The organism is Schlegelella aquatica, assembly GCF_026013905.1.
GTDB classification, from domain to species: Bacteria; Pseudomonadota; Gammaproteobacteria; order Burkholderiales; family Burkholderiaceae_C; genus Caldimonas; species Caldimonas aquatica.
The window spans coordinates 1,691,014-1,803,501 of record NZ_CP110257.1 but is presented as its reverse complement, the minus strand read 5'-3'; the positions used below and the strand labels follow the sequence as shown (position 1 = coordinate 1,803,501).

General features: G+C 69.5%; 100 protein-coding genes (2 of these 100 cut by a window edge). 54 read left to right on the top strand and 46 right to left on the bottom strand.

Annotation, left to right across the window (positions count from 1 at the left end; all coding sequences use genetic code 11):
- The 3 genes in view from OMP39_RS08150 to OMP39_RS08140 are tightly spaced (each overlapping or abutting the next) and all read right to left on the bottom strand, a layout consistent with a single transcriptional unit that may run on beyond the window.
- Positions 1-1,076, bottom strand: partial view of an SLC13 family permease gene (locus tag OMP39_RS08150; protein ID WP_264891259.1) — the 5' portion only. The gene continues 271 nt to the left of window position 1, outside the view; only the first 1,076 of its 1,347 coding nucleotides appear in the window; it begins with the start codon at positions 1,074-1,076; its stop codon lies off the left edge, out of view.
- Positions 1,073-1,966: a universal stress protein gene (locus tag OMP39_RS08145; protein ID WP_264891258.1), complete on the bottom strand. Its 894-nt coding sequence runs from the start codon at positions 1,964-1,966 to the stop codon at positions 1,073-1,075. Before OMP39_RS08145 ends, OMP39_RS08150 begins: the two co-directional genes overlap by 4 nt.
- A complete protein-coding gene (locus OMP39_RS08140) occupies positions 1,963-3,645 on the bottom strand; it encodes a cation:proton antiporter (protein WP_264891257.1) in 1,683 nt (560 codons plus the stop codon). Before OMP39_RS08140 ends, OMP39_RS08145 begins: the two co-directional genes overlap by 4 nt.
- Positions 3,646-4,013: 368 nt before the next feature.
- Here OMP39_RS08140 and OMP39_RS08135 point away from each other — a divergent pair, with 368 nt between their 5' ends.
- The 7 genes from OMP39_RS08135 (at position 4,014) to OMP39_RS08105 (ending at position 11,578) form a co-directional block, all read left to right on the top strand.
- The gene (locus OMP39_RS08135; protein ID WP_264891256.1) at positions 4,014-4,241 is read left to right on the top strand and encodes a hypothetical protein; all 228 of its coding nucleotides are present in this window, start codon (positions 4,014-4,016) and stop codon (positions 4,239-4,241) included.
- Position 4,242: 1 nt separating this feature from the next.
- Positions 4,243-4,821, top strand: coding sequence for a tRNA adenosine(34) deaminase TadA (gene tadA / locus OMP39_RS08130; protein WP_264891255.1), 579 nt, complete (start codon positions 4,243-4,245; stop codon positions 4,819-4,821).
- Positions 4,818-5,759 carry an LD-carboxypeptidase gene (locus OMP39_RS08125; RefSeq protein WP_264891254.1) on the top strand — a complete coding sequence of 314 codons (942 nt, stop codon included), beginning with the start codon at positions 4,818-4,820 and terminating at the stop codon, positions 5,757-5,759. Before tadA ends, OMP39_RS08125 begins: the two co-directional genes overlap by 4 nt.
- A 45-nt stretch (positions 5,760-5,804) precedes the next feature.
- Positions 5,805-7,619, top strand: coding sequence for an extracellular solute-binding protein (locus OMP39_RS08120; RefSeq protein WP_264891253.1), 1,815 nt, complete (start codon positions 5,805-5,807; stop codon positions 7,617-7,619).
- Between the two features lie 13 nt (positions 7,620-7,632).
- Complete coding sequence (locus OMP39_RS08115) at positions 7,633-8,673, top strand: microcin C ABC transporter permease YejB (RefSeq protein ID WP_264891252.1); 1,041 nt, start codon at positions 7,633-7,635, stop codon at positions 8,671-8,673.
- A 6-nt stretch (positions 8,674-8,679) separates the two neighbouring features.
- Positions 8,680-9,846, top strand: coding sequence for an ABC transporter permease (locus OMP39_RS08110; protein ID WP_264891251.1), 1,167 nt, complete (start codon positions 8,680-8,682; stop codon positions 9,844-9,846).
- A 91-nt stretch (positions 9,847-9,937) separates the two neighbouring features.
- Positions 9,938-11,578, top strand: coding sequence for an ABC transporter ATP-binding protein (locus OMP39_RS08105; protein ID WP_264891250.1), 1,641 nt, complete (start codon positions 9,938-9,940; stop codon positions 11,576-11,578).
- 52 nt (positions 11,579-11,630) lie between these two features.
- On the opposite strand, the gene OMP39_RS08100 is transcribed toward OMP39_RS08105, so the two are convergent.
- Complete coding sequence (locus OMP39_RS08100; protein WP_264891249.1) at positions 11,631-12,449, bottom strand: hypothetical protein; 819 nt, start codon at positions 12,447-12,449, stop codon at positions 11,631-11,633.
- 437 nt (positions 12,450-12,886) lie between these two features.
- Positions 12,887-13,561, bottom strand: a complete 675-nt coding sequence (gene lexA, locus OMP39_RS08095) for a transcriptional repressor LexA (RefSeq protein WP_264891248.1) — start codon at positions 13,559-13,561, stop codon at positions 12,887-12,889.
- 142 nt (positions 13,562-13,703) lie between these two features.
- Between lexA and OMP39_RS08090 the strand changes: the two genes are divergently transcribed.
- The gene (locus OMP39_RS08090; protein WP_264891247.1) at positions 13,704-14,642 is read left to right on the top strand and encodes an asparaginase; all 939 of its coding nucleotides are present in this window, start codon (positions 13,704-13,706) and stop codon (positions 14,640-14,642) included.
- Between the two features lie 33 nt (positions 14,643-14,675).
- Here OMP39_RS08090 and OMP39_RS08085 read toward each other — a convergent pair whose 3' ends face one another.
- The 9 genes from OMP39_RS08085 to queF all read right to left on the bottom strand — a co-directional run bounded on the left by OMP39_RS08085 (position 14,676) and on the right by queF (position 23,649).
- Positions 14,676-15,101, bottom strand: coding sequence for an organic hydroperoxide resistance protein (locus OMP39_RS08085; RefSeq protein WP_264891246.1), 426 nt, complete (start codon positions 15,099-15,101; stop codon positions 14,676-14,678).
- 33 nt (positions 15,102-15,134) lie between these two features.
- Positions 15,135-15,626, bottom strand: a complete 492-nt coding sequence (locus OMP39_RS08080; RefSeq protein WP_264891245.1) for a MarR family winged helix-turn-helix transcriptional regulator — start codon at positions 15,624-15,626, stop codon at positions 15,135-15,137.
- 213 nt (positions 15,627-15,839) lie between these two features.
- Complete coding sequence (locus OMP39_RS08075; RefSeq protein ID WP_264891244.1) at positions 15,840-17,789, bottom strand: ABC-F family ATP-binding cassette domain-containing protein; 1,950 nt, start codon at positions 17,787-17,789, stop codon at positions 15,840-15,842.
- Complete coding sequence (gene prmB, locus OMP39_RS08070) at positions 17,786-18,661, bottom strand: 50S ribosomal protein L3 N(5)-glutamine methyltransferase (RefSeq protein WP_264891243.1); 876 nt, start codon at positions 18,659-18,661, stop codon at positions 17,786-17,788. The genes OMP39_RS08075 and prmB overlap by 4 nt, the downstream gene beginning before the upstream one ends.
- Positions 18,658-19,812: a succinyl-diaminopimelate desuccinylase gene (gene dapE, locus OMP39_RS08065; RefSeq protein WP_264891242.1), complete on the bottom strand. Its 1,155-nt coding sequence runs from the start codon at positions 19,810-19,812 to the stop codon at positions 18,658-18,660. Before dapE ends, prmB begins: the two co-directional genes overlap by 4 nt.
- Before the next feature lie 5 nt (positions 19,813-19,817).
- On the bottom strand, positions 19,818-21,032 hold the full coding sequence (locus OMP39_RS08060) for a PilT/PilU family type 4a pilus ATPase (RefSeq protein WP_264891241.1): 1,215 nt from the start codon (positions 21,030-21,032) through the stop codon (positions 19,818-19,820).
- Between the two features lie 47 nt (positions 21,033-21,079).
- Positions 21,080-21,901: a 2,3,4,5-tetrahydropyridine-2,6-dicarboxylate N-succinyltransferase gene (gene dapD / locus OMP39_RS08055; protein ID WP_264891240.1), complete on the bottom strand. Its 822-nt coding sequence runs from the start codon at positions 21,899-21,901 to the stop codon at positions 21,080-21,082.
- Between the two features lie 5 nt (positions 21,902-21,906).
- Positions 21,907-23,112: a succinyldiaminopimelate transaminase gene (gene dapC, locus OMP39_RS08050; RefSeq protein ID WP_264891239.1), complete on the bottom strand. Its 1,206-nt coding sequence runs from the start codon at positions 23,110-23,112 to the stop codon at positions 21,907-21,909.
- A 42-nt stretch (positions 23,113-23,154) separates the two neighbouring features.
- Positions 23,155-23,649 carry a preQ(1) synthase gene (queF, locus tag OMP39_RS08045; protein ID WP_264891238.1) on the bottom strand — a complete coding sequence of 165 codons (495 nt, stop codon included), beginning with the start codon at positions 23,647-23,649 and terminating at the stop codon, positions 23,155-23,157.
- Between the two features lie 262 nt (positions 23,650-23,911).
- On the opposite strand from queF, the gene smc reads away from it, so the two are divergent.
- Genes smc through def form a run of 4 tightly spaced genes read left to right on the top strand, consistent with a single transcriptional unit; the run spans position 23,912 to position 31,176 of the window.
- The gene (smc, locus tag OMP39_RS08040) at positions 23,912-27,427 is read left to right on the top strand and encodes a chromosome segregation protein SMC (protein WP_264891237.1); all 3,516 of its coding nucleotides are present in this window, start codon (positions 23,912-23,914) and stop codon (positions 27,425-27,427) included.
- A 31-nt stretch (positions 27,428-27,458) separates the two neighbouring features.
- Positions 27,459-28,517, top strand: coding sequence for a cell division protein ZipA C-terminal FtsZ-binding domain-containing protein (locus OMP39_RS08035; protein ID WP_264891236.1), 1,059 nt, complete (start codon positions 27,459-27,461; stop codon positions 28,515-28,517).
- A gap of 12 nt (positions 28,518-28,529) precedes the next feature.
- Positions 28,530-30,638: an NAD-dependent DNA ligase LigA gene (gene ligA / locus OMP39_RS08030; protein WP_264891235.1), complete on the top strand. Its 2,109-nt coding sequence runs from the start codon at positions 28,530-28,532 to the stop codon at positions 30,636-30,638.
- A gap of 1 nt (position 30,639) precedes the next feature.
- Entirely contained in the window at positions 30,640-31,176 is a 537-nt protein-coding gene (def, locus tag OMP39_RS08025) for a peptide deformylase (protein ID WP_264891234.1), read from the top strand.
- A gap of 104 nt (positions 31,177-31,280) precedes the next feature.
- Here def and OMP39_RS08020 read toward each other — a convergent pair whose 3' ends face one another.
- Together OMP39_RS08020 and map are read right to left on the bottom strand one after the other, a co-directional pair.
- Positions 31,281-33,896, bottom strand: coding sequence for a [protein-PII] uridylyltransferase (locus OMP39_RS08020; RefSeq protein WP_264891233.1), 2,616 nt, complete (start codon positions 33,894-33,896; stop codon positions 31,281-31,283).
- A 14-nt stretch (positions 33,897-33,910) separates the two neighbouring features.
- The gene (gene map, locus OMP39_RS08015) at positions 33,911-34,729 is read right to left on the bottom strand and encodes a type I methionyl aminopeptidase (protein WP_264891232.1); all 819 of its coding nucleotides are present in this window, start codon (positions 34,727-34,729) and stop codon (positions 33,911-33,913) included.
- Positions 34,730-34,853: 124 nt separating this feature from the next.
- Here map and purL point away from each other — a divergent pair, with 124 nt between their 5' ends.
- Positions 34,854-38,846 (top strand): phosphoribosylformylglycinamidine synthase, encoded by a 3,993-nt coding sequence (gene purL, locus OMP39_RS08010; RefSeq protein ID WP_264891231.1) that lies wholly within the window; start codon positions 34,854-34,856, stop codon positions 38,844-38,846.
- Positions 38,847-38,885: 39 nt separating this feature from the next.
- Here the strand turns inward: purL and OMP39_RS08005 are convergent, their stop codons facing one another.
- On the bottom strand, positions 38,886-39,497 hold the full coding sequence (locus OMP39_RS08005) for a TetR/AcrR family transcriptional regulator (protein ID WP_264891230.1): 612 nt from the start codon (positions 39,495-39,497) through the stop codon (positions 38,886-38,888).
- 155 nt (positions 39,498-39,652) lie between these two features.
- Between OMP39_RS08005 and OMP39_RS08000 the strand changes: the two genes are divergently transcribed.
- Positions 39,653-40,486 (top strand): metal-dependent hydrolase, encoded by an 834-nt coding sequence (locus OMP39_RS08000; protein ID WP_264891229.1) that lies wholly within the window; start codon positions 39,653-39,655, stop codon positions 40,484-40,486.
- Here the strand turns inward: OMP39_RS08000 and OMP39_RS07995 are convergent.
- Positions 40,450-42,402: a peptidase U32 family protein gene (locus OMP39_RS07995; protein ID WP_264891228.1), complete on the bottom strand. Its 1,953-nt coding sequence runs from the start codon at positions 42,400-42,402 to the stop codon at positions 40,450-40,452. The genes OMP39_RS08000 and OMP39_RS07995 overlap by 37 nt on opposite strands.
- A gap of 88 nt (positions 42,403-42,490) precedes the next feature.
- Here OMP39_RS07995 and OMP39_RS07990 point away from each other — a divergent pair, with 88 nt between their 5' ends.
- Positions 42,491-43,261 carry an acetyltransferase domain-containing protein gene (locus OMP39_RS07990; protein ID WP_264891227.1) on the top strand — a complete coding sequence of 257 codons (771 nt, stop codon included), beginning with the start codon at positions 42,491-42,493 and terminating at the stop codon, positions 43,259-43,261.
- Positions 43,262-43,297: 36 nt separating this feature from the next.
- Here OMP39_RS07990 and OMP39_RS07985 read toward each other — a convergent pair whose 3' ends face one another.
- The 5 genes from OMP39_RS07985 to OMP39_RS07965 all read right to left on the bottom strand — a co-directional run bounded on the left by OMP39_RS07985 (position 43,298) and on the right by OMP39_RS07965 (position 47,126).
- The gene (locus tag OMP39_RS07985; RefSeq protein ID WP_264891226.1) at positions 43,298-44,110 is read right to left on the bottom strand and encodes a peptidylprolyl isomerase; all 813 of its coding nucleotides are present in this window, start codon (positions 44,108-44,110) and stop codon (positions 43,298-43,300) included.
- A gap of 128 nt (positions 44,111-44,238) precedes the next feature.
- A complete protein-coding gene (locus OMP39_RS07980; RefSeq protein ID WP_264891225.1) occupies positions 44,239-44,505 on the bottom strand; it encodes a BolA family protein in 267 nt (88 codons plus the stop codon).
- A 5-nt stretch (positions 44,506-44,510) separates the two neighbouring features.
- The gene (locus tag OMP39_RS07975) at positions 44,511-45,134 is read right to left on the bottom strand and encodes a septation protein A (protein ID WP_264891224.1); all 624 of its coding nucleotides are present in this window, start codon (positions 45,132-45,134) and stop codon (positions 44,511-44,513) included.
- An 82-nt stretch (positions 45,135-45,216) separates the two neighbouring features.
- Positions 45,217-45,627, bottom strand: a complete 411-nt coding sequence (gene msrB, locus OMP39_RS07970; protein WP_264891223.1) for a peptide-methionine (R)-S-oxide reductase MsrB — start codon at positions 45,625-45,627, stop codon at positions 45,217-45,219.
- Positions 45,624-47,126 (bottom strand): protein adenylyltransferase SelO, encoded by a 1,503-nt coding sequence (locus OMP39_RS07965; RefSeq protein ID WP_264891222.1) that lies wholly within the window; start codon positions 47,124-47,126, stop codon positions 45,624-45,626. The genes msrB and OMP39_RS07965 overlap by 4 nt, the downstream gene beginning before the upstream one ends.
- A 219-nt stretch (positions 47,127-47,345) precedes the next feature.
- Between OMP39_RS07965 and OMP39_RS07960 the strand changes: the two genes are divergently transcribed.
- The 19 genes from OMP39_RS07960 to OMP39_RS07870 all read left to right on the top strand — a co-directional run bounded on the left by OMP39_RS07960 (position 47,346) and on the right by OMP39_RS07870 (position 69,940).
- Positions 47,346-48,977, top strand: coding sequence for a 3-(methylthio)propionyl-CoA ligase (locus OMP39_RS07960; protein WP_280925501.1), 1,632 nt, complete (start codon positions 47,346-47,348; stop codon positions 48,975-48,977).
- 159 nt (positions 48,978-49,136) lie between these two features.
- Positions 49,137-50,342 carry a branched-chain amino acid ABC transporter substrate-binding protein gene (locus OMP39_RS07955; RefSeq protein ID WP_264894490.1) on the top strand — a complete coding sequence of 402 codons (1,206 nt, stop codon included), beginning with the start codon at positions 49,137-49,139 and terminating at the stop codon, positions 50,340-50,342.
- A gap of 133 nt (positions 50,343-50,475) precedes the next feature.
- Positions 50,476-51,510, top strand: coding sequence for a branched-chain amino acid ABC transporter permease (locus OMP39_RS07950; protein ID WP_264894489.1), 1,035 nt, complete (start codon positions 50,476-50,478; stop codon positions 51,508-51,510).
- Positions 51,511-51,513: 3 nt separating this feature from the next.
- Positions 51,514-52,824 carry a branched-chain amino acid ABC transporter permease gene (locus tag OMP39_RS07945; protein WP_425340614.1) on the top strand — a complete coding sequence of 437 codons (1,311 nt, stop codon included), beginning with the start codon at positions 51,514-51,516 and terminating at the stop codon, positions 52,822-52,824.
- On the top strand, positions 52,821-53,597 hold the full coding sequence (locus tag OMP39_RS07940; RefSeq protein WP_264891221.1) for an ABC transporter ATP-binding protein: 777 nt from the start codon (positions 52,821-52,823) through the stop codon (positions 53,595-53,597). The genes OMP39_RS07945 and OMP39_RS07940 overlap by 4 nt, the downstream gene beginning before the upstream one ends.
- A 5-nt stretch (positions 53,598-53,602) precedes the next feature.
- Positions 53,603-54,304, top strand: coding sequence for an ABC transporter ATP-binding protein (locus OMP39_RS07935; protein ID WP_264891220.1), 702 nt, complete (start codon positions 53,603-53,605; stop codon positions 54,302-54,304).
- Positions 54,305-54,438: 134 nt separating this feature from the next.
- Positions 54,439-56,532 (top strand): 3-hydroxyacyl-CoA dehydrogenase NAD-binding domain-containing protein, encoded by a 2,094-nt coding sequence (locus OMP39_RS07930; RefSeq protein WP_264891219.1) that lies wholly within the window; start codon positions 54,439-54,441, stop codon positions 56,530-56,532.
- 103 nt (positions 56,533-56,635) lie between these two features.
- Positions 56,636-57,811: an acetyl-CoA C-acyltransferase gene (locus OMP39_RS07925; RefSeq protein ID WP_264891218.1), complete on the top strand. Its 1,176-nt coding sequence runs from the start codon at positions 56,636-56,638 to the stop codon at positions 57,809-57,811.
- A 130-nt stretch (positions 57,812-57,941) separates the two neighbouring features.
- On the top strand, positions 57,942-59,798 hold the full coding sequence (locus OMP39_RS07920; RefSeq protein ID WP_264891217.1) for an acyl-CoA dehydrogenase: 1,857 nt from the start codon (positions 57,942-57,944) through the stop codon (positions 59,796-59,798).
- Positions 59,798-59,995 (top strand): hypothetical protein, encoded by a 198-nt coding sequence (locus OMP39_RS07915; RefSeq protein ID WP_264891216.1) that lies wholly within the window; start codon positions 59,798-59,800, stop codon positions 59,993-59,995. Before OMP39_RS07920 ends, OMP39_RS07915 begins: the two co-directional genes overlap by 1 nt.
- A complete protein-coding gene (locus tag OMP39_RS07910) occupies positions 59,992-60,294 on the top strand; it encodes a Dabb family protein (protein WP_264891215.1) in 303 nt (100 codons plus the stop codon). Before OMP39_RS07915 ends, OMP39_RS07910 begins: the two co-directional genes overlap by 4 nt.
- A gap of 54 nt (positions 60,295-60,348) precedes the next feature.
- Positions 60,349-61,134, top strand: coding sequence for an SDR family oxidoreductase (locus OMP39_RS07905; protein ID WP_264891214.1), 786 nt, complete (start codon positions 60,349-60,351; stop codon positions 61,132-61,134).
- Positions 61,135-61,138: 4 nt separating this feature from the next.
- Positions 61,139-61,594: a PaaI family thioesterase gene (locus OMP39_RS07900; protein WP_264891213.1), complete on the top strand. Its 456-nt coding sequence runs from the start codon at positions 61,139-61,141 to the stop codon at positions 61,592-61,594.
- A 48-nt stretch (positions 61,595-61,642) separates the two neighbouring features.
- A complete protein-coding gene (locus OMP39_RS07895; RefSeq protein WP_264891212.1) occupies positions 61,643-62,665 on the top strand; it encodes an NADP-dependent oxidoreductase in 1,023 nt (340 codons plus the stop codon).
- Between the two features lie 132 nt (positions 62,666-62,797).
- The gene (locus OMP39_RS07890; protein WP_264891211.1) at positions 62,798-64,483 is read left to right on the top strand and encodes an isovaleryl-CoA dehydrogenase; all 1,686 of its coding nucleotides are present in this window, start codon (positions 62,798-62,800) and stop codon (positions 64,481-64,483) included.
- 106 nt (positions 64,484-64,589) lie between these two features.
- On the top strand, positions 64,590-65,504 hold the full coding sequence (locus OMP39_RS07885) for an SDR family oxidoreductase (protein ID WP_264891210.1): 915 nt from the start codon (positions 64,590-64,592) through the stop codon (positions 65,502-65,504).
- Positions 65,505-65,601: 97 nt separating this feature from the next.
- Positions 65,602-67,941, top strand: a complete 2,340-nt coding sequence (locus OMP39_RS07880) for a Tex family protein (RefSeq protein ID WP_264891209.1) — start codon at positions 65,602-65,604, stop codon at positions 67,939-67,941.
- Positions 67,942-68,315: 374 nt separating this feature from the next.
- Entirely contained in the window at positions 68,316-68,750 is a 435-nt protein-coding gene (locus OMP39_RS07875; protein WP_425340613.1) for a superoxide dismutase family protein, read from the top strand.
- 83 nt (positions 68,751-68,833) lie between these two features.
- Positions 68,834-69,940, top strand: a complete 1,107-nt coding sequence (locus OMP39_RS07870; RefSeq protein ID WP_264894483.1) for a patatin-like phospholipase family protein — start codon at positions 68,834-68,836, stop codon at positions 69,938-69,940.
- 5 nt (positions 69,941-69,945) lie between these two features.
- Here OMP39_RS07870 and OMP39_RS07865 read toward each other — a convergent pair whose 3' ends face one another.
- Positions 69,946-71,082: an iron-containing alcohol dehydrogenase gene (locus tag OMP39_RS07865; protein WP_264891208.1), complete on the bottom strand. Its 1,137-nt coding sequence runs from the start codon at positions 71,080-71,082 to the stop codon at positions 69,946-69,948.
- Between the two features lie 169 nt (positions 71,083-71,251).
- Here OMP39_RS07865 and OMP39_RS07860 point away from each other — a divergent pair, with 169 nt between their 5' ends.
- Both OMP39_RS07860 and OMP39_RS07855 read left to right on the top strand, forming a co-directional pair.
- Positions 71,252-72,190: an alpha/beta hydrolase gene (locus OMP39_RS07860; protein WP_264891207.1), complete on the top strand. Its 939-nt coding sequence runs from the start codon at positions 71,252-71,254 to the stop codon at positions 72,188-72,190.
- Positions 72,187-73,053, top strand: a complete 867-nt coding sequence (locus OMP39_RS07855) for a YbgC/FadM family acyl-CoA thioesterase (protein ID WP_264891206.1) — start codon at positions 72,187-72,189, stop codon at positions 73,051-73,053. Before OMP39_RS07860 ends, OMP39_RS07855 begins: the two co-directional genes overlap by 4 nt.
- Here the strand turns inward: OMP39_RS07855 and OMP39_RS07850 are convergent.
- The 3 genes from OMP39_RS07850 to ygfZ are packed head-to-tail and all read right to left on the bottom strand — an operon-like array spanning position 73,040 to position 75,235.
- Positions 73,040-73,924 carry an NRDE family protein gene (locus OMP39_RS07850; protein ID WP_264891205.1) on the bottom strand — a complete coding sequence of 295 codons (885 nt, stop codon included), beginning with the start codon at positions 73,922-73,924 and terminating at the stop codon, positions 73,040-73,042. The genes OMP39_RS07855 and OMP39_RS07850 overlap by 14 nt on opposite strands.
- Complete coding sequence (locus OMP39_RS07845; protein ID WP_264891204.1) at positions 73,912-74,202, bottom strand: DUF4936 family protein; 291 nt, start codon at positions 74,200-74,202, stop codon at positions 73,912-73,914. The genes OMP39_RS07850 and OMP39_RS07845 overlap by 13 nt, the downstream gene beginning before the upstream one ends.
- 40 nt (positions 74,203-74,242) lie before the next feature.
- Positions 74,243-75,235, bottom strand: a complete 993-nt coding sequence (gene ygfZ / locus OMP39_RS07840; RefSeq protein ID WP_264891203.1) for a CAF17-like 4Fe-4S cluster assembly/insertion protein YgfZ — start codon at positions 75,233-75,235, stop codon at positions 74,243-74,245.
- A gap of 64 nt (positions 75,236-75,299) precedes the next feature.
- Between ygfZ and mltG the strand changes: the two genes are divergently transcribed.
- From mltG to OMP39_RS07810, 6 genes are all read left to right on the top strand, one after another.
- A complete protein-coding gene (gene mltG, locus OMP39_RS07835) occupies positions 75,300-76,310 on the top strand; it encodes an endolytic transglycosylase MltG (protein WP_264891202.1) in 1,011 nt (336 codons plus the stop codon).
- Complete coding sequence (gene tmk / locus OMP39_RS07830) at positions 76,307-76,918, top strand: dTMP kinase (protein ID WP_264891201.1); 612 nt, start codon at positions 76,307-76,309, stop codon at positions 76,916-76,918. The genes mltG and tmk overlap by 4 nt, the downstream gene beginning before the upstream one ends.
- Positions 76,919-76,947: 29 nt before the next feature.
- Positions 76,948-77,937 (top strand): DNA polymerase III subunit delta', encoded by a 990-nt coding sequence (locus tag OMP39_RS07825; RefSeq protein ID WP_264891200.1) that lies wholly within the window; start codon positions 76,948-76,950, stop codon positions 77,935-77,937.
- The gene (locus OMP39_RS07820; protein WP_264891199.1) at positions 77,934-78,329 is read left to right on the top strand and encodes a PilZ domain-containing protein; all 396 of its coding nucleotides are present in this window, start codon (positions 77,934-77,936) and stop codon (positions 78,327-78,329) included. The genes OMP39_RS07825 and OMP39_RS07820 overlap by 4 nt, the downstream gene beginning before the upstream one ends.
- 108 nt (positions 78,330-78,437) lie before the next feature.
- Entirely contained in the window at positions 78,438-79,235 is a 798-nt protein-coding gene (locus OMP39_RS07815; RefSeq protein ID WP_264891198.1) for a TatD family hydrolase, read from the top strand.
- Positions 79,236-79,249: 14 nt separating this feature from the next.
- Positions 79,250-79,960, top strand: coding sequence for an ankyrin repeat domain-containing protein (locus OMP39_RS07810; protein WP_264891197.1), 711 nt, complete (start codon positions 79,250-79,252; stop codon positions 79,958-79,960).
- A gap of 171 nt (positions 79,961-80,131) precedes the next feature.
- On the opposite strand, the gene OMP39_RS07805 is transcribed toward OMP39_RS07810, so the two are convergent.
- Complete coding sequence (locus OMP39_RS07805; protein ID WP_264891196.1) at positions 80,132-80,557, bottom strand: c-type cytochrome; 426 nt, start codon at positions 80,555-80,557, stop codon at positions 80,132-80,134.
- Between the two features lie 598 nt (positions 80,558-81,155).
- On the opposite strand from OMP39_RS07805, the gene OMP39_RS07800 reads away from it, so the two are divergent.
- Positions 81,156-81,542: an HPF/RaiA family ribosome-associated protein gene (locus tag OMP39_RS07800; RefSeq protein ID WP_264891195.1), complete on the top strand. Its 387-nt coding sequence runs from the start codon at positions 81,156-81,158 to the stop codon at positions 81,540-81,542.
- A 126-nt stretch (positions 81,543-81,668) separates the two neighbouring features.
- Here the strand turns inward: OMP39_RS07800 and OMP39_RS07795 are convergent, their stop codons facing one another.
- The 5 genes from OMP39_RS07795 to OMP39_RS07775 all read right to left on the bottom strand — a co-directional run bounded on the left by OMP39_RS07795 (position 81,669) and on the right by OMP39_RS07775 (position 86,699).
- The gene (locus OMP39_RS07795; RefSeq protein WP_264891194.1) at positions 81,669-82,010 is read right to left on the bottom strand and encodes a Rossmann-fold NAD(P)-binding domain-containing protein; all 342 of its coding nucleotides are present in this window, start codon (positions 82,008-82,010) and stop codon (positions 81,669-81,671) included.
- Positions 82,011-82,341: 331 nt separating this feature from the next.
- Positions 82,342-84,411, bottom strand: a complete 2,070-nt coding sequence (locus OMP39_RS07790) for a PAS domain S-box protein (protein WP_264891193.1) — start codon at positions 84,409-84,411, stop codon at positions 82,342-82,344.
- Positions 84,408-85,127, bottom strand: coding sequence for a winged helix-turn-helix domain-containing protein (locus tag OMP39_RS07785; protein WP_264891192.1), 720 nt, complete (start codon positions 85,125-85,127; stop codon positions 84,408-84,410). The genes OMP39_RS07790 and OMP39_RS07785 overlap by 4 nt, the downstream gene beginning before the upstream one ends.
- A gap of 205 nt (positions 85,128-85,332) precedes the next feature.
- Complete coding sequence (locus tag OMP39_RS07780) at positions 85,333-86,163, bottom strand: universal stress protein (RefSeq protein ID WP_264891191.1); 831 nt, start codon at positions 86,161-86,163, stop codon at positions 85,333-85,335.
- A 17-nt stretch (positions 86,164-86,180) separates the two neighbouring features.
- Entirely contained in the window at positions 86,181-86,699 is a 519-nt protein-coding gene (locus OMP39_RS07775; protein WP_264891190.1) for a flavodoxin, read from the bottom strand.
- 129 nt (positions 86,700-86,828) lie between these two features.
- Here OMP39_RS07775 and OMP39_RS07770 point away from each other — a divergent pair, with 129 nt between their 5' ends.
- Entirely contained in the window at positions 86,829-89,324 is a 2,496-nt protein-coding gene (locus OMP39_RS07770) for a cation-translocating P-type ATPase (protein WP_264891189.1), read from the top strand.
- Between the two features lie 64 nt (positions 89,325-89,388).
- Here OMP39_RS07770 and OMP39_RS07765 read toward each other — a convergent pair whose 3' ends face one another.
- From OMP39_RS07765 to OMP39_RS15410, 7 genes are all read right to left on the bottom strand, one after another.
- The gene (locus OMP39_RS07765; protein WP_264891188.1) at positions 89,389-89,700 is read right to left on the bottom strand and encodes a type II toxin-antitoxin system RelE/ParE family toxin; all 312 of its coding nucleotides are present in this window, start codon (positions 89,698-89,700) and stop codon (positions 89,389-89,391) included.
- Positions 89,697-90,425: a YlcI/YnfO family protein gene (locus OMP39_RS07760; protein WP_264891187.1), complete on the bottom strand. Its 729-nt coding sequence runs from the start codon at positions 90,423-90,425 to the stop codon at positions 89,697-89,699. The genes OMP39_RS07765 and OMP39_RS07760 overlap by 4 nt, the downstream gene beginning before the upstream one ends.
- 35 nt (positions 90,426-90,460) lie before the next feature.
- Complete coding sequence (locus OMP39_RS07755; RefSeq protein ID WP_264891186.1) at positions 90,461-90,715, bottom strand: hypothetical protein; 255 nt, start codon at positions 90,713-90,715, stop codon at positions 90,461-90,463.
- 143 nt (positions 90,716-90,858) lie between these two features.
- Positions 90,859-91,380, bottom strand: coding sequence for a CBS domain-containing protein (locus tag OMP39_RS07750; protein WP_264891185.1), 522 nt, complete (start codon positions 91,378-91,380; stop codon positions 90,859-90,861).
- A gap of 88 nt (positions 91,381-91,468) precedes the next feature.
- Positions 91,469-92,236 carry a Crp/Fnr family transcriptional regulator gene (locus tag OMP39_RS07745; RefSeq protein WP_264891184.1) on the bottom strand — a complete coding sequence of 256 codons (768 nt, stop codon included), beginning with the start codon at positions 92,234-92,236 and terminating at the stop codon, positions 91,469-91,471.
- A 142-nt stretch (positions 92,237-92,378) separates the two neighbouring features.
- Entirely contained in the window at positions 92,379-92,525 is a 147-nt protein-coding gene (locus tag OMP39_RS07740; RefSeq protein WP_264891183.1) for a hypothetical protein, read from the bottom strand.
- Positions 92,519-92,857: a hypothetical protein gene (locus tag OMP39_RS15410; protein ID WP_425340610.1), complete on the bottom strand. Its 339-nt coding sequence runs from the start codon at positions 92,855-92,857 to the stop codon at positions 92,519-92,521. The genes OMP39_RS07740 and OMP39_RS15410 overlap by 7 nt, the downstream gene beginning before the upstream one ends.
- Positions 92,858-92,974: 117 nt before the next feature.
- Here OMP39_RS15410 and OMP39_RS07730 point away from each other — a divergent pair, with 117 nt between their 5' ends.
- The 3 genes from OMP39_RS07730 (at position 92,975) to OMP39_RS07720 (ending at position 96,547) form a co-directional block, all read left to right on the top strand.
- Positions 92,975-94,513, top strand: coding sequence for a bifunctional aminoglycoside phosphotransferase/ATP-binding protein (locus tag OMP39_RS07730; RefSeq protein WP_264891182.1), 1,539 nt, complete (start codon positions 92,975-92,977; stop codon positions 94,511-94,513).
- 85 nt (positions 94,514-94,598) lie between these two features.
- A complete protein-coding gene (locus OMP39_RS07725; RefSeq protein WP_264891181.1) occupies positions 94,599-94,892 on the top strand; it encodes a hypothetical protein in 294 nt (97 codons plus the stop codon).
- A complete protein-coding gene (locus tag OMP39_RS07720) occupies positions 94,892-96,547 on the top strand; it encodes a sensor domain-containing diguanylate cyclase (RefSeq protein WP_264891180.1) in 1,656 nt (551 codons plus the stop codon). The genes OMP39_RS07725 and OMP39_RS07720 overlap by 1 nt, the downstream gene beginning before the upstream one ends.
- A 92-nt stretch (positions 96,548-96,639) precedes the next feature.
- On the opposite strand, the gene ppsA is transcribed toward OMP39_RS07720, so the two are convergent.
- From ppsA to OMP39_RS07700, 4 genes are all read right to left on the bottom strand, one after another.
- Positions 96,640-99,090 (bottom strand): phosphoenolpyruvate synthase, encoded by a 2,451-nt coding sequence (gene ppsA, locus OMP39_RS07715; protein ID WP_264894481.1) that lies wholly within the window; start codon positions 99,088-99,090, stop codon positions 96,640-96,642.
- A 43-nt stretch (positions 99,091-99,133) separates the two neighbouring features.
- A complete protein-coding gene (locus OMP39_RS07710; protein ID WP_264891179.1) occupies positions 99,134-99,802 on the bottom strand; it encodes a dienelactone hydrolase family protein in 669 nt (222 codons plus the stop codon).
- 188 nt (positions 99,803-99,990) lie between these two features.
- Positions 99,991-100,491, bottom strand: coding sequence for a hybrid sensor histidine kinase/response regulator (locus OMP39_RS07705; protein ID WP_264891178.1), 501 nt, complete (start codon positions 100,489-100,491; stop codon positions 99,991-99,993).
- Complete coding sequence (locus OMP39_RS07700) at positions 100,484-101,791, bottom strand: response regulator (protein WP_264891177.1); 1,308 nt, start codon at positions 101,789-101,791, stop codon at positions 100,484-100,486. Before OMP39_RS07700 ends, OMP39_RS07705 begins: the two co-directional genes overlap by 8 nt.
- A gap of 193 nt (positions 101,792-101,984) precedes the next feature.
- Here OMP39_RS07700 and OMP39_RS07695 point away from each other — a divergent pair, with 193 nt between their 5' ends.
- From OMP39_RS07695 to OMP39_RS07675, 5 genes are all read left to right on the top strand, one after another.
- Positions 101,985-104,825 carry an ATP-binding protein gene (locus OMP39_RS07695; RefSeq protein WP_264891176.1) on the top strand — a complete coding sequence of 947 codons (2,841 nt, stop codon included), beginning with the start codon at positions 101,985-101,987 and terminating at the stop codon, positions 104,823-104,825.
- Positions 104,822-105,460 carry a response regulator gene (locus OMP39_RS07690; RefSeq protein WP_264891175.1) on the top strand — a complete coding sequence of 213 codons (639 nt, stop codon included), beginning with the start codon at positions 104,822-104,824 and terminating at the stop codon, positions 105,458-105,460. The genes OMP39_RS07695 and OMP39_RS07690 overlap by 4 nt, the downstream gene beginning before the upstream one ends.
- 199 nt (positions 105,461-105,659) lie before the next feature.
- The gene (locus tag OMP39_RS07685; protein ID WP_264891174.1) at positions 105,660-106,001 is read left to right on the top strand and encodes a DUF1488 domain-containing protein; all 342 of its coding nucleotides are present in this window, start codon (positions 105,660-105,662) and stop codon (positions 105,999-106,001) included.
- A gap of 602 nt (positions 106,002-106,603) precedes the next feature.
- Positions 106,604-107,995 carry a phenylacetate--CoA ligase family protein gene (locus OMP39_RS07680; protein WP_264891173.1) on the top strand — a complete coding sequence of 464 codons (1,392 nt, stop codon included), beginning with the start codon at positions 106,604-106,606 and terminating at the stop codon, positions 107,993-107,995.
- Positions 107,996-108,151: 156 nt separating this feature from the next.
- On the top strand, positions 108,152-108,799 hold the full coding sequence (locus OMP39_RS07675) for a phosphoribosyltransferase (protein ID WP_264891172.1): 648 nt from the start codon (positions 108,152-108,154) through the stop codon (positions 108,797-108,799).
- 22 nt (positions 108,800-108,821) lie between these two features.
- On the opposite strand, the gene OMP39_RS07670 is transcribed toward OMP39_RS07675, so the two are convergent.
- Complete coding sequence (locus OMP39_RS07670) at positions 108,822-109,844, bottom strand: hypothetical protein (RefSeq protein ID WP_264891171.1); 1,023 nt, start codon at positions 109,842-109,844, stop codon at positions 108,822-108,824.
- A gap of 5 nt (positions 109,845-109,849) precedes the next feature.
- Positions 109,850-110,665 carry a universal stress protein gene (locus OMP39_RS07665; RefSeq protein WP_264891170.1) on the bottom strand — a complete coding sequence of 272 codons (816 nt, stop codon included), beginning with the start codon at positions 110,663-110,665 and terminating at the stop codon, positions 109,850-109,852.
- Positions 110,666-110,763: 98 nt separating this feature from the next.
- Between OMP39_RS07665 and OMP39_RS07660 the strand changes: the two genes are divergently transcribed.
- Complete coding sequence (locus OMP39_RS07660; protein WP_264891169.1) at positions 110,764-111,720, top strand: ribose-phosphate diphosphokinase; 957 nt, start codon at positions 110,764-110,766, stop codon at positions 111,718-111,720.
- Positions 111,721-112,180: 460 nt separating this feature from the next.
- A protein-coding gene (locus tag OMP39_RS07655) for an HPF/RaiA family ribosome-associated protein (RefSeq protein ID WP_264891168.1) crosses the window boundary here: on the top strand, positions 112,181-112,488 show its 5' portion. 238 nt of this gene lie beyond the right edge of the window; 308 of the gene's 546 nt are visible here — the first part of the coding sequence; the start codon lies at positions 112,181-112,183; its stop codon lies beyond the right edge, outside the window.

Below are 112,488 nucleotides of genomic sequence, written 5' to 3'. Positions count from 1 at the left end.
GTCAGGAAGACGACGAAGGCCACCAGGCCCAGCAGCAACAGCAGCGTCGGCGCATCCTGCAGCGCTGCGGTCAGCGCGCCGGCCATGAACCGGCTGGCGCCGCTGCTGGCCATCACCTCGCTCAGCGCCAGTCCGCCACCGAAGAGCAGCAACACACCCCACTGGGTGCGCTGTTCGATGTCGGGCCAGCCGATGGCGCCGCTGGCCACCAGGGCGACGATCGCCGCCAGGGCGATGGCGCTGTCGATGTCCGCCGCGATGCCCAGTACTCTGCCCAGCGGTGCCGCGCCGATCCAGCCCACGGCCGTTAGGCCGAACACGACCAGGGTGATGCGCTGCGCACGGGTCCATGGCAACGACGGTGCGTCCTCTGCGGGAATCGCCGCTTGGGCGCCCAACCGGGGCCGCAGCATCAGGAAGAGCACGCCGACCATCAGCGGCAGCAACAGCAGCACCAAGGGCATGCCGGCGCGCATCCACTCGGCAAAGCCGATGCCGGCCTGGGCCGCTGCGATGGCGTTCGGCGGGCTGCCCACCAGAGTCCCGATGCCCCCGATGCTGGCGCTGTAGGCCACGCCCAGCAGCACGAAGGCACGCTCGGCAGGACCGTCATCGTCTTGCAGCAAGCCCCGCGCCAGCGGCAGCATCATCGCGGCCGTCGCCGTGTTGCTGATCCACATCGAAAGCAGCGCCGTCAGGGCGAACAGGAGCGCCACGGCGGCGTCGCGTCGACCTGCGGCCAGTCGCAGAACGGCTACGGCCAGGGCCCGGTCCAGGCCCTGGCGCTGCAGGGCCGCAGCCAGCGCGAACCCGCCCAGGAACAGGAAGATGATCGGGTGCGCGAACGACGCCAGCGCCGTCCGCAGGTCCATCAGCCCAGCCAGCACCGCAAGCAGCGGCACCAGCATGGCGGTGACGCTCAGGTGCAGCGCCTGCGTCATCCACAGGGCACCGATCAGCACGAACAGCGCCAGCCCGGCACGCAGTGCGTCAGGCGGCGGGGCACTCCCGTACACGAGTGCCGCCAGCGCCAGACAGCCGAGCGTGCGCAGCAGTGGTCCCGACGGCCACGTCATGCCTCGCGCACCGTGGAGACCAGCACATCGGTGCTGCCTTCAGCGAGCACGTGCTTGCTGACGCTGCCCAGCAGCAGGTCTTCGGTGGCCGACTGGCCGTGCTTGCCGAGCACGACCAGGTCACAGTCCTTCTCCTGCTCGTGTTCGACGATGCGCTGCGAGGCATCCCCTTCGACGATGCAGGGCTCCCAGTCGCCGGACTTGAGGCCACTGGCGGCGGCCAGCGCATGCACCCGCTGGGTGGCATTGGCGCGGGCCTGTTTTCGGTAGCGGTCGATGGTCGCGGCATCGACGCCGGCGAAGTGCAGCTTCTCCTCGAACGGCACCTGGTAGGCGTTGAACAGCAGCAGCCTCGCGTGCGGCGCCACCCGGCGCGCCAGCGTGACGGCATGCGCCGACCAGGGTGAGAAATCCAATGCCACCAGCACCCGGCGGTAGGGTTCGTGCGGCGTCTGCCGCACCACCAGCAGGGGCCGCGTGGTGCGCCGAAGCAACCGTTCGGACGTGGTGCCCAGCACCAGCCGGCGCAGGAAGCCGGCGCCGCGCGCGCCGAGCACCAGCAAGGCGGCATCCAGCGCCTCGGCCTCATGGTTGATTTCGTCGAGCACCGAACCGCTGACATGGACTGTCCGCGGGGTGACGTGCCGGTGCCTCTGGAGTTCCGAGGCCAGTGCGCGAAGCTCCCGCTGCGCATCGTCGTTCAGTTGCTGCTCCACGACGTGGCCGGTGCCGAGCCATTGGCGAAGTTCCTGCAGCGCGCCGCCCGGCAGCACGTGCATCAGCGTCAGCGACGCGCCGGTTGCGTGCGCCACGCGTGCGGCACGGTGCGCGGCATGGCGGGCCGGGGCAGAGAAGTCGGTGGCGGCGAGGATCGGGCCAAGACGATTCATGGGGCCTCCCTGTCGGGCGTGCGGCGCGCGGCTCGGATGAGTTCACTCAGGTGCTCGACGGCGTAGTCCACCGCGTTGCGCACCGGGTAGAGCACGATCGGGACACCGGCGCGCTTGAGTGCAGCACCCGTGGCATCGTCGCGCGCCACGATGGCAAGATCCCCGCCGTAGCCGCGCTCGGTGAGGGCATGCAGCAAGAGCCGGTTGGACGCGAGGTCGGGCATGGTGCTCACGACCCAGGGTGTGCGCGCCAAGGGCAGTGTCTCGAGGAACTCGGGATCCTGGGCATCGCCGAATCGCACATCCAGGCCGTCAGGTGCAGGCACCTGCGTGACTTCAGGGTCGAAGTCTACACCGAGCACCCGCACGCCTGCTTCCTCCAGCTTCTGCGCCAGCCGTCGCCCGTAGCGGCCCAGGCCGATGACGATGGCATCGGGAGCGGCAATGGCGGCCGGCTCGCCGCCGGCTTCGCGTTGTGGATGACGGCGCTCGAAGATCCGCAACCACGGCGCGAGCCGCTCGTACAGGGGCTGTGCGTACAGGATCATGTAGGTGGACGCCGTGATGGTTACCAGGCCCACGAGCGTGGTCAGGCTCAGCGCCTGCACGCCCACATGACCCAGCGTGATGCCCATGGCCACGAAGACGATGGAGAACTCGCTGATCTGTGTCACTGTCAGCCCGGCCATGAAGCCGGTGCGCCGCCGGTAGCCCATGAAGCCCATGATGGCCATCACGATCAGCGGATTGCCGATCAGCACGAACAGCGACAGCACGATCGCCGGCACCACTTCGGCGCCCAGCGCCGAGAGTTCCAGCCTGGCGCCCAGGTCGATGAAGAAGAACAGCAGCAGGAAGTCGCGGATGCCGGTCAGGCGGGCGTTCATCGCCTCGCGGTAGCGGGTGGAGGCGAGCGAGAAGCCGGCCAGGAAGGCGCCGGCCTCCTTGCTGAACCCGGCCCATTCGCCTAGCGCGGCCAGGGCCACGCCCCAGGCGACGGCGAACACGAGCAGCAGTTCCTGCGAGCGCGCCATCGCCGCCACCAAGGCAGGCAGCACCCAGCGTATCAGCATCCACATCGCGGCGGCGGCCGCGGCCAGGCGCCAGCCCAGCGACAACACCACGGCCGTCCAGCCCGGGCTGTCGCCGCCGGGATCGCCGCTGCCGGCGCCTCGCAGGGCGCTCATCGCCATCATCGCGATCACGACCGCCAGGTCCTGCACGATCAGGAAGCCCACCGCGACGCGGCCGTGCAGGCTGTCGAGCTCGCGCTTGTCGGACAGCAGCTTGACGATGATGATGGTGCTGGAGAAGGTCAGCGCCACGGCGACGTACAAGGCCTCCATCGGGCCCTTGCCCAGCGCCAGGATCAGCGCGAAGCCGATCACGATGGTGAATGCGAGCTGGCCGAGGCCGGTGACCAGCGCCACAGGCCCGATGTGGCGGATGTGGTGCAGGTCCAGCTTCAGCCCCACCGCGAAGAGCAGCACCGTCACCCCGACCTGGGCGAGCAGGTCGATCGGGTCGTGCGCCGACACGAGCCCGAAGCCGGCGGGTCCCACCGCGATGCCCACGACGATGTAGGCGATCAGCACCGGCTGGCGCAAGCGCACGAAGGCGGCGCCGGCCAGCGCGCCGATCATCAACAACAGGGCGAACTCCGAGAAGGGACCGTGCATGGGGTGGCGTTGGCGATGCTGAGCGTCGATGGGACGAAGCGATGATCCGACACTTCGCCGCGATGCCTCAAGCAAGATTGCGCGAACGTTCCTGCGATCAGGTGCCGATAGTCAGAGGCATGGGCGGAGTCGGCGAGGCTCTATAGTGATGGCGGAGTGGGGGGAGTCCCAGGCGGCTCGTCATGTCCAGACGGTGTTTCAGACGGTGAATGTCCAAGTTGGCCCTGTGTCTCCCTCGGGGGGCATCATCGAGTGGGAGTGAGGCCGCGAGGCCGGCCGATCGGTGGCCGTTCGTCCCAGACGGGCGGCGCGGAAAGTTCGGCCGGGCGGTGTTACAAAATCGCCACCCGGATTCCTTCATCTGCGTCATGCGCGCCTTGTTCAGTCTCGCAACTCTGATCGTGGTGGTGGCCGCCCTCGCCCTTGCGGCCAAGAAGCAGCTCACTTCGGTGGCGGTACCGGCTGTCCCGAGCATGACGGTGGGCTCCGGGGCCGGGGCCGGCACGCAACCCGCTTCCCTCCAGGGGCAACTGCATCAGTTGCAGCGGGACGTGAGCCAGGCGGTGCTGTCCTCCACTTCACGCGCAGAGCCTTGAGATGGCGTCGGCCCCGCTCATCACCCCCACCGACGAATACGCGATGCGCCTGGCACTCGACCAGGCGCACAACGCCTGGATCGTGGGCGAAGTGCCCGTGGGCGCGGTGATCCTGCGCGACGGTCAAGTCGTCGCCACGGGCTACAACCGCCCGATCACCGAGCACGATCCCACGGCCCATGCCGAGATCGTCGCGCTGCGCCATGCGGCGCAACTGCTGGGCAACTACCGGCTGCCCGACTGCGAGCTCTATGTGACGCTCGAGCCCTGCGCGATGTGCGCGATGGCGCTGATGCATGCGCGCTTCAAGCGGGTGGTTTTCGGTGCGTACGACCCCAAGACGGGTGCGGCCGGCTCGGTGGTGGACCTGTTCGCGCAGCCTCAGCTGAACCATCACACGCAGATCGTGGGCGGCGTGATGGCCGAGGCTTGCGGCCGACTGCTGCGCGACTTCTTCGCCGAGCGGCGCGCCCTGCACCGCACACGTCGCCAGCCGGTCCAGCCTTCGATGTTCGAGGAAGCCGACGCCCCGATTCCGACGGGCGAGGTGCGCGAACTGCCTCCGGAGACCGAGTTTTGACCCGACGAACCCCCCCCGATCACCGGCTGGACCCCGCGGATGCCCGTCCGTGGAGGCTCACGATCTTCTCGCCCTCGGGGGTGGTGGCCGACACGGCGGCGCTGCGCCGGGCGGCCGCCCGTCTGCAGGGGCTGGGCTTCTCGGTCAGCCTGGACGCCTCGGCGCGCGCACGGCGCCAGCGGTTCGCCGGGGAGGACGAGGTCCGACTGGAGGCCATCCATCGCGTGGCGGGCAGCGGAGCCGACGTGGCCATGGCGAGCCGGGGCGGGTACGGCCTGCACCGTTTGCTGGATGCCATCGACTACGAGGCGATGGCGCGCAGCATCGAGCAAGGGACGCGGTGGGTGGGCCACAGCGACTTCACCGCCTTGCAGCTGGCATTGCTGGCCCGCTACCCCAAGCTCGTGACGTATGCCGGGCCCATGGCCTGCTTCGACTTCGGCGCGGAGGCCCCCGACGAGGTGACCGAGGCCTGCTTCCTCGAAGCGATGGGGGGCGAGCTGGAGGCGGTGGGTTTCCGCACCGCCGAGGGTTTCGACGGGCTGGAGGTGACCGGGCCGCTGTGGGGCGGCAACCTCACGGTGCTGACCTCGCTGCTCGGCACCCCCCATTGGCCCCGGATCCGCGGGGGCCTGCTCTTCCTGGAAGACGTCAACGAGCACCCCTACCGCATCGAGCGTCAGCTGCTGCAATTGGCCCAGGCGGGGGTGCTGCAGGCGCAGAAGGCCGTGCTGCTCGGGCATTTCACCGAGTTCCGCAAGTCGCCGCTGGACCGCGGCTACTCGCTGCGCACGGTGGTGGAGTACCTGCGACGCCGCGTGGACCGCCCCATCCTCACCGGCCTGCCGTTCGGGCACGTGGCCACCAAGGTCACGCTGCCGCTGGGTCGCAAGACGCAGCTCGTGGTGCAGGGTCGCGACGCCTTCCTGGCCTGGTGACGCCGCACGCGTCGACGACGGGGCGGAATTGTGCAGAATCGCCCCATGATCCGTCTGCTCGCGAAAGCCTGCGCCGTGGCGGGGCTGCTGGGGGGGCTCGCGCCTGCCTGGGCGGCTCACGCGTATGCCCAGTTCGGCGACATCAAGTACCCGCCGGGTTTCGCCCACTTCGACTACGTCAATCCGGCCGCGCCCAAGGGCGGCTCGATCGTGCTGGTGCCGCCCACCCGGGTGAGCAACTTCGACAAGTACAACCCGTTCACGCTGAAAGGCATCGCGCCGCCGGGTCTCGACGGCCTGGTGTTCGAGTCGCTGCTGACGCGCAACTTCGATGAGCCGACCACCGCCTACGGCTTGCTGGCCGAGGACGTGGAGGTCGCCGCGGACCGGCGCTCGGTGACGTTCCGTCTGCGTCGCATCGCGCGCTTTCACAACGGCGACCCGGTGCTGGCGCAGGACGTGAAGCATTCGTTCGAGATGCTGACGAGCAAGCAGGCCGCGCCGCAGTTGCGCAGCTACTTCTCGGACATCGAGCGGGTGCGGACGGTCGACGATCGCACGGTGATCTTCGAGTTCAAGCGCGTCAACGCGGAGCTGCCCCTGATCGCGGGCGACATGCCGGTGTTCAGCCGCAAGTGGGGGGCCGGCAAGCCGTTCGACGAGATCGTCACCGACATCCCCATCGGCAGTGGCCCGTACAAGATCGGCAAGGTGAACTTCGGCCGTGACATCACTTACGTGCGCGACCCGCAGTACTGGGCCCGCGACCTCAACGTGCGGCGAGGCATGTTCAACTTCGACCGCATCACCTTCCAGATCTACAAGGACAACACCGCGCAGCTCGAAGGCTTCAAGGCGGGCGAGTTCGACTACATCCAGGCCTTCATCGCGCGCGAATGGGCGCGGCAGTACACCGGCCCCAAGTTCGCCTCGGGCGAGCTGGTCAAACGCGAGCTGCCCCACGGCAATGCGGGGGACTTCCAGGGGTTCATCTTCAACACGCGGCGCGAGAAGTTCAAGGACCCGCGCGTGCGTGAAGCCATCGGCCTGGCGATGGATTTCGAGTGGATGAACCGCCAGCTCTTCTACAACGCCTACACGCGCGTGCGCGGCTACTTTCCCTCCAGCGACTTCGAAGCCAAGGGGCTGCCGGGGCCGGACGAGTTGAAGCTGCTGGACCCGCTGCGTCCGCACCTGGACCCGGCCGTGTTCACGCAGGAAGTTCCACAGCCGCCGAGCACCCGTCCGCCGGGCAGCCTGCGCGCCAACCTGCGGCGCGCCAAGCAACTGCTCGCCGAGGCGGGGTGGACGTACCGTGACGGGGCGCTGCGCAACCCGCAGGGCGAGGCACTCACGCTGGAGTTCCTCGACGAGTCCGCCTCGATGGGGCGCGTGGTCACGCCCTACATCGGCAATCTGGCCAAGCTGGGCATCCAGGCCAGCTACCGCGTGGTGGACTTCGCGCTGCTGCAAAAGCGCCTCGATGTGTTCGACTTCGACCTCATCAGCCTGCGGCTGCGCGGCTCCGAGGCGCCGGGTTCCGAACTGCTCGACCGCTTCGGCTCCCAGGCGGCGGACACCGAGGGGTCGAGCAACCTGATCGGCGTGAAGAGCCGCGCGGTCGACGCCCTGATCGAGCACGTGATGTCGGCCACGACGCGGGCGGAGCTGGTGGCCTCGCTGCGCGCGCTGGACCGGGTGCTGCGTTTCGGCCACTACGTGGTGCCGCACTGGTACTCGAGCACCTACCGCATTGCCTACCGGGCCGGCCGTTTCGAGCAGCCGCGAACGATCCCGCGTCACTACCCGCCCGAAGGCTGGGTGCTGAGCACCTGGTGGGCGGCGCCGGGCAACCGGTGAAGGAGGGCGTCGCATGTGGGCCTACATCCTCAAGCGCCTGTTGCTGATGATCCCCACGCTGCTGGGGGTGCTGCTCGTCACCTTCGTCGTGATCCAGTTCGTGCCCGGCGGGCCTGTGGAGCAGATGGTGGCCCAGCTGCAAGGGCGCAGCACCGGCGGCGAGGGGGCCGCCGCGGCCGGCGCGGCCTACCGCGGCCGGCAGGGCGTGGATGCGAAGCAGATCGAGGAGATCAAGGCGCTCTACGGTTTCGACAAGCCGGCGCACGAGCGCTTCTGGCGGATGCTCGTCTCGTTCGCCCGCTTCGACCTCGGGCGCAGCTTCTTCCACCACAAGGACGTGTGGGAGCTCGTCAAGGAGAAGCTGCCGGTGTCCATCAGCCTGGGCCTGTGGACCTTCTTCCTCACGTACCTGATCTCGGTGCCGCTGGGCATCGCCAAGGCGGTGCGTGCGGGCTCGCGCTTCGACACCGTCACCAGCATCCTGGTGCTCGTGGGCTACGCCATCCCGGGGTTCGTGCTCGGGGTGCTGCTGTTGGTGCTCTTCGGCGGGGGCAGCTTCCTGGCCTGGTTCCCGCTGCGCGGGCTCACCTCGCCGAACTGGGAGGAGCTGAGTCTGTGGGGCAAGGTGGTGGACTATCTCTGGCACATCGCGCTGCCGGTCACGGCCAGCGTGCTGGGCAGCTTCGCCGTCGTGACCATGTTGACCAAGAACGCCTTCCTCGAGGAGATCCGCAAGCAGTACGTGCTCACGGCCCGCGCGAAGGGGCTGGAGGAGCGGCGCGTGTTGTGGAAGCACGTGTTCCGCAACGCGCTCATTCCCATCGTCACCGGCTTTCCGGCAGCGTTCATCGGCGCGTTCTTCACCGGCTCGTTGCTCATCGAGACGCTGTTCTCGCTCGACGGGCTGGGCCTGCTGAGCTACGAGTCCGTGATCCGGCGCGACTACCCGGTGGTGCTGGGTACGCTGTACCTTTTCACCCTGATCGGCCTGGTCACCAAGTTGATCTCGGACCTGTGCTACGTGTGGGTGGACCCGCGCGTCAAGTTCGACTGAGGAGCCATGACGATCGCAACGCCCTCGGGCCCCTTGGCAGCCGCTGCCCCGACCGCCCCGGCCCCTTCCGTGTCTCCCGCTCGTCGCGCGTGGCTGCGCTTCAAGCGCCGGCGGCTGGGCTACTGGAGCTTCGTCATCTTCTGCGTGCTGGTGGTGCTGAGCCTCGGCGCGGAGCTGCTGTCCAACGACAAGCCCCTGGTCGTGAGGTACGAGGGGCAGTGGTACTTCCCGTTGATTCACAACCCGCCCGAGACGGTGTTCGGAGGCGACTTCGAGACGCCGACCGACTACCTGGACCCGTTCATCCACGAGCAGCTCCAGCGGGGTGACAACTTCGCGGTCTACCCGCCCAATCCGTATCACCACGGCACCATCAACTACTTCGCCACCGAGCCGAACCCCGCGCCGCCTTCGTCGCAGAACCTGCTGGGCACCGACGATCGCGGGCGCGACGTGCTGGCGCGTCTGCTGTACGGCTTCCGGATCTCGGTGCTCTTCGCCTTGGCGCTGACGGCGATCGGCGTGGTGCTCGGGGTGGTGACGGGGGCCATCCAGGGCTACTACGGCGGCCGCACCGACCTTGCGTTCCAGCGCTTCATCGAGATCTGGGGGGCGATGCCGGAGCTGTACCTGCTCATCATCTTCTCGGCGCTCTTCAGCCCGAGCATCACGCTGCTGCTCGTGCTGCTCAGCCTGTTCGGCTGGATGGGCTTGTCCGACTATGTGCGTGCCGAGTTCCTGCGCAACCGCCAGCTCGACTACGTCCGGGCGGCCCGGGCGCTGGGACTGTCCAACTGGCAGATCATCTGGCGGCACATCCTGCCCAACAGCCTCACGCCGGTGGTGACCTTCCTGCCGTTTCGCATGAGCGCGGCCATCCTCGCGCTCACGTCGCTCGATTTCCTCGGGCTCGGTGTGCCGCCCGGCACGCCCAGCCTCGGCGAGCTGCTGGCCCAGGGCAAGAACAACCTGGACGCCTGGTGGATCTCGCTGTCCACCTTCGCGGTGCTCGTCATCACGTTGCTCCTTTTGACCTTCACGGGCGACGCGCTGCGCGATGCGTTGGACCCGCGCACGCCCGACGACCCCAAGGCCGGGCGCCGCCGTGCAGCGGAGCTGTCGCCGCCCGGGGTGGCGGTGTCCGCGACGGCCAAGCCGGAGGTTCGGCGATGAAGCGGGCGCCGGCGAGCTGGGAGAGGGCGTGGGAGGCCGCCCGGGCCGCGGCGATCGCACGGCGAGGTGGGCTGATGGGAGGAGCCAGGCGATGACGACGATCTCGGAGCACATGCCGCCGTTGCTCGACGTGCGCGGGCTGCGGGTGCGCTTCGGCGAGCACGAAGTGGTGCACGGAGTGGACCTGCAAATCTGGCCTGGGCAGAGGCTCGCGCTGGTGGGCGAGTCGGGGTCAGGCAAGACGGTAACGGCCTTGTCCTTGTTGCGGCTCGCGGCAGGGGCGGAGGTGACGGGGCAGGCGCTGCTGTACCCGAGAGCGGGCGATCGGGAGCCGGTGCGCGATCTGCTCGGCCTCGGGGAACGCGACCTGCGTGCCGTCCGGGGACGAGACATCGCGATGATCTTCCAGGAGCCCATGACAGCGCTCAACCCGCTCTATCCGGTGGGCGACCAGATCGCCGAGGTGCTGCAGCTCAAGCACGGACTGACGCGCAGCCAGGCGTGGCAGCGGGCGATCGGGTTGCTGCAAGACACCGGCATCCCCGAGCCCGCCCGGCGCGCCAGGGCCTTCCCGCATCAGCTGTCGGGGGGGCAGCGCCAGCGCGCGATGATTGCCATGGCGCTGGCCGGCGAGCCGCGGCTCTTGCTCGCCGACGAGCCGACCACCGCCCTGGACGTCACGGTGCGACAGCAGATCCTGGAACTGCTCGCGCAGTTGCAGGCGCGCACCGGCATGGCGGTTCTGCTCATCACGCACGACTTGAACCTGGTGAAACGCTTCGCTCAGCGCGTCGCGGTGATGGAGAACGGCCATCTGGTCGAGCAAGGTCGGGTCGAAGATGTCTTCCGTGCGCCCCAGCATCCATACACGCGCAAGCTGATCGACAGCCGCCCGGTGCGCGACGTCGACGAGCCTGCGGGCGGCGAGGTGCTGATGCAGGCACAAGGGTTGAAGGTCTCCTACCCGGTGCCCGTCCCCGGACTCAAGGGCTGGTTCCGCAAGGGGCGCTTCGAGGCGGTGAAGGGTGCCCAGGTGCGTCTTGCTGCGGGGCGCACGCTGGGCGTGATCGGAGAGTCGGGCTCCGGCAAGTCCACTCTCGCGCTCGCGGTGCTGGGCCTGTTGCCGAGCGAGGGTGAACTGGAAGTCTGCGGCGGCCGGTGGGCCTACCGGCAAAGTGCGGATCGACCGTTGCGTCGGCAATTGCAGGTGGTCTTCCAGGACCCGTTCTCGTCGCTTTCGCCGCGCATGACCGTGGGCGAGCTGGTGGGTGAGGGCCTGCGTGTGCATGCGCCGGAGCTCGACGCGCAGGCACGGCGGGCCCGGGTGGCCCAGGCACTGGCCGACGTCGGGCTCACCGAGTCGCAGTTCCCCGGGCTGCTGGACCGCTACCCGCACGAATTCTCGGGCGGGCAGCGGCAGCGGCTGGCCATTGCCCGCGCCCTCGTGGTGGACCCGCGCGTGCTCGTGCTGGACGAACCGACCAGCGCATTGGACGTCACCATCCAGCAGCAAGTGCTGAGGCTGCTCCAGCGATTGCAGCGGGAGCGGGGCCTGGCCTACCTGCTCATCACCCACGACGTGGACGTGATCCGCGCGATGGCCCACGACGTGATCGTCATGAAGGACGGCGAGGTGGTCGAAAGCGGCCCCGTGGAGGACGTGCTCGAGTCGCCGCGACATTCCTACACGCAGCGGCTGGTCGCCGCAGCGCTGCCGGAGGACGCCCTCTGAGTGCCAAGGCCCGGCCCTGGCCAGGCCCAGTCCGGCCACGCCCACCGCGAGCCTAGGAGGTGTGGGCCTCGGAACTGGCGCGCGCTTCCTCGCGCGCCAGACGGTCCAGGGCCTGGCACACCTCGTCCAGGCGGCCGCTCACCACCGCACGCCGTCGATCGTGCGGGTCCTGCCGCACGCGCACGCGCGGCTGCGCGTCGCCCAGGTGCAGGGGCGCGGGCGGAAGCGCAATGTCGGCCTGCCACGCGAGTTGCAGGGTGCGCCCCAGGGGCCGGTTGTCCGTGCGCACCTGCACCTGCGCACCTCGGACGCCCGGGCAGAGCAAAGCCAGCCTCGCGTCCGCCCACAGGTCGTCCCACCGTGCAAGGCTGGGGCGCACCACGCAGACCCATGCACCGGTGCGTCGGGCCAGCCGGCGCAGGCGCCGCACCCCCGCGGCCGGAGCTTCCAGGGCCCACACCAGGAGCAGTGCCCTGCGGCCTTGCCGAGCGAACCAGCGGTCGGCGGCGTCGCAGGCGGCTTGCCACTCGGCCGCCGTGCGCAGCGCCGGAAGGATGGTGGCCCCGTGGTTCTGCTCGCCGCGTGCCCCGGAGGGGTGAACGTCTCCCGACACGCACCAGTCTGCGGTGACGCAGGAGGGCAGGGGACTGCTTGGCGGCAGACCGAGGAGTGCGACGGGGTGGCCGCAGACAGTGGCGTGGCGAAGCAGCGGCCAGAGCAGCGGGATCTCCGTCCACCCCGGGTGTGGAGAGCACACCTCGACCACTTCGCCGGCCTGCCAGCCGCCCGAGGGCAAGGCCTCGTCCAAGGCCGTCCAGCCGGTCGGCACGGGGGCCGTGCCCCCCGTTGCCTCCTCGGTGCGGGGCCGCATGCCCATCCACTCACCGAGCCGGCGCACCAAGGCTTGCGGCCAGCGAAGCATCCGAGGGGGCCGGGGCAGGAGGAAGGGGCCCTGAAGAGACGGGCCCCGAAGTGACGGGCCCTGGAGCGACGGCGACCGCCCCCGCGCCGCGGGGGCCCGCACGTTCGGGACGGGCGAGGCCGCAACCGCGGTGCCGAAGTTGAGGCACAGGTCGAGTGAATGAGATGCAGGCATGTCCAACTCCGAAATATCAAGAACCGCAATGACGTTTCGGCAGGATTGGAGGCAAGGGCACAAGCGCTCGAGAGACGCTTGGCCTGGCACCACCCGCGGGGCTCGACGGCAGCCTTTCCGCTGCACGGCGAGCGCCCGCCACCCGCGGGCGGCACATGAATTCAACCCGGGCATTCAAGCCGGGCGCGCCGAGCCTCGGACGCGCGCCCGGTTCACATCAGCATCGTGTTGCGGATGAGGCCGACTGCGATGCCCTCGAGCTCGAAGTCCTGGCCTGGCTCGACGATGATGCTGGGGTAGTCGGGGTTCTCGGCGACCAGCTCGATGTGCTGCCGGTGCCGGCGCAGCCGCTTGACCGTCACCTCGTCGCCCAGCCGGGCGACGACGATCTGGCCGTTCTTGGCCTCCTTGCTGCGTTGCACCGCGAGCAGATCGCCGTCGAGGATGCCCGCATCGCGCATGCTCATGCCGCGTACTTTGAGGAGGTAGTCCGGGCGGCGCTGGAAGAGCGTGGCCTCGACGTGCACCGTCTGATCGATGTGCTCTTGCGCGAGGATGGGGCTGCCGGCTGCGACGCGGCCCACCAGCGGCAGCGCGAGTTGCGCGAGGCTGGGCAAGGGCAGATTGAACTGCTTGATGCGCGACTCGTGCAGGGATCGCAGTGTGTCAGACTTGAGCCGGATGCCCCGCGAGGTGCCGCCCACCAGTTCGATCACGCCCTTGCGGGCCAGCGCCTGGAGGTGCTCTTCGGCCGCGTTCGCCGAGCGAAAACCGAGTTCGGCCGCGATCTCGGCCCGCGTGGGGGGCGCTCCGGTACGCTCGATCGCGCTCTGGATCAGGTCGAGCACCTGTTGCTGGCGGGCGGTGAGCTTGGGCGATTCGGACATGAGCGGTTCTCCAACGGCGCCCCGCACGTGAGCGGGGCGGCAAGGTGGTGACGGACAGGCCCGGGCCGCCGCGCACACACCCAGGCGCTTGCGCCACTGTTCGGGCATCCAGTATCTGTATTTTTATCCAGGATGGCGGGAAATGCAAAACCAATCGAAGCGGGTGGTGGTGCTGGGCACGGGGGGAACGATCGCCGGCACGGCAGCGAGCAGCAGTGACCACACGGGTTACAGGGCGGGCCAACTCGCCGTGCAGGCCTTGGTGGAGGCGGTGCCTGCGCTGCGTGACATGCCGCTGGAGGCCGAACAGGTCGCGCAACTCGACAGCAAGGACATGGACTACGCGACGTGGCAGACGCTGGCGCGGCGGGTCGGTCACCACCTGGCGCGCGAGGAGGTGTGCGGCGTCGTCATCACGCACGGCACGGACACGTTGGAAGAGACGGCCTACTTCCTGCAGCGCGTCCTCGGGCCCACCAAGCCGGTGGTGCTGACCGCGGCGATGCGCCCGGCCACCGCGCTCCACCCGGACGGTCCGCAGAACCTGCTCGATGCGGTCGGTGTGGCGCGCCATCCGCAGGCCCGGGGCGTGGTGGCGGTCGTCGCAGGGACGATCCACGGGGCGATCGAGGTACGCAAGGTCCACACCTACCGGCTCGACGCCTTCGGCAGCGGCGACGCGGGGCCGATCGGCTGCGTGGAGGAGGGGCGCGTGCGGCAGTGGCGGCCCTGGCCGCAGGGGGAGCCGCTCGGGCTCGGTGTGCTCGAGCCCGACCCCGCAGGCTGGCCGCGCGTCGAGATCGTGACCAGCCACACGCACGCCGATGGGGCCTTGGTGCGCGCGCTGTGCAACCTGGGAGTCGCTGGGCTGGTGGTGGCGGCGACGGGCAATGGCACCGTGCACCGTGAGTTGGAGACGGCGCTGCTGGAGGCCCAGGCGGCCGGCGTGCGGGTGTTGCGCAGTACCCGCTGCCTGGAGGGGCCGATCGTGGGTCGGGAGGGGGATGCCTTGCCGGTCACCCCCCTCATCCCGAGCAAGGCGCGGGTGGAACTGCTGTTGCGCTTGATGGCCGGTCGTTGACTCCGGCCCACAGCCCGGCCTCCGTCAGTTCTGTCACGCCAGGCTGAGCTTGACCTCGATGTTGTTGCGCGTCGCGTTCGAATAGGGGCAGACGCGATGCGCCGCCTCGACCAGGGCGCGAGCCTCGTCGCCGGGCAGTCCGGGCAGCGCGACGATCAGTTCGGCTTCCAGGCCGAAACCATTCGCAATGGGACCGATGCCGACCCGCGCGGTGACCGACGCGTCTGCCGGCAGCGCCACCTTCTTGTGCGCCGCGACGAACTTCATCGCGCTCAGGAAACACGCCGAGTAGCCGGCGGCGAACAGCTGCTCGGGGTTGGTGCCGGCACCGCCTGCGCCGCCGAGTTCGCGAGGGGTGCGCAGCTTGACGTCCAGCGTGCCGTCGGGTGTCGCGGCGCGGCCGTCACGGCCGCCTGTGGCGGTGGCTTCGGCACGGTACAGGGCTTTTTCGAGTTTCACAGGGTTCCTTTCAGCGGAGGACAGAGGTCGTGCTCATGCCGCGTCCTGCTTGCGCTCGCGAGGCAGGGCGGCCGGTTGCAGCCGGCGGCGCAGGGCGTGCAGGCGCTGTCGCAAGTCGATGATTTCTTCGATGCTGCATTGGGTCGCGCAGGCGACCTCTTTCGGCACCTGCACGGCGCGACGTCGAAGCGCGCGGCCTTCGCTCGTCAAGTGGACGAGCACGCGACGCTCGTCGTCGGTGGCCCGTTCACGACGCACCAGGCCCGCCGCTTCCAGGCGCTTGAGCAGGGGCGTGAGGGTGCCCGAATCGAGCTGCAGGCGTTCACCCAGCTCGCTGACCGATCTGCCATCCGTCTCCCACAGCACCAGCATGACCAGGTACTGCGGGTAGGTGAGGCCGAGGCGGTCGAGCATCGGCTTGTAGAGCTTGGTCATCGCCAGCGAGGCGGAATACAGCGCGAAGCAGAGCTGGTTGTCCAGCAGGAGCAGGTCGTCTTCGGCGACAGGGGTAGGGCGGCGCGGCATGGTGGAGATTGTCGAGCACAATTAAATAGCACGCAATAGAAGCGACAAAAACCGTTTCGAGAGAAGGGGCGGGAACGAGGGTGGTCCTCGGCCAGAGTGAGATGAAGAACGGCCATGCCCCGCATCGCTGCGACGCAGGTCGGACAAGAACGGGGCCGCCCCGCCGCGCGGGCAGTGTCAGGGCGGAGGGTCGGGCTGTTCGGGCTGTTCGGGCTACGAGGCGCCGAGCGCTTCGAGCTGGTCCGCGAGTTCCAGCCAGCGTGTCTCTGCGGCTTCGAGCGCCTCGGACACGGCCTTCAGCCGGCGCCCGTGGTCGGCCAACTCGGCAGGGCTGAGGCCCCCGCCGGCCAGGGCTTGTTCGAGCGCCTGCTTTTCCTCGGTCAGGCGGGCGACATCGGCTTCCACCGCCGCGAGCGCCTTCTTGATCGGTTTGGCTTGCTCGGCGAGGCGTTGCCGGGCCTGCGCTTGCGCGCGGCGTTCGTCGCGGCGGTTGGCGCCGCTTTCCTGCGCGGCGCCCGACGCAGGGGAATCCCCGCGGGCGAGGGCTTCGCGCTGCAGGCGGGCCTGCTCGAGCAGCCAACGCTGGTAGTCGTCGAGGTCGCCGTCGAAGGGTTCGACGCGGCCCTTGGCGACGAGCCAGAACTCGTCGCAGACCTCACGCAGCAGCGCGCGGTCGTGGCTCACCAGCATCACCGTGCCCTCGAACTCGTTGAGCGCCATGCTGAGCGCCTCGCGCGTCGTCAGGTCGAGGTGGTTGGTCGGCTCGTCGAGCAGCAGCAGGTTGGGGCGCTGCCAGACGAGCATCGCGAGCACCAGGCGGGCCTTCTCGCCGCCACTCATGGAGCCCACGCTTTGCTGCGCCATGTCGCCTATGAACCGGAAGCCGCCGAGGAAGTCCCGCAGTTCCTGCTCGCGGGCCTGGGGGCTGACCTCCTTGGCGAGGCGGATCAGGTGCTGCAGCGGGTTCTCGTCCGGCCGCAGCACATCCATCTCCTGCTGCGCGAAATAGCCGATCGCCAGGCCCTTGCCCTCGGTGAGTTGTCCGTCGATGGGTGCCAGGACGCGGGCGATCGTCTTGACGAGGGTCGACTTGCCCTGGCCGTTGGCGCCCAGGATGCCGATGCGCTGGCCGGCGAGCACGGTGCGGTTCACGTCGTGCACGATGACCGCGGGAGCCCCTCCCGGCGTGGCGGCCGGGTAGCCGCATGCCACGCCCTTGAGCGAGAGCATGGGATTGGGCAGGCTGGCCGGTTCGCGGAACTCGAAGCTGAAGTCCGAGCTGGTCAGCACCGGCGCCAGCTTTTCCATCCGCTCCAGTGCCTTCACCCGGCTTTGGGCCTGGCGCGCCTTCGTGGCCTTGGCCTTGAAGCGGTCGATGAAGCGCTGCAGCTGCGCGATGCGCTCCTGCTGGCGCTCGTAGGCGGCCTGCTGCTGAGCGAGCCGCTCGGCCCGCAGGGTCTCGAAGGCGCTGTAGTTGCCGCCATAGCGCGTGAGCTTGCCGTCCTCCAGGTGGACGGTCACGCGGGTCACCGCGTCGAGGAACTCACGGTCGTGGCTGATCACGAGCAGCGTGCCCTCGAAGCGCTTGAGCCAGCTCTCCAGCCACACCAGCGCATCCAGATCCAGGTGGTTGGTCGGCTCGTCGAGCAGGAGCAGGTCTGCCGGGCACATCAGCGCGCGGGCCAGCTGCAGCCGCATGCGCCAACCCCCGGAGAAGCTGTTGACGGGGCGGTCGAGCTGGTCCCCGCGAAAGCCGAGGCCGAGCAGCAGAGCCTGCGCGCGCGGCCGGGCGTCGAAGCCGCCCGCGTCCTGGATGCGCTGGTGGGCTTCCGCAATGGCATCGCCGTCGCCGCCGGCCTCGGCCGCCGCGAGCGCGGCCTGCGCCTCCATCAACGCCTGGTCGCCTTGCAGCACGAAGTCGGTCGCCGAGTCGGTCGTCTCCGGCATCGACTGGGCGACCTCGGCGATGCGCCAGCCGGGCGGGATGCTCGCGTCGCCTGCATCGGGCAGCAGCTGGCCGGTCAGCAACGCAAAGAGCGACGACTTGCCCGCGCCGTTGCGCCCGACCACGCTGGCCTTCTCGCCGGCATGGATGGTGAGGTCGACGTCTTCCAGCACCACCTTGGCGCCGCGGCGCAGCGTCAGGTTCTTGAGGACGATCACCGCGGGCCTCCCGCGAGGAGCGCATCGCGGGTGACGAGCAGCACCTGCTCGTCGCCCGCGCTGGTCGCCAGCCACACCACCTCCAACTGCGGGAAGGCGGCCTCGAAATGCTCGCGCTCGTTGCCGATCTCCAGCACGAGCACGGCGTCCTCGCTCATGCGGGCCGCAGCGTCGCGCAGCAGCCGCCGCACGAGGTCCATGCCGTCGTCACCGCCGGCCAGGGCCAGGGCGGGCTCGGCCTGGTACTCCGGCGGCAAGGCGGCCATCGAGCGGGCGTTCACGTAGGGCGGGTTGCACAGGATGAGGTCGTAGGGGCCGGGCAGCGCGTCGAAGAGGTCGCTGTGCACCAGCCTCACACGCTCCGTCAGGCCGTGGCGTTCGACGTTGATGCGGGCGACCTCCAGCGCGTCTGCGCTCAGGTCCGCCGCCTCCACGGTCACGTCGGGATAGGCCATCGCCGCCAGCACGGCGAGGCTGCCGTTGCCGGTGCACAGGTCGAGCACGCGGCGCGTGCGGTCCGACAGCCAAGGGTCGATGGTGCCGTCGGCCAGCAGCTCGGCGATGAAGGAGCGCGGCACGATCACGCGCTCGTCGACGTAGAACGCAACGCCCTGCAGCCAGGCTTCCTGGGTCAGGTAGGCGGCGGGTCGGCGGGTCGTGATGCGTTCGTCCACCAGGGCGTTGATGCGCGCCTGGTCCGCGCGCGACAGCTCGCGCGAAGCGTGGGCGGCCAGACCGTCCAGCGGCAAGTGCAGCGCCCACAACGCCAGCCACGCCGCTTCGTCGAAGGCGTTGGTGGTGCCGTGTCCAAACGAAACGCCCGCCTGGTCGAGGCGGGCGCTCATGCGCTCGATCATCTCGATGAGGGTCATGCGATCAGCGCTTCCAGCGTCCTGCGGTAGATGTTCTTCAGCGGCTCGATGAAGGCCACGTCCACATGCTCGTCGATCTTGTGGATGGTGGCGTTCGGCGGGCCGAACTCGATGACCTGCGGGCACAGCCGGGCAATGAATCGCCCGTCCGAAGTGCCGCCGGTGGTGGAGAGCTCGGGTACGAGGCCCGTCTCCTGCCGGATGGCCTCGGTGAGGGCGTGCGTCAACGTTCCGGGTTCCGTCAGGAACGGCCGCCCGCCCAGCGTCCATTGCACATGGTAGTCCAGCCCGTGACGGCGCAGCACGGCCTCCAAGCGCTCCTGCAGGCCCTCGGGGGTGGACTCGGTCGAGAAGCGGAAGTTGAAGTCCACGACCGCCTCGCCCGGGATCACGTTGGTCGCGCCCGTGCCGGCGTGGAGGTTGGACACTTGCCACGTCGTGGGCGGGAAGAAGGCGTTGCCGGCGTCCCACTCGGTGGCGCCCAACTCCGCGAGCGCCGGCGCCAGCTGGTGGATCGGATTGCGTGCCAGGTGCGGGTAGGCGATATGGCCCTGCACGCCCTTGACCACGAGACGGCCCGAAAGCGACCCGCGGCGGCCGTTCTTGATCATGTCGCCCAGCCGCTCGACCGAGGTCGGCTCGCCGACGATGCAGTAGTCCAGCCGTTCGCCGCGCTGTTCGAGCCACTCGCACACCTTCACGGTGCCGTCGACCGACGGGCCTTCCTCGTCGCTGGTGAGCAGGAACGCGACGCTGCCCTGGTGGACCGGGAGCGCGCGAACGAACTCCTCGGCGGCGACCACCATCGCGGCCACCGAGGTCTTCATGTCCGACGTGCCGCGCCCGTAGAGCCTGCCCTCGCGGTGAGTGGGCACGAAGGGGTGGCTCGTCCAGCGCTCCAGCGGGCCGGTCGGCACCACGTCGGTGTGACCGGCGAAGACGAGCAGCGGCCCCTGGCGGCCGGCCGCACCGCGGCGCACGGCCCACAGGTTGGTCACCGGTGCCTCGGCGGGCCCGAACACGAGCGTCTGACACTCGAAGCCCAGCGCGCCGAGGCGCTCGGCGATCAGGGCCTGGCAGCCGGCATCGTCCGGCGTGACGGAAGGGCGGGCGACCAGTTGCTCGACCAGCCGCAAGGTTTCGGTGGCCATGGGCGTCAACGGATGGAGCCGAACCCGGTGGTGCCGAAGCCCGTCGTGCCGAAGCCGCTGTTGCTGCGCTCCTCGCGCACCTCGAGCGTGATTTCGGTGAACGAGGGCCCGTCGTCCACTTCTTCCTTCTTGGGCGTCGCCTTGGACTGCGCCGTCATGTCGTTCTGCAGTCGCCACATGAGGTTCGTCGGGGAATCGGCGTAGGTCAGGCCCTCGTCGCGGGTGACGAGACCCTCGGTGATCAGGCGTGCGATGTCGGCCTCGAAGGTCTGAGAACCTTCGGCCAGCGACTTTTCCATCGCCTCCTTCACGCCGCTGATGTCCCCCTTCTCGATCAGCTCGGAGATGAGCTTGGTGTTGAGCAGCACCTCCACCGCCGGGATGCGGCCACCCGTGATGGCGCGCAGGAGCCGCTGCGACACGATGGCCTTGAGGCCGGAGGCGAGGTCCGACAGGAGGGCGGGGCGGGACTCGGGCGTGTAGAACGACAGGATCCGGTTCAGCGCGTGGTGGCTGTTGTTGGCGTGCATGGTGGCCAGCACCAGGTGGCCCGACAGCGCGTAGGACAGGGCCGCAGTCATCGTCTCGCGGTCACGGATCTCGCCGATCAGGATGCAGTCCGGCGCCTGGCGCAGCGCGTTCTTGAGGCCCACCTGCAGCGACTGCACATCGCGGCCGACCTCCCGCTGGTTGATGATCGACTTCTTGTTGGAGAACAGGAACTCGATCGGGTCCTCGATGGTCAGAATGTGGCCGGTGACCTGCTGGTTGCGGTGCTCGATCATGGCCGCCAGGGTCGTGCTCTTGCCGGTGCCCGTCGCGCCCACCATCAGGATGAGCCCGCGCTTTTCCATCACCAGCGAGGAGAGCACCTCCGGCAGATGGAGCGACTCCAGCGACGGAATCTTGCTGGGGATGCAACGGAACACCGCCGCCACCGAGCCGCGCTGCTTGAACGCGCTCAGACGGAAGCTCGCCACGTTGGGCAGCACCAGGCCGATGTTGAGCTCGCCGGTCTCGTCGAGCTCTTCGAGCTGCGAGGGGGTGAGCAGCTCCGCGAGGAGCTGCCGGGGCTGGCTCGGCGTCAGGGCCTGGTCGCTGACCTGCAGGATCTGGCCGTGGATCTTGATGAGGATCGGCGTGTTCGCCGACAGGTACACGTCCGAGGCCTGCTTGTCGGCCATCAGGCGCAGCACCTTCTCCATGTTGCCGCCGTTCATGCCTGTCCCCCTCTCCCGTGTGCTCGTGCCTGCCTCGCCCGCCCAGCTCAGGCGCGCAGCAGTTCGTTGATGCTGGTTTTGGCGCGCGTTTGCGCGTCCACCCGCTTGACGATGATGGCCGCGTACAGGCTGTACTTGCCGTCGGCGCTCGGCAGGTTGCCCGGCACGACGACCGAGCCGGCCGGCACGCGGCCGTAGATCACCTCGCCGGTGGTGCGGTCGTAGATCTTGGTGCTCTGGCCGATGTACACGCCCATCGAGATCACCGAGTTCTCCTCGACGATGACCCCCTCGACGATCTCCGAGCGCGCCCCGATGAAGCAGTTGTCCTCGATGATGGTCGGGTTGGCTTGCAGGGGCTCCAGCACGCCACCGATGCCCACGCCGCCCGACAAGTGCACGTTCTTGCCGATCTGCGCGCATGAGCCGACGGTGGCCCAGGTGTCCACCATCGTGCCTTCGTCCACATACGCGCCGATGTTCACGTACGACGGCATGAGCACCACGTTCTTGGCGATGTAGCTGCCGCGGCGCGCCACGGCGGGCGGCACGACGCGCACCCCGCTGGCGCGCATCTCCTCGTCGCTCAGGTGCGCGAACTTCGTCGGCACCTTGTCGAAGAAGCCCAGGTCGCCGGCCTTCATCGGCACGTTGTCGTTCAGACGGAAGCTGAGCAGCACGGCCTTCTTGATCCACTGGTGCGTCACCCACTGGCCGTCGATCTTCTCGGCCACGCGCACGCGGCCCTTGTTGAGGTCGGCGATCACCGTCTCGACGGCCTCACGGACGTCCGCCGGGGCGGACTTCGGCGACAGGGCGGCACGGTCTTCCCAGGCCTGGTTGATCAGTTGTTCGAGTGCTTGGCTCATGGTGTTCAGCGAGGAAGGGATCGGACGTAGGCGACGATGCGTCGCGCGGCTTCGAGGCATTCTTCGACCTCGGCGACCAGCGCCATGCGGATGCGCCCGGCGCCGGGGTTGCCGGCCGGGGTTTCGCGCGCGAGGAAGCTGCCTGGAAGAACGGTCACATTGTATTGAGCGAGCAGCCCGCGGGCGAACTCGGTGTCCGAGCCCGGCACCCCGGCCCACAGGTAAAAGCCCGCGTCCGGCAAGCGCACGTCCAGCACCTCGGCGAGCATCGGTGTGACCAACTCGAACTTGCGGCGGTACAGCGCCCGGTTCTCGGCGACGTGCTGCTCGTCGCCCCAGGCCGCGATACTGGCCTGCTGCACCACCGGGCTCATCGCGCTGCCGTGGTAGGTGCGATACAGCAGGAAGGACTTGACGAGTTGGGCGTCGCCAGCCACGAAGCCCGAGCGCATGCCCGGCACGTTGGAGCGCTTGGACAGGCTGGTGAAGCTGATGAGCCGCCGGAAATCGCCGCGGCCGAGCTTGACGGCCGCTTCCAGGCCGCCCAGCGGCGGCTCGTCGCGGAAGTAGATCTCGGAGTAGCACTCGTCCGAGGCGATCACGAAGCCGTGGCGGTCGCTCAGCTCGAAGAGCTGCCGCCATTCGTCCAGCGGCATGACGGCGCCGGTCGGGTTGCCGGGCGAGCAGACGTAGACGAGCTGCGTGCGCCGCCACACCGCCTCGGGCACGCTCGCCCAGTCGGGCGCGAAGTTGCGGTCGGGCCGGCTGTTGGCGAAGGCCACCTCGGCGCCGGCGAGCAAGGCGGCGCCCTCGTAGATCTGATAGAAGGGGTTGGGGCAGAGCACGACCGGGCCGCCCTCGGCACGGTCGCGGGTGGGGTCGATGACGGTCTGGGCGAGGGCGAAGAGCGCCTCACGAGAGCCGTTGACCGGCAGGATCTGTGTCGCCGGGTCCACTTCCACCCCGTAGCGCCGGCGCAGCCAGGCGGCCATCGCCTCGCGCAGCGCGGGCGAGCCGGCCGTGGCCGGGTAGCTGGCCAGGCCCGGCAGGGCCGCGGTCAGGGTCTCCTGGATGAAGGCCGGGGTGGGGTGCTTGGGCTCACCGATGCCCAGGCTGATGGGGCGCAGCGCGGCCGGGGGCTTTATGTCTTGCGTGAGTGCGCGCAGCCGCTCGAAGGGGTAGGGCTGCAGCCTGGAGAGCAGGGGATTCATGGCGGCGATTATCCCCGCCGCCACGAGTTCCGACGTCGAGCTTCAGCCCTGCAGCCCGGTTTCCTGTGAATGTTTGGGCAGCTCCACCAGGGGTTGCGGCTTCCAGCCCTTCTTGCGGTGCTCGGCCACCACGTTGGTGTAGATGCCGCCCCGCACGTACCACTTGGCCGTGATGCGGATGAAGCGCGGGTCCACCGCCTTGACGATGTCGTCGAGGATGTCGTTGGTCACCTTCTCGTGGAACGCGCCTTCGTTGCGGTAGCTCCACATGTACATCTTGAGGCTCTTGAGCTCCACGCACAGCTTGTCGGCGATGTAGTCGATCGTGAAGTGCGCGAAGTCCGGCTGGCCGGTGAGCGGGCAGTGGCAGGTGAACTCCGGGATCTGGAACTGGATCACGTAGTCGCGCTTGGGCGCCGGGTTGGGGAAGACATGCAACTCCTTCGACGGTGCCGAGGGCGGAGTGGCGGGTACCGGGCGCTCGCGGGGCGTGGCGGCGTCGGAGCGGGCAGCAGCAGGGATCTTCGTCTTGGGCATGATGAAATGGCTCGGTGAGGCGAGGCGACAGGCGCGAGGGCAGGCAGCCGCTGGCGTCGCCGCGGCCGCAGGTCGAGGGGGCTGCGCCCGCGGCGCCCCCCGAGGCGGGAAGCGCTTCCCCGACGCCCGGTTCGCCGAGGGCGCGATGCTATCATCCCGCGTCGACCGAAACCCGCCTTCCGGCGGGTTTCTTCAATCAAATCAAGCACTTGAGGCGGCGGCTCGCCCGCCGCTGCCTCCAGCGAGACGATCCCGAGCTTCCATGCGCCTGAATTCGATCAAGCTGTCAGGCTTCAAGTCGTTTGCCGAGCCCACGCACTTCCAGTTGCCCGGCCAGCTCGTCGGCGTCGTGGGCCCCAACGGGTGCGGCAAGTCGAACATCATGGACGCGGTGCGCTGGGTGCTGGGCGAGTCCAAGGCCTCCGAGCTGCGCGGCGAGTCGATGCAGGACGTGATCTTCAACGGCTCGGGCAACCGCAAGCCGGCCAGCCGCGCCAGCGTCGAGCTCGTGTTCGACAACTCCGACGGCCGTGCCGGCGGGCAGTGGAACCAGTTCACCGAGATCGCCGTCAAGCGGGTGCTCACGCGCGACGGCACCTCCAGCTACTTCATCAACAACCAGCCGGTGCGCCGGCGCGACGTGCAGGACGTGTTCCTCGGCACGGGTCTGGGGCCGCGCGCCTACGCCATCATCGGTCAGGGCACGATCAGCCGCATCATCGAATCCAAGCCCGAGGAGCTGCGCATGTTCCTCGAGGAGGCGGCCGGCGTGTCCAAGTACAAGGAGCGCCGTCGCGAGACCGAGAACCGGCTGAAGGACACGCGCGAGAACCTCACGCGGGTGGAAGACATCCTGCGCGAGCTCAACGCCAACCTCGACAAGCTCGAGAAGCAGGCCGAGGTGGCGGCGCAATACCGCAGCCTGCAGGAGCAGGGCACGCTCAAGCTGCATCAGCTGTGGTTCCTGAAGCACCGCGATGCGGCGGGCGAGGAAGAGCGGGTGCGCCGCGAGGTGCTCGAGGCCACCAACGCCCTGGAGTCGCGCCTGGCGGAGCTGCGCCACGTGGAGGCCGAGCTGGAGACGATCCGGCAGGCGCACTACACCGCGAGCGACGAACTGCACGCGGCGCAGGCGTCACTGGCCGAGGCGAACCTCGAAGTGAGCCGGCTCGAGGAGCGCATCCGCTATGTCGTCGAAGGACGCCAGCGTGCCGAGCAGCGCCTGCGCGAGTTGCAGACGCAAAGCGAGCAGTGGGCCGATCGCCGCGCCCAGGCCGAGTCGGAACTCGACACCATCGCCGAGCAGATCGCGATGGCCGAGGAGCAGGCCGAGGTGCTGGCCGCCCAAGCCGAGGAACAGGCCGGCAATCTGCCGACCTACGAGGACGCGGTGCGCGCCGCGAGCCAGAAGGCCAACGAGCAGCGCAACGCCGTCGCCGGCATCCAGCAGCAGATCCAGTTGCTGGCCGCCGAGTCGCGCAGCATCGACGAGCAGTCGCGCCAGTTGCAGATGCGGCGCGAGCGCCTGACGGCCGAGGCCAAGGGGCTGGCCGCGCCGGACGATGCACGGCTGGCCGAGTTGCACCGCCAGCACGAGCAGGCCGCCGAGGCGCAGGCGGTGGCGGAGGAGCGGCTGCACGAGCTGACCGAACTCGTGCCCCAGCTGGACGAGGACCGCCGTGCCAAGCAGGAGCGCGTCAACGCCGAGACGGCCAAGCAGGCGGACTCGAGCGCGCGGCTGGAGGCCCTGCGGGCGCTGCAAGAGAAGGTGCAGACCGAGGGCAAGCTCAAGCCCTGGCTCGCCAAGCACGGGCTGGAGGGCTTGCATGGGCTGTGGACGCGGGTGCACATCGAGCCGGGCTGGGAGACGGCGCTGGAGTCGGCCCTGCGCGAGCGTCTGAACGCCCTCGAGGTGGGGCGGGTCGAGACGGTCCGGGCCTTCGCCTCGGACGCCCCGCCCGCCAAGCTCGCCTTCTACACGCTGCCGGCCGCGGCCATCGTCAACACCCATCACACGCTGCCGCGCCTGTCGGACCTTCTGCGCCTGAACGATGCCGGGCTCAAGGCCCTGCTCAACGACTGGCTGGAAGGCGTGTACACCGCGGCCTCGCTCGACGAGGCGCTCGCCCAGCGCAGCAAGCTGACGCACGGGGAGGTGATCATGACCCGCGAGGGTCATGCGGTGTCGCAGTTCGCCGTGAGCTTCTACGCGCCCGACAGCGAACAGGCAGGCATGCTGCAGCGCGCCCAGGAGATCGAGAACCTCGAACGCCAGGTCAAGGCGCAGGCCCTCATCGCCGAGGAGGCCCGCTCGGCCCTGGTGCGCGCGGAGGCGGCCTACACCGAGGCGTCGCAGCGCCTCGTCACCGCGCGGCGCGAAGCGGCCGAGTTGCAGGCACGTACCCATCAGTTGCAGGTGGAGTTGCTGCGGCTGACGCAGCAGGCCGAGCAGACGAGCAGCCGGCGCGGGCAGATCGACGCCGAGCTGGCCGAGATCGATGCCCAGCTCGAGGAGCTCAACGAGCGCCGTGCCACCGGCGAGGCGCGCTTCGAAGAGCTGGACATGGCGCTGGCCAACGAGCAGGAGCGGCACGCCCAGCTCGAGGAGGCCGTGATCGACGCCGAGCGGCGGCTCAATGAAGCGCGCGAGCAGTTGCGCTCGCTGGAGCGCGAGGCGCAGGAGGCGCAGTTCTCGGCCCGGGCGCTGGCGGCTCGCCGGGGCGAGTTGCAGCGCTCCATCGAGACGGCGCTGCAACAGATCCAGGCCAACGAGCAGAGCGTCGAACAGTTGCGTGCCGAGCTGGACAGCTTCAACGACCAGGCCGCCCAGGCCGGCCTGCAGGAGGCGCTGGCGCTGAAGATGGAGCGCGAGGCGGCCCTTGCAGCCAAGCGCAGCGAGTACGACGACCTCTCGGCCAAGCTGCGCCGCGCCGAAGAGCAGCGCATGGAGTTCGAGCGCAGCTTGCAGCCGCTGCGCGACCGCATCACCAAGCTGCAACTGGAAGAACAGGCCGCGGCCCTGGGGGGCGCCCAATACATGGAGCAGCTCACCGCCGCGCAGGTGGACCTGGAGGCCCTGGCGCGCAGCATCGAGGAAGGCAACGTCAAGCTCTACGGCCTGCAGGGTGAGATCGACCGCATCAACCGGGAGATCGCGGCACTCGGCGCGGTCAACCTCGCCGCGCTCGACGAACTGTCGGCCGCGCGCGAGCGCAAGACCTTTCTCGACTCGCAGTCGGCCGACCTCAACGACGCCATCAAGACGCTGGAAGACGCGATTCACAAGATCGACCTGGAAACGCGCGACCTGCTCAAGAAGACGTTCGACACGGTAAACGAGCACTTCGGCCGCATGTTCCCCAGCCTGTTCGGCGGGGGCAACGCCAAGCTGGTGATGACGGGCGACGAAATCCTGGACGCCGGCGTGCAGGTGATGGCTCAGCCGCCGGGCAAGAAGAACTCCACCATCCATCTCCTGTCGGGCGGCGAGAAGGCGCTCACGGCGATCGCGCTCGTGTTCGCGATCTTCCAGCTCAACCCGGCGCCGTTCTGCCTGCTCGACGAGGTCGACGCGCCCCTGGACGACGCCAACACCGAGCGTTATGCCAACCTGGTCAAGAGCATGTCCAAGAGCACGCAGTTCCTGTTCATCTCGCACAACAAGATCGCGATGGAGATGGCCGAGCAACTGGTCGGGGTGACGATGCAGGAGCAGGGGGTCTCGCGCATCGTCGCGGTCGACATGGAAGCCGCCATCGGCATGGCCGAGGCCGCCTGAGCTCCGTGCCGGCAGGGAAGGACGTTCAACGATGAGTTCTTTGCAACTCGCACTGGCTGTCGTCGGGGCGCTGGTGCTGGTCGCGATGTTCGCCTACAACACATGGCAGACGCGGCGCAGCGGCGTGCGCCGGCCTTCGCCGCGCCCTGAGCCCGTCGCCCCGGTGGAGCCGACCCTCGACGGCCCGGCCGCCCCGGACGAACCTGAGCGCCTGGAGCCGGTGCTCGACGTGCCCGCGCTGGTCGCCGCCGTTCCCCCGCGCCGGCCCGGGCCCCGCCTGGACCCGCTCGTCGATGCCATCGCCACGCTGCCCGCGGAATCGCGTCTGTCCGGCGACAGCGTGCTGGCGCACCTGCCCCCGACGCGGCGGGCCGGCAGCAAGCCCTTCCTGATCGAGGGCCTGAACGACGCGACCGGAGAGTGGGAAGCGCCGCAGCACGGGCACCTGTACCGCGAACTGCAGGCGGGCGTATTGATGGCGAGCCGCACCGGCCCCTTGAACGAGATCGAGTACTCGGAGTTCGTCCAGAAGGTGCAGGCCTTCGCGGACGCCCTCGGAGTGGCGGTCGATTTCCCGGACATGCTGGAAGTCGTCGCGCAAGCTCGCGAACTGGATCAGTTTGCAAGCCAGCACGATGCGCAGCTCGCCTGCCGGCTGCAGGCCCGTGGGGCGGCGTGGTCGGTGGCTTACATCCAGCAGCACGCCGCGCGCCACGGCTTCGTGCCCGGTGTCGTGCCCGGACGGCTGGTGCTGCCGGGCAGCGAAGAAGGGGCCCCGCCGGTGCTCATTCTGCAGTTCGACTCGCAAGCCGTGTTCGCGGACGACCCGAACGCCGCGGCCGTGCGCGACGTGACCTTGGCCTTCGACGTGCCGCAGACGCCTGCGGCCGAGCAACCGTTCGAAGCCTGGCAGCGCAGCGCCGAGGCGTTGGCTGCCGACATGGATGCGATCGTGGTGGACGACGCCGGCCGCCTGCTCACCGCGCAGGCATTCGCGGCGATCGGTGCGGAGCTGGACAAGCTCTATCAGGCACTGGAGGCGCGCGGGTTGCCCGCCGGCTCGGCCGCAGCGCGGCGCCTGTTCAGCTAAGCTCGTGCGACCATGACGCCCGATCTGTTCGCTCACGAGCCGCGGGGCGGCGAGGGGCCCCGCGCCGAGGCGCCGCCGGCCGAGCGCGCGGCTTGGCTGCGCGAGCAGCTGCAGCGCTACGACTACCACTACTACGTGCTCGACGCGCCGCTCGTGCCGGATGCCGAGTACGACCGGCTGTTTCGCGAGTTGCAGGCGCTGGAGCACGCGCATCCCGAGCTGCAGACGCCCGATTCGCCCACGCAGCGTGTGGGCGGCGGCCTGCTCGACGAGCTGCCCAAGGTGCGTCATCGAGTGCCGATGCTGTCGATCCAGACGGAGACCGACACCACACCGGCCGGCGCATTCGCCTTCGACGCGCGCATCCGCAAGCGCCTGGGCCTGGGCCCCGACGACCCGCCCGTCGAGTACGCCGCCGAGCTCAAGTTCGACGGGTTGGCGATCAGCCTGCGTTACGAGGAGGGGGTGCTGGTGCGCGCCGTGACGCGCGGCAATGGCGAGGAAGGCGAGGACGTGACCGCCAACGTGCGCACGATCCGTCAGATCCCGCTGCGCCTGCAGGGCGTCGTGCCCCCCGTGCTGGAGGCGCGCGGCGAGATCTACATGCGCCGCGACGACTTCGAGCGCTTGAACCAACGACGCCGCGAGGCGGGCGAAGCCACCTTCATCAACCCTCGCAACACCGCGGCGGGCGCCGTGCGGCAGCTCGACCCCAAGGTGACGGCCGCTCGGCCGCTGTCCTTCTTCGCCTACGGTATCGGCGAGGTGCAGGGCTGGCGCGGCGAGCCGTCCACGCACGGCGCGCTGCTGGACGCGCTGGCGCACTTCGGGCTGCCGGTCAGCCGCGAGCGCGCCGTGGTGCGAGGCGGCGAGGGCTTGGCGGAGTTCCACGCCCGCATCGCCGCCAAGCGCGATCAGCTGCCCTTCGACATCGACGGCGTGGTCTACAAGGTCAACAGCCTGGCCTTGCAGCGCGAACTGGGCTTTCGCAACCGTGAACCGGTGTGGGCGGTCGCGCACAAATACCCGGCCCAGGAGCAGATGACGCTGCTGCGCGACATCGAGGTGCAGGTAGGCCGAACCGGCAAGCTGACGCCCGTGGCCAAGCTGGCTCCCGTGTTCGTCGGCGGCGTGACAGTGACCAACGCCACCTTGCACAACCAGGACGAGATCCGCCGCAAGGACGTGCGTATCGGCGACACGGTGATCGTGCGGCGGGCTGGCGACGTCATTCCCGAGGTGGTGTCGGTCGTGCTCGAGCGCCGGCCCCCGGAGGTGGCCGCCAGCGAGCCGTGGGACCTCTATGCGCGGCTGCAAGGCCGCTGTCCGGTGTGCGGCTCGGACATCGTGCGCGAGGAAGGCGAGGTGGACTGGCGCTGCACGGGCGGGCTGTTCTGCGCCGCGCAGCGCAAACAAGCGCTGCTGCACTTCGCCCAGCGGCGCGCGATGGACATCGAAGGGCTGGGCGAAAAGCTCGTGGACCAACTCGTCGATGGCGGCCTCGTGCGCACGCTGCCGGACCTCTACAAGCTCGGTGTGGCCAAGCTCGCCCAACTCGACCGCATGGCCGACAAGTCCGCGCAGAACCTCGTGCAGGCGCTGGAGAAGTCCAAGCGCACGACGCTGTCGCGCTTTCTGTTCGGGCTGGGCATCCGGCATGTCGGCGAGGCGACGGCGAAGGACCTCGCGCGTCACTTCGGCCGCCTGGATCGCATCATGGACGCCAGCGTCGAAGAGTTGCTGGAGGTGCCCGAGGTGGGGCCCGTCGTCGCACAGAGCATCCGCACTTTCTTCGACCAGCCTCACAACCGCGAAGTGGTGGAGCAGTTGCGCGCGGCCGGCATCACATGGGAGGAAGGCGAGGCAGGGCGGGGCCACGAAGCGCAACCGCTGGCCGGCCTGACCTTCGTGCTCACCGGCACGCTGCCGGCCCTCACCCGCGAGGAAGCCAAGGCGATGATCGAGGCGGCCGGCGGCAAGGTGGCCGGCTCGGTGTCGAAGAAGACGAGCTACGTCGTCGCCGGCGAAGAGGCAGGCAGCAAGCTCAGCAAGGCCCAGGAACTCGGCGTGCCGGTGCTCGACGAGGCAGGCTTGCGGGCCTTGTTGAACCAGGGGGCGTGAGATGGCCGTGCGCGAGATCCTGAAGATGGGCGACCCGCGCCTGCTGCGCCGGGCACGGCCCGTGGAGTCCTTCGGCACGCCCGAGCTGCACGCGCTCGTGGCCGACATGTTCGAGACCATGGAGGCCGCCCGAGGCGCCGGCCTCGCCGCGCCGCAGATCGGCGTGGACCTGCAGGTGGCGATCTTCGGCTTCGAGCGCAACGAGCGCTATCCCGACGCACCGGCGGTGCCGCGCACGGTGCTGCTCAACCCGCGCATCGAGCCGCTGGGCGAGGACGAGGAAGAAGGCTGGGAAGGCTGCCTTTCGGTGCCGGGCCTGCGTGGGATGGTGCCGCGGTGGCGGCGCATCCGCTACAGCGGTTTCGACCCCTACGGCGTGCCGATCGAGCGCGAGGCCGAAGGCTTCCACGCCCGCGTCGTGCAGCACGAGTGCGATCACTTGCAAGGCATCCTCTACTCGATGCGCATACGGGACTTCTCGCGTTTCGGCTTCACCGAGGTGCTCTTTCCCGCGCTCGAAGGCGGGCACGACGACTGAACGGGCGCGCGGCTGGCCCGGCCCGTGGGTGCTCGGTCCGTCGCGGGGGGGCGCCTGCCGGCATGGCGCCTCGGGCCTGCGCACGGGGTCTTGGGGCCGGTGCGTCAGGCCAGCGCGTCGAGCAGGTCCGACTCCAGCTCGAGCTGCGTCTTGCTCTGCTGCAGCGCCGGCCCGTCGATGAGGAAGGTGTCTTCCACCCGTTCGCCGAGGGTCGTCACCTTGGCGAGCTGCAGATTGATGTGGTACTTGGCCAGCACCCGGGCGATGGAGTAGAGCAAGCCGGTGCGGTCGCTGGCCGACACGCTCAGCAGCCAGCGTTGCGCGCGCTCGTCGGGGCGCAACATCACGCGCGGCTGCACCGGGAAGGACTTGACGCGCCTCGACAGCCGTCCCCGGCTCGGCTCGGGCAGCGGGCCCGTGTCCTCCAGCGCCCTCACGAGTTGCGCTTCGACCAGCGCGACGAGGTCTCGGTGGTGGTGCTCGGCATAAGGGGAGACGACCTGGAACGTGTCGAGCGCGTAGCCGGCGCGGGTCGTGTGGATCTTGGCGTCCAGGATGCTGAAGCCGGCGCTGTCGAAGTAGCCGCAGATCCGCGCGAAGAGGTCGGGCCGGTCCGGCGAGTAGACCAGCACCTGCAATCCTTCGCCGACCGGTGACGGCCGCGCCTTCACCACCGGCCGGTCCGTATTGACGTGGCGCCACAGCGAGCGCGCGTGCCAGGCGATGTCGCCGGCTTCATGGCGCGCGAAGTAGCTCACCTCCAGCGTCTTCCACAGCGGGTCCTGGGTGCCCGGCAGCTGGGAGTGCAGTGCCAGATCCTGCAAGGCCTCTTGCTTGCGGGCCTCGATCTCGGTGTCGAGGTTGGGACGCGCGCCTCCCAGCGCCCGCAGCGTGATGCGGTAGAGATCCTCCAGCAGCTTGCCTTTCCAGGCGTTCCAGACCTTGGGGCTGGTGCCTCGGATGTCGGCAACGGTCAGCAAGTACAGCGCCGTCAGGTACCGGGCGCTGCCCACGATGCGCGCGAAGTTCTCGATCACCTGCGGATCGCTGAGGTCCTCCTTCTGGGCGATGCGCGACATCGTGAGGTGGTGCTGCACCAGGAACTCGACCAGCCGCGCGTCTTCCCTCGGCACGCCGTGGTCGCGGCAAAAGCGCCGTGCCTCCATCGCGCCCAGCTCCGAGTGATCGCCGCCGCGGCCCTTGGCCACGTCGTGGAAGAGGGCCGCGATGTAGAGGACGTAAGGCGACTCGAACTGCGCCGCGAGCTGGGAGCAGAACGGGTACTCGTGGGCGTGCTCCGGGATGAAGAAGCGGCGCACATTGCGCAGCACCATCAGGATGTGCTGGTCGACCGTGTAGACGTGGAAGAGGTCGTGCTGCATGCGCCCGACGATGCGGCGGAACACCCACAGATAGCGCCCGAGCACCGAGGTCTGGTTCATCAGCCGGAAGGCATGCGTCTGGCCCTGAGGCTGGCGCAGGATCTCCAGGAAGGTCCGCCGGTTGACGGGATCGCGTCGGAACTCCGAATCCATCAGCTCGCGCGCGTTGTACAAGGCGCGCAGCGTGCGGGCCGACAGCCCCTTCACGCCCGGCGTTTGCTGATAGACGAGGAAAGTGCGCAAGATCGCGTGCCGGTCGCGCTCATAGAGGTCGTCGCTGGCCACCTCGAGCATGCCTGCCCGATCCAGGAACTGCTCGTCGATCGGGCGCATGGGGAGGTCCTGCGTGCCGTTGATCACCTCCTCGATGTTGAGCATGAGGATCTGATTGAGCTGCGACACCGCCTTGGCCGCCCAGTAGTAGCGGTGCATCAAGGCCTCGGAGGCGCGCCGCACCCGCGTGGGCTGATAGCCGAAGCTCTCGGCCACGGCCGTCTGCAGGTCGAACACCAGGCGGTCCTCGCGCCGCCCGGCCACCATGTGCAGGCGCGCGCGGATGAGCTTGAGCGTGCCCTCGTTGCGCTGGAGCTGCCTGGCCTCGAACGGCGTGACGAGGCCCTTGGCCGCGAGTTCGCTCCACGTCTTGCCCAGGCCCGCTGCGCGGGCCACCCACAGCACCACCTGCAGGTCACGCAAGCCGCCCGGGCTTTCCTTGCAGTTGGGTTCGAGCGAGTAAGGCGTGTCTTCGTACTTCTGGTGGCGCTGACGCATCTCCAGCGTCTTGGCGCGCAGGAAGGCCTTCGGGTCCAGGCGCTGTGCGAAGACCCGGCGAAACTGCGCAAACACGGGCTTCGCGCCGCACAGGAACCGGGATTCGAGCAGGGCCGTCTGCACCGTCACGTCGCGCTCGGCTTCCTCCAGGCACTCGCCGATCGTGCGCACGCTGGAGCCGATCTCGAGCCCGATGTCCCAGCAGGCGGTGATGAAGCCCTCGATCCCCGACTTGAGCGCGGCGTTCGCGTCGTGCTGCATCGAGCGGTCGTCGGGCAGCAGCACCAGCACATCGACGTCCGAGTAGGGGAAGAGCTCTCCTCGGCCGTACCCGCCCACGGCAATGAGCGCCGCGCCCTTTGGCAGGTAGGCGGCTTCCCACAGGCGCTGCAGCGTGCCATCGACGTGGCGGGCGAGGCCCTTGAGCAGCCGGCTTGCGGCCCCGGCCGTGGGCCGCGCGTCCCGGAAGGCCTGGATCAGCGACGCCTTGCCTTCGCGGAACCGCTGCCGCAGCGCGGCCACCTCGACTGCGTCGGCCGCAGCGGGAGATTGCAGCGGGGCCGACATGGCGCGATGCCTCCTCAGGCGGGCACCGCCACGCCGGTGACGAACTCCGGCAGCGGGGGGTACCCGGCCGACAGGGTGAGCACCTCGACGCCCGTGTCGGTCACCAGGACCGTGTGCTCCCACTGCGCGGAGAGCGAACGGTCCTTGGTGACGATCGTCCAGCCGTCGGGCATCTCGCGGATCTCTCGCCGGCCGGCGTTGATCATGGGCTCGATCGTGAAGGTCATGCCCGGCACCAGTTCCTCGCCCGTGCCCGGGCGCCCATAGTGCAGCACCTGCGGCTCCTCGTGGAACTTTCGTCCGATGCCGTGCCCGCAGAACTCGCGCACCACCGAGTAGCCGGCGTTCTCGGCGAAGGTCTGGATGGCGTGGCCGATGTCGCCCAGGCGGGCGCCCGGTTTGACCTTCATGATGCCGCGCCACATCGCCTCGTAGGTGATCTGGCACAGCCGCCGCGCCTGGATGGACGCCTCGCCGATGATGAACATGCGGCTGGTGTCACCGTGAAAGCCGTCCTTGATGACCGTGACGTCGATGTTGAGGATGTCGCCGTTCTTCAGCGGCCGATCGTTCGGGATGCCGTGACAGATGACGTGGTTGATCGACGTGCAGATGGACTTGGGATAGGGCTTGTAGCCCGGCGGCGCGTAGTTGAGGGGCGCCGGCACGGCCCGTTGCACGTTGACGATGTACTCGTGTGCGATGCGGTCGATCTCTTCGGTGGTGACGCCGGCTTTGACGTACGGCGTCAGGTGATCGAGCACTTCGGAGGCCAGCCGCCCGGCCAGGCGCATGCCCTCGATCTCGGCGCCGGTCTTGATGTGGATGGTCATGGCGGCAATTATCTCCGCGGCGTCGCGCTCGCGCGGGCCGTCGGCCAGTAAAATCGCTGCTTCCGTGGGCATGCGGCCCGGCGCACCTGTCCACGCGTCCCCTGAACCCCTCCCGAGTTCCAGCGTGACCGCCACCTCCAAACACCTCCGCCACTTCGAGGGCGGCAATGCCCTTTCCGAGTTCCGCGCCCAGGCGCTGCTGCCCCGGCTTCAGGCCCTCAACCCCCGTATCGTCGCCGTCCACGCGCGCCATGTGCATTGGGTGTGGTCCGACCATCCGCTGCAAAGGGCGGAGCTGGACAAGCTGGAGGCGCTGCTGAACTACGGCGATCCCTACACGGGGCCGGCCGACGGTGAACTGGTGGTCGTCGCGCCGCGCTTCGGCACCGTCTCGCCCTGGGCGTCCAAGGCCACGGACATCGCTCACAACTGCGGGCTCGCCATCCGGCGCGTGGAGCGGGTGACCGAGTACCGGCTGACGCTCAAGTCGGGCCTGCTCGGCGGCGTCCGCCATCTGGAGGATGCGGAGCGCGCGAAGGTGGCAGCGCTCCTGCACGACCGCATGACCGAGAGCGTGGTGTTCGAGCGCGACCAGGCGCAACACCTGTTCGACGAGCAACCCGGCAAGCCCATGGCGCACGTGGACGTGCTGCGGCAAGGGCGCGCCGCGCTGGAGGCGGCCAACCGCGAATTCGGGCTGGCGCTGTCGGACGACGAGATCGACTACCTGGTGCAGGCCTTCACCGAGCTCGGGCGCAACCCGACCGACGTCGAACTGATGATGTTCGCGCAGGCCAACAGCGAGCACTGCCGGCACAAGATCTTCAACGCCAAGTTCACGATCGACGGCGTGGAGCAGGAACGCTCGATGTTCCAGATGATCCGCAACACGCACCAGCTCGCGCCTCAGTACACGGTGATCGCTTACGCGGACAACGCCGCCGTGATGGAAGGCGGCCCGATCGAGCGATGGGCGCCGCAGGGGTACACGAACGCGCCGGCCTACGTCGCCCGCCCCGAGGTGGCGCATGTGCTGATGAAGGTCGAGACGCACAACCACCCGACGGCGATCTCGCCCCATCCGGGTGCGGCGACGGGCGCAGGCGGCGAGATCCGGGACGAGGGCGCGACCGGACGCGGGGCCCGGCCGAAGGCCGGCCTGACGGGCTTCTCCGTCTCCAACCTGTACCTGCCCGGGACGAACGAGCCGTGGGAACGGGAACCGTACGGCAAGCCCGAGCACATCGCCAGCCCGCTGCAGATCATGATCGAAGGGCCCTTGGGCGGGGCGGCCTTCAACAACGAGTTCGGGCGTCCCAACCTCGGCGGCTACTTCCGCGTGTACGAACAGACGGTGGCTGGCGTGCGCCGCGGCTACCACAAGCCCATCATGATCGCCGGCGGCGTCGGGCAGATCAGCGACGGCCAGACCAAGAAGCTGCCCTTCGGCGCGGGCACCCTGCTCATCCAGCTCGGGGGCCCCGGCATGCGCATCGGCATGGGCGGCGGTGCCGCCAGTTCCATGGCGGCGGGCGTCAATGCGGCCGAGCTGGACTTCGACTCGGTGCAGCGGGGCAACCCCGAGATCCAGCGCCGCGCGCAGGAGGTCATCAACCACTGCTGGGCGCTGGGCGACAAGAACCCCATTCTGGCCATTCATGACGTGGGCGCAGGCGGGCTGTCCAACGCCTTTCCCGAACTGGTGGACGGGGCCGGCAAGGGGGCGACCTTCGACCTGCGCCGCGTGCCCCTGGAGGAAAGCGGCCTCGCGCCCAAGGAGATCTGGTGCAACGAGAGCCAGGAGCGCTACGTGCTGGCCATTGCGCCCGAGAGCCTGCCGATCTTCGACGCGATGTGCCAGCGCGAGCGCTGCCCCTACGCCGTGATCGGCACCGCGACCGACGACCAGGAGCTGGTGCTGGAAGACGGACCGGGGGGCGAGCGTGCGATCGACATGCCGATGGAGGTGTTGCTGGGCAAGCCGCCCAAGATGCACCGGGTGGTCGAGCGCGTCGAGCGGCGCGGCGAACCGTTGGACCTCACCGGCGTCAAACTCGAGCAGGTGGCGTTCGACGTCCTGCGCCACCCGACGGTGGCGAGCAAGCGCTTTCTCATCACCATCGGCGACCGCACGGTGGGCGGCCTCAGCCATCGCGACCAGATGGTCGGCCCCTGGCAAGTGCCGGTGGCCGACTGCGCCGTCACGCTGGCCGACTATGCCGGCTACCGCGGCGAGGCGATGAGCATGGGTGAACGCACCCCCGTCGCCGGCCTCGACGCGCCGGCCTCCGGCCGCATGGCGGTCGCCGAAGCCATCACCAACCTGCTGGCCGCGCCGATCGAGCTGGCCCGCGTCAAACTCTCGTGCAACTGGATGGCCGCCTGCGGCGAGCCGGGCGAGGATGCGGCGCTGTACGACACCGTCAAGGCGGTGGGCATGGAGCTGTGCCCCGCGCTGGGTGTTTCGGTGCCCGTCGGCAAGGATTCGCTGTCGATGCGCACGCGCTGGAGCGAGGGGGGCGCAGACAAACAGGTCACCGCGCCGGTGTCGCTGATCGTCTCGGCATTCGCCACGCTGGAGGACGTCCGCGGCACGCTCACGCCGCAGCTGCGCAAGGACGCGGTCGACACGGTGCTGATCCTGGTCGATCTGGGCCGGGGCCGCCATCGCCTGGGCGCCTCCATGCTGGCCCAGGTGCTGGGTCAGACCGGCGACGCCGTGCCCGATCTGGACGACCCCGAGCTGCTGAAGCAGCTCGTGGCGGCGGTGAACCGCTTGCGCCACGAAGGGCGGCTGCTCGCCTACCACGACCGCTCCGATGGCGGACTCTGGGCCACCGTGTGCGAGATGGCCTTTGCCGGCCACACGGGCGTGTCGCTCAATGTCGACATGCTGGTCACCGAAAGCGACGGCATCGCGGACAGCCGCGCGGAGTACGGCGACTCCAAGAACTGGGCGTCGCAGGTCAGCGAGCGCCGCAACGAGCTGACGCTGCGCGCGCTCTTTGCCGAGGAGCTGGGCGCCGTGCTGCAAGTGCGCGCCGAGCATCGCGACGCCGTGATGCAGGTGCTGCGCGAGTACGGCCTGTCGCGCCACAGCCATGTGATCGGCAAACCCAACGACCGCGGCGTGGTCGAGGTCTGGCGCGATGCGAAGGCGATCTTCTCGGCGCCGCTGGAGCAACTGCACAAGGCCTGGGACGAGGTCTCTTGGCGCATCGCCCGCCTGCGTGACAACCCCGCCTGCGCCGACAGCGAGCACGAGGCGGCCGGGCGTGCCGACGACCCCGGTTTGCATCTGCACCTGACTTTCGATCCGCAGGAGGATGTGGCCGCGCCGTTCATCGCCAAGGCGCGCCCGAAGGTCGCCATCCTGCGCGAGCAGGGTGTCAATTCGCAGCTGGAGATGGCCTATGCGATGGCGCAGGCCGGCTTCGAGTCGTACGACGTGCATATGAGCGACCTGCAAGCCGGCCGCGCGCGACTGGACCAGTTCCAGGGCTTCGTCGCCTGCGGGGGCTTCTCTTATGGCGACACCCTGGGCGCCGGCGAAGGCTGGGCGCGCTCCATCCTGTTCAACCCGAAGCTGGCGGAGCAGTTCGCGCAGTTCTTCGACCGCGGCGACACGTTTGCGCTCGGCGTGTGCAACGGCTGCCAGATGATGGCCGCCTTGGCGCCCATGATCCCCGGCGCGCAAGACTGGCCCAAGTTCACGCGCAACAAGAGCGAGCAGTTCGAGGCACGGCTGAGCCTCGTCGAAGTGCTCGACAGCCCGTCGATCTTCTTCGCCGGAATGGCCGGCAGCCGCATCCCCATCGCCGTGGCGCATGGCGAGGGGTACGCCGACTTCTCTCAGCGCGGCAATGCCGAGCGCGTCGTCGGGGCCATGCGATATGTCGACCACCACGGGCTTGCGACCGAGATGTACCCGTACAACCCGAACGGCAGCCCCGGGGGGCTCACCGCGGTGACCACCGCGGACGGCCGCTTCACCGTGCTCATGCCGCACCCCGAGCGGGTGTTCCGCAACGTGCAGATGAGCTGGACGTCGGCGGACAGGACGGGCTTCAGCCCCTGGATGCGGATGTTCCGCAACGCCCGCAAGTGGGTGGGGTGAAACCCGCCCTTCGGGCGGGGTTCACCGAGCTCGCCCGGGTCAGCCTGCCGGTCGTCCGGCCTCGAAGAGCGCGCGCACCCAGCGCGCGGCGGCTGTCGTCAGCTCCGGCAGGCGGTCCACACGGTCGTTCTCGATCGCCTCGAGCACCAGTTCGTTGATGGCGCCGATCACACCGACGGCCGTCTGGTGCAAGTGAGGCCATGGCGTGACGACAGCCGCGTCGCCCGCCCCGGCCACGGTGCGGGCGATGAAGTCGGCGATGTCGCGCACCACCTCGCGTCGGGCCTTGAGGCCGATCTCACCGAGCCCCAGGATCTCGATGAAGAGCGTGCGCAGCAGCACCGGGTTGGCGGCCAGCACCCGCAGATAGGCCCCGAGCGCCTGCTCGACCTGCTCTTGCCAGGGGCGGGCGGGGTCGATGGCCTGGCGCAGCACGTCGAGCGCCTCGGCGCTCGCGGTGCGATAGAGCGCGACGAGGCAATCCGCCTTGCTGCCGAAGTGCTCATAGAACGTGCGCTTGGAGACACGGGCGCGGGCCGCGATGTCCGCGATGGTGGTGTCCGGGTAGCCTTGGCTCGCGACGCAGGCGGCCATGGCGTCCAACAGCCGGCGGCGGTGGTCCGAAAGAGGCAACGGGGCAGTGGCACTCATGGGCGCCATTGTCGCCCGCCGGGGGGCGTTTCCCTTCACACGCCCGATGGTACTTGACAGTACCGAGGCTCGGTGCCAGGATCGGGTGGACCCCTCCTTCCCGGGATGCATCCGCGAGGATGGATCGCTGGGCACAGCAGTTCGGAGCGTTCCTCATGACTGAACTCGTCGTTCGACGGCTGATGATCGACCTGGAGCGCCCCTTCGAGCGTCGATGGGCGGGTGGGGATGCTTTCCGCAGCGCCTTCATGAACGCGCTGTCGATGAGCTTCCCCCTCGGGGAGCAGTTCTTCATCGACGCCGTCCGGCAGGGGCTGAAGGCCCTGCCCGAGGCCCAGCGGGCCGGCATGGAGCGGCAAGTGCAGGGGTTCGTCGGCCAGGAGGCCACGCACCGCCGCATCCACGCGCTCTTCAACGGGCACCTGGAGCGGCAGGGTTTCGTCAACACGTGGGAAGGCCGCATCCGCCGTCGTCTGCAACGTCTGGAAGGCAAGGACCCGCGTCACGCGGTCGCTGCCACGGCCGCGACCGAGCACTTCACCGCGATCTTGGCCGAGCACCTGCTCGCCCATCCCGAGGCCCTGGGCGACTGCGAGCCGCGCTTGCTCACGATGTGGCTGTGGCACGCGTCGGAGGAATCGGAGCACAGGTGCATCGCCTTCGACCTCTACCGGGCCATGGGTGGCAACGAGCGCTGGCGGCTGCGATGGTTCCGCCTCGTCACGTTCTTCTTTCTGACCGATGTGCTGCGGCAAACGCTCGACAACCTGCGGCGCGATCGCGCGCTGTGGCGCGCGTCCACGTGGCGCAGCGCCTGGCAGTTTCTCTTCGGCCCCACCGGCCTGGTGCGGCTGACCTATCGGCCCTGGCGCGCCTACTTGCGGCCGGACTTTCACCCGAGCCGTGAGGAGTCGGGCCGTGCGCAGCAGTGGCTCACGGCCCACGCCGACGCCTACCGCGTGGTGGGTGAGGGCGGGCGTGTGCGGTAGAAGCGCACGGGGGCAGCGGGCACCTGCTTGAGCACCGAGCGCTTGATCTTGCCCACCACATGCATCTCGCAGGGTTTGCAGTCGAAGCGCAGCGTCAGCCGTTCGTTCCCATTGACGAGCGTGAGCGGCTCGGCGCGCACCGTGCCCTGCACGCCTGTCACGCCTTTGGCCTGCTTCGGGCACAGGCTCAGCGAGTAGCGCACGCAGTGCTTGGTGATCATGAGGCTCACCTCGCCCAGTGCCTCGTGCGACTCGTACGCCGCCTCGATCACTTTGACGCCGTGCTTGGCGTAGAAGTCCCTGGCTTTGTGGTTGTAGACGTTGGCCAGGTAGGTGAGCACGTCCTCCGGGTACGGCACCGGCGGCTCGACGGCCGGCGTGCGCGCCGGGCGTCGATACGCGGCGGCCCGCACGGCTTCGAGGCGGTCCACCAGCTCGCGCCGCATCGCGTTGACGAGGCCGATGGGCACGAACCGATCGCCGCCTTCCACGCGGAGGTCTGCGGCCTCGAAGATCGTGTTGCCCAGCTTGACCAGGTGCTCGCGCAGCACCGACTCGGCCCGCGCCGCGTCCTGCGCGCTCGCCAGGGGCTGTCGCGTGCGCACTTCGGCGCGGTGTCCGTCCTCGTCCTGCCCCGAAAGCGTCGCCCCGGCCGCATCGGCGCGCCAGTGCAGTGACAGGCCGATGCGCCGGTCCGAGGACTTGCGGGCCAGCAGCCGGTCCCAGGCCATGTCGCGGTTGCGGTGCACCTCGGTGCCGGGGCGCAGGTCCTTGCACGAGGCGATGCTTTCGTTCGGATACACGCGCCAGCCCTCGGCGACCTTCTCGGCGCGGTTCACCTGGAGCCCGACGAGTTCGCGCTGCAAATCGTAGTAGGTCAGCCCGTCGCCGTTGTGCAGTTCGGCCTCGGTCTGCACTTCGAACCACTCGGGCGTCACCTCGACCACATGGCCGAGAGGTAGCCCCGCGTGCTTGGGTGTGTCGAAGGCCCCGATGTCGTCCTGGCGGCCGTTGACGAAGTAGTCGGTCGAGCCGCGGTTGAAGTTGCGCTGAGGCTCCGGCGTGAAGAACAAGCGCGTGCGGCCGCTGGAGGCGCGCTTCAGGGCGGGCCGTTCTTCGAGGATCTCGTCGAGCAACTGGCGGTAGTGGGCGGTGATGTTCTTCACGTAGCCCATGTCCTTGTAGCGGCCCTCGATCTTGAACGAACGGATGCCCGCGTCGATCAGCGAGCGCAGGTTGGCCGACTGGTCGTTGTCCTTCATCGACAGCACGTGCTTCTCGTGCGCGATGATGCGGCCCTGCGGGTCGGTGACGGTGTAGGGCAGGCGGCAGGCCTGAGAGCAATCGCCCCGGTTGGCGCTGCGGCCGGTGTGGGCATGGCTGATGTAGCACTGCCCGCTGTAGGCCACGCACAGGGCGCCATGGATGAAGAACTCGAGCACGGCCGGCGTGCGGGCGGCGATCTCACGGATCTGAGCGAGCGTGAGCTCGCGCGCAAGCACGATCTGCGAGAACCCCACCTGCGAGAGGAATCGGGCCTTCTCGACGGTGCGGATGTCCGTCTGCGTGCTGGCGTGCAGCTGGATCGGCGGCAAGTCCAGCTCCAGCAGGCCCATGTCCTGGATGATGAGCGCGTCCGCGCCGGCCTCGTACACCTGCCACGCCATGCGGCGCGCGGGCTCCAGCTCGTCGTCGCGCAAGATGGTGTTGAGCGTGACGAAGATCTTCGCCCCGTAGCGGTGGGCGTGACGCACCAGCCGCTCGATGTCGGCGATCCCGTTGCCGGCGTTCGCACGCGCGCCGAACGCCGGCCCGCCGATGTAGACGGCGTCGGCGCCGTGGTTCACCGCCTCGATGCCGATGTCGGCATTGCGGGCAGGCGCAAGCAGTTCGAGGTCAGGACGCAAGTCGGGCATGGCAGACGCAGGGCAGGGGCAAGGCGCAAGGACGAAAGTGTAGGGCCTGCGGCCCGGCGCGGCCGCGAGCAGGCGGCACAATCCGGCCATGACGACCACGGCTCAGCCTTCCTTTGCCGCTCGCGCCCGCGCTCACTCGGGCGCCGCCGGCCGCTACGACCGGCTCGACCTGCTGCGCGCGGTGGCCATCGTGTGGATGGCCGTCTACCACTTCTGCTTCGACCTGAATTACTTCCGTCTCATCGCACCGCAGGACTTCTATCGCGATCCCTTCTGGACCTGGCAGCGCACCTGCATCGTCTCGCTGTTCCTGTTCTGTGCGGGGCTGGGTCAGGCGGTGGCGTGGCAGCAGCGACAGCCGTGGCCGCGCTTCTGGCGCCGGTGGGCGCAGATCGCCGGGTGCGCGCTGCTCGTGACGCTCGGGTCGTACGTGATGTTCCCCCGCAGCTTCATCTACTTCGGGGTGCTGCACGGCATCGCGGTGATGCTCATCCTCGTGCGGCTGACGGCGCCCTGGGGACGGTGGCTGTGGCTCGCGGGGGCGATCGCGATCGTGCTGCCGCAGCTCGTGCAGTATCCCGTGTTCGATTCGCGTTGGATGAACTGGACGGGCCTCGTCACCCGCAAGCCCATCACCGAGGACTACGTGCCACTGCTGCCGTGGCTGGGTGTGATGTGGTGGGGCATGGCGGCGGGCACGTGGGTGCTCGCGCGCCGGCCGCAATGGTTCTCGGGGGCGATTCCCCGTGCAGGTGCCCCGCTTGCGACGTTGGGGCGCTGGAGCCTGAGCTTCTACATGCTGCACCAGCCGGTGCTGATCGGGCTCCTGATGGCCTACGTGCAGCTCACGCGAGGGTGAGGCAGGTGCCCCGCGGAGCGGGGCACGCTGGGGCCGTCACTGCTGGAACTTGTAGTCGGTCTTGGCGGAGTCGCGCAGCTGGTCGCGGAACTTGGCGAGCTTCTGTTGCGCCAGGCTCTGCTGGATCTGCGGCTTGACCTCATCGAGCGCCGGCAGCTTCACCTCGCGCACGTCCTCGAGCTTGATGACGTGGTAGCCGAACTGCGACTTCACCGGGACATCGGTGATCTGGCCCTTCTGCAGCCCCACCATCGCCTGCGAGAACTCGGGCACGTAGCTGTCGGGCGTTGCCCAGTCGAGGTCGCCGCCGTTGGCGGCCGAGCCCGGGTCCTTGGAGTTCTTCTTGGCCAGGTCCTCGAACTTGGCACCGCCCTTGAGCTGGGCGATCAGCTTCTTGGCCTCGTCTTCCTTCTCGACCAGGATGTGACGGGCGCGGTACTCCTTGCCGCCGGCCGAGGCCTTGAACTTGTCGTACTCGGCCTGGACTTCGGCGTCGGTGACCGGGTTCTTCTTCTGGAAGTCGGCGAACAACTCGCGGATCAGGATGGCCTGGCGGGCCAGCTCCATCTGCTGCTTGTAATTCTGCGACTGGGCCAGGCCCCGGCGCTCGGCCTCCTGCATGAAGATCTCGCGCATCACGACTTCGTCCTTGACCTGGCGCTCCAGATCGGGCGTGACCGGTTGACCCTGACGGACCACTTGGTTCATCAACGCCTCCGCGCGCTCCTTGGGCACCGGCTTGCCGTTGACGACGGCGATGTTCTGGGCGGCAGCGCCGAGCGGCAGCCACAGCGCGGCAGACACGGCCAAGCTCAGCGTACCGAGGGCAAGACGGGACGTTTTCTTCATCGAGTGAACCTCTTGGTTGGGAAAGGGGCGACTGCGTTCGTCGCGGCGGGAGCGCCGCGCTGCGGGTCGAAAGGCGTCGGGGAGGAACGGCGTGTAGGCGAATCCCCGCACACGAACCATGGGCACGTTCAGGCTTCGTCAGGCGTGTGGGCCTGGATGGCGAGGGCGTGGATGCCCTGCGGTATCAGACGGCCCAAAGCATCATACACGAGCCGGTGCCGCGCCACGCGGGGCAGGCCGGCGAAGCGCGCGCTGACGATGCGCACGCTGAAGTGCCGCCCTTCCTTGGCACCGGCATGGCCGGCATGGAGGTGACTGTCGTCCTGCACCGACAGTTGCACGGGCGCGAGAGCCTCTCGCAAGGCGGCCTCGATCTGCTGTGCGGAAACGGCCATGACGTTCAGCGCTCCTCTTGCTTCAGATGGCGGCTCAGATAGAAGCCCTGGCCCACCATGAAGAGCAGCATCAGGCCGAGCCCGCCGAAGAGCTTGAAGTTGACCCAGGTGTCGGTCGAAAAGCTGTAGGCGACGTAGATGTTGAGCAGGCCCATGAGGCCGAAGAAGGCTACCCAGGCGAAGTTGAGCCGCTGCCATACCGGGGCGGGCAGATCGATCTGGTGGCCCATCAGCATCTGCAGCAAGTTCTTGTTGAACAGGGTGTGGCTGGCCCAGAAGGTCACGCCCATCACCCAGTAGAGCACGCTGGGCTTCCACTTGATGAAGGTTTCGCTGTGGAACCAGATGGTGGCGCCCCCGAGGACCACCACGAGGCCCAGGCTGACCCACAGCATGGCGTCCACCTTGCGGCGGCGCAGCAACAGCCAGGCGATCTGTGCAGCGGTGGCCAGGATCACGACGACGGTGGCCAGCAGCACCGGTGCCTCTTTGACGCCCACCTGGCCGCCCAGCACCATGAATCCCAGCCAATCGGTGGCGGTGGCGGCGGCCCAGTCCTTGTGGTTCTCGGCGTACTTGTACATGCCGAAGAACAGGATCACCGGCAGGAAATCGAACAGCAGCTTCATCGCACGGGCGAGCAGGCCCTCGAGGGCGTTGGAACAGGATGGATAGGGCGGCCGGGGAGGGAGAGCCGGCGCATGGGCGGCCTCAGCGCTTCCGATCGCGGTCGGCGAAGTCTAACGCGGCCGAGTTGATGCAGTAGCGCAGCCCGGTGGGGGCGGGGCCGTCGTCGAACACGTGGCCCAGGTGGGCGCCGCACTTGCGGCACTTGACCTCCACGCGCACCATGCCGTGGCTGTAGTCCATCTGCTGCTCGATCGCGCCCTCGTCGATCGGCTGGAAGTAGCTGGGCCAGCCACAGCCGGCGTCGAACTTCGTGCTCGAGTCGAACAACGGCTCTTGGCAGCACACGCACCGGTACACGCCGTCGGCGGTGTGGTCCCAGTACTTGCCGGTGAACGGCCGCTCGGTCGCCGCGTGGCGCGTGACCTGGTACTGCACCGGGTCGAGCTGGCGGCGCCATTCCTCATCGGTCTTCTGGACGGGGTAGTCGCTCATGATGAACAGGACACTTCGATCTCGGTGGCCCAGGCGGGCGGAAAGCCGGCGTACGCCTCGTGTTCCGGCTGCTCGTCGTAGGGGCGCTCCAGCACGCGCAGCAGCCGGCGGACCTCCTCGTGGTCGCCTTGCTGCGCTTGGCGGATCGCCACTTCGGCCAGGTGGTTGCGCAGGATGAACTTGGGGTTGACCCGGCGCATCCGCTCCCGGCGCTCGTCGTCGCGGCTGCCTTCTCGCAGCAGACGCTCCCGGTAGCGCACGGCCCAGGCGTCGAAGGCGGCCCGGTCGATGAAGAGGTCGCGCACTGTGGTGTTGCGCGAGTCGTCGTCCAGGCGAAAGTCGCACAGCCGCCGCCAGGCGATCGTGTAGTCGGTGCGCTCCTGAGCCATCAACTGGAGCAGGTCTTCTATCAGGGTGCGGTCGTCGGGCTCCTCGGTCGCAAGCCCGAGCTTGGCGCGCATACGGGCTTCGAGCGCGCGGGGGAACTCCGACCTGTACGGCTCCAGCGCGGCGAGGGTGGCATCCATGTCGCCGATGAGCGGCAGCAGCGCCTGCGCCAGGGCATGGAGGTTCCAGAAGGCCACATTCGGCTGCCGGTTGTAGGCATAGCGACCGTGGTGGTCGGAGTGGTTACAGACGTGAGCGGGGTCGAACCCGTCGAGAAAGCCGAACGGCCCATAGTCGATCGTGAGCCCGAGGAGGGACATGTTGTCCGTGTTCATGACGCCGTGGCAGAAGCCGACCGCCTGCCAGTCCGCCATCAACGAAGCGGTGCGGCGGGTGACCTCCTCCAGCAAGGCGGCATAGGGGTTCGCCGCGCTGCGGCAGTCGGGGAAGTAGCGCTCGAGCGCGTAGTCCGCCAGCCGCCGCAAATCCCCGGGGCGGTCGTGGTGACAGAAGTGCTCGAAATGGCCGAAGCGCAGGAACGAGGGCGCCAGGCGGGTGACGACTGCGGCGGTTTCGACCTGCTCGCGCCGCACCGGCAGGGGCGACCCCACCACCGCGAGCGCCCGGGTCGTCGGAATGCCGAGGTGGTGCATCGCTTCCGAACACAGGAACTCCCGGATCGATGAGCGGAGCACGGCCCGCCCGTCGCCCATGCGGGAGTAGGGGGTGCGCCCGCTGCCTTTGATCTGCACCTCCACTCCCGAGCCGTCGCCCACGTCGAGCTCGCCCAGCAGGAGCGCCCGGCCATCGCCCAGCTGTCCGGCCCAGACGCCGAACTGGTGGCCGCTGTAGACGGTGGCGGTGGGCTCCATACCCGGCCAGACGCGGTGGCCGCTGCACACTTCCAGCGCCTCCCACTCCGGGCGGCACCACCAGTCCGGCGGCCAGCCCAGCCAGCGGGCGGCAGTGTCGCTGGTGGCGACCCAGTAGGGGGCAGGGACGGGCTGTGCCGCCAGGGCGGTGCCGAAGGCCGGTCCGAGCGCGGCGTAGCGGTTGATCAAGGTCAGGTCGCGCGGCGAGGCGACGCGGCGGCGGTCCACGGCGGGGCTCATGCGGGCAGTGTAGCCAGCGACCTATCTCTTTGCCCCCGCGTGGCTATCGCCCCCTGCCCGGGGCAGGCGTCATCCCCGCCCGGGGGCGGGGGGCGTGGGCCCGCGGGCCGAGCGGCCTGTCGCTTCAGCGACAGGCGCCTAGGGAAAACCGCAGACGCTGCACCGCACCACGTTCCTATCATGACCGCGACATCAATCGATACCGCAAGGAGTCTCGCCATGCCCCGCCTGATGGGTCAGATGATGCAAATGCCGCTGATGATTTCGTCGCTGCTGGTGCATGCTGCACGGCACCATGGCGATGCCGAGATCGTCTCCAAGCGCGTCGAAGGCGACATCCACCGCTACACCTACCGCGACGCCGAGTTGCGGGCTCGCAAGGTTGCGCAGGCCCTGGGGCGTCTGGGATGCGAACCGGGGGACCGGGTGGGCACGCTGGCCTGGAACGGCTACCGCCACTTCGAGATCTACTACGGCACCTCCGGCTCCGGCCTGGTGTGCCATACCATCAACCCCCGCCTGTTCCCGGAGCAGATCGCCTGGATCATCAACGACGCCGAAGACCGGGTGCTGTGCTTCGACCTGACCTTCCTGCCGCTCGTCGAGAAGCTTGCGCCCCACCTGAGAAGCGTGCAGCACTTCGTCCTGATGACGGATCGGGCCCACATGCCGGCTTCCTCGTCGCTGGACCTCGAGTGCTATGACGAGCTGGTCGAGGCCGAGAGCGGCGAGTACCGCTGGCCCGAGTTCGACGAGAACAGCGCGTCGAGCATCTGCTACACGTCCGGGACCACCGGCAATCCCAAGGGGGCGGTGTACAGCCACCGCTCGACCATCCTGCATGCGTACGCCTCGGCGCTGCCGGACGCCATGGACTGCTCGGCGAAGGACGTCATCCTGCCGGTCGTGCCGATGTTCCACGTCAACGCCTGGGGGCTGCCTTACTCCGGCGCGCTGGTGGGCGCCAAGCTCGTGTTCCCCGGGCCCCACCTGGACGGGAAGTCCCTGTACGAGCTGTTCGAGTCGGAGAAGGTCACCTTCAGCGCGGGGGTGCCTACGGTCTGGCTCGGCCTCATCACCTACATGAAACAGAACGGGCTCAAGTTCAGCACGTTCAGGCGCACCGTGATCGGCGGGTCGGCATGCCCGCCCGCGATGATGCGCACCCTGGAGGACGAGTTCAACGTCGAGGTGATCCATGCCTGGGGCATGACCGAACTCTCGCCGCTGGGCACGCTGTCCAAACTGAAGGCCAAGCACCGCGACCTGCCGGTCGAGCAGCAGCGCCACATCCTGGAGAAGCAGGGCAAGGTGATCTACGGCATCGACATGAAGATCGTCGACGACGCCGGCCGCGAGCTGCCGTGGGACGGCAAGGCCTCCGGCAACCTGGTGGTGCGAGGGCCGTGGGTCATCGAGCGCTACTTCAAACGTGATGAATCGCCGTTGCTCGACGGCTGGTTCCCCACCGGCGACGTGGCGACGATCGACGCCGACGCCTACATGCAGATCACCGACCGGTCGAAGGACGTCATCAAGTCGGGCGGCGAATGGATCAGCTCGATCGACCTCGAGAACATCGCGATGTCGCACCCGGCGGTCCACGAGGCGGCCGCGATCGCCTGCAAGCATCCGAAGTGGGATGAACGCCCTCTGCTGGTGGTGGTGCGCAAGCCGGGCCAGTCGCTCACGCGCGAGGAGATGCTCGCGTACTACGAAGGCAAGATCGCCAAGTGGCAGATCCCCGACGACGTGGTGTTCGTCGACGAGATACCGCACACCGCGACCGGAAAGATCCAGAAGCTGAAGCTGCGCGAGGAGTTCGCCCACCATGTGCTGCCGACCGCATGACGGGCGCGCCCTCGAAGGCTTGTCGCGAGAGCGACAAGCCTTACGGGCATTCCCTGTAGGTGTGACCAGGCAAGTCCGATAGCCTCACATCGTTCGTTTGATTCGCAGAGGAGACACGCTATGCAAACCCGCCGTGCCTATGTCAAAGCCACCGTCGCCATGGCCGCGGCGCTGTGCTGTGGGGCGGTCTTCGCGCAAAAGGGCGAGACCGTCAAGATCGCCTGGATCGATCCGTTGACCGGCCTGATGGCGCCCGTGGGCCAGAACCAGCTCAAGAGCTTCCAGTTCTTCGCCGAGAAGTTCAGCCAGAACAACCCGGCCGGGGTGAAGTTCGAAGTCATCGGCATCGACAACAAGTTGAGCCCGACCGAGAGCCTGAACGCGCTCAAGCAGGCGATCGACCAGGGCGTGCGCTACATCACCCAGGGCAACGGCTCGTCGGTGGCCGGCGCGCTGATCGATGCGATCAACAAGCACAACGAGCGCAACCCCGGCAAGGAGGTGGTGTTCCTCAACCACTCCGCGGTCGACCCCGACTTCACCAACAGCAAGTGCAGCTACTGGCACTTCCGCTTCGACGCGGACACGTCCATGAAGATGGAGGCGCTCACCACCTTCATGAAGGACATGCCCGATGTGAAGAAGGTGTATCTCCTCAACCAGAACTACTCGCACGGCCATCAGGTCGCGCGCTATGCCAAGGAGATGCTCCAACGCAAGCGCCCGGACGTCCAGGTGGTGGGCGAGGACCTGCACCCGCTCGCGCAGGTGCGTGACTTCACTCCCTACGTGGCCAAGATCAAGGCTTCGGGGGCGGACACGGTGATCACCGGCAACTGGGGCTCCGACCTGTCGCTGCTGATGAAGGCGGCCAACGAAGGCGGCTTGAACGTACGCTTCTTCACCTACTACACGGGCGTCACCGGCACCCCCACCGCGATCGGCCAGGCGTTCGAAGGGCGCATCTTCCAGGCTTCGTACAACCACTACAACATGGGCGGCCAGATGGGCAAGTGGCAGGCGGAGTTCAAGCAGCGCTTCAACGACGACTTCTACACGGGCTCCGTGATCCACATCTTCACCGCTTTGTCCGAGGCGATGGCCAAGGCCAAGTCGACCGACCCGGTGAAGGTGGCTGCCGCGCTGGAGGGTCTGAAGTTCAAGAGCTTCAACGGCGACGTCGAGGTCCGCAAGACCGACCATCAGCTGCAGCAGACGCTGTTCATCACCCGCTGGCAGAAGGCGGACAGCAAGTTCCCGTACAGCCCCGAGAACACCGGCATGACGCTGGCGCCCGTCAAGGAGCTGCCGCCCTACGTGTCGAGCACGCCAACCAGCTGCCAGATGAAGCGGCCCACTTCCTGAGCGTGACGGGCGGACCGGCCGAGCGGCCGGTTGGCTGATCGTCCCCACCATGAAGGGCCCGATGGGCAAGCCTCGCCGGGCCCTTCGTCTTGTCGGCTCCACCCAGGGGCCGTGCCATTCGAGCCAGGACACGATGGAGTTCTTCACCATCTCGATGCTCAACGGGCTGAGCTACGGGCTGCTGCTCTTCATGCTCAGTTCGGGCCTCACGCTCATCTTCAGCATGATGGGCGTGCTCAACTTCGCGCATGCCAGCTTCTACATGCTGGGCGCGTACTTCGCCTACACCATCAGCCGCACGGTCGGCTTCTGGCCTGCGCTGGTGGCCGCGCCCCTGATCGTGGGGGCATTGGGTGCTGCCTTCGAGCGGCTCAGTCTGCGCAAGGTGCACAAGTACGGCCACGTGCCTGAATTGCTGGTGACGTTCGGCCTGTCCTACGTGATCCTGGAGCTCGTGCAGCTGGTCTGGGGCCGCACGGCGGTGGACTTCACCCCGCCTTCGTTCCTGCAGGGCTCGGTGTTCACGCTGATCCATCATTCGGTCGAGGGCATGAGCCTGGTGCTGGGCCGCGCGCCGGCAGAGCTGTGCCGGGCGGCCGATCCGAGCGTGATCATCAACTGCTCGCCGTTCCCGGCGACGCGGGGCTTCATGATGTTCGTGGCGATCCTGATGCTGGTGGGATTGTGGTTGCTGCTCACGCGCACGCGCATCGGTCTCGTGATCCAGGCCGCGCTCACCCACCCTGAGATGGTCGAGGCGCTCGGCCACAACGTGCCGCGCGTGTTCATGCTCGTGTTCGGAGCGGGCGCCGCGCTGGCGGGATTGGCCGGCGTGATCGGCGGCTTCACCTTCGTCACCGAGCCGGCCATGGCGGCCACCGTGGGCTCGGTCATCTTCGTCGTGGTCGTGGTCGGGGGCATGGGTTCGCTCGCAGGCGCCTTCCTCGCGTCCGTCCTCATCGGGGTGATCCAGACGTTCGCGGTCGCGCTCGACTACTCGCTGCTCAGCCTCCTCGCGGCGCTCGGCCTGAGCGTCGATCCCACCACCCCGGGCTACAGCGTTCTCAGTCTCACGATCTCCCAGGTGGCGCCCATCCTGCCGTACCTGTTCCTCGTGCTCATTCTGATCTTCCGGCCCAAGGGCCTACTCGGTACGCGGGAGGGTTGAGCAATGAGCCAAGCAATCTCGATGCGTCAACCGCTCTTCCACTTCAAGCCCTACAACGTCGGCCGCTGGGTCATCTGGGGCGGCTTTGCCCTGGTGATGCTGCTGGCTCCGTTGTTCACCACGAGCAGCCTCGCGGTGACGATGCTTTCGCAGATGGGCATCGCGATCATCGCCTGCCTGTCCTACAACATGCTGCTGGGCCAGGGCGGGATGCTGAGCTTCGGCCACGCGGTCTACACCGGGCTCGGGTCGTACCTCGCCATTCACGCGCTCAACTCGGTGGGGGCGGGCACGCTGAACATTCCTGTGAGCCTGGTTCCGCTGGTGGGCGGAGTCGCGGGGATGGGCTTTGCCGTCTTGCTCGGTTATGTGACGACCAAGAAGGCCGGTACCCCCTTCGCGATGATCACGCTCGGCATTGGCGAGCTGGTCTTCGCGATGTCGCTGATGATCCCCGAGTTCTTCGGCGGCGAGGCGGGCGTGTCGAGCAACCGGGTGGTGGGCAAGCCGTTCATGGGGATCACGTTCGGGCCGCAGATCCAGGTGTACTACTTGATCGCCATCTACACCTTCGTGTGCACCGCGGCGATGTACGCCTTCACGCGCACACCCCTCGGCCGCGTGCTCAACGCCGTGCGAGACAACCCGGAGCGCGTGGAGTTCATCGGGTACAGCACTCAGCGGGTGCGCTACCTGGCCTTCATCATCGCGGGCTTCTTCGCTGGCGTGTCGGGCGGCTTGTATTCGGTGAACTTCGAGATCGTCACCGCAGAGGTGGTCGGAGCCGCCCGCAGCGGGGCCTACCTGCTGTTCACCTTCCTCGGGGGGGCCACGTTCTTCTTCGGGCCGATCATCGGGGGCGTGCTGATGGTGCTCGCGTCCGTGCTGCTCTCGGAGCTGACCAAGGCGTGGCTCCTGTACCTCGGGCTCATCTTCCTCTTCATGGTGATGTACGCCCCCGGCGGGATCGCCAGCCTCATCATGATGAACTTGCGCGTCGCCGCGTTTGGGATGCTCGGTCGGCTGTGGGTCTCGTACCTGGCGCTGGGCGGCACGGCGGCGGTGATGCTGGCCGGGGCCGGCGCCATCATCGAGATGATCTACCACCTTCAGCTCAACGCCGCGCTGGGCCCGCAGCTGCGCTACATGGGTGCCCTGCTCAACGCCAAGAGTCTGGACAGCTGGTTCGGCTCGGTGTTCGTCCTCCTGACGGGGCTGGGGCTGTTCGAGGTGGCCCGCCGTCACTTCGTGCGGCAGTGGAACGAGATCCAGGAGGACATCGAGAAGGAAATCCGTCGTCGGGAGTCGCTATGACATACGCGCTCGAACTGAGGAACGTGCGCAAGAGTTTCGGGCGCACCGAGATCATCCGCGGTGCCACGCTGCAAGTGCAGCCGGGGGAGCGCGTCGCCATCATCGGCCCGAACGGGGCAGGCAAGTCGACGCTGTTCAACCTCATCAGCGGGCGCTTCGAGCCCACGGGCGGCGAGATCCTCCTGCACGGCCAGCGCATCGACGGGCGCTCGCCCTACGAGATCAATCGGCGCGGGCTGGCGCGCAGCTTCCAGGTGTCCAACCTGTTCAACCGATTGAGTGTCTTCGAGAACGTGCGCTGCGCGGTGCTCTGGTCGCTGGGGTACCGTTATGCGTTCTGGAAGTTCCTGGCGGGGCTGCAGGACGCCAACGACCGCACTGAGCAGATCCTCGAGATGATCAAGCTCGATCGCAAGCGAGATGTGCTCGCGATGAACCTCACCTACGCGGAGCAGCGGGCACTGGAGATCGGCATCACCATCGCGGGGGGCGCCAACGTGATCCTGCTCGACGAGCCGACCGCCGGCATGAGCAAGTCGGAGACCAAGCGCTTCATCCAGCTCATCCGCGACGTGACCGAGGGCAAGACGCTGCTGACCGTGGAGCACGACATGGGCGTCGTGTTCGGACTCGCGGACAAGATCGCCGTCCTGGTCTACGGAGAGGTGATCGCCTTCGACACTCCTGAGCGCGTGCGGGCGGACAAACGCGTGCAAGAGGCCTATCTCGGGTCGGTGCTCGCCGAGCAACAGGTCGCCGCCGCAGGAGCTTGAATACGATGCTGCAAGTCGAGAATCTGCACGCCTTCTACGGCAAGAGCCATGTGCTGCACGGCGTGACGCTGGAGGTCCGACCGGGCGAGATCGTGAGCCTGCTGGGCCGCAACGGGTCGGGCCGCTCCACCACCGTGAAAACGGTGATGGGGCTGGTGGACGGGAAGGGGTCGGTCAAGTGGAAGGGAGACGAGATCCTCGGCCACAAGGCCTTCGACATCGCCCACCGGGGCATCGGCTACGTGCCGGAGAACCGGGACATCTTCCCGAAGCTCACCGTGCACCAGAACCTGATGCTCGGCGAGAAGCGGCGCCGGGGCCAGGGCGCGCCGCGCTGGAGCTACGACGACATGTACCGGCTGTTCCCGCGTCTGAAGGAGCGGCAGGATACCGAGGCCGGCGTGCTGTCGGGCGGCGAGCAACAGATGCTCACGTTGTGTCGCACCTTGATGGGCGATCCGGACCTCATCATGATCGACGAGCCGACGGAGGGGTTGGCCCCGAAGATCGTCGAGCTGGTGGCCGAGTACCTCAAGGAGCTCAAGCGGCGGGGCGTGAGCGTGCTGCTCGTCGAGCAGAAGCTCACCATCGCGCTCGAGATCTCGGAGCGCTGCTACGTGATGGGACACGGCCGCATCGTCTTCGAGGGCACACCTGACGATTTGCGTGCAAATGCCTATATTCGCAAGGAGTGGCTGGAGGTCTAGCCGGCCAGGCGGGATCGGGCGGAGCCCGGCGCACGGGCGACTCCTTTTTGTCACGCCGGCGACACAGCGCCGGCGTTTGCGCTTCATAGAATCGAACGATCGTTCACATCCTATCTTCAGACGGGAGCCTACGGATGAGTGCCAGGTATGAGCTCCACGGCAGCGTCGCCGTGATCACCCTCGACAACCCGCCGGTCAACGGCCTGGGCTACGAGACTCGCAAGGGCATCACCGAGGGTCTGGCCCGCGCGGAAGACGACGCGCAGGTCAAGGCCATCGTGATCACCGGCGCGGGCAAGGCCTTCTCCGGCGGTGCGGACATCCGCGAGTTCGGCTCGCCCAAGGCGACCCAGGAGCCGAACCTCATGAGCGTGATCCGCACGCTCGACAACTGCACCAAGCCGGTCGTGGCCGCCATTCATTCGGTGTGCATGGGCGGGGGGCTGGAGCTGGCGCTCGGCTGCCACTACCGGGTGGCGGCTCCGGGCACGCAGGTCGCGCTGCCGGAGGTCAAGCTGGGCCTGGTGCCGGGTGCTGGGGGCACGCAGCGGCTGCCGCGCGTCATCGGCGTAGAGAACGCGCTCAACATGATCGTGAGCGGCGAGCCGGTCAAGAGCGAGGTGCTGGCCGCCATCCCGGGCCAGAAGCTGTTCGACAAGATCGTCGAGGGTGATCTGCTGGCCGCGGCGGTCGCGTTCGCCGGCGAAGTCGCCGAGCGCCGGCCGCTGCCGCGGGTGCGCGACCTCAAGGCCGAACACCGCGAGGCCGACGGGTACTTCCAGTTTGCGCGCAACACCGTCAAGGCGATGGCGCGCAACTTTCCGGCGCCGGCCAAGTGCGTGGACTGCGTGGAAGCGTCGGTCAAGCGCCGGTTCGACGAGGGGCTGGCGTTCGAGCGCGAGCAGTTCATCAATCTGATGATGACGCCCGAGTCCAAGGCGCTGCGGCATGCGTTCTTCGCGGAGCGCGCGGCCAGCAAGATCCCGGATGTCCCCGAGGACACGCCGACGCGCGAGATCCGCAAGGTGGCGGTGATCGGTGCGGGGACGATGGGTGGCGGCATCTCGATGAACTTCCTGAACGCCGGCATCCACGTCACGATCCTCGAGATGAAGCAGGAAGCCCTCGACCGGGGCGTGGCGGTGATGCGCAGCAACTACGAGGGCCAGGTCAAGAAGGGCAAGCTCACCGCGGAGAAGCTCGAGCAGCGCATGGGCCTGCTCGAGACGACGCTGAGCTACGACGACATCCGCGATGCCGACCTCGTCATCGAGGCGGTGTTCGAGGACATCGGCGTCAAGGAGCAGGTGTTCAAGAAGCTCGACGAAGTGATGAAGCCGGGGGCGATCCTGGCCTCGAACACGTCCACGCTGGACCTGAACAAGATCGCCTCGTTCACGAAGCGGCCGCAAGATGTGATCGGCATGCACTTCTTCAGCCCGGCCAACGTGATGAAGCTGCTGGAGGTGGTGCGTGGCGAGAAGACCGGCAAGGACGTCCTGGCCACCGTGATGAAACTGGCCAAGGTCATCAAGAAGACGGCGGTGGTTTCCGGCGTGTGCGACGGCTTCATCGGCAACCGCATGATCGAGCAGTACAGCCGGCAAGCGGGCTTCTTGCTCGAGGAAGGCTGCACGCCCGAGCAGGTGGACAGGGCCATCGAGAAGTTCGGCTTCGCGATGGGCCCGTTCCGCATGGGCGACCTGGCGGGCAACGACGTCGGCTGGTACATCCGTAAGCGCCGCTACGTGGAAAAGCCCGACATGCGCTACAGCAAGACGGCCGACATCCTCTGCGAGATGGGCCGCTACGGTCAGAAGACGGGTGCCGGCTGGTACGACTACAAGCCGGGCAAGCGCGACGCGATCCCGTCGCCGGTGGTCAACGAGATGATCGAGAAGCACCGCAAGGAGCTGGGCATCACACCGCGCAAGATCAGCGACGAGGAGATCGTCGGCCGGCTCGTCTATGCCCTGGTCAACGAGGGCGCCAAGATCTTGGAAGAGGGCATCGCGCTGCGCGCCTCGGACATCGACATGGTGTATCTCACGGGCTACGGCTTTCCGCTCTTCCGCGGCGGGCCGATGTGCTATGCGGACACCGTCGGGCTGTTCAACGTGGTGCAGGACATGCGTCGCTTCGCGCGCAACCCGCATGCCGATCCGAGCTTCTGGACCCCGGCGCCGCTGCTCAAGCGGCTGGCGGACGAAGGCAAGACCTTCAACTGAGGCGCACGATTCCACGCAAGTTCCCGTGGGGCCGCCTGCCGCAGCGATTTGCAGTCGATGAACGCACGCCGCCGCGGCCCCGCTTGATTCCAGGAGAGATTTCATGACCGACGCCGTCATCGTTTCCACCGCGCGGACCCCGCTCGCCAAGAGCTGGAAGGGCGCCTTCAACATGACCCACGGGGCGACGCTGGCCGGCCACGTGATCCGTGCGGCCGTCGAGCGCGCGGGCATCGACCCGGCCGAAGTGGACGACGTGCTGATGGGCTGCGCCAACCCCGAAGGCGCCACCGGCTGGAACATCGCCCGCCAGGCCGCGCTGCGGGCCGGCCTGCCGGTGACCGTCGCCGGGGTAACCGTCAACCGCTTCTGCTCCAGCGGATTGCAGACGATCGCGATGGCCGCGCAGCGCATCATCGCGGGCGAGGGCGACGTGTACGTCGCCGGGGGTGTGGAGAGCATCTCCTGCGTGCAGCAGGAGATGAACATGCACATGTTCCAGGAAAGCTGGCTGAAGGAGAATAAGCCGGAGATCTACTGGCCGATGCTCCAGACCGCCGAGACGGTGGCCAAGCGCTACAACATCCCGCGCGAGCGGATGGACCGTTACGGTGCCGAGAGCCAGCAAAAGGCTTGCGCCGCGCAGGAGGCTGGGCTGTTCAAGGACGAGATCGTGCCGATCACCGTGACCGCCGGTGTGGCCGACCCCAAGCTCGGCATGCGCACCAAGGAGGTGACCGTCAGCCAGGACGAGGGCCTGCGGCCGGGCACCACGTACGAAGCCGTGGCAGGCATCAAGCCGGCCGTGCCGGGCGGAGTGATCGCCGCGGGCAACGCGAGCCAGTTCTCGGACGGGGCCGGGGCCTGCGTGGTGATGAGTGCCGCCGTGGCCGAGAAGCGCAATCTCAAACCCCTGGGGCGGTTCCTCGGCTTTGCGGTCGCAGGCTGCGAGCCCGACGAGATGGGCATCGGGCCGGTGTTCGCGGTGCCCAAGGTGCTGCAACGCCTGGGGCTCAAGGTCGAGGACATCGACCTGTGGGAGCTGAACGAGGCCTTCGCGGTGCAGGTGCTCTACTGCGCGGACCGGCTGGGCATCCCGATGGACCGACTCAACGTGAACGGGGGCGCGATCGCCATCGGTCACCCCTACGGCATGAGCGGGCAGCGTCTGGTCGGCCATGCGCTCATCGAGGGCAAGCGCCGTGGTGCCAAGCGGGTGGGCGTGACCATGTGCATCGGCGGCGGCATGGGTGCGGCCGGGATCTTCGAGGTGCTGTAAGCCGCCTGCCCTCGGCACTTCACCCCCCGCAGCGGGGTCTTTTCCCGTGCGGGGCCGGTGCGGGGGGCGACCTTTCCAAGGCCCCCGCACGGCGCACCGCCCGGCCTCGACTTCGACAGGCTCGTCCTCCATGCGCGCAACGCTCGATTTCCTGCTCAACGATTGGCTCGACGTGGAGGCGCTGACGCGGCGCCCCCGCTTCGCCGACCACAGCCGCGAGACCTTCGCGTCGGTGCTCGATACCTGCGAGCGCATCGCGCGCGAGAAGTTCGCGCCCTACAACCGCCTCGCGGACACCGAGGAGCCGTGGTTCGACGGCGAGCGCGTGCACCTGCCCGAGGCCACGCACGAGGCGATGCGGGCGTACGTGGAATCGGGGATGCTGGCGGCCGCGCAGGACTACGAACTGGGCGGCATGCAACTGCCCTGCGTCGTCGAGATGGCCGCCAATAGCTTCTTCTCGAAGGCGAGCGTCGCCATGAGCGGCTATGCGATGCTCACCAACGGCAATGCCAACCTGCTGATGGCGCACGGCTCTCCCACGCAGAAGGAGGTGTTCGCGCGCAACGAGTTCGCCGGGCGATGGTTCGGCACCATGTGCCTCAGCGAGCCGCAGGCCGGCTCCAGCCTCTCGGACGTGGCCACGCGCGCGCTGCCGGACGGGCACGACTTCGACAGCGATCCTCTGGGGCCGCGCTACCGCCTCAAGGGGCACAAGATGTGGATCTCGGGCGGCGAGCACGAGATCACCGAGAACATCGTCCATCTGGTGCTGGCGAAGATCCCGGGGCCCGATGGCAAGCTGGTGCCGGGGGTGAAGGGCATTTCCCTGTTCGTCGTGCCCAAGCGTCTGGTCGATGAACAAGGGCGCCTGACCGGCGAGCGCAACGACGTGGCCCTGGCCGGCCTGAACCACAAGTGCGGCTACCGGGGCACCACCAATACGCTGCTCAACTTCGGGGAAGGCAGGTTCCCGGTGCGTGCGTACACGGGTGGGCTGGACGGCCGAGGAGCCGGGGCGATCGGCTACCTGGTGGGCGAGCCGGGCAAAGGGCTGGCCTACATGTTCCACATGATGAACGAGGCGCGCATCGGCGTGGGGCTCGGAGCCACCATGCTGGGCATGGCGGGCTACGAGGCCTCGCTGGAGTATGCGCGCCAGCGTCCGCAGGGCCGCCCCATCGGGCCCGCCGGCAAGGACCCGGCGCAACCGCAGGTGACGATCATCCAGCACCCGGACGTCAAGCGCATGCTGCTCGCCCAGAAGTCGTACTGCGAAGGGGCCCTGGCGCTGGAGCTCTACTGCGCCCGCCTGGTGGATGAGCAGAACACCGCAGCGCCCGATGCTGCCGCCGAAGCCCGCCTGCTGCTGGAGGTTCTGACGCCCATCGCCAAGAGCTGGCCGAGCGAGTGGTGCCTCGAGGCCAACAACCTGGCCATCCAAGTGCTGGGGGGCTACGGGTACACGCGCGACTTCCCCGTCGAGCAGTACTGGCGCGACAACCGTCTCAACATGATCCACGAGGGCACGCACGGCATCCAGGGTCTGGATTTGCTCGGCCGCAAAGTGGTGATGGACGGCGGACGGGGCCTCGCCTTGCTGGCCACCCGCATGCAAGAGACGATCGGCCGGGCGGCCCAGGTGCCGGAGTTGGCCGAGCACGCCGAAAGCCTCGCACGGGCGCTGACCCGCGTGGGCGAGGCCACGCGCGCCGCGTGGGCCACCGGCCACCCGGGCGAGGCCCTGGCCAACGCCACCCCCTACCTGCAAGCCTTCGGCCACGCCGTGCTTGCGTGGATCTGGCTCGACGTGGCGCTGCTGGCGCAAGCGTCGCGGGCGGCCGGAGGCCCGCAGGACTTCCTGCAGGGCAAACTGGCCGCTGCGAAATACTTCTATCGCTACGAGCTGCCCAAGATCGAGGCGTGGCTGAGGGTCGTCGAAACCCGGGACTCCACCTGCCGCGAGATGGAGGAAGGCTGGTTCTGATGAACGTGCGTTGGCTGGACAGGACGATCTGGACGCTGGTGTTCGGCGGCTTGCTCGTGATGTGCCTCGGTGTGTTCGTCGAGCGGCGCGATGAGCCGTTGGGTATGGCGTTCCTGTGGAGCGGCGGTATCGCGACCGCGGTGGGCGCGGTGCTGATCGGGGTGCGCGCCTGGATCGCGCAAGGAGGCGAGCGATGATCCGCCACGTGGTGATGTGGCAACTGCACGAGCCGGCCGACGCGCCGAGGTTCAAGGAGTTGCTCGACTCTTGCAAGAACCTGGTGCCGGGGATGATCGAGTTCGAGGTGGGCGTGCGCAGCGCGCCGCTCGAAGCGAACGTGGACGTGGTGCTCGTCTCGACCTTCGCAGACCAGGCGGCCCTCGACGCCTATCAGAACCACCCCCACCACAAGGCGGTGGGCGCCGAGCTGGGCAAGCTGCGCCGCGACCGGCACGTGCTCGACTACCCGGTGGCGGGCGGTGCGTCGGCGCCGTGAGCCGCCGGGTTCCCCCATGTCCGACTCCTTGTTTCCTCGTTGAAGAAAGATCCCATGAGCGTGCTTTCCCTGTTCGATCTGAGCGGCCGCGTGGCCCTCGTGACGGGCGGCTCCCGCGGGCTGGGGCTGCAGATTGCCGAAGCGCTGGGCGAGGCGGGCGCCAAGGTGATGATCACCTCGCGTAAGGCCCAGGACCTCGAGGAGGCCGCCGCGCGCCTCCAGGACCGTGGCATCGATGCCCGCTGGATCGCGGCCGATGCCAGCAAGGAGGACGACATCCGCCGCATCGTGGACGAGACTCTGCAGCGGCTGGGAGACATCGACATCCTCGTCAACAATGCCGGCGCCACCTGGGGCGCTCCGGCCGAGGATCATCCGGTCGAAGCCTGGGACAAGGTGATGAACCTCAACATCCGGGGCATCTTCATGCTCACGCAGGCGGTGGGCAAGCGCAGCATGATCCCCCGCCGCCAGGGCCGCATCCTCAACATCGCTTCCATCGCCGGCCTGGGCGGCAACCCGCCGTTCATGACGACCATTGCCTACAACACCAGCAAGGGCGCGGTGGTCAACTTCACCCGTGCGCTCGCTTGCGAATGGGGCAAGTACGGCATCACGGTCAATGCGCTGGCGCCGGGCTTCTTCCCCAGCAAGATGACGCGCGGCACGCTGGAGGCCGTGGGCGAGGAGAACCTCGCCAGGCACGCACCCTTGCTGCGCCTGGGCGACGACGAGGACCTGAAGGGCGCGGCGCTGCTGTTCGTTTCGCAGGCGGGCAAGCACATCACCGGCCAGATCCTGGCCGTCGATGGCGGTGTCAGCGCGCTGACGGGGGGTTGAGCCGATGCAGTTTCCGGTGCACATTCCCTTCGTCGAGGCCCTCGGGCTCGAACTGGTCTCCATCGGCGACGGGGAGGCCGAGCTGAGACTGTCCTTGCGCGAGACGCACTTCAACTCCTTTCGCGTGGCGCACGGCGGCGTGAGCATGACGATGCTGGACGTGGCCATGGCGCATGCGGCACGCAGCATCAACCGCGATCGTCCGGACTTCGGCCCCGGTGTGGTCACGATCGAGATGAAGACGAGCTTCATGCGCCCGGGCGAGGGCACGCTGCGCGCGCGTGGGCGGCTGCTGCACCGCACGGCGACGCTCGCTTTCTGCGAGGGCGAGATCGTGGACGACGCCGGGCAGCGGCTCGCCCACGCCACCGGCACTTTCAAGTACCTGCGCGCGCTCCCCTCGGACAAGCGCGACGTCAAGCCCCTGCAGCGCCGCATCGACGGCGCGGGCTCGGATTGAGGCACACCCCGGCGCCTTCTGCCAGAACCGACACCGATGAGAGAACCCATGAGCACGCTGACCAACCGACAGATCCTCCTCGCCTCGCGTCCCGCCGGCGAGCCGACCGTGGACAACTTCAAGCTGGTCGAAACGCCGGTGCCCGAGCTGCAAGACGGCCAGGTGCTGGTGCGCCACCACTACCTTTCGCTGGACCCGTACATGCGCGGCCGGATGAACGAGGGCAAGAGCTACGCGCAGCCGCAGCCGCTTGGTGAAGTGATGATCGGCGGCACCGTGGGCGAGGTGGTCCAGTCGCGCAATCCGAACTTCCAGGTGGGCGACAAGGTGGTGGGCATGGGCGGGTGGCAGGAGTACGCCGTGGTCGATGCCCACCAGCGCGGCGTGCTGCAGAAGGTGGACACGACGCACATCCCGCTGTCCGCCTACCTCGGCGCGGTCGGCATGCCCGGGGTCACCGCCTGGTACGGCCTCGTCAAGATCATCGAGCCCAAAGCCGGCGAGACGGTGGTGGTCAGCGCCGCGAGCGGTGCCGTGGGCGGGGTGGTGGGCCAGTTGGCCAAGGTGCGGGGCTGCCGGGCGGTGGGCATCGCCGGCGGGCCCGACAAGTGCCGCTACGTCGTCGAGGAACTGGGCTTCGACGCCTGCATAGACTACAAGCAGCACCGCGATGTGCGGTCTCTCGCGTCGGCCCTCAAGGAGGCCTGCCCGGACGGCATCGACGGCTACTTCGAGAACGTCGGCGGGATGATGCTCGATGCCGTGTTGCTGCGCATGAACGCCTTCGCGCGCATCGCGCTGTGCGGCATGATCTCCGGCTACAACGGCGAGCCGATCCCCTTGCAGAACCCGCAGCTGCTGCTCGTCAACCGCGTGAAGTTGCAGGGCTTCATCGTCAGCGAGCACATGGACGTCTGGCCCGAGGCGCTGAAGGAACTGGGCACGCTCGTGGCGACCGGCAAGCTCAAGTACCGCGAGTCGATCGCCCAAGGCATCGAAAGTGCCCCCGAGGCCTTCATCGGATTGCTCAAGGGGCGCAACTTCGGCAAGCAACTGGTGAAGCTGATCTGATCCACACGCGGGCCGCGGCACCGGGTGCCGCGCCCGGATCGGGGGAGACGCAGCGCGGCCGGGCGTGTCCTTCGGCCGGCGGGGCCAGCCCCACCGGATGCGGCCGCGGTAGCTCTCCCAGGGAGGCCCGACATGCAACAAGCCACGCTCTCCGAGATCGGCGCTGGTCGTACCCACGACGTCATCAACCAGAGCGCGCCGCTGGTCGATGTGAACCTCTACCAGGGCAACCGGGCACTGCGCGACGCACTGGTTCACCATCTCGGCGCGTCGTTCGACGACCGTGAATTGCAAGAGCTGGGGGCTCTCGCCGGCAGTGCGCACATGCAGCAGCACGCGCGGCTCGCCAACGTGCACACCCCCGAGCTGCGCACGCACGACCGCCAGGGCCGGCGCATCGACCAGGTCGAGTTCCATCCGAGTTACCACGCGCTGATGGAAGCGGCGATCCGCCACGGACTGCATGCTGCGGCCTGGGTGCGACCCGCTCATGGCCATCTGCTGCGCGCCGCGGGGTTCATGCTCTTCACGGAACTCGAGCCCTCGGTGCTGTGCCCGGTGTCGATGACGTATGCCGCCACCCCTGCGCTGCGGGCCAACCCTGCGCTGCACGCCGCGTGGTTTCCCAAGCTCGCGAGCACGGTGTACGACCCGCGCTTCATCCCCGCGGACCGCAAATCCGGCGTCACGATGGGCATGGGCATGACCGAGAAGCAGGGCGGCTCCGACGTGCGCGCCAACACGACCCAGGCCGTGTACGAGCAAGACACCCCCTGGGGACGGTGCTATCGCCTGGCCGGACACAAGTGGTTCTTCTCGGCGCCCATGTGCGACGCCTTTCTCGTGCTGGCCCAGGCGCCCGGCGGGCTCAGCTGCTTCTTCCTGCCGCGCTGGCTGCCAGACGGCACGGTCAATGCACTGCACATCCAACGGCTGAAGGACAAGCTGGGCAACAAAGCGAACGCGAGCTCGGAGGTGGAGTTCCTCGGCGCGCAGGCCTGGCTGGTGGGAGAGGAGGGCCGGGGCGTGCCCCAGATCCTCGAGATGGGCACTCACACGCGCCTGGACTGCGCCCTGGGCACGGCGGGGCTGATGCGCCATGCGCTCGCCCTGGCGCTGCATCACACGGCGCAGCGCGAGGCGTTCGGCAGGCCGCTGATCGCCCACCCGTTGATGCGCAACGTGCTGGCCGACCTGGCCGTGGAAGTCGAGGCCGCCATCGCGCTTGCGCTGCGGCTCGCCCATGCCTTCGACGCCGAGGGCGACCCCCACGAGGCAGCGATGCGCCGTGTGCTGACGCCGGTGGCCAAGTACTGGATCTGCAAGCGCGGCAGCGCCTTCGCGCAGGAGGCGATGGAATGCCTGGGCGGCAACGGCTACGTCGAGGAACGCGGCGAGGGCGTGATGGCCCGCATCTACCGCGAGATGCCGGTCAACTCCATTTGGGAAGGCGCGGGCAACGTGATGGCGCTGGATCTGTTGCGCGCCTTGCGCAAGCGGACGGGCACGGGCGCCGACGTGGTCGACGCCCTGGCCGCCGAATGGGCCGCCGGGCGCAGTGCGGACGCCCGCATCGACCGGCGGGCGGCGCAGGTGCTGCAGCGCCTCGAAGACGGTGTCGAGGAGGTCGAGGCGCGCCGCTTGGCGCAGGACGTGGCGCTGGTCACCCAGGCCTGCCTGCTGCGCCGCCATGCGCCGGAGCCGGTCTTCGAGGCCTTCTGCGCCTCGCGTCTGGAGGCCGACTGGGGCCAGGCCTTCGGCACGCTGCCTGCGGCCACCGACTTCGAGGGCATCCTGGCCCGGGCCATGCCCGTCTGAAGCGCCCAGGCAAGGCGCCGAACGCCCGGTCCGGTGCATCCGGAGGCCGGCCGGTGGCACGTCGCAGGCATTTCTCACCACGCACACGGATCGAAAGGACGAGCAGATGAAGAGCTTTCACGGCAAGACGGCAGTAGTGACGGGGGCGGCCTCCGGCTTCGGGTTGGAACTCTCGCGACTGGCCGCGCGGGCCGGCATGAACGTGGTGATGGCCGACGTGCAGACCGACGCGCTCGAACGCGCGGCCGAGGAGGTGCGCGATGCGGGCGCGCAGGTGCTCGCCCGGCGCACGGACGTCTCCAAGGCCGGCGACGTCGAAGCCCTGGCCGAGGCCACGACGCAGCGCTTCGGCGTGCCTCATCTGGTCTTCAACAACGCCGGGGTCGGCGGCGGCGGTCTGATCTGGGAAAGCAGCGTCAAGGACTGGGAGTGGGTGCTGGGGGTCAACCTCTGGGGCGTGATCCACGGGGTGCGCGTCTTCACGCCCTTGATGCTGGAGGCCGCCGGCAACGACCCGGACTACGAGGGGCACATCGTCAACACGGCCTCCATGGCCGGGCTGCTGAATGCGCCCAACATGGGCGTGTACAACGTGAGCAAGCACGCGGTCGTGAGCCTGACGGAGACGCTGTACCAGGACCTGCACCTCGTCACCGACCAGGTGGACTGCTCCGTGCTGTGCCCCTACTTCGTGCCGACGGGCATCCACGAGTCCCACCGCAATCGCCCGCCGGAGCTCGCGGCAGCGACGAAACCCACCCCCAGCCAGATGATCGCCCAGGCCATGAGCGCGAAGGCCGTCACCTCGGGCAAGGTCACGGCCGCCGAGGTGGCCCAGAAAGTGCTCGATGCGGTGCGCGACCAGCGCTTTTACATCTACAGCCATCCGCAGGCACTGGGCAACGTGCAAACGCGCCTGGAAGACGTGGTCATGGGCCGCAACCCCAGCGATCCCTTCGCCGCCAGGCCCGAACTCGGCCAACAGCTGCGCGCGGCCCTGCGGCAGGCCAGGGGGTCCTGAGCCATAAGGCAAGGAGCCCCTGCCTGCGAGCGCGGCCGGTGGCCTCGCCCCCTATGGCAAACTGCGCGGCTTTCCGAACCCTTACCGGTTGGCAGTGTTGGACAAGATCCTTCTCCAGATCGCGGCGGAACTGAACGTCCGCCCGGCCCAGGTCAACGCCGCGGTGGAGCTGCTCGACGGCGGCTCGACCGTGCCTTTCATCGCCCGCTACCGCAAGGAGGCCACGGGCGGCCTCGACGACGCCCAGCTGCGCGAGCTCGAGACGCGCCTGGCGTACCTGCGCGAGCTGGAAGAGCGCCGCCAGGCGGTGCTCAAGAGCATCGAGGAGCAGGGCAAGCTGACGCCCGAGCTGCGCGCGGCGATCGAGGCCGCGCCCACGAAGCAGGAGCTGGAAGACCTGTACCTGCCGTACAAGCCCAAGCGCCGCACCAAGGGCATGATCGCCCGCGAGGCCGGCCTCGAGCCGCTGGCCGACAAGCTTTTCGCCGACCCGACGTTGGACCCGGTGGCCGAGGCACAGGTCTTCATCAACGCCGACGCGGGCTTTGCCGACGCGTTCGCGGTGCTCGACGGTGTGCGCGACCTCCTCTCCGAGCGCTGGGCGGAAGATGCCGCGCTGGTGGGCAAGCTGCGCGAATGGCTCTGGGAGGAGGGGCTCTTCCAGTCCAAGCTGATGGACGGCAAGGACCCGAACAATCCCGACGTCGCCAAGTTCCGCGACTACTTCGACTACGCCGAGCCGATCAAGACCGTGCCCTCGCACCGCGCGCTCGCCGTGTTCCGCGGCCGCGCACAGGAGATCCTGGACGCCAAGCTCGTGCTGGACGAGGAGGTCGCGCCCGGCAAGCCCACGCTGGCCGAGGGCCGCATCGCCCGGCACCTCGGCTGGAGTCACGCCAAGCGCCCGGCCGATGAACTGATCCGCAAGACGATCGCCTGGACCTGGAAGGTCAAGCTCTCGTTGAGCCTGGAGCGCGACCTGTTCTCCAGGCTGCGCGAGGAAGCCGAGAAGGTCGCGATCAAGGTGTTCGCCGAGAATCTGCGCGACCTGCTGCTGGCCGCGCCGGCCGGCCGGCGCGTGGTGATGGGCCTGGACCCGGGCATCCGCACCGGCGTGAAGGTGGCCGTCGTGAACGAGACCGGCAAGGTGGTGGACACGGCCACCGTCTACCCGCACGAGCCGCGCAACGACTGGGAAGGCTCCATCCACACCCTCGGCCGCCTGTGCGCGACCCACGGCGTGAACCTGATCGCCATCGGCAACGGCACTGCGAGCCGCGAGACCGACAAGCTCGCGGCCGATCTCATCAAGCGCATCCAGCAGTTGGCGCCGGGCACCCCCATCGAGAAGGTGGTGGTGAGCGAGGCGGGCGCGTCGGTCTACTCGGCCAGCGAGTACGCCAGCAAGGAACTGCCCGACCTCGATGTGAGCCTGCGCGGGGCCGTGAGCATCGCCCGGCGAGTGCAGGACCCGCTGGCCGAACTCGTCAAGATCGACCCGAAGAGCATCGGCGTGGGCCAGTACCAGCACGACGTGAACCAGAGCGAGCTGGCGCGCACGCTCGATGCGGTGGTCGAGGACTGCGTCAACTCGGTGGGCGTGGACCTCAACACCGCCTCGGCGCCGCTCTTGGCGCGCGTTTCGGGCCTGAGCCCCTCGGTGGCGGCCAGCATCGTGCGCTGGCGTGATGCCCACGGTGCCTTTCGCAATCGGCAGCAGCTGCTGGAAGTGTCCGGGCTGGGCCCCAAGACGTTCGAGCAGGCCGCGGGCTTCCTGCGCATCCGTGACGGCGACAACCCCCTCGACATGTCGGGGGTGCATCCCGAGACCTACCCGATCGTCCAGCGGATGCTGGACGCGCTGGGCAAGCCCATCCAGGAAGTGATGGGCCGCGCGGACGTGATCCGCAGCCTCAAGCCCGAGGCCTTCGCCGACGAAAAGTTCGGCGCGATCACCGTCAAGGACATCCTGGCGGAGCTGGAAAAGCCCGGCCGCGACCCGCGCCCGGACTTCAAGGTGGCTCGCTTCAACGAAGGGGTCGAGGACATCAAGGACCTGCAGCCCGGCATGGTTCTCGAAGGCACGGTGAGCAACGTGGCCGCGTTCGGCGCCTTCGTGGACCTGGGCGTGCACCAGGACGGCCTGGTGCACGTGAGCCAGCTGTCGCACAAGTTCGTCAACGACGCGCGCGAGGTGGTCAAGGCCGGCGACATCGTCAAGGTCAAGGTGCTGGAGGTGGATCTCGCCCGCAACCGGATCTCGCTGACCATGAAGCTCGACTCCAGCGTGCCGAAGGGCGGGGCACGCGCAGGCGACAACGCCTTCCGTCCGGCCGGACGGCAGGAGCGCTACGGCGGGCACAAGGGCAGCCAGGCGGCGCCGCAGTCGGCGATGGCGGCCGCGTTCGCCAAGCTGCAAGCCGGCCAGAAGCGATGAGCGCGCCGCCGAGCCGGCGGTCGAACGGCGACCGGCCGGCGCGGCCGCTGCTTGGAGGCATGCTGTTACCGGCCCGACTTGTGGGAGACGCCGGCTCGGACGAAGATGCGTGAGGCTCGGGGCCGGGGAGGCTCAACCCGGGCCCTTGTCCCGTTCGCGTCCTCACAAGGAGACACCACATGCTCAGACTACGCACACTCGCACCCGTCGCGGCACTCGCCCTGCTGAGCGCCTGTGGCCATGGCATGTACGGCCAGGGTCGCGGCCCTGGGATGGGGCCCGGCCCTGGGATGGGGCCCGGCCCCGGGATGGGGCCCGGCCCGGGGCCGGGGCCCGGCGCCGGGCCGATGTACCCGGGCGCGCAAGCCGTCGCCATGCTTCAGCCCACCCAAGGGAATGCCACGGCGGGTACGGTGCGCTTCGAGCAGCACCGGCACGCGGTGATGGTGTTCGCTCGTGTCACCGGCCTCAAGCCCAACCAGGAACACGGCTTCCACGTCCACGAAAAGGGTGACTGCTCCAGCCCCGACGGCATGAGCGCCGGCGGGCACTTCAACCCGACGGGCAAGCCGCACGGGCATTTCTCGGGCACCGAGCGGCACGCGGGCGACATGCCGAACCTTCGCGCCGATGCGAACGGTGTGGCCGAGACGCGCTTCATGATGACCGGCATGGAAGTGGGCACCGGAGGCGCCACCGACATCGTGGGCAAGGGCCTCATCGTCCACGTCAACCCGGACGACTACACCAGCCAGCCCACCGGCAACGCGGGCGGGCGGCTGGCGTGCGCCGTGATCCAGAAGTCCTGATGCCGGTCCCGCCGCCCGCTGCGGGCGAGACCGCCCCCGTCGTGCGCGCCGTGCCCTCGCGGGCGGGCGCGCTGTCGTTTCCGATGCACGCACTACACATCCATGCCGGGCCGCGCGCCCGGGAGCACATCCGCCGTCACGGGCTGAGCCCGGAGGACATTCGCATCGTCGCCGGCGCCGCGGGCGGGCCCAAGGGGCTGATCCTCGGCCCGCTGGACGAACACATCTTCGGGACGTGGCTGGCGGCCAGCGCGCACCCGGTGCATCTGATCGGGGCCTCGATCGGGGCATGGCGCATGGCCACCGGGGCGATGCACGACGCGGCGCGGCAGTTCCGCCGCTTGGCGCACGACTACATCCACGAGCGCTACGAGCCCGAGCCCGGACGACGCACGCCGAGCGCCGCGCAGGTCAGCCGCCGGTTCTCGGCGGCTCTGGATGCCTTCTTCGACGGTCGCATCGCGGAGGTGATCGCCCATCCGCGCTACACCTTGCACATCGTCACTTCACGCGGGCGTCACATCCTCTCGCGCGAAGGCAAGGTCCGGACCCCGCTGGGCTATCTCGGGGCCGTCCTGTGCAACAGCGCGAGCCGCCGCGGGCTGGGGTGGTGGCTGGAGCGCGTGGTCTTCTCGAGCCCGGGATCGCGGCTGCCCCTGCAACTGCACGATCTGCCGTACCGGGGCGTGCCGCTGAGCGAGCACAACTTCAAGCCCGCGCTGCTGGCTTCGTGCTCGATTCCCTTCGTGCTGCAGGCCGTCCACGACATTCCCGGCGCGCCGCCCGGCGCCTATTGGGATGGCGGCATCACCGACTACCACCTGCACTGGAACTACAGCTCCATCGCGGCGGAGGCCGAGGCACAGGCGGAGTGCCGAGGGGGCCTGGCGCTGTACCCGCATTTCCAGCGCTCGCTCGTGCCCGGGTGGCTCGACAAGATGTGGAAGGGCCGCCACCGGCCGACGCCGCATCTCGACAATCTCATCGTGCTGGCGCCCAACCCCGAGTGGATCCGCACGCTGCCCAACGGCAAACTGCCCGACCGCACCGACTTCAAGCGCTACGGCTTCGACTTCGACGGGCGCATCGCGGTCTGGAGCCGGGCGGTGGAGGAAAGCCGCCGGCTTGCCGACGAGTGGGCGCAGTGGCTGGAGGCCGGGTGTCCGGCCGACCGGGTGCAGCCCTTGTGAAGCGCCTACATCGAGGCTTCCAACATCGCGCGGTAGTCGTCTTCGCTCGCCGGCCGTGGATTGGTCTTGTGGCAATGGTCGGCCATCGCGCCCTGAATGATGCGATCGAACCAGCCGGGCTCCACGCCCAGTTGCCGCAGCCCGGTGGGCAGGCCGAGCCGCGCCGTCATCGTGCGGATCGCATCCGGCACCTCGCTGGCTGAGCGCAGCCCCATCGCGTGAGCCATGCGCTCCAGACGGCGTTCGGCGCGGACCGATTCGGCGTCGGCATTGAAGCGCACCACCGCGGGCAGGAAGATCGCATTGAGCGTGCCGTGGTGCAGCTTCGGGTTCACGCCGCCCAGGCTGTGACTCAGGCTGTGCACGCAGCCCAGGCCCTTCTGGAAGGCCATCGCCCCTTGCATCGAGGCGCTCATCATCTGTCGGCGCGCCTCCCGGTCCTGGCCGTTGCGGGTGGCCCGCTCGATATGGGCCCAGCCGCGTTCGAGCCCGTCGAGCGCGATGCCGTCGGCGGGCGGGTTGAAGGCCGCGGACATGAAGGTTTCCACGCAATGGGCGATCGCGTCCATTCCGGTGGCGGCGGTCAAGCCGGCCGGCAGGCCGAGCGTCAGGTCGGGATCGCAGATCGCCGCCTTGGGCAGCAGGTGCCAGGAGTGAAAGCCGAGCTTGCGGCCGTCGTCGACGATGATGATCGCGCCGCGGGCCACCTCGCTGCCGGTGCCCGCAGTCGTCGGGACGGCGACGAGGGGCGCCGCACGCTCGGTGATCCGGGGGCTGCCTCCTTCGATCGTCGCGTAGGTCTTGAGGGGGCCCGGGTGCCGGGCCGCGATCGCCACGCCCTTGGCGAGGTCGATGCTGGAGCCGCCGCCCACCGCGATCAGCCCGTCGCAGCCAGCGGCCGCGAACACCGCCTCGGCCGCGCGCACGGCCGCCTCGGTGGGATTGGGCGGCGTCTGATCGAAGACGGCGACGGGCCATCCGGGCAGGGCCGCGAGTGCGCGGTCCAAGACGCCGGCGGCACGCACGCCGGCATCCGTCACCACCAACGGGCGTCGTATGCCGATGCGCTCGCACTCCTGCGGCAGCAGGGCAATCGCCCCGAAGTCGAACTGGATCTGCGTGAGGTAGTAGATCAACGCCATGTCGCACCCTGCATCGTTGTCACCTGCGCGACACCGTGGCGCGCAGTCGTCGGTGCACCGGCGCGGGGCTCGGCTCGCGCGTCGGTGCGCAAGGGCCAGTATGCTTGCGGCGCGCGTCCCTGGGAACACACGCAATCCCTGCCCACCAGGGCCGTCGCCGAGAGGAGCCATGAGCCAGAGTCTGCTCACCCCGAAGATGCGCGGCGTGCTCGACCGCATCCGCCGCGCCAACCACACGCCGTATCACCAGTTGCCGGTCGAGCAGGCGCGCGCCGCCTATGAGGCGGCCGCCGAGATCCTGGACCTGCCCCGTGCGCCGCTGCCGCGCGTGGAGAACCTGCACTTGCCCGCGGCCGACGGCAGCCTGCGACGCGCCCGCCTGTATGCACCCTCGCACGAGCGGCTGCCCGTGCTGCTGTACTTCCACGGCGGAGGTTTCACGATCGGCAGCATCGAGACGCACGACAGCCTGTGCCGGCAGCTGGCGTTGCGCGCGGGTTGTGCGGTGGTGTCCTACGAGTACCGCCTGGCGCCGGAGCATCGCTTTCCGACCGCGGTGGAGGACTGCTGGGCGGCGTTGCGCGCGCTCGGGCCCGCGGCCGCCGAGTGGGGGCTCGACGGCGGCCGGCTCGCGGTGGGGGGCGACAGCGCGGGCGGCACGCTCGCCGCGGTGTGCGCGATCCTGGCGCGAGACCATGGCCTTGGGCTGGCCGCGCAACTGCTCATCACGCCAGGCACCTGCGCGCACCAGGACACCGGATCGCATCGGCTCTTCGCGCAGGGGTTCGTGTTGGAGCGTGCGGCGATCGACTGGTTCTTCGATCATTACATCGGTCACCACCACCGCAACGACTGGCGGTTCGCGCCGCTGAACGCGGACGACCTGGAAGGCGTGGCTCCGGCATGGGTCTGCGTCGCCGAATGCGACCCCCTGGCCGACGAGGGCATCGCCTACGCCGACCGCCTGCGCATGGCGGGCGTGGCGGTGGAGCTCGACGTGTATCGCGGAGTGACGCACGATTTCATCAAGATGGGCCGGGCGATCCCCGAAGCCCAGGAGGCGCAAGCCGCAGGCGCTGCCGTACTGAAGGAGGCCTTTTCGTCATGACCCAGCTCAAGCGCAACAACTTCCGTTTCCTCTACCGCCTGCGGGTGCGTTGGGCCGAGGTGGACGCGCAGAAGATCGTCTTCAACGGCCACTACCTGACGTACGTGGACACCGCGATCACCGACTACTGGCGGGCCTTGGCGCTGCCTTACCCCGAGGCGCTGGAGCAGTTCGGCGGCGACCTGTTCGTCAAGAAGGCCACGATCGAGTACCACGCGCCCGCCCGCTACGACGACCAGCTCGAGATCGGCATCCGCTGCGAGCGGGTCGGCACCTCCTCGATGACGTTCAGGATCGGCATCTTCCGGCAAGACGAGCTGCTCATCACCGGGGAGGTGGTCTACGTCTATGCGGACCCGAAGGTGCACAAGTCCATGCCCGTGCCGCCGGAGTTGCGCGAGGTGCTCACCGCCTACGAGCAGGGCCAGTCCATGGTGCACGTCAAGGTCGGCGGATGGGACGAGCTGGGCGAGGACGCCCGGCTCGTGCGCACGGAGGTCTTCATCCAGGAGCAGCGCATCCCCGAGGAGATGGAGTGGGACGATGCCGACCGCAGTTGCGTGCACGCCGTGGCCTACAACCGCTTCGGGATGCCCTTGGCCACGGGCCGGCTGCTCGAGCACGTCCCCGGTGTGGCGAAGATCGGCCGCATGGCCGCCCGGCGCACGCTGCGCGGCGGCGGCGTGGGACGCGCCGTGCTGGAGGCGCTGATGCAGGCCGCGCGGGCGGGCGGCTATCACGAGGCGGTGCTGCACGCGCAGACCTCCGCGGCGGGCTTCTACGCGCGCGCAGGCTTCGTGCCGCGAGGCCCCGAATTCGACGAGGTGGGCATCCCCCACGTGGAGATGGTCAAGACCTTGTGAGACCGGCTCTCGGCCATTGGCGCAGATGCTCGCGCCGCTCCCCGGCGCGCTCGGCGCCCGGGCCGGGGTGGGTGCGCTCGACGACGAGTGCGCGCTCGGCACCGCCCTCGCGCTCGACCACCAGCACCGTCGAGCAACGCGTGCCGTAGCGGCCGTCCGGCGTGCGGATGTAGGCGGACGAGAGCCACCGCTCCCACTCCAGCGGCACACCGGTGCGCGGCAGTTCCTCGTCCGGCGCCGGAGTCGGGTCCGACAGGGCATCGAGAAGCCGCTCGATCAGTTGCTCGGTGGAGTGGGCGGACGCCAGGGTTTCGGCCAAGCGCTGCTTGAGGCGGCGGACTTTGGGCCACGGCGTGTCCAGCAGCGCGTTCGACAGCCCGTACAGGCCCGGCGTGAGGCGCACGGGTGGCAGGAGGGCCGCATGCGCCAGCGCGGAGCCGCCGGCCGCAGCAGGGGATGCCCCCCGCGCACAGGGGTGGTTGGACCACCACCGCAGTTCGCCGGCTCCCCAGTCGGCCGCCAGAAGGTTGAAGCCGTTGTAGGGGACGCTCGCGTGGGCCTCGACGAAGGCGTCGAAGCTGTGCCCGCCGACCAGCCACTCGGTGACGAGCGTTCCGCGCGAGGGCGCGGCCGGGTTCATGCGGGCGGGGTCGCGCACATTGGTGAGCAGTGCCAGGCGGCCCGCGGGGCTCACGCCCATCCAGGTGCCCCCTGCCTGGAGATCCCGACCGGCGAGGATTTGGGGGGTGTCAGGGCGGGGTGGCCACCAATGCAGCGGCGCGGCCGCGCGGTCGAAGAACTCGTCCCGGTTGGCGGCGACGACCAGGGGAAAGCGCGGATGCGCTTCGAACGCGAGGGCTACGAGGCACATGGCACGAACACCTCGACATGGCGCTCGCCGACGATCCACCGCGTTGCCGCCCCCACGGCCCGTTCGATCTCCGCCTGGAGCGCCTCGCTCACGCCGCAGGGATGCCGGTACACCTCCATCCAGGTCTGCAGGCCGTCCTTTTCTTCCGGGCGGCGCCACAGCTCGGCCATGAGCGACGGGTGGGCGGCGACCAGCCGCGACTGCGCGGCGCGGATGTGAGGCTCGGCGGCCGGCGCATCCGCGGCAGGCACGCTGTAGTAGATGAACAGGGCACGCATCAGCGCAGTCTGCAACAAGGGCCGCCGGGCGCCGCCCCGGTCAATCCTGAGGCGGCAGCTCGTACGGCAGGGGTTCCAGCGCGAGGGCAGGGCCGTCGGCCGCGCCGAGGTGCAGCGAGCCGCTGCCGGTGGCGGCGATCTTCAGTTCGGCAAAGAGGCTCCATCGCCCTTCGTCGCGCGCATCGGGGGCGGCGAGCACCACCATGCCGCAAGGCTGCGAGGGGTCCTCGCTGTGGAAGACCTCCTGGCCCGCGCGCGCTTCGACCGGTGCGGCGAGGAGGAAGCCCCGGCGCTTGAGCGTCCCGCGGTACTGACTGCGGGCGACGACCTCCTGCCCCGGATAGCAGCCCTTCTTGAAGTTGACGCCGCCCACGGCTTCCAGGTTCACCATCTGAGGCACGAACTGATCCACCGTCGGGGCGGTGATCCGCGGCACGGCGCTCATCACTTCGAGCCAGCGCCAGTGCGCTTCTGGCAGAGGGGGCAGCGCAGGGGGCTGCTCGGCATCGCGGGGCGCGGCCCACAGCCAGCGCGGCACGCGGGCGGCATCGGGCAGGCGCAACACGCAGGCCGCTCCCAGGCCGGCGCGCGCCCACGGGGCGGAAGGGGCGTGCGCGCCCAGCGCTTCGGCAGCCTGAGCGCCGGCCAAGCCCACCAGACGCCATTGAGCCGAGGCGTCGGAGAGCTTCACCTTGGCGCGCAGCACGAACATGGACAGGCGCTTCAGGGTGGCGGGCAGCACGTCGGCGCTGCAGGCCAGCAGGACTCGCTCGGGCGACGTCTTCCAGAGGACGAAGGTGGCGAGCAACCGCCCCTTGGGCGAGCAGTAGCCGGCCATCCTCGCTTCGTGCGTGCCGAGCAGCATCACGTCCTGCGTGAGCTGGCCATGCAGGAACTGCGCGGCCTCGGGGCCCTCGGCCGCGATCAGTCCCCAGTCGGTGAGGTCGAGCGCACCGCCGAGCGACGCCGTCGGGAGGTCGGCGGCCCGCGTCGGCGATGCGGCCATGGTGGCTTGAAGGCGATCGTCACTCATGCCTCCATTATGATCAGCGCCCGTTCACAGAGTCCTGCCAGGGTCACCTGCGTTCGTCCACACCATGCGTTGGTTGCGGCGCCTGCTCGGCGCATTCGTCTTGCTGGCCCTCGTGGCAGGGGCCGCCGCCTTGTGGTGGCTGCACAGGCCGTTGGAGCTGGCCGCGCCGAGTGTCGAGTTCTCGGTCGAGCCGGGCATGTCGCCGCGGCAGATCGCGCAAGGCTGGGTCGATGCCGGGGTGCGCACTTCGCCGCTCGTCTTGTACGAGTGGTTCCGCTGGTCCGGCGACGCGCGGCGCATCCGGGCCGGCAGCTACGAGATCCGCACCGGCGCCACCCCGCGGGACTTGCTGCGCAAGATGGTGCTGGGCGACGAGTCCTTGGCCACGGTGCGCTTCATCGAGGGCTGGACCTTCCGGCAGGTGCGGGCCGCACTGGCCGGGGCCGAAGGGCTCAAGCCCACCATCACCGGGATGAGCGATGCCGAGGTGATGGCCGCCTTGGGCGCGCCGGGCCGGCACCCCGAGGGACGGTTCTTTCCCGACACCTATGCATACAGTCGCGGCAGCACCGACCTGGCCGTCCTGCAGCGGGCCTACCGGGCGATGGCCAAGCGGCTCGACGAAGCCTGGGCCCGGCGCCATCCCGACTTGCCGCTGCGCAGCCCGGACGAAGCCCTGATCCTGGCCTCGATCGTCGAGAAGGAAACGGGCCTGGCGTCGGACCGCCCCCAGGTGGCGGGCGTGTTCGTCAATCGCCTGCGCATCGGTATGCCCTTGCAGACCGACCCGAGCGTCATCTACGGGCTCGGCGAGGCGTTCGACGGCAACCTGCGCAAGCGCGACCTGCAAACCGACACGCCCTACAACACCTACACCCGTCCGGGTCTGCCACCCACGCCCATCGCGATGCCCGGCAAGGACTCGCTGATGGCGGCCGTGCAGCCGCAGCGCACCAAGGCGCTGTACTTCGTGGCGCGGGGCGACGGCAGCAGCGTCTTCAGCGAGAGTCTGGCCGAGCATAATCGGGCGGTCGACAAGTACCAGCGCCGCCAGGGCGCCTCCTCGGCTCGATGAGCGGCCTTTTCATCACGTTCGAAGGCATCGACGGTGCCGGCAAGTCCACCCACCTCGCCTCGGTGGCCGACCGGCTGCGGCGCGCCGGCCGCGACGTGGTCCAGACGCGCGAGCCGGGCGGCACCGCGCTGGCCGAGTCGCTGCGCGAGTTGCTGTTGCAGCGGCCGATGGACCCGCTGACCGAGGCGCTGCTCGTCTTCGCCGCGCGGCGCGATCATCTGCGCGAGGTCATCGTGCCGGCGCTGCAGTCCGGACGCACGGTGCTGTGCGATCGCTTCACCGACGCGACCTTTGCCTATCAGGGCGCGGGCCGGGGCTTCGACCTGGGTGTGCTGGCCCAGCTCGAGCGCTGGGTGCAAGAGGGGCGGCAGCCCGACCTGACGGTGTGGTTCCGGGTGCCGCCTGAAGTCGCGGCGCGCCGGCTGGCGGAGGCCCGGGCCCCCGACCGCTTCGAGCAGCAGCCGCTCGAGTTCTTCCAGCGCGTGGATGCCGGGTATGCGCGCCGGGCCGAGGCGGACCCCGGGCGCTTCGTCATCATCGACGGGCAAGGCGAGCGCGAGGAGGTGGCCGCGCGGCTGGCCGAGGCGCTGGAGGCCCGCGGCCTATGAGCGCGGCCATCGCAGCCCGCGACGAGCCCATGCCTCTGCCGCCGTGGCTCGAGCAGCCCCTGGCCGATCTGCTGCGGCGGCAGCGCGGGCACGCCGTGCTTCTCGCCGCCTCGCCGGGCGTCGGCCTGCTGGACCTGGGCCTCGCCGTCGCCCAAAGCTGGCTGTGCGAAGCACGCGCCGCCGACATGCCGGCCTGCGGGGCGTGCGCCAGCTGCCGGCTGGTGCAGGCGCACACGCACCCCGACTTGCTCGTGCTGGTGCCCGAAGCCTTGCAGGAGGCGCTGGGCTGGCTGGCGACGGAGGACGGTGAGGCCAAGGCGAGCAAGGCCAAGCCGAGTCGCGAGATCAAAGTGGAGGCGCTGCGGCGGGCGGTGGAGTTCGCGCAGCAGACCAGCTCGCGGGGACGCGCCAAGGTGGTGGTGATCTTCCCCGCGGAGCGCATGAACGCCATCTCGGCCAACACGCTGCTGAAGACGCTGGAGGAGCCTCCGGGCGAGGCGCGCTTCGTCTTGTGCACCGAAGGCGTCGATGCCTTGCTGCCCACGATCCGCAGCCGCTGCCAGATGGTGGCGCTGCACCCGCCCGAGCCCGGCATGGCCCGCCATTGGCTCGAAGCGCGCGGCGTGCGCGAGGGCCAAGTGCTGCTGGCGGCGGCCGGAGGGCAGCCGTATGCAGCGTTGGCGCTCGTCGAGGCGGGCGTGGACGCCTCCCAGTGGGCGGCGCTGCCGCAGCGGCTCGCTCGCGGCGAGGGGCAGGCGGTGGCCGGGTGGCCGGCGCCCCTGCTCGTGCAGACGCTGCAAAAGCTCTGCCACGACGCGATGGCGATCGCTGTGGGCGGCTCGCCGAGGTACTTCCCATCCGCGTCGTTCGAGGGCCTGCGAGGCGACATCTCCGCGCTCTCGGCCTGGGCGCGCGAGCTCTCGCGTGTCGCACGTCACGAAGACCATCCGTGGCATGCGGCGTTGCTGGCCGACGCGCTTGTGGCGCAAGCGAAGCGCCACTTAAACTCCCCGCAATGAGTGAGACGACTGCTCGCCCCGGCGCCGCTGCGCATGCTGCGACCGGCAACCCTGCGCGTCCCAGCGTGATCCAGCTCGTGTTCCGCGAGAAGGGCGCGCTGTACGCAGCCTACATCTCGGCCTTCAGCGACGGCGGCCTTTTCGTGCCCACCACCCGCGACTACCGGCTGGGGGAGGACATCTACCTGCTGCTGTCGCTGCCGGACGATCCGCAGCGCTACCCGGTGGCGGGCAAAGTCGCGTGGATCACCCCGGCCAACGCCTCCGGCGGCCGGACCCAGGGCGTGGGCGTGCGCTTCCCGAGCGATGAGAAGTCGCGCGGTCTGAAGATCAAGATCGAGGAGTTGCTGGGCACGGCGGTCCAGTCGGCCAAACCGACGCAAACCATCTGACGTCGCCGCACGGCGCACGCTGCGCAAGGCCATTGCCTTGCGTGTAGGCTTGCGGGTTTTCTTTGGTGCTGTCGCCGGCGCGGGGTGCGCTCGCGTCGGCAGTTCCCCATGTACGTCGATTCCCATTGCCATCTCACCTTTCCTGAACTGTCGCAGCGGCTGGAGGAGATCCGTGCCGCGATGCGACGCGAACGGGTGGACCGCGCGTTGTGCATCTGCACGACGCTCGAGGAGTTCGAGCGGGTCGCGGCGCTGGCGCAAAGCCACGAGAACTTCTGGTGCAGCGTGGGCGTGCACCCCGACAACGAGGGTGTGGAGGAGCCGAGCGTCGAGCGGCTCGTCGCACTGGCCGACACGCCGAAGGTGGTGGCCCTCGGCGAGACGGGGCTCGATTACTACCGGCTGGGCGAGCGCACGCTGGCCGAGATGGAGTGGCAGCGCGAGCGCTTTCGCGTCCACGTTCGCGCGGCACGCCGCACGGGGCTGCCGCTGGTCGTCCACACCCGCAGCGCGTCGGCCGACACGCTGGCCATACTGCGCGAGGAAGGTCAGGGCCAGGTGGGCGGCGTGTTCCATTGCTTCACCGAGACGCAGGCGGTGGCCGACGCGGCCCTGGACCTCGGCTTCTACATTTCGTTCTCGGGCATCCTGACGTTCAAGAACGCGGCCGAGTTGCGGGAGGTGGCGCGCCGCGTTCCCCTCGATCGCTGCCTGATCGAGACGGACAGCCCCTACCTGGCTCCCGTCCCCCACCGCGGCAAGGTGAACGACCCGTCGCTCGTGCCTCTGGTGGCGCGACAACTGGCCGAACTGAAGAGGCTTGCGGTCGAGGAGGTGGCCCGAGCGACCTCCGCCAACTTCGAGCGGCTCTTCAAGCTGGAGCCTGGCAGCGAAGGTGGAACTTGAAGAATTGGCAGCAAGTGCTTGACCGTAAAGCAAGAAGATCGCACTTCAAGTGGTACTTGAAGTTGGCCCTGGTGCTGCTGGGGTGGGGTGCTGGCAGCGCCTGGGCCGGGGCGTACGAGGACTTCCTGCGCGCCTTGCAGCTGGATGACGCGCCCGCGATGGTGCAGCTCCTGCGACGGGGGCTGGACCCGAACACGGTGGACCCCCGCGCCCGGCCGGCGCTCACGGCTGCACTCGACCACGGCTCCCTGCAAGTGGCCGAGGTGCTCTTGGCGCACCCGGGGGTGGACGTGAATCGGCTGAGCCCCGTGGGCGAATCGGCGCTCATGCTCGCGGCGCTGCGCGGCCATCTGGGGTGGTGCGAGAAGCTCATCAGCCGTGGGGCGGACGTCAACAAGATCGGCTGGACGCCGTTGCACTACGCGGCGTCGCAGGAGGACGTGCGGATCGTGCGCCTGCTGCTGGACCATCACGCCTACATCGACGCCGAATCGCCGAACAAGACGACCCCGTTGATGATGGCCGCCCGCTACGGCAGCGAGGAGATCGCGCGGCATCTGCTCGACGAGGGCGCCGACCCGACGCTCAGGAACGAGCGGGGGCTGGGCGCCGCGGACTTCGCACGAGCCGCCGAGCGCGAGACATTGGCGCAGGAGATCGAGCGCCGCGCGGCGGCGCTGGCAGAGCGTCGTGTGCCTGGTACGGCTCCGGCCACACGCCCCTGAGGCTTGTGCCTTTGCCCCCGGGGCGTGCGCCCCGCCTCCCAAGGGGGTGACGGCCCGGCCCTCGGGCGCAGCCGGGACTGAGCGACGGGCCGTCGCGCTTGCTGAATCGGACCGGCGCGGCCCGATGCATCAGTGGGCCTGCATCACTTCGCCTGCCTCACTTCGCCTGCCTCACTTCGCCTGCAAGCGGGAGATGTACTCCAAGAGGGCGAGGATGCGCGTGCGGACGTAGGCCTCGGGGTCGTAGGGCACCTCGAAGTAGTAGTTCGCGGCCTCCACCTTGTAGTCCCGGCCCCAAACCGGCATTTCGCGGGTGCCGTGCAGCGGCACGTTGGCGCCGTCGATCACCTCGTACAGCCGCGCCATCGGCAGGACGCCGTCGTTGCGCTTGGCCAGCTGCGTCAGGTCGGTGGGGCGTGTGGTCAGGACCGCGGCCAGAGGGCCGTTGCCCTTGCCGCTGATGCCGTGGCAGGAGGCGCAGTTGGCGTCGAACTCGCGCTTGCCGAAGTCGATCCGCTCGATCTTCTGGGCCAAGGGTGAGCCCATGAATGCGGCGCAGGCTGCGCCGATCGCCACAGTCTTGAGGACGGTCTTCATCGCGAGGTCTCCAGGGGTTGAGGAAGGGGTTCTTGCTTCTTGCGTCGTGCAGCATCTCCCTGTTCGGATCTCGGCGTTTGCGAGTTCTCAATTGCGCCACTGCGTATGCCCTGACCAGGTGGTGCGGCCCTCCCTGTCCCGGTGAAAGAGGAAACACACGGTCGCATTCAGATCGTGTTCAGCCGATCGAGGGTGCCCCGGTCTGTCTTCGAGGAGGAGGTGCGCGCGTTGGGAAGCGGCTCTGGACGCCCTGCCGCGTCGGCGTGCACGCACGGCCCCTGTATTCATGCGCTCTGCACGCCGTCTCGGCCTGACTCACAAGGGAAGCCGCCCCTTTTTGGCGCCGATCGGGTGCGTGAGCGCGCGCAGTACGTTTCACAACGCGAGGCGTCGCCGAATTGAGGAATCGCAGGTGCGCATGTGCACCTGCACGGCATCTTCGCGTTCAGGGCAGGTCTTGGCGACGCATGGGGCACGGCCCACATCGGGCTCGATGCCACCGCGCCGCCGGCGAACCGCCCATTCGACGGTGCCACCCACCACGCTCTTGCAGACCGTCGCAACGTCTGGGTGGTGCCGCCTATGCGGAGGCTCAAGAATGAAACAACGATTCGAGATTCGCTTCCACGGGATGGAGGCCTCACGGACGGTCGAACTCGCAGTTCGCGAGAAGATGGAAACGCTGGTCCTGCGGTGTGCGGACCTCATCGCGTGCAGGGTGGAAATCGAACTTCAGCACAAGCAGCTTCGCCACGGAATGCCGTACCTGGTGCGGATCGATCTGCGGCTGCCCCGGCACGAGCTGACGGTCAGTCGGCTGCGACACGATGACGTCGATGCGGCGTTGTGGGATGCCTTCGAGGGCATTTGCCGGCAGCTCGAACACGTCCTGCGGGCGCAGCGCAGTTGCCTGGGCGCCCGCCGCCTCAGCGTGGCGCGCGGTGAGGCAGCAGGGCTCGAAGAAGAAGGAACGTCGGCCTGTTAGGAGTCTGGGCGGCAGAGCGTCCGAGGCTCGAGCGAAGGTCGAGCGGGCCCAGGACGGCGGGGCGCGCAGTCGCCGGACTCTCCCCCGGCGCCGGCCCACAAAGGACGGCGCTTGGGCACGGCTGTTTCAGTTGATGGAGTTCATCAGGACCGCTTGGGCCAGGTAGAGGATGTCTTCTTCGGACACGGGCTCGGGCATGCGGGACAACAGGCCGGCGAGCGGATGGCCCGGTTCTGCGAGCCCGTAGAAGACGGGAATGCCGATCCTGTCCTGCAGACGCAGCGCGGCTTCGGGCGACAAGCCTTCCCACTCGATCGCGTCGTACAGGCGGGCGAGCACGATGACGTGGGAGCCGTCGGCCCGCAGCAGCTCCTCGTGCGCTCGCACATGAGACACGCGCGCGCCCAATCGGCTGGCCGCCCGCTCGAAGGCCAGGGCGGCCTCGCACGCGGGGTCGTCGGCGAACACCGCGAGATGCTTGCCCCGCAGGAGCGTTGGCGCCAAGCCCTGTGCCGCCGCCCGTTTCAATCCGAGGGCAGTCGCCACCAATGCGGTGGCATCGGCGGCCGACAAGCCTCTCGGGGACAGCAGTCGGTAATGGAGGCTGTGCTTCATGCCAAGCGCTGTGACAGGACGGTGACAGGGGGCTTAAGTCTAGGAAGACTAAGAGCTGGGAAGGCACGTCACTTGCGCCGCATCAATCCCGGGGCCGCCCCGGTTGTCGCGCAAGCGCCTCACTCCCCCAGCCCAGGGTGGCGGGAGGGCACGGGCCGCCAGGGACGGCCGGGCCGCCGCACCGTCACCGGCGCATGGCCTTCGCAATGGCGGCGGCCAACTCCTCCCTCGTGAAGGGCTTGTGCAGCAGCTCCGGCTGCTGCGGCTCGCCCTGCGAGGCGCTGGCCAGGAGGTCCGATGCGTAGCCCGACATCAGCACCACGGCAAGGCCCGGGTGCAGTTGGCGCGCGCGGGCGGCGAGCTGCGTGCCGGGCATGCTGGGGCCGGGGCCGAGGACGAGGTCGGTGAGCAGCAGGTCGAACGAGGCGCCCTGGGCCTGAAGCAAGCCGAGCGCCTGTTCGGCGTTGCGCGCCGGGGTCACCTCGCACCCCCACCCGGCGAGGAAGGCCTGCACCACCCGCAGCACTTCGGGCTCGTCTTCGACCGCGAGGACCTTGAGGCCTGGTGTGATGTGCGTGGCCGTCCCGTGGGCCGCGGGTGCCTGCGGGGCCGTCGGCACGCGGGGAAGGTAGAGCGTGACGGTGGTGCCATCGCCCGGGGTGCTGTCGATCGTGACACCGCCCTTGGACTGCTTCACGAAGCCGTACACGGTGCTCAACCCGAGGCCCGTGCCGCGGCCGGCCTCCTTGGTGGTGAAGAAGGGTTCGAAGGCGCGCTTCCTGACGGCCTCCGGCATGCCGGTGCCGGTGTCGCTGATCGACACGGCCACGTAGTTCTCGTGCCGGGGCGGCGTGCCGAGGCTTTCGCTCAACTCCTGGTGCAGGGGCGCCGGCAGCCTCTCGCAGGGGCGGGCACTGAAGATCAGTTCGCCGCCCTGCGGCATGGCGTCGCGCGCATTGATGGCGATGTTCAGGAGCGCCGATTCGAGCTGGCCGGGGTCGGCCAGGCAGGCGGGGCACTCGGGCGCGACCTGCACGCGGATGCGGATGCGCTGATCGAGCGTGCGCGCCAGCATGTCGGACAGCGACTGCAGCAGGGCCGGCAGGTGGACCGGGCTGGGCTGCAGCATCTGCCTGCGCGAGAAGGCGAGCAGCTTGCCGGTGAGCTCCGCGGCGCGCCGGGTCGCGCGCATGGCGGAGGCCAGCGGCTGCTGCCCGTGCTCGGCCGCTTCGATCTCGGGCAGCGCCTCCAGGACCTGCAGGTTGCCCTGGATGACCGTCAGCAGGTTGTTGAAGTCGTGTGCGATGCCGCCGGTCAGCTGCCCTACGCTCTCCAGTCGTTGGGCGTGGCGCAAGGCTTCCTCGCTTTGCGCCCGAAGCAAGAGGGTGGTGAGCAGGTTGGCGAGCGATTCGAGGAAGCGCCGCTCGTCGTCGCCGAAGCGATCGGGCTGCCGAGAACCGGCCAAGAGCACACCCATGACCCGGCCCTTGTCGAACAGGGGGACGCCGAGCGCACTGACGAGGCCGTGGCGCAGGCAGGCCTGCGGCGGGCGGAACCGGGCCTCGGTCGCGTGGTCGTGCACTGTCACGGGCTGGCCGTCCTGCGCAGCGAGAAAGCCGATCAGGGTGTCGGGGCGGTTGGGCAGCAGTGCGCCGAGCGGCTCTTCTGGCAGCAGCCCCACGCCGCTGGCCAGCCGGAAGGACTGGGCGTCGGGCTCCAGAAGGTAGACCTGCACCAGTTCCACTTGCAAGGCGTCGGCGGCGGCTGCGGGCACCTGGTGCAACAGAAGCTCCGGGTCCGGCTCCTGGACGGCGAGGCGGCTCATCTGTGCGATGTGTTCGGCATAGCGGGCGCGACGCAGGGCCTGCCGCACGCGCGGGTAAGCCCCCACGTCGCGGATGGCCGCCACCACGTAGGGCAGCCCCTGGTCCTGCAGCGGGCTGAGGGCGATCTCCACCATCACCTCGCTGCCGTCGCGCCGCTTGGCGACCAGGTCCATCTGAAGCCCCATGGGCCGGGGGCGAGGGGCGCGCCCATAGGCGTCCCGATAGGCGGCGTGGCGGGAGCGGATGGCGTCGGGCACCAGCTCGTCGACCTGCAGGCCGGTCAGCTCCTCGATCGGGTAGCCGAGCAGGCGCGCGGCCGCCGCGTTGGCGAGCACGATGCGGCCTTCCAGGTCCACCAGCAGCAGGCCGTCGGGATAGGCCGCGAACAGCGAGCGGTAGAGGGAAGTCTCGTCACCGGGCGGGCTCATGCGGCCTCCGGCACGGGCACGAAGAGGTAGCCGGCGCCGCGTACCGACTTGATCAACTGCGGGGTCTCGGGATCGTCGTCCAGCTTCTTGCGCAGGCGGCTCACCTGCACGTCGATCGTGCGGTCGAAGGGGCCCGCCCCGCGCCCGCGGGTCTGCTCGAGCAGGAAGTCGCGCGAGAGCACGCGACCCGGGTGGCGCACGAAGACCGCGAGGAGGTCGAACTCGCCGGCGGTCAGCGCCACTTCACGCCCGGCCGCATCCAGCAGCCGGGGCGATGCCATGTCCAGCGTCCACCCTGCGAAGCGCAACTGCTGGCGCGCGGGGGAGGGCGCGGGCGGCGCGGGCTCCTCGGGGCCGAGGCGGCGCAGCACCGCCTTGATGCGCGCCAGCAGTTCGCGCAGGTCGAAGGGTTTGGTGACATAGTCGTCCGCGCCGATCTCCAGGCCGACGATCTTGTCGACGGGGTCTCCTCGGCCCGTGACGATGACGAGGCCGCAGCGCCAGTGCTCGCGCAACTGCCGGGCAATCGCAAAGCCTTCTTCGCCGGGCAATCCGAGGTCCAGCAGCACGAGCTCCGGCTTGTCGGCGGCCATGAGGGCCAGGAGCTCCCGGCCGCTGTGCAACTGGGTGACGCGAAAGCCCTGCCCTTGGAGGTAGTTGGCCAGCAAGAGCGTGATCTCCGGTTCGTCGTCGAGCACAGCCAGATGGTGGGTCATGGCGGACGCGGGCGCAGCGGCTTGCCGTTCCATTCCGTCTGGCGGGAGCGGAACACGCAACACCCTGCGGACTGGAACGAAGTCCCATCATCCTCGTGGGGACTCTCGGACTCTGTAACGGTGTGTGGCCGCGAGGACGCGCCGGAGCCGGTGAAGACGGGCCCGGGCGGGCCCGCGCTGCGCGTCGGGACGAGGCTGGATGAAGTCAATGAGCCATCAGCACCGGCAGGGTCATCGAGCGCAGCACCGTGCGCGAGGCCCCGCCCAGCACCCATTCGCGCGCCCGCGCGTGGCCGTAGCAGCCCATCACCAGGAGGTCGGCCGACAGGTCGGCCGCGAGCGATTGCATGAGGTCGCCCACCTCGGCGCCGGCGGCGGCGTGGCGGTGCATCTCCGCCCGCACGCCATGGGCGTGGAGGTAGGCGAGGATGTCGAGCGGTTGCGAGACGTCGTCGGGCTCTTCATCGCCCCAGTGCGCCACGTGGACGCGCTCGGCGCGCTGCAAGAAGGGCAGGGCGGCGCTCACGGCCCGGGCGGCTTCGGCCGTCTCCTTCCAGGCCACGAGCACCCGCGTGGCCATCGTCTTGCCGGTGTTCACGTAAGGCAGCACCAGGGCCGGACGACCGCTGGCGATGAGGACCGATTCGACGAAGTCGGGCGGCACCCCGGGGCTGGGCTCTTGGGGATCGTACTGCCCGAGCACCAGCAGGTCGGCGTAGCGAGCCTGCCGCGTGACGGCGCTGTACGGCAGGGTGCGCGCCTCATGCCACTCGAAGGCGGCGCCGGGCTCGGCCGCCACATGCTGCTTGAGCTTTCGCGCGGCCTCGAGGCGGTCGTCGTCGATCGCCTGCCCCACCGTGCCCGAGGCGGCTCCGGCCGCCAAGTCGATCGCCAAGGCCGCGTAGGCGGGGGTCACGGCATAGAGCGCGTGCAATCGCGCGCCGAATTGCGACGCGACCTGCCGCGCCGTGCGCAGTCGCGCCGGGCCGTACGGCCCGGCGTCGATGTGCACGAGCACGGTCTTGACGTGGTTCATCTCGCCTCCCGGTTCACTCAGGCGGTCTTGGGCGAGAGGGTCGAAGGCCGCAACACCTCGGTGCCCTCCACGGCCTTGTCCACCGCCTCGCCGAAGGCCCGCAGACGGGAGCCGTAGCTGCCGTCCTCCACTTCGCGCGAGAGGAAGGCTGTGCTCAGGATCGGCGAGCGCCCCAGCAGACGCCCGATCTCGGCCACTGCATTCGGGGCGCCGCGGCCGCCCATGGCCGAGACGACGGCGACCGCGGGCAGGCGCTCGCGGTAGCGCGCGACGAAGGTGCGCATCGGGCCGGCCAGGCGGTACAACCAGATGGGCGCGACCAGCACCACCGCGGCGAATTGCTCGGGCGGCGGCCCCTCGTAGCGGATCGGCGGCTGCCGACGCAGCAGCGAGTCGAGCACGCAACGCCCGTCGCCGCGGCCCGGCCGTTCCTCCGAGATCTCGCCGGTGGCCCAGCCCTGCAGTCCAGCCAGGGTGGTGGCCACCTGCCGGCTGGTGCCGGTGTAGGAGTAACTGACGACCAGAACCTTGCCCATGTGCGCCTCCGTCGGACAGCCGGTCCATCGATTGCCGACAGGGCCGGACAGAGCCAGTCTAGGATTGGACTTGGGCACCTGCTTGCGCGGCGTCAACTCCGGGGCCGGTGGGGCAGGCGATACAGCCGCATGACCAGCGAGACCGTTCCCAGCGCTCCCACCCGTGGCCTGACCGATGAGCAGGTGCTCGCGCAGCGCCGGCTGGACGGCCCCAATCGGCTGCCCGAGGCGCAGCCGAGAAGCCTGTGGCGCATCGCCTGGGGTGCGTTCACGCAGCCGATGTTCCTGCTGCTGCTGGCCACTGCGACGGTGTATGCCCTGCTGGGCGATCTGGCCGATGCTGCGGCTCTGCTGCTGTCCGTCATGGCGGTAGGCGCGCTGTCGATCTACCAGGAGCACCGCACGGAGCGCGTCCTGCGCGCGCTGAAGGATCTCTCCAGCCCGCGCTGCACCGTGGTGCGCAACGGGGTTGCGGTGCGTATCGGCAGCAAGGAGCTGGTGCGCGGCGACCGCCTGGTGGTGGACGAGGGCGACCGGCTGGCCGCCGATGCACGGCTCGTGGAAAGCAGCGGCTTGCAGGTGGACGAGTCGCTGCTCACCGGGGAATCGGTGCCGGTGCCCAAGCGCGCGGGTGGGGCCGAGGAGGCCGCGCAGTTGCACGCCGGCAGCCTGGTGGTGCAAGGCGACGGCGTGGCGATCGTCACCGCGACGGGCGCGCGAACGGCTTTGGGCCGCATCGGCGGCTCGCTGCAGCGGCTGCAACCGCGCCCCAGCCGGTTGCAGCAGGAGCTCAAGCGCCTGGTGCAAGCCGTGGCGGTGCTGGCGCTGCTGACGTGCGTGATCGCCACCGCGGTCTATGCCGTGCGCGAGGGCTCGTGGACGGCGGGCCTCCTGGTGGGGCTGACGCTGGCGATGTCGTTGATCCCCGAGGAGTTCGCGGTCGTGTGGACGGTGATGCTGGCGCTCGGGGCCTGGCGTCTGGCGCAGCGGCAGGTGCTCACGCGCCAGCCCCAGGCGATCGAGGCGCTGGGCACGGTGACGGTGCTGTGCGTGGACAAGACCGGCACGCTGACGCACAACCGCATGACGCTGGTGCGCCTGCACGATGGGGAGTGCGAACGTGCACCGGGCGAAAGCGATGGCAGTGCCCGGCTGCTCCAGGCCGCGGCGCTGGCGAGCCTGCCGAACGGCATCGAGCCGATGGACAAGGCGATCTTCGCGGCCTTGGGGCGGGACGGCGCCGTGCCGGGAGGGTGGGTGGCCGGGCCCAGGCAAGGGGTGCGCGACGGGCGGCCGTATGTGAGCCACTGGGGGCGCGACGGCGACGGCCGGGCGCGGGTGCTGGTGAAAGGGGCGCCGGAAGTGGTGATCGGGCGCTGTGCCGACGAGGCCCGGCGCCGTGAGGCGCTGCTGGCCGAGGCCGAGCGATGGAGCGCGCAGGGCTTGCGCGTGCTGGCGGTGGCCGAAGGTGCCTGCGACCCGGTGCCGGCCGATGGCGGCTTGCCGCCGAACACCGCTCTGCGCGCGCAGGGGCTGCTGGGCTTCATGGACCCGCTGCGCGAGGAGGTGCCCGCGGCCGTGGAGCAATGCCGGCAGGCGGGTGTGCGCGTGATCATGATCACCGGCGACTCGGCGGTGACCGCGTGGGCCATCGCCGAGCGGGCCGGATTGCTGCCGGCCGAGGGCGGCCCTGTGCTCACCGGCGCGCAACTCGCGGCCCTGACGGACCTTCAACTGCAGCAGGCGCTGCGCGAGGTGCGGGTCTTCGCGCGCGTGGACCCGGCGCAGAAGCTGCGCATCGTCCAGGCGTTGCAGCAGCTCGGCGAGGTGGTGGCGATGACCGGCGACGGCGTGAACGATGCGCCCGCGCTGCGGGCGGCGGACATCGGCGTCGCCATGGGCCAGCGGGGCACCGACGTGGCGCGCGAGGCGGCGGCCCTGGTGCTGCTGGACGACAACTTCGCGTCGCTCGTGCAGGCAGTGCGTGGGGGCCGGCGCATCTTCATCAACCTGCGCAAGGCGCTGGGGTATCTGTTCGCGGTGCACGTGCCGATCGTGGGCGTCTCGCTGATGCCGGTGGTGCTGGGCGGCCCCGTGCTGCTCCTGCCGCTGCACGTGGTGTTGCTGGAGCTGATCATCGATCCGGCCTGCTCGCTGGTGTTCGAGGCCGAGCCGGAGCCCGACGACTGCATGCGGGTGCCTCCCCGCCCGGCGCAGTCGCGGTTGTTCTCGGTGGCCGACGCGGCGCGTGCGCTGGCCGTCGGGGGCACGGCGCTGGTGGGGGTGGCATTGCTGCAGTGGCTGTTGCGCAGCATGGAGGCCTCGACCGACATGCTGAGGTTGGCGAGCTTGGGCGGCATCGTGGCGGGCAACCTGCTGATGCTGATGTGGTTCAGAGGGCTCAGGCCCGACCACGATCACACCAACCCGGCGTTCAATGCGCTGCTGGTGGGCATCGCCCTGGTGTGGCTGATACTGCTCGCGGTGCCGGGGGCGGGCCCGTTGTTCGGACTGCCGGCCGAGGTGCCCGCGGCGTGGTTGCTGGTGCCCGCCGCCCTGGGCGCGTGGGGCCTGCTGCGGCGGCCGCTCGGCACGCACTGGCTTCGCAGGCCCCGCTGGCGCTGACGGCCGGAGCTCCAGGGCCTGGGTCGATGCGGCGAGGCGATGAAGCCAGCAGTGACCATTGCTCTCAGTGGTAGTCGTCCTCACGCTGGTGACGGAGCGCCGAGATCGCGACCAGCTCCTGGCTCGCGATCCGGAACAAGGCGACGTAGCCCGCCGCCCCGAACGGGATGATGAGCTCGCGCTCGAGCGGGTCGTCGTCGGCCTTGCGGCATGTGTACGGGTTGACCGCCAGCAGGGCCACGCCGGCGGCGATCGCATCGAGCGCGCGCTCGGGCAGATCCGGGTCGCCCCGCTCCCACGCTTGGTGTTCGAGGAAGCTGCACAGGTGGGCCAGGTCTTCCAGCGCCTCCTGCGTGAACTCGACCCGGTAGCTCACCGGCGACCGGCCGCGAGCTTGCGGCGCAGCTCGTCCATCGAGGCTTTCACCTGCGCGCGCATCTTCGCCAGCGCCTCGTCAGCGGGGTGGGTGACGCCGCTGCGCATGGCCTGCTCGAAGGAGGCGCGCCCCCGCGCCAGGAACTCCTCTTGCGCGCGCCGGCGCCGGGCTTCCTTCAGGGCCGAGGCCTCGACGAACTCGGACAGGCTTTCGCCTTCGCGCAAGGCGCCCTCGATCTCCTCGCGGACGGCCGGGGTGACCCGGACAGCGGGCAGTTGTGCGGTCTTCATGCCTGCACTGTAGCGCAATTGCGCTACACCCAGAAGCGCTTTCGTTGACCGGCCTGGGGAGGCGGGGGAGGGGCGCAGCTGGCGCGTTCGACACTTCACAGCCAGGAGTCCGGGCGGCAGAGCGTACGGGGCCCGATCAAAGATCGAGCGAGCCCAGGGCGGCGGGGCACGCAGTCGCCGGACTGTCCCCCGGCGCCGGCCGGTGGCCGCCGCCTGCTCCTTGATGTCCGGCGCCTGCGCGCCCCACCGCCCTGGGCTGGCACCGTCGTGCTTGTTCGGACAGCACGCCAGGTGGTCCTTGACCGCCTGCAGCATCGTGGGCGACTGGGTACCCTCCGGGCAGACCGTCCTGGATCGGATCGCCTCCGGCAGCAGCATCTGCCGCGAGTCATAGGGAAGGTCGTTCGCGGCCATGGCCACGAAACGTACCTTCATGCGCAGTCAGGGCTTTCCTTCTGCCGCCCAGACTCCTAGAGGCTGGCGCAGGCGTCGCGACGCGGCGGCCTGGGCATCGGGAGACCGCGCAGCCGGGCGCGCTCGGCCATCTCCTCGCGATGCTTGTCCATGTAGGCCTTGCATTCCTCGTAGGTTCGCAAGGAGGCGAGCCGTTCGCGGTGCATCCGCCGCTCCTCGGGGCTCATCATCGACCAGCCGGGCGTGTAGTCGCTGCCCCAGCGGGCATGCCGCCCGACGCCGTCCATCATGCCGGGGGTGCAATGGTCCATGGCCCGCGCGCCCGGGTGCATGGGGCAGGGCCCCGTGTCCCGGCCCGAGACCGGCTGCGCGACGGCGACGGCGCCAGCGGCTGCAAGCGCTGCGATGACAAAGAGGCGGATCGGGTTCATGCGCAGGGGGCGGGCGCCTTGGCCTAGGGCTCCATCATGCGGCGCCAGGTGGTGGCGATGTCCGAGGGCACCAGGACGGGCCCCAGCGGCTGCCCCGCGTCGGTGTCGGCCTCGGCCTCCTGCTCGCGGCCGCGGTCCAGGGCGCCGGCGAGGTCGCCGAGTTGCTCCGCGTAGGAGGCGATCAGATCGTCCAGCGTGACGATGCCCCGGAGCCGGCGGTCGCGGTCGACCAGCACCAGCCGTCGCACGCCCGCTTCGTGCATGGCCTGCGCCGCTTCGGCCATGCTGGCGGTGTCGAGCACGGCCACCACGGAGTCGCTGCACACGTCTTCCACCGGCGACTGAGGGTCCACGCCGTCCGCGACGACTCGCAAGGCGAGATCGCGGTCGGTGACGATGCCGACCATCTGCGCTTCGCCCGCGTCGCCGCGGGTGACGACCAGCGAGCCGATGTGGCGGTCGCGCATCAGCTGCGCGGCTTCTTCGAGAGTGGCGTGGGCGTCGATGACGACCACGTCGCGTTGTGCGATCGAATCAATGCTCATTGCGGTTCCTTCGGACAGGTGAGATTCCCCACTGTAGGAACGCCGCCCCCGGTGCGCTTGCGATGGCGCAAGGGGCGGACCGCCAGCCTCAATGCCGCTCGCTGCTGGGGCTCACGCTGCGCTGGACGAAGTCGGACAAGGCCTTGACGTCGGGGATCTGCACCTCGCGCCGGCCGCTGCCGGCGAAGCGGATGACCTGCTCGCGCGCCAAGCGCGACAGGGCCCGGCTGGCGCTCTCCAACGTCATGCCGAGGTAGCTGCCGATCTCGGCCCGGCTCATGCGCAGCGTGATCCTGTCGGTGCGCAGGTCGCGGCGCTCGAGCGCCACCACCAGCGAGCGCAGGAACTCGGCGACGCGGGCGTCTGCCGGAAGCGTGCACAGGTTGAGCTGGAAGTCGCGGTCGCGCGCCATCTCCTGGCTCATGGCCGCGTGCAGCAGGTTCATCAGAGCCGGCACTTCGGTGCAGCGCTCGACCAGGGTCGCGTAGCGCACCGACCAGACCTCGCCGATGTCCATGGCGATGGCATCGCAGCAGTACTGGCCAGTGGCGAGACCGTCGAACCCCAGCCAGTCGCCCTTGAAATGGAGCGCGACCACCTGCTCGCGGCCGTCGGCCGCCCCGTTCATCAGCTTGAAGAAGCCCGAGTTGGCGATGTAGAGGTGCGTGCAGCGCTGGCCCGCCTGGTAGATCACGTCGTCGGCGTGCACGATGCGCCGCTGGATGGGCAGATGCTCTTGCACGAGCCGCAGCATGGCGGCAATGGACAGGGCGTAGGGGGTGCGCTCGCGCTGCGCGGTGGCGTAGGCCTGGAGGCTTGGACGCCTCTCCTCCAGGGCGGAGGTCGAGAGGTTCATGGCATCGACTCCCTGAATCAATCTGAACTGCTGGACGAACGAGCTTAGGCAGTGCGCGTGAACTTCTGCGCAATAGCGCACATCGCTCGGTAACGCTGGGTGAATGTCCGGTGAACGCCGCGTGTCGGCGGGGTTTTCCGTCTCAGCGTCCGTGCGATGCGCGGGCGAGCGCAAGAGGCTCGCCGAGCGGCTCGTGCCCGGCCGCGGTGGTCGGCGCTGCCGGGGTGCCGCAGCCCATCGTGCGCGCCAGCAACAGGCGCAACCCGGGCAGGGTGAGCGTGTTCAGCACGTCGGCGACGCCCAGCCATCCCCGGCGGGCCTGGCCGATGCCGAAGCGCAGGTTGTCGAGCGCGCCGCTTCGGCCAGCACTTCCAGATCGTCTTGGCCGTCGCTGTCGCGCGTGTGCGTGTGCAAGTCGCCGCGCAAGTCGGGGCCGATGCCCGGCAGGGCGTCCAGATCCTCGCCGCGTTCCACCATCGGCTCGAGGTCGCGCCCCAGCTCACCGAGCATGCGGGCCGCGTTCCGGTAGGCGCGCACGCGAAACGCGTTGGCGTCCTGCACTTCGAGCAGATCGGCGATCTCGTCGAAGACCGCGGCGACATCGGCGTTGACCACAGGCATGCAACCCACTCTAGGAAACCGTCGGGCCGGCCCGTTGCGTTTGCTCAACGGCGCTCGAGGGCGGCACGGTTGCGGTGGCGCAAGCAAGGGGCGCGTGGGCGAGCCACACTGCAGGCCATGCCCGACCATCCCCCTGCCCAATCGGATGCCACGCTGGTGCACGCCCTGCGCTCGTTGCTGGCCGAGCGCACGGGCGCCCCGGTCGCCTTGAAGGAGACGCACATCTCCTGGGTGCTGCTCACGCCGCGCATGGCCTTCAAGCTGAAGAAGCCGGTGCAGTTGCCGTTCCTCGACTTCAGCACGCCCGAGCGCAGGCATCGCTTCTGCGAGGAGGAGCTGCGTCTGAATCGTCGCCTCGCGCCGGCCCTGTACCGCGCCGTGCTGGCGGTGCGCGGGCATCCCGTATCGCCGCACTTCGGCGGCGACGACGAGCCGGTCGATTGGTTGCTGTGCATGAAACGTTTTCCCGACGGGGCTTTGCTGTCCGAGCGGATGGCCGCCGGGCGGCTGCGCCCGCAGGAGTTGGAGCGCCTGGCGTTGCGCTTGGCGGACTTCCATCGCACCGCGCCGGTGGCTGCCGCCGGCGGGCGGTTCGGCACGCCCGAGCGCATCGAAGGGGCTGTGCGTGCGGTGCTGGAGCAGCTGGCCTCGCGAGGGGCGCTGCCACCGGAGGTGGACGCGTGGGTGGAGGAGCAGGCGAGGCGGCTCGCGCCGGTGTGGCGCGAGCGGCTTGCGGCGGGCTTCGTGCGCGAGGGCCATGGCGACTTGCACCTGGCGAACGCCGTGGCGCTGGACGGCGAGGTCACCGCCTTCGACTGCATCGAGTTCGACCCGGCCTTGCGCTGGATCGACTCGATGAGCGACATCGCGTTCCTGACCATGGACCTGCACGCACGAGGGCGGCCCGATCTGGCCTGGCGCTTTCTGGACGCCTACCTGCAGGCGGGCGGCGACTACCGGGGACTGGCCGTGCTGCGCTTCTACGAGGTGTACCGGGCGCTCGTGCGCGCGCTGGTGGCGGGGATCGCGCGCGAGGGCGGCGGCGCTCGGGGCGATGGCCCGGACTACCTCCGTTGCGCGGCGCGGCTGATCGCGCAGGCACGGCGTCGGCCGCGGCTGGCGATCCTGTTCGGGCTGTCGGGCTCGGGCAAGTCCACGCTCGCGCTGGAGCTGGTGCAGGCGGCGGGGGCCGTGAGGGTGCGTTCGGACGCGGAGCGCAAGCGCCTGTTCGGCCTGCCCGCGACGCAGCGGGGCGCCCCTGGCGGCGTCGATCTCTACACCCCCCAGGCCACGCGGGCCACCTACGCGCGGCTCGCCTCGTGCGCCCGCGAGGCTCTGCGAGCGGGCTACGCGGTGATCGTGGATGCCGCCTTCCTGCGGCGCGAGGAGCGCGAGGCCTTCGAGGCGCTGGCCCGAGAGATGGCGGTTGCGTTCAGCGTCTTCGCCTGCGAGGCTGAGCCGGCCGTGTTGCGGCGCCGGGTGGCTGCACGCGCGGCCGCCGGGGCCGACGTCTCGGACGCCGACCTCGCCGTGCTCGAGCAGCAGCTGCGCCACCACGAGCCGCTCACGGACCGGGAGCGCGGCCATGCCGTCGTCGTGGCCACCGACGGCCCGGTGGACGTGGAGGCGCTCGCGCGGCAGTGGCGGTGGGATTGATCCATCGCAAGGGCGGCCCGTGGGGCCTCTCTAGAGTGGGAACGGTAACCCAACTGACGGAGCGGCGCTGCGGCGCCGGACGGCCATGACTCCTCGCCAACGCCTGACGGGCCATCCGGCCGCGCTGTCGGCGGACGAAACCTCCGACGAGCGCCTCTCGCGCATTCCGCAGCGCCCCGACGGCTACCACTGGATCGACGTCGAAGGGCGGCAGGAGTTCGGCCCTTTTGCGACGCTGGAGGAGGCGCTGGCCGACATGGACGAGCCCAGCGAGGCGGCGATCGAGCAGGCGGAGATGGTCGAGGAAGCCGAGCAGGAACTGGAGATCGGGCCCGACGTGGAGCACCGCGACGAAGACGAACCGGAGGCGGCGCCTTGATGGATGGCAACCCCGCCGCCCGGATGATCGGGTGGTGGCACGGTGTTCGGGCCTCGGTGCGGGGCAGCTTGCTGTTGCTGGTCGTGGCCTGCGTCTTGCCCGTCGCCCTGGGTGCTGCCCTGGCGATCGTCGAGGCCTACCGGGAAGGCCGTGCGAGCCTCTTCGAGCGTGCGCTGAGCAGTTCCCGCTCCATGATGGGCGTGGTCGACGGCGAGCTGCGCTACGCGGCCTCGGGGTTGCAGTTGCTGGCCACTTCGCCCTCGCTCGCGCGGGCCGACTTCCAGGCGTTCCATGCCCAGGCCTCGCTCGCGCTTGCGTTCCACGGGGGCAACAACATCGTACTCAGTGCTCCGGGCGGGCAACAGCTGCTCAACACGCTCGTGCGCTTCGGCGAGCCGCTGCCGATGCACGGCGATCCGGCGCTCCTGCGACGGGTGATCGCCACGGGGGAGCCGCAGGTGTCCGATCTGTTCATCGGAGGCGTCACCCGGCGCCCGCTCGTCGCGGTGGAAGTGCCGGTGAAGGTGGACGGTCGTGTGGCCTACGGCCTGGCGATGGGGTTCTTCCCGGAGCGTTTTGAGGCCCTGGTCTCCGGGCTGCGGCCGGACGACGATTGGGTGGTGTCGGTGTTCGACCGCCATGGGACGATCGTGGCCCGCACGCACGCCCCGGAGCGCTTCGTCGGCCAGCGCGGTTCGCCCGCTCTCGACGAGGCCATGCAGCGCTCGGACTCCGGCCTCGTGGAGGCGGAAACGCTGGAGGGTGTCACGGTGCTGGCGGCCTTCTCGCGCTCGCCCGTGACCGGGTGGACCGTGGCCGTGGGCATCCCGAAGGAGGCACTGCTGGCGAAGTTGCAGCGTTGGGTCGCCGGGCTGGTGGCCGCCAGCCTGTTGTTGATGGCGGTGGCGACGGTCCTCGCCTCGCGCATCGCCGCGCGGCTGGCGCGGTCCATGCGCTCACTGGTGGAGCTGGCCGACGCGCTGGGCCGGGGCGAGCCCATCGACGCCCCTCGGCAGTCGCTGCGGGAGGTCGATGCGGTCGCCCAGGCGCTCCTTCGGTCGTCGAACCTGTTGGAGGCGAGGACGCTCGAGCGCGACACCGCGCACGACGCGACTGCCGCTGCCCGCATGGACGCCACGCGCATGCGGCATGCGGCGGAGCACGACGTGCTGACGGGCTTGCCGAACCGCGCCCGCTTCGTCGAAGAACTGGAGGCGCGGGTGGAGGAGTGCGTTGCTCGCCACGAGGGGTTGGCGGTGTTCTTCGTCGACATCGACGACTTCAAGCCGGTGAACGACCGTTACGGCCATCTCGTGGGCGACGAGCTGTTGCGAGACTTCGCGGCGCGCCTGAAGGCCGGTGTGCGAGGAACGGACCTCGTCGCCCGCCTGGGCGGCGACGAATTCGCGGTGCTGCTGCAAGGCGTGTCGCCCGGCGAGGCGCAGGCGATCGCGGCCACGCTGGCGGAACGCTTGTCGGCACCGTACTCGGTGCAGGGCACCGGGTTGCGCGTGACAGCCTGCATCGGCATTGCCAACTGCCCCGCCGACGGCACCTCGGCGATGCAGCTCTTGGCCGTGGCCGACGCCGCGATGTACCGGGCCAAAGCGGCGGGCAAGGGGGGCTATGCCATGGCCGCCAACCTCGTTCGATAGGCTGGGCAGGGGGCCTTGTATCTTTGCCCCCGGGCGTGCGCCCCACCCGCCGAGGGGGTGTCGGCCCGGCTCCGGTCGGCCGAGCGCCGGCCTCAGGGGCCGAGCGGCGAGGCGCGGCCCTCGTTCGCGTCGGGTTCGCGCAGCGGACGGCCGAGTCGCTGCTCGACCGTCCACACGTGCCGCAGCGTGGTGAGCAGCGTGTCGGGCGCGAGGCTGATCGAGTCGATGCCCAGCTCCACCAGGTACTCGGCCATCTCGGGGTAGTCCGACGGCGCCTGGCCGCAGATGCCCACGTGCCGCCCGTTGCGGTGCGCGCCTTCGACGGTCTGGCGGATCAGCGTCTTCACGCCCTCGTCGCGCTCGTCGAAGTCGAAGGCGACGATCTGCGAATCGCGGTCCACGCCGAGCGTGAGTTGTGTCAGATCGTTGGAGCCGATCGAGAAGCCGTCGAACAGCCGCGCGAAGGCGTCGATCTGAATCACGTTGTTCGGGATCTCGCACATCACGTAGATCTCCAGCCCCTTCTCGCCGCGCGAAAGCCCGTGCTCGGCCATCGCCTGCAGCACGGCCTGGGCCTCTGCCACGCGACGGCAGAAGGGGATCATCAGCCGCACGTTGGTGAGCCCCATGCCGTCGCGCACACGCTTCATGGCCGCGCACTCCAGCGCGAAGCCCTCGGCATAGGCCGGGTGGGTATAGCGCGACGCGCCGCGGAAGCCGATCGTGGGGTTGGCCTCCTCGGGCTCGAACCACCGGCCGCCCAGCAGGCTGGCGTACTCGTTGGTCTTGAAATCCGACATGCGCACGATCACGGGCTTGGGGTAGAAGGCCGCGGCGATGGTGCCCACGCCCTCGGCCAGCTCGCGCACGAAGTAGTCGGCGGGGCTCGCGTGGCCGTGGGCCAGGCGCTCGACCTGCGTGCGCACCTTCGCGTCGCCGATGCGCTCGGGGTGCACCAGCGCCATCGGGTGCGCCTTGATGTGCTCGGCGACGATGAACTCCATGCGCGCCAGCCCCACCCCGTCGGTGGGCAGCAGGGCGGTCTGGAATGCGCTGTCGGGGTTGCCCAGGTTCACCATCAGCCGCGTGTGCGGCCGGGGCAGGGCGCGCAGGTCGGTGCTGGTCTTGCTGAAGGGCAAGCGGCCCGCATAGACGCGGCCCACGGTGCCTTCGGCGCAGCTCACCGTCACCTCGTCGCCGGTGCGAATGGTGGCTGTCGCGTCCTCGCAGCCCACCACCGCCGGAATGCCCAGCTCGCGCGCCACGATGGCCGCATGGCAGGTGCGCCCGCCGCGGTTGGTCACGACCGCCGCGGCGCGCTTCATCACGGTGCCCCAATCGGGCATGGTGGTGTCGGCCACCAGCACTTCGCCGGGCTGGAACTGGCTCAGCTGCGCGACGTCGCTCACGACCCGCGCGCGGCCGGTGGCCACGGCGCTGCCGACCGCGCGGCCCCTGGCGCGCAGTTCGCCTTGCGCCTGCAGCCGGTACTCGTCCACCATGCCCAGCACCTTCTGCGAGGCCACCGTTTCGGGCCGCGCCTGCACGATGTAGAGCTCGCCGTCCAGGCCGTCTTGCGCCCACTCGATGTCCATCGGCGTCGGGCGGCCCGCGCGGCGGCTGTAGTGGTCCTCGATCTTCACGGCGGCGTCGGCCAGCGCCAGCACCGCCTCGTCGTCCAGGCAGAAGCGCTGTTGGTCCTCGCGGGCGACGGGCATGTTGCGGGTGGTCTCGCGCCCGGCGCTGCCTGCGTAGACCATGCGCACCTCCTTGCTGCCGAGCTTGCGCCGCAGCACCGCGCGCCGGCCCTGGCGCAGCGTGGGCTTGAACACGTAGAACTCGTCCGGGTCCACCGTGCCCTGCACGACGTTTTCGCCCAGGCCCCAGGCGCCGGTGACGAACACCACGTCGCGGAAGCCGCTGTCGGTGTCCAGCGTGAAGATCACGCCGCTGGCGGCCAGGTCGGAGCGCACCATCTTCATCACGCCGACCGACTGCAGCACCTTGAAGTGGTCGAAACCTCTTTCGACGCGGTAGGCGATCGCGCGGTCCTTGAACAGGCTCGCGAAGCAGCGGCGCACGGCGTCGAGCACGCGCGCCTCGCCGCCGATGTTGAGGAAGGTTTCGTGCTGGCCGGCGAAGCTGGCGCCCGGCAGATCCTCGGCGGTGGCCGAGCTTCGCACCGCGAAGCTCGCGCGTTCGCCGTACTCGGCGACGAGCCGTCGGTGCGCCTGGCGGATCTCGTCTGCGAGGTCCGCCGGCAGCGGGGCGGCGTAGACGATCTCGCGCGCCTGCTGCGCCCTTTGCGCCAGGTCGTCCACGTCGTCGGCGTTCAGAGCGTCGAGCACTTCGTGCAAGCGCGGCCAGGCGCCGGCCTGGTCCAGCGTGTGGCGGTAGGCCTGGGCGGTCACCGCGAAGCCGTTCGGCACCCGCACGCCCTCGGCGCTCAGCTCCCGGTACATCTCGCCCAGCGAGGCGTTCTTGCCGCCCACAGCGCCCACGTCGGCCGCGCCGATCTCGCTGAACCAGCGCACGTACTGCATCGGCGCGCCCCCGGGCGCGGGGGCGGCGACGCGCCCCAACGTGTCAGCCACGGGGCGACCTTTTCGCCGCCAACGGCAGGTGCGCCGCGAACCAGCCGCAGGCCAGGTGCGTGACCTTCTCGAGCGCGCCCGGCTCCTCGAACAGGTGTGTCGCCCCCGGCACCACGGCGAGCTCGGCGCCCTGGGGCAGCTGCCTGAGCGCCAGGCGGTTGAGCTCCAGCACCTGGGTGTCGTCGCCGCCGACGATCAGCAGGGTGGGCGCGGCCACGCGGGGCAGCACCTCGCTGGCCAGGTCGGGCCGCCCGCCCCGCGAGACGACCGCGAAGATGCGCTCGGGCCGCTCGGCCGCGGCCACGAGGGCGGCGGCAGCGCCCGTGCTGGCCCCGAACAGGCCCACGGGCAGCCGGGCGAGGGCGGCGCGTTGGTCGAGCCAGTCGATCGTCTCGACCACGCGGCTGCCGAGCAGCGCGATGTCGAACACGTTGTGGCGGTCGGATGCTTCCTCGGGCGTGAGCAGGTCGAACAGCAGCGTGCCGAACCCTCTGGCGTGCAGCGACTGGCCCACTTGCACGTTGCGCGGGCTGCGGCGCGTGCTGCCGCTGCCGTGAGCGAAGACGACGAGGCCGCGAGCCTGCGGCGGCAGGGTCAGATCGCCTTCCAGTGCGTGCGCTCCGACCTGCACTCGGCGTGGCGGTGAATGGGCTCCTTCCATCGGTATGCCTCCCAGCGTGCCTGCGCGTTCTCATCACGGCAGGAGAGATTCCACTCGAAACGGCGAGCAGCGCCGCCGTGCCAAGGTGAATCTAGATGTCAGCGAGCTCGCGGCCTTGCGGGATCGCAAACGGCCCGGATGCGCCGCCGTGCATCGTGTAGTCCCATGTTTCAGTTGCTCCGGCCGGCTCATTCGTTGTGTGCGTGCTTGCGTGCGTGCTCCTGTGGCTTGCGCGTGGCACTGCCCGCGCAGGGCAGGTGCAACACCAGATGCAGACCCTCGCGCTCGGCGCGCTGCAACGACAGCGCCGCTCCCCAGCGGCGGGCGAAGAGGGCCAGATCGGTGTGGGGCGGGGCCACCGGCCGCCAGTCCAGATCCAGGCTTTCAGCGCTGTCGCTGCCCACGCTGATCGCCACCCAGCGGTCCGAGACCGCGGTGGGGGCGATCACCGCCTGGCGCGGCGGCTTCTCGCAGGCCCGGGCGCCGAGCAGGAGCGTGCCGTGCGAAGGCGTGGCGTCGCGCACCCGGCGCACCATCTCGGTCAAGGCTGCTTCGAGCGCAGCGGGGGCGCACCGGCACGGCGGACAGCCGTCCTCGGCGCTCAACAAGACCCGGGTTCGCATGTCCAACACGTGCCGCAGGATGTCCGCCAGGCGCGCGAGCACGAGGGGGACGGGGGCCTCATCCATGCGCGACCCTCTGCCCCAGCAAGCGGCGACATTCGGCCTTCAACGCCTCTTTGAACAGCGGCTTCGGCAGGCAGCCGTCGATGCCGGCCTCGCGGCAGTCCCGCCAGGTCTCCGGCCCCGCGTGGGCACTGGCCGCGAGGATGGGGAAGGGCGGCGTCTGGCCGCAGCGCTGCAGCTCGCGCAGCCGGCGGGCGGCCGTGAGCCCGTCCACGCCGGGCATCCGCAGGTCCATCAGCACGATGTCGGGCGGCGCCTTCAGGCAGGCGTCCAGCGCTTGTCTCGCATCGGCGACCACCCGGGCCTCGAAGCCCAGGGTTTCCGCCAGCCCGGCGCCCACCACGCGGTTGGTCTCGTCGTCGTCCACCACGAGCATCTGCGGCCGCTCGTGCAGCAGCAGCGGGGCGGGCCGGGAGCACTCGGCCGTGCATGCCGAGGGGGAGAGCCCCGCCGTCAGCCACGCGAGATCGGCCGCGCTGAAGGGCAGCAGATGCGTCTCGACGCCCAACCGCTCGCGCGACTGACACAACGAGGCGGAGCCTGCCACCACGCCCAGCACGCAGCGGCTGGGCTGCGGCAGCAGCGCGACGAGCTGACAAAGAGAGGCTGCATCGACACTCGTCGACTCGATCCCGATCACCAGCGCCGGGCGGGGATGGCCGGGCGGCAGCAGCCGCAGACGCGCCAGCGCCTGCCCGGGCGAGGGGAAGGTCCGGGTGGCCCAGCCCAGACGCTGCAGCCGGCGCGCGAGCACATGGCCGGCGGCCTCGTCCGCATCGATCACCCAGGCTCCCGCCTGGCGGGCATCGACCGCGGGCGGCTCCTGCCCCTCCCGCTCGAAAGGCAAGGTGTGGCGGAACTTGATGACGAAGGCCTCGCCGCCCAGCGCGGAGAACGAGATCTCCGCGCCGGTGCGCGGGCATCGACCGCGCGCGCGCACGAGCCGCTCACCCTCGGCGAGCCGCATGCGTTTGAGCGCCAGCCGCGCGAGCACCTCGTCGGTCGCCCCGGGGGCTGCCGGCACACCGGCGCCGGCTACGACGACGGTGGCCTGCAGTCGCCGCGGCCCCAGCCGCCCGTGGGCGTGGCAGCTGACGAATCCCTTGGCGAGCAGATCCTGCGCGCCATGCAACAGGCGGTACAGGCCGCACTGCAAGTCCAGCGGGTCGCCGCGGACGCCGCCCGACGGCATGCACGTATCGAACGCAAAGCCCAGACCCTTCTGCCGGCCGGCGGACAACATCTTGCGCGCCGCATCGGCCAACACCTCTGCGAAGTCGAACCCCTTCTCGGCCACGGCCATCTCCAACCTCGTCTCACAACCGACTCTCAGGGGCACTCTAGGCAGCCGTGGCGAACGCGAATATCCCCGGGCGCCGGAAACTTCAGTATCGGAAAGACGGTATCGCGCGGCAGGAAGACGGGTCTGGATAGTCCTCATCCGCCAAAGGTGGCGCATGTCTATAGTCGGCTCACATCAGAACTCGCGGGACGATATGCAGTCGCCCGATTTCCGCAGGCTCTTCGAGTGTTCCCCTGGGCTGTACCTCGCGCTGCTGCCGGACGCCCCGCGCTACACCATCGTCGCCGTCAGCCACGCCTATGCGCAGGCGACGATGACCCGGCCGGACGAGATCGTGGGTCGCGGCTTGTTCGAGGTGTTCCCGGACAATCCGGGTGATCCCGAGGCCACGGGGGTGCGCCACCTGCGCGCCTCGCTGGAGCGCGTGCGGGCCACCGGCGCGGCCGACGCGATGGCCGTCCAGAAGTACGACGTGCGCCGTCCCGAGGCGCAAGGCGGCGGCTTCGAGGAGCGGTGGTGGAGCCCGCTCAATTCGCCCGTTTTCGGACCGGACGGGCACCTCGCCTACATCGTCCACCGGGTGGAGGACGTGACCGAGTTCGTGCGGCTGCAGCAGCAGGGCGTCGAACGCGAGAAGCTCACCGACGAGCTGAGGCAGCACGCCGAGGCGATGGAGGCCGGCGTGTTCCTGCGCGCCAGGCAGCTCCAGCAGGTCAACGAGCGGCTGCGCGAGGCCAATGCCGAGGTGTCGCGCCTGCTCGAGAAGACCCGCGAACTCGACCGGCTGAAGAGCCGGTTTTTTGCGAACGTGAGTCACGAGTTGCGCACCCCTCTGACGCTCATCCTCGGGCCGGTGCGACGCCTGCTCGCCAGTCAGCCTCCGCCTGCCTGGCAGGCCGAGCTGGAGCGCGTCGAGCCCAATGCGCAGCTGCTGCTGCACCATGTGAACGACCTGCTCGACGTGGCCCGGCTGGAAGAGCGGGCCCTGCGGCCGGCCTATGCGCAGGTGGACCTGGCGGGCCTGACCCGCCTCGTGGCCGCGCACTTCGATTCGCCGGCCCAGGAGCAGGACCTGCGCTGGCACGTCCTGCTGCCGAGCGCGCTGCCTGCGCTGGTGGACCCTTCGAAGCTGCAGCGGGTCTTGATCAACCTGCTGTCCAACGCGTTCAAGTTCGCGCCGCGCGGCGGGACGGTGCGGCTGGCCTTGCGGCAAGAGAGCGACCACGCGGTGTTCGAAGTGGCGGACAACGGGCCCGGCATACCGCCCGCCTGGCGCGAGGCCGTCTTCGAGCGGTATGGTCGGCTGCACGAGGGGGCCCACGCCCGCAGCGGCAGCACCGGGCTGGGCCTGGCCATCGCGCGCGAGTTCGTGCTCCTGATGGGAGGCAGCATCCGCGTGGACGAGGCGCCGGAGGGCGGGGCCCTGTTCGTGGTGCAACTGCCTTTGTGCGCACCGGCCGGCATGCCGGTGGCCGAGGCCGCCCCTGAGCAGGCGGGCCTGGCCGAGGATGCGCAGACCATCGTGCGAGCGCTGCGAGCCGAGGTGGCCCGCGAGGCCACGCCACCGCTCGGCGAAGGGCCGCTGGTGCTCGTGGTGGAGGACAACGCCGACATGAGCGCCTTCATCCGGGAGGCGCTGCGCGCCGAGTACCGGGTGGCCGCGGCCTACGACGGGAAGCAGGGCTTGCAGCAGGCCCTCGCGTTGAAACCCGACCTCGTGCTCACCGACATGATGATGCCTTTCATGAGCGGCGAGCAGCTGGTGCAGGCGTTGCGGTCGCGGCGGGAGTTCGACCTCACGCCCATCGTGGTGCTCACCGCGATGGCCGACGCCGAGGCCCGGCTGCGGCTGCTGCGCGAGGGCGCGCAGGACTACCTCATCAAGCCGTTCGCGGTGGAGGAGTTGCGCGCCCGGGTGGGGGCGCTGGTGCGCCACAAGCAGGCTGCCGAGGCCCTACGGCACAGCGAGGAGTCGTGGCGCACGCTGTTCTCGCATGCGGCCGAGGGCATCTTCATCGCTGACCGCGAAGGGCGCTACACCGAGGTCAACGACGCAGGTTGCGCTCTCCTGGGCCGCCCGCGCGAGGCGATCGTCGGCCGCACGATGGCCGACATGCTGCCTCCCGAGGAAGCCGGCCGGCTGCCCGCCGCGCGGGCGGAGGTGCTCGCCGGAGGCATCGACGACCGCGAGTGGACCATGCAGCGCGGCGACGGCAGCCGCGTCTCGGTGGAGGTGAGTTCCCGCATGCTGCCGGACGGCCGCTGGATCGCCTTCGCCCGCGACGTGAGCGAGCGCCGCAGGCGGCTGGAGGCGGCCGAGGAGATGGCCGAGGAACTGGAGCGCCGCGTCGCCAAGCGCACCGAACAGCTGCGGGCCTTGGCGGCCGAACTGGAAGCGGCCGAGAGCCGTGAACGCCGCAAGATCGCACGCGACCTGCACGACGACCTCGGGCAGACGCTGGCCGCCGCACGCATCCGGCTGGCGGAGCTGTGCCACGACGCGCCGGCCGGCGTGCGGGCGAAGGCGCGGGAGATTGCGGCACTGGTGGACCAGGCCGACCGCTTCACGCGCTCGCTGGCGGCGCAGCTGGCGCCGCCCGTGTTGTACGAACTGGGCCTGCTGCCCGCCTTGGAATGGCTGGCCGAGGAAATGGGCCGGCAGTTCAACCTGTTGGTGATCGTGATCGACGATGCGCAGCCCAAGCCGCTGTCGCAGGAGGCCCGCTCGATCGTGTACCGCGCCGTGCGCGAACTGCTCATCAACGTGGCCAAGCACGCGCAGGTGAACAAGGCCAGTCTCACCCTGCGCCGAGAAGACGCGATGCTGCTGGCGCGGGTCGCGGACGCCGGTGTCGGGTTCGCACCGGCAGCGCCCGGCGAAGCACCGGCGCAAGGCCTGGGGCTGCGCAGCGTGAAGGAGCGGCTGGCGTTCATCGGCGGCGCGCTGGAGCTGCGCAGTCTGCCCGGCCGCGGCGTGGAGGCGGTGTTGCGCGTGCCGCTGGCTCTGCACAAACAAGGGGGAACCAATTCATGACCATTCGAGTGCTGCTGGTGGAGGATCACCGCATGGTGCGCGAGGCGCTGCGCGACACGCTCGCGCGCGAAACGGACATCGAGGTGGTGGCGGAAGCCGGGGACGCCGCAAGCGCCCTGGAACAGGCGCGCGAGCTGACGCCCGATGTCATCGTGCTGGACATTGCGCTGCCGGACCTGAACGGCATCGAGACGACGGCGCGCCTGCGCGACACGGGCTCGCGTGCGAAGGTCGTGGCGCTCTCGGCCTATACCGACAAGCGATTCGTCACCGAGATGCTGCGCGCGGGCGCTGCCGGCTACATCACCAAGTCGGCCGCCGGCACCGAGCTCGTGCGCGCCATCCGCAGCGTGGCGGCCGGGCAGAGCTACTTCTGCCCCGAGGTGGCCACGGCGCTGGCGGCCGAGGTGCGCAACAGCGGCCGTGAAGCCGAGACACCGCGACTCGGGCGGCGCGAGCGCGAGGTGCTGCGCCTCATTGCCGAGGGTCACCGGTCGGCTGCCATCGCCGAGCAGCTGCACATCTCGGTGGCCACGGTGGAGGTGCACCGGCGCAACATCATGCGCAAGCTGGGCCTGCACACGGTGGCCGAGCTCACGCGCTATGCGGTCCGCGAAGGCATGGTTTCGCCCTGAGGCCCGGCGCTCGGCCGCCCGGAGCCGGGCCGACACCCCCTCGGGGGGTGGGGCGCAAGCCCCGGGGGCAAAGATACATGCCGGCGCTCGGCCGCCCGGGGGCACAAACATAAGGCATCCCTCCCGGTTTGCCGGTAATGACGTTTCAGGAGGGCGGGCATATCCCGACCCGGCCCTCGCTGCGTAGAGTTTCGCGCCTATGGAAACCGCAACGATCGAGACCTCTGTCCTCGACACCCCCGTCCTGCGCTTCGACACGGCGCGCAGCTTCGTCCAGGAGGTCGATGCCGTCCTGTTCTTCGCCCGCCTGGGTGAGCGTACCCTGCGCTGCTACATGACGCGCGCGGCGCTCGTGGCGTACTTCGGCGCTGAGGAGGACGGCGGCCCGCAGTCCTGCCTGGCCGCTTTCGACCGCTGGGTGGGCTGCATCCACCGCATCGCGCGCCGCTGCATCGGCCAGCGCGGCTTCCCGCTCCAGCCGGTGGTGATCACCGTCGACGACGTGTTCCGGGCCATCGTCGCCAAGGCGTGCTTGCGGTAGCCCCTGCGGTGCGCGGTGGGCGGCCGGCGCGCGTGCCGCTCATATGTTTGCCCCCGGGGCTTGCGCCCCACCCCCCGCGGGGGTGTCGGCCCGGCTCCGGGCGGCCGCGCGCCGGGCATGTATCTTTACCCCCGGGGCGTGCGCCCCACCCCCCGAGGGGGTGTCGGCCCGACTCCGGGCGGCCGAGCGCCGGGCATGTATCTTTACCCCCGGGGCGTGCGCCCCACCCCCCGAGGGGGTGTCGGCCCGGCTCCGGGCGGCCGAGCGCCGGGCCTTGGACCTTGGCATGCCTGCTCAGGTAGCCAGCAGCGCGGCGCGAGCGTCGTCCCAGCGGAAGCGCTCGCGCTCGGTCTCCAGGTCCGGCATGTTGGCGGACCCACCGCCGGGCTTGCGTAGGGTGTCCACGGCCTGGCCGTCGTCGACTCCGATCCGATTCTTCGGGCGCGATGGGGGCAGGGACTTGAGATTTCGCAGAAGCCCGCCCGCCGTGCGCGAACGCAGGGAGGGCGGGAGGCGGTTTGAGGACGCTCAAGTCCCGGCGCGTCGGGCGGCGAAGAATCGCTCTTTCGCACTCCGAAGCCAGACGCCCACGAGGCGCCGCCATGCCGCTGCCGCCCTTCGACCCCTGGTGCACCGCCGTTTCGGTGGCGGAAGTGATGCGCGCGCGCCGACTGTCGCCGGCAGGCCTGCAAGCGCTGCAGGCGCGGCGCTTCACCGACCTCGTCACCCACGCCGCGCACGCGTCGCCGCTCTACGCCCATTGGCTGCGGGGTGCCGACCCCGCCCGCCTCGCGCTGCAAGACCTGCCCGTGGTCCACAAGACGCAGTTGATGCGTTTCTTCGAGCACTGGGTGGCAGACCCTGCGCTGCGCCTCGACGAACTCAGGTGCTTCATCGCCGACCCGTGCCGCATCGCAGAGCCCTACCTCGGCCGCTATACGGTGTGGGAGAGCTCTGGCAGCAGCGGCGAGCCGTGCATCTTCGTGCAGGACGCAGGCGCGCTGGCGGTGTACGACGCGCTCGAAGCGCTGCGGCGTCCGTCTCTTCCGCTGCAGTACCTTCCCGGGCCGTGGCCCTGGGGCGCGCGGATCGCCTTCGTCGGGGCCACCACCGGGCACTTCGCCAGCGTCGTGGCGCTGGAGCGCTTGCGCAGGCTGAACCCGATGATCGGCTCCAGCCTGCGGACCATTTCGTTCTTGCAGCCCACGGCCTCGCTCGTGGAGGAACTGAACCGTTACGCGCCGACCGTGCTGGCGACCTACCCCAGCGCCGCGCTGCTCTTGGCCGAGGAGCAACTGGCAGGGCGGCTGCACCTCGTGTGCGCTCAGGTGTGGACGGGCGGCGAAATGCTCACCGAGGGCACGCGAGCCTTCGTGCAGCAGGCCTTCGGGTGCCCGGTGGTCAACAGTTACGGGGCGTCCGAGTTCCTGCCGGTGGCCAGCGAGTGCGCGCAGGGCCGCCTGCATCTCAACAGCGACTGGGTCATCCTGGAGCCGGTCGACGCCCAGGGGCGGGCGGTGCCGCTGGGAGAGCCGGGAGACACGACGCTGCTCACCAACCTGGCGAATCGGGTTCAGCCGCTGATCCGCTACGACTTGGGCGACCGCGTCACGATCGAGGCCGAGCCCTGCGCATGCGGCAGCCCCTTCCCGGTGATCGACGTGGAAGGCCGCGACGACGACAGCCTCTGTCTGGGACGCGGCGAGACCGCCGTGAGGGTGCTGCCCTTGGCGCTGTCCACCGCGCTGGAAGAGGAGGCGGGCCTCTACGACTTCGAGCTGCTCCAACAAGGGCCGTGCGAGCTGCAGCTGAGCACGGGTTTGGAGGGCGAGGAGGCGACGGCCGCACTGGAGCGCGCGCAGCGCGCCCTGTCGGGTTGCCTGGCGCGCCTCGGCGCCCGCGGCGTGCACGTCCACTGCTGTGCGGGCAAGCGCGCGCCGCGGGGGCGCAGTGGCAAGGTCAAACGCGTGGTGGCGCTTGCCTCCCCGAAGTAGGAGGGGCCCGCGCGCAGCCGCGCCCGGGCGCTGTTGCGGAATCTCAACCGCCATTGCGCGCCTCGGTGTCAAGGTGGGGGCCACTGTCCGTCGTCGATGGACTGGCCGCCCGCACCGAGGAGGCTTCCCACGGCAGGCTGCTGACAGGAGATGCACATGTCGTTTGCTGATCGGGCCGATGCGGGCAGACAGCTGGCCGCCCGGCTGCGCACGATGACTCTGGAAGACCCGGTCGTGCTGGCGCTGCCGCGCGGGGGCGTGCCGGTGGCCTGCGAGGTGGCCCGGGCCCTCCAGGCCCCGCTGGACCTCGTGCTGGTGCGCAAGATCGGCGCACCGATGCAGCCCGAGCTCGCCGTCGCGGCCATTGCCGAAGGGCCCGAAGAGCCGGTGCTGCAGATCGACGAGGCGACGCTGCGCATCAGCGGCACGCCCAGAGAGCACGTGGCACACGAAGTGCCGGTGCAGCTCAAGGAGATCGAGCGCCGCCGGGCGCTGTACCTGCGCGAGCGGGCGCCGCTCGACCTGAAGGGCCGCACCGCCGTGCTGGTGGACGACGGCATCGCCACGGGGACCACCGTGCGCGCCGCCATCCGCGCCTTGCGGGCGCGGCAGCCGCGGCGCATCGTGCTGGCCGTGCCCGTGGCGCCGCCGCAGGAGCTGCCCTCGCTGCGTGCCGAGGTCGACGAGCTCGTGTGCCTGCAGGCGCCGGAGTTCTTCGGCGCGGTGGGCTCGCACTACCGCGATTTCGCTCAGACCTCCGACGAGGAGGTGGTCGCGATCCTGGACGAGTTCGGCCGGCACTGAAGGGCGCCGGGCGGCGGCGCCCTCACACCCCGGCGACGGCGAGCGCCCGGGAAGCGGCCTCGAGGTAGCGACGCGCGCGCGGAAGCCACCGCTCGGGCGCGCGCGGTTGGGCATCGAGCAGGTGGGCGGCCATCAGGCGCGCCCGCAGGACGGCGCGTCTTGCCGTGTACAGCGCATGCAGCGCAGGCGGCGGCCAGTCGTCCAGAGCCTTCTCGCAGCGTTCACGCAGATGCGGTCCGATCGACGGCATGCCTTCCAGCGCGCATTCCATGCCCAGGAACGCCAGCTCGTCGAACGGGTCCAGCTCGCGCAGCGCCGGGTCGAAGGCCAGGCAGTCGATCACCACCGGGGGCTGGAGCATGCACACGTGCTCAGGCCGGAGGTCCCCGTGGCCCTCGACGATGCGGCCCTCGAGCACTCGCTGGCGCAACAAGCCGGCGTGCCGTGCCACTGCATCGTCCAGCCGGTCCATCACCTCCAGCGCGCCGTCCAGGCCGAACCGCCCGTCCAGCAGCACCTCACGGTCCGTGCGCAGTTCGCGCTGGACGCGGGCGAGGTGTTCCTCGGCGCACACCGCGGCCCGGGGGGCGTCGCGGTAGAACTGCGCGAGCGTGACGGCCAGCAGGTCGATCTGCCAGTCCTGCACCGCACCGCGGGCCACGAGCCGGTCGAGCATGGATTCGGCCGGCAGGCGCTGCATCAGCACGATCCAATCCACCGTGGTCCCCGGTGCGGGCAGGGCATGGGAGGGCACGAGGGCGAACTGGCCGTCGCGCCACTTCAGCGCCAGCACGTCGAGGTACACCTGCGGCGCGAGGCGCCGGTTGAGCCGCAGCTCCTCGCGGGCGTCGGCCTCTCGTGCGTCCACCGTCGAGAAGTCCAGAAACGGATACCGCACGGGCTTCTTGAGTTTCAACGCCCGCTCGCCATGCAGCACGACCCACGACATGTGGGTCTCGATCAGCTCCGACGGGCTGCAATCGCCGTCGTGTGCGTCCGGCGACATCAGGAAGTGGAGCTTGGCCGAGGTGTCGAGCAGGTCCATCGCTGCTAGTGCGCCGTCAGGACGGGCAGGTGCATGTGTTGCAGCACCGTGGCCGTAGCGCCACCGAACAGCAGCTCACGCCCCGGGCTGTGTCCGTAGCATCCCATCACGAGGAGATCGGCCTCCACGGCGGCTGCCAGGGTGAGCAAGGCGGTGCCCGCGTCGTCGGGCGGCGGCCCTTCGTGGCGCTCGATGGCGTGTAGCCCATGCAGGCGCAGGTAATCCACCACCTGCTGCTGGTCCTGCACGCGGGAAGCGGCGTCAGCGCTCCAGGTCACGAGATGAATGCGCCGGGCGAGCCCCAGCAGCGGCAGGGCGCCCCGCAGCGCGACCGCGGAGACCCGATCAGGCCGCCACGCGACCAGCGCGCCCTCCAGGCGATCCAGCGGCCTTCCCGCACGCCAGGGCACGAGGGCCGTGGCACACCCCGTGTCCCGGGCCAGGCGCTCCGCCAGATCTGCGGGCAGGTCGAAGGCCTTGGCGTCCATCGGGTCGCGCTGGCCCACCACCACGAGGTCGGCCGTCAAGGCCGCGTGAAAGAGGGCAGACAGGCCCCCCTGCGCGTCGGAGGTGCGCAGCGCGAGCGGCCAGCCTGGGGTCGAGGCCGCCGCGTCGAAGGTGAGGCGTGCCTGGCGTTGGTGCTGGGTCTCGATGTCGGGCGGCCCGGGGACGGTCGCGTAGAGCGCCTCGACCCGTGCGCCGAGCCGCGCACCGAGCGCGCGGGCCCAGGCGAGCCGGCTGGCAGCATGCACGCCGCCATCGAGGTGCACGAGGATGGACCGGCATCCGCTGGCGGCCCGGCGTTCGTCGGGGGTGTCCATGCGCCCAATCTAGGCGCGCCGGCGAGCCGCGACTTGCGCAAGATCATGCGCCGCCCCGTCCGGCCTGCGAAGCTTGCAGGCTCTGCCCGGAGGTCCCCATGCTCCTCTTCGGACTCGACACCCAGGCGTCGTTCGACCGCGCGTTGGCGGCCGAGCTCGGCGTCCCGCTCGCGGCACACGAGGCGCGCGCCTTCGAGGACGGCGAGTACAAGCTGCGGCCCCTGGCCGATCCGCGCGGGGCGGACGTGTACGTCGTGCAGAGCCTGCACGGCGACGACCGGGCAAGCCCCCATGACAAGCTGTGCGCCCTCCTGATGTTCGTCGCCACGCTGCGCGACCACGGCGCCGCCCGGGTCACGGCCGTAGTGCCCTACCTCGCCTATGCCCGCAAGGACCGCCGCACCAAACCGTTCGATCCGGTCACCTCTCGCTACGTCGCGCAATGGCTGGAGGCCGCCGGCATGACGCAGCTCGTCGTGCTCGAAGCGCACAACCCCGCGGCACTGGACAACGCTTTCCGTTGCCCGGTGCAGCACCTCCAGGCGCACCCGGCCTTCGATGCCGTGGCCGATGAGCTGGGCGATGGGCCGCTGGCCGTGGCCTCACCCGACCCGGGCGGCGTGAAGCGCGCACAGCTGTGGCGGGAGCACCTCGAGGGGCGGCGCGGCGGCCCGGTCGGGTTCGCGATGGTGGACAAGCGCCGCAGCGCCGGTGTGGTGAGCGGCACCGAGCTCGTGGCGGGCGACGTGGAGGGGGCGGACGTCCTGCTGCTCGACGACCTGATCGCCACCGGCGGCACTCTCGTGCGCGCGGCCCGCGCCCTGCGCGCGGCCGGCGCTCGCCGTGTCGTCGCCTGCGCGGCGCACGGCCTCTTCGTCGAAGGTGCCGAGCGCACCCTGGCCGACACCGCCCTCGACCGGGTGGTCGTGTGCGACAGCGTGCCCGCGTTCCGGGTGCCGGCGGCCAGCCCCCTGCGGGCGCGCCTCACCGTGGCCTCGTGCGTGCCGATGTTCGCGCACGCGCTGAGGCAGAGTCGCGCTTCTTGGTTGCAGTGAACCTGCGCAGCCAGACGGAGGGAGGACAGAGGGGGAGGGGAGGAGGCGGGAAGGCGCAACAGCCGAGAAGCTGCTGCCAAGCCATCGGGGGCCACCGCGCCGAAAGCCCTGCTTTGCACAGGATCACCAGCACCTCCAGGCAGCAATCGCGGTGCTTGCGCACCGCGACGACACCGGCCGACGGATCGACCCCGGGCCTGCGGCCCAAACGCGGCGGTGACGAACGCTCCAGCACGGTGGCTTGATTCGAGCTTAGGTGCTCGCAGGCGCAGCCGATTGCGTTCCATCAAATGCATCGAATGTGGACGTCGGCGTCTTCTCGGTGTTGTCTCGGCCGAAGCGGCCTGCTCGCGGCCCTGCGATTGCGCCAACGCAATACCCGCGGCCGTCCTCCGCCGCATCGTGATTCGTCTGCGCTCACCGGATGGATTCCCCTTCGAGCCTTCGACTGGAGTTCGTGATGAAACTTCCCTTGCAGATTCGATTCATCGGCCTCGAACCTTCGCCTGCCGTCGAGACCGTGGCCCGAGAGAAGGCGTCCAAGCTCGACCAGTTCCGCCCGGACCTGATGTCGTGCCGCGTCACCATCGAGCTGGCGGACAAGCACAAGCACCAGGGGCGCCAGTTCGCGGTGCGCATCGACGTCACCCTGCCCGGCGGCGAGCTGACCGTCGATCGGGTGCAGGACGAGGACGTGTACGTCGCGCTGCGCGACGCCTTCGACGACATGCGGCGGCAGGTGCAAGACAGCGTGCGGCGCATCCAGGG

What these genes read in the sequence shown, in the direction of transcription:
- OMP39_RS08145 (WP_264891258.1), bottom strand. Translation starts at nt 1,966, where the DNA reads ATGAATCGTCTTGGCCCGATCCTCGCCGCCACCGACTTCTCTGCCCCG.
- OMP39_RS08140 (WP_264891257.1), bottom strand. Translation starts at nt 3,645, where the DNA reads ATGCACGGTCCCTTCTCGGAGTTCGCCCTGTTGTTGATGATCGGCGCG.
- OMP39_RS08135 (WP_264891256.1), top strand. Translation starts at nt 4,014, where the DNA reads ATGCGCGCCTTGTTCAGTCTCGCAACTCTGATCGTGGTGGTGGCCGCC.
- tadA (WP_264891255.1), top strand. Translation starts at nt 4,243, where the DNA reads ATGGCGTCGGCCCCGCTCATCACCCCCACCGACGAATACGCGATGCGC.
- OMP39_RS08120 (WP_264891253.1), top strand. Translation starts at nt 5,805, where the DNA reads ATGATCCGTCTGCTCGCGAAAGCCTGCGCCGTGGCGGGGCTGCTGGGG.
- OMP39_RS08115 (WP_264891252.1), top strand. Translation starts at nt 7,633, where the DNA reads ATGTGGGCCTACATCCTCAAGCGCCTGTTGCTGATGATCCCCACGCTG.
- OMP39_RS08110 (WP_264891251.1), top strand. Translation starts at nt 8,680, where the DNA reads ATGACGATCGCAACGCCCTCGGGCCCCTTGGCAGCCGCTGCCCCGACC.
- OMP39_RS08105 (WP_264891250.1), top strand. Translation starts at nt 9,938, where the DNA reads ATGACGACGATCTCGGAGCACATGCCGCCGTTGCTCGACGTGCGCGGG.
- OMP39_RS08100 (WP_264891249.1), bottom strand. Translation starts at nt 12,449, where the DNA reads ATGCGGCCCCGCACCGAGGAGGCAACGGGGGGCACGGCCCCCGTGCCG.
- lexA (WP_264891248.1), bottom strand. Translation starts at nt 13,561, where the DNA reads ATGTCCGAATCGCCCAAGCTCACCGCCCGCCAGCAACAGGTGCTCGAC.
- OMP39_RS08090 (WP_264891247.1), top strand. Translation starts at nt 13,704, where the DNA reads ATGCAAAACCAATCGAAGCGGGTGGTGGTGCTGGGCACGGGGGGAACG.
- OMP39_RS08080 (WP_264891245.1), bottom strand. Translation starts at nt 15,626, where the DNA reads ATGCCGCGCCGCCCTACCCCTGTCGCCGAAGACGACCTGCTCCTGCTG.
- prmB (WP_264891243.1), bottom strand. Translation starts at nt 18,661, where the DNA reads ATGACCCTCATCGAGATGATCGAGCGCATGAGCGCCCGCCTCGACCAG.
- dapE (WP_264891242.1), bottom strand. Translation starts at nt 19,812, where the DNA reads ATGGCCACCGAAACCTTGCGGCTGGTCGAGCAACTGGTCGCCCGCCCT.
- OMP39_RS08060 (WP_264891241.1), bottom strand. Translation starts at nt 21,032, where the DNA reads ATGAACGGCGGCAACATGGAGAAGGTGCTGCGCCTGATGGCCGACAAG.
- dapD (WP_264891240.1), bottom strand. Translation starts at nt 21,901, where the DNA reads ATGAGCCAAGCACTCGAACAACTGATCAACCAGGCCTGGGAAGACCGT.
- dapC (WP_264891239.1), bottom strand. Translation starts at nt 23,112, where the DNA reads ATGAATCCCCTGCTCTCCAGGCTGCAGCCCTACCCCTTCGAGCGGCTG.
- queF (WP_264891238.1), bottom strand. Translation starts at nt 23,649, where the DNA reads ATGCCCAAGACGAAGATCCCTGCTGCTGCCCGCTCCGACGCCGCCACG.
- smc (WP_264891237.1), top strand. Translation starts at nt 23,912, where the DNA reads ATGCGCCTGAATTCGATCAAGCTGTCAGGCTTCAAGTCGTTTGCCGAG.
- OMP39_RS08035 (WP_264891236.1), top strand. Translation starts at nt 27,459, where the DNA reads ATGAGTTCTTTGCAACTCGCACTGGCTGTCGTCGGGGCGCTGGTGCTG.
- ligA (WP_264891235.1), top strand. Translation starts at nt 28,530, where the DNA reads ATGACGCCCGATCTGTTCGCTCACGAGCCGCGGGGCGGCGAGGGGCCC.
- def (WP_264891234.1), top strand. Translation starts at nt 30,640, where the DNA reads ATGGCCGTGCGCGAGATCCTGAAGATGGGCGACCCGCGCCTGCTGCGC.
- OMP39_RS08020 (WP_264891233.1), bottom strand. Translation starts at nt 33,896, where the DNA reads ATGTCGGCCCCGCTGCAATCTCCCGCTGCGGCCGACGCAGTCGAGGTG.
- map (WP_264891232.1), bottom strand. Translation starts at nt 34,729, where the DNA reads ATGACCATCCACATCAAGACCGGCGCCGAGATCGAGGGCATGCGCCTG.
- OMP39_RS08005 (WP_264891230.1), bottom strand. Translation starts at nt 39,497, where the DNA reads ATGAGTGCCACTGCCCCGTTGCCTCTTTCGGACCACCGCCGCCGGCTG.
- OMP39_RS08000 (WP_264891229.1), top strand. Translation starts at nt 39,653, where the DNA reads ATGACTGAACTCGTCGTTCGACGGCTGATGATCGACCTGGAGCGCCCC.
- OMP39_RS07995 (WP_264891228.1), bottom strand. Translation starts at nt 42,402, where the DNA reads ATGCCCGACTTGCGTCCTGACCTCGAACTGCTTGCGCCTGCCCGCAAT.
- OMP39_RS07990 (WP_264891227.1), top strand. Translation starts at nt 42,491, where the DNA reads ATGACGACCACGGCTCAGCCTTCCTTTGCCGCTCGCGCCCGCGCTCAC.
- OMP39_RS07985 (WP_264891226.1), bottom strand. Translation starts at nt 44,110, where the DNA reads ATGAAGAAAACGTCCCGTCTTGCCCTCGGTACGCTGAGCTTGGCCGTG.
- OMP39_RS07980 (WP_264891225.1), bottom strand. Translation starts at nt 44,505, where the DNA reads ATGGCCGTTTCCGCACAGCAGATCGAGGCCGCCTTGCGAGAGGCTCTC.
- OMP39_RS07975 (WP_264891224.1), bottom strand. Translation starts at nt 45,134, where the DNA reads ATGAAGCTGCTGTTCGATTTCCTGCCGGTGATCCTGTTCTTCGGCATG.
- msrB (WP_264891223.1), bottom strand. Translation starts at nt 45,627, where the DNA reads ATGAGCGACTACCCCGTCCAGAAGACCGATGAGGAATGGCGCCGCCAG.
- OMP39_RS07965 (WP_264891222.1), bottom strand. Translation starts at nt 47,126, where the DNA reads ATGAGCCCCGCCGTGGACCGCCGCCGCGTCGCCTCGCCGCGCGACCTG.
- OMP39_RS07960 (WP_280925501.1), top strand. Translation starts at nt 47,346, where the DNA reads ATGCCCCGCCTGATGGGTCAGATGATGCAAATGCCGCTGATGATTTCG.
- OMP39_RS07955 (WP_264894490.1), top strand. Translation starts at nt 49,137, where the DNA reads ATGGCCGCGGCGCTGTGCTGTGGGGCGGTCTTCGCGCAAAAGGGCGAG.
- OMP39_RS07950 (WP_264894489.1), top strand. Translation starts at nt 50,476, where the DNA reads ATGGAGTTCTTCACCATCTCGATGCTCAACGGGCTGAGCTACGGGCTG.
- OMP39_RS07945 (WP_425340614.1), top strand. Translation starts at nt 51,514, where the DNA reads ATGAGCCAAGCAATCTCGATGCGTCAACCGCTCTTCCACTTCAAGCCC.
- OMP39_RS07940 (WP_264891221.1), top strand. Translation starts at nt 52,821, where the DNA reads ATGACATACGCGCTCGAACTGAGGAACGTGCGCAAGAGTTTCGGGCGC.
- OMP39_RS07935 (WP_264891220.1), top strand. Translation starts at nt 53,603, where the DNA reads ATGCTGCAAGTCGAGAATCTGCACGCCTTCTACGGCAAGAGCCATGTG.
- OMP39_RS07930 (WP_264891219.1), top strand. Translation starts at nt 54,439, where the DNA reads ATGAGTGCCAGGTATGAGCTCCACGGCAGCGTCGCCGTGATCACCCTC.
- OMP39_RS07925 (WP_264891218.1), top strand. Translation starts at nt 56,636, where the DNA reads ATGACCGACGCCGTCATCGTTTCCACCGCGCGGACCCCGCTCGCCAAG.
- OMP39_RS07920 (WP_264891217.1), top strand. Translation starts at nt 57,942, where the DNA reads ATGCGCGCAACGCTCGATTTCCTGCTCAACGATTGGCTCGACGTGGAG.
- OMP39_RS07915 (WP_264891216.1), top strand. Translation starts at nt 59,798, where the DNA reads ATGAACGTGCGTTGGCTGGACAGGACGATCTGGACGCTGGTGTTCGGC.
- OMP39_RS07910 (WP_264891215.1), top strand. Translation starts at nt 59,992, where the DNA reads ATGATCCGCCACGTGGTGATGTGGCAACTGCACGAGCCGGCCGACGCG.
- OMP39_RS07905 (WP_264891214.1), top strand. Translation starts at nt 60,349, where the DNA reads ATGAGCGTGCTTTCCCTGTTCGATCTGAGCGGCCGCGTGGCCCTCGTG.
- OMP39_RS07900 (WP_264891213.1), top strand. Translation starts at nt 61,139, where the DNA reads ATGCAGTTTCCGGTGCACATTCCCTTCGTCGAGGCCCTCGGGCTCGAA.
- OMP39_RS07895 (WP_264891212.1), top strand. Translation starts at nt 61,643, where the DNA reads ATGAGCACGCTGACCAACCGACAGATCCTCCTCGCCTCGCGTCCCGCC.
- OMP39_RS07890 (WP_264891211.1), top strand. Translation starts at nt 62,798, where the DNA reads ATGCAACAAGCCACGCTCTCCGAGATCGGCGCTGGTCGTACCCACGAC.
- OMP39_RS07885 (WP_264891210.1), top strand. Translation starts at nt 64,590, where the DNA reads ATGAAGAGCTTTCACGGCAAGACGGCAGTAGTGACGGGGGCGGCCTCC.
- OMP39_RS07875 (WP_425340613.1), top strand. Translation starts at nt 68,316, where the DNA reads ATGCTTCAGCCCACCCAAGGGAATGCCACGGCGGGTACGGTGCGCTTC.
- OMP39_RS07870 (WP_264894483.1), top strand. Translation starts at nt 68,834, where the DNA reads ATGCACGCACTACACATCCATGCCGGGCCGCGCGCCCGGGAGCACATC.
- OMP39_RS07865 (WP_264891208.1), bottom strand. Translation starts at nt 71,082, where the DNA reads ATGGCGTTGATCTACTACCTCACGCAGATCCAGTTCGACTTCGGGGCG.
- OMP39_RS07860 (WP_264891207.1), top strand. Translation starts at nt 71,252, where the DNA reads ATGAGCCAGAGTCTGCTCACCCCGAAGATGCGCGGCGTGCTCGACCGC.
- OMP39_RS07855 (WP_264891206.1), top strand. Translation starts at nt 72,187, where the DNA reads ATGACCCAGCTCAAGCGCAACAACTTCCGTTTCCTCTACCGCCTGCGG.
- OMP39_RS07850 (WP_264891205.1), bottom strand. Translation starts at nt 73,924, where the DNA reads ATGTGCCTCGTAGCCCTCGCGTTCGAAGCGCATCCGCGCTTTCCCCTG.
- OMP39_RS07845 (WP_264891204.1), bottom strand. Translation starts at nt 74,202, where the DNA reads ATGCGTGCCCTGTTCATCTACTACAGCGTGCCTGCCGCGGATGCGCCG.
- ygfZ (WP_264891203.1), bottom strand. Translation starts at nt 75,235, where the DNA reads ATGAGTGACGATCGCCTTCAAGCCACCATGGCCGCATCGCCGACGCGG.
- mltG (WP_264891202.1), top strand. Translation starts at nt 75,300, where the DNA reads ATGCGTTGGTTGCGGCGCCTGCTCGGCGCATTCGTCTTGCTGGCCCTC.
- tmk (WP_264891201.1), top strand. Translation starts at nt 76,307, where the DNA reads ATGAGCGGCCTTTTCATCACGTTCGAAGGCATCGACGGTGCCGGCAAG.
- OMP39_RS07825 (WP_264891200.1), top strand. Translation starts at nt 76,948, where the DNA reads ATGCCTCTGCCGCCGTGGCTCGAGCAGCCCCTGGCCGATCTGCTGCGG.
- OMP39_RS07820 (WP_264891199.1), top strand. Translation starts at nt 77,934, where the DNA reads ATGAGTGAGACGACTGCTCGCCCCGGCGCCGCTGCGCATGCTGCGACC.
- OMP39_RS07815 (WP_264891198.1), top strand. Translation starts at nt 78,438, where the DNA reads ATGTACGTCGATTCCCATTGCCATCTCACCTTTCCTGAACTGTCGCAG.
- OMP39_RS07805 (WP_264891196.1), bottom strand. Translation starts at nt 80,557, where the DNA reads ATGAAGACCGTCCTCAAGACTGTGGCGATCGGCGCAGCCTGCGCCGCA.
- OMP39_RS07800 (WP_264891195.1), top strand. Translation starts at nt 81,156, where the DNA reads ATGAAACAACGATTCGAGATTCGCTTCCACGGGATGGAGGCCTCACGG.
- OMP39_RS07790 (WP_264891193.1), bottom strand. Translation starts at nt 84,411, where the DNA reads ATGAGCCCGCCCGGTGACGAGACTTCCCTCTACCGCTCGCTGTTCGCG.
- OMP39_RS07785 (WP_264891192.1), bottom strand. Translation starts at nt 85,127, where the DNA reads ATGACCCACCATCTGGCTGTGCTCGACGACGAACCGGAGATCACGCTC.
- OMP39_RS07780 (WP_264891191.1), bottom strand. Translation starts at nt 86,163, where the DNA reads ATGAACCACGTCAAGACCGTGCTCGTGCACATCGACGCCGGGCCGTAC.
- OMP39_RS07775 (WP_264891190.1), bottom strand. Translation starts at nt 86,699, where the DNA reads ATGGGCAAGGTTCTGGTCGTCAGTTACTCCTACACCGGCACCAGCCGG.
- OMP39_RS07770 (WP_264891189.1), top strand. Translation starts at nt 86,829, where the DNA reads ATGACCAGCGAGACCGTTCCCAGCGCTCCCACCCGTGGCCTGACCGAT.
- OMP39_RS07760 (WP_264891187.1), bottom strand. Translation starts at nt 90,425, where the DNA reads ATGAAGGTACGTTTCGTGGCCATGGCCGCGAACGACCTTCCCTATGAC.
- OMP39_RS07755 (WP_264891186.1), bottom strand. Translation starts at nt 90,715, where the DNA reads ATGGACCATTGCACCCCCGGCATGATGGACGGCGTCGGGCGGCATGCC.
- OMP39_RS07750 (WP_264891185.1), bottom strand. Translation starts at nt 91,380, where the DNA reads ATGAGCATTGATTCGATCGCACAACGCGACGTGGTCGTCATCGACGCC.
- OMP39_RS07745 (WP_264891184.1), bottom strand. Translation starts at nt 92,236, where the DNA reads ATGAACCTCTCGACCTCCGCCCTGGAGGAGAGGCGTCCAAGCCTCCAG.
- OMP39_RS15410 (WP_425340610.1), bottom strand. Translation starts at nt 92,857, where the DNA reads ATGCCTGTGGTCAACGCCGATGTCGCCGCGGTCTTCGACGAGATCGCC.
- OMP39_RS07730 (WP_264891182.1), top strand. Translation starts at nt 92,975, where the DNA reads ATGCCCGACCATCCCCCTGCCCAATCGGATGCCACGCTGGTGCACGCC.
- OMP39_RS07725 (WP_264891181.1), top strand. Translation starts at nt 94,599, where the DNA reads ATGACTCCTCGCCAACGCCTGACGGGCCATCCGGCCGCGCTGTCGGCG.
- OMP39_RS07720 (WP_264891180.1), top strand. Translation starts at nt 94,892, where the DNA reads ATGGATGGCAACCCCGCCGCCCGGATGATCGGGTGGTGGCACGGTGTT.
- ppsA (WP_264894481.1), bottom strand. Translation starts at nt 99,090, where the DNA reads ATGCAGTACGTGCGCTGGTTCAGCGAGATCGGCGCGGCCGACGTGGGC.
- OMP39_RS07710 (WP_264891179.1), bottom strand. Translation starts at nt 99,802, where the DNA reads ATGGAAGGAGCCCATTCACCGCCACGCCGAGTGCAGGTCGGAGCGCAC.
- OMP39_RS07705 (WP_264891178.1), bottom strand. Translation starts at nt 100,491, where the DNA reads ATGGATGAGGCCCCCGTCCCCCTCGTGCTCGCGCGCCTGGCGGACATC.
- OMP39_RS07700 (WP_264891177.1), bottom strand. Translation starts at nt 101,791, where the DNA reads ATGGCCGTGGCCGAGAAGGGGTTCGACTTCGCAGAGGTGTTGGCCGAT.
- OMP39_RS07695 (WP_264891176.1), top strand. Translation starts at nt 101,985, where the DNA reads ATGCAGTCGCCCGATTTCCGCAGGCTCTTCGAGTGTTCCCCTGGGCTG.
- OMP39_RS07690 (WP_264891175.1), top strand. Translation starts at nt 104,822, where the DNA reads ATGACCATTCGAGTGCTGCTGGTGGAGGATCACCGCATGGTGCGCGAG.
- OMP39_RS07685 (WP_264891174.1), top strand. Translation starts at nt 105,660, where the DNA reads ATGGAAACCGCAACGATCGAGACCTCTGTCCTCGACACCCCCGTCCTG.
- OMP39_RS07680 (WP_264891173.1), top strand. Translation starts at nt 106,604, where the DNA reads ATGCCGCTGCCGCCCTTCGACCCCTGGTGCACCGCCGTTTCGGTGGCG.
- OMP39_RS07675 (WP_264891172.1), top strand. Translation starts at nt 108,152, where the DNA reads ATGTCGTTTGCTGATCGGGCCGATGCGGGCAGACAGCTGGCCGCCCGG.
- OMP39_RS07670 (WP_264891171.1), bottom strand. Translation starts at nt 109,844, where the DNA reads ATGGACCTGCTCGACACCTCGGCCAAGCTCCACTTCCTGATGTCGCCG.
- OMP39_RS07665 (WP_264891170.1), bottom strand. Translation starts at nt 110,665, where the DNA reads ATGGACACCCCCGACGAACGCCGGGCCGCCAGCGGATGCCGGTCCATC.
- OMP39_RS07660 (WP_264891169.1), top strand. Translation starts at nt 110,764, where the DNA reads ATGCTCCTCTTCGGACTCGACACCCAGGCGTCGTTCGACCGCGCGTTG.